The 114,315-nt window shown below is 51.5% G+C and carries 108 protein-coding genes and 2 tRNA genes (2 of these 110 cut by a window edge); 48 read left to right on the forward strand and 62 right to left on the reverse strand.

The genetic code is table 11. From position 1 onward, the window contains the following. From LOS15_RS05220 to LOS15_RS05255, 8 genes are all read left to right on the forward strand, one after another. Positions 1–336 carry the 3' end of a glycosyltransferase family A protein gene (locus LOS15_RS05220; RefSeq protein ID WP_263068592.1) on the forward strand. The gene continues 585 nt to the left of window position 1, outside the view, so the window shows 336 of its 921 coding nt (coding positions 586–921); the start codon falls outside the window, past its left edge; its stop codon occupies positions 334–336. A gap of 173 nt (positions 337–509) precedes the next feature. Then, positions 510–1,427 carry a phosphoribosyltransferase gene (locus LOS15_RS05225; RefSeq protein WP_263068593.1) on the forward strand — a complete coding sequence of 306 codons (918 nt, stop codon included), beginning with the start codon at positions 510–512 and terminating at the stop codon, positions 1,425–1,427. A gap of 115 nt (positions 1,428–1,542) precedes the next feature. Next, positions 1,543–2,343 (forward strand): glycosyltransferase family 2 protein, encoded by an 801-nt coding sequence (locus LOS15_RS05230; RefSeq protein WP_263068594.1) that lies wholly within the window; start codon positions 1,543–1,545, stop codon positions 2,341–2,343. 77 nt (positions 2,344–2,420) lie between these two features. After that, positions 2,421–3,401 carry a phosphoribosyltransferase family protein gene (locus tag LOS15_RS05235; protein ID WP_263068595.1) on the forward strand — a complete coding sequence of 327 codons (981 nt, stop codon included), beginning with the start codon at positions 2,421–2,423 and terminating at the stop codon, positions 3,399–3,401. Between the two features lie 228 nt (positions 3,402–3,629). Beyond that, on the forward strand, positions 3,630–4,394 hold the full coding sequence (locus tag LOS15_RS05240; protein WP_263068596.1) for an ATP-binding protein: 765 nt from the start codon (positions 3,630–3,632) through the stop codon (positions 4,392–4,394). A gap of 45 nt (positions 4,395–4,439) precedes the next feature. After that, complete coding sequence (locus tag LOS15_RS05245) at positions 4,440–5,360, forward strand: glycosyltransferase family A protein (RefSeq protein ID WP_263068597.1); 921 nt, start codon at positions 4,440–4,442, stop codon at positions 5,358–5,360. Between the two features lie 100 nt (positions 5,361–5,460). After that, entirely contained in the window at positions 5,461–7,494 is a 2,034-nt protein-coding gene (locus tag LOS15_RS05250; RefSeq protein ID WP_263068598.1) for an acyltransferase family protein, read from the forward strand. A gap of 255 nt (positions 7,495–7,749) precedes the next feature. Beyond that, a complete protein-coding gene (locus LOS15_RS05255) occupies positions 7,750–8,691 on the forward strand; it encodes a glycosyltransferase (RefSeq protein ID WP_263068599.1) in 942 nt (313 codons plus the stop codon). Positions 8,692–8,897: 206 nt separating this feature from the next. On the opposite strand, the gene mntR is transcribed toward LOS15_RS05255, so the two are convergent. Then, positions 8,898–9,371 carry a manganese-binding transcriptional regulator MntR gene (gene mntR, locus LOS15_RS05260; protein WP_263068601.1) on the reverse strand — a complete coding sequence of 158 codons (474 nt, stop codon included), beginning with the start codon at positions 9,369–9,371 and terminating at the stop codon, positions 8,898–8,900. Between the two features lie 153 nt (positions 9,372–9,524). Between mntR and LOS15_RS05265 the strand changes: the two genes are divergently transcribed. From LOS15_RS05265 to LOS15_RS05275, 3 genes are read left to right on the forward strand one after another with little or no spacing between them, the layout of a single operon-like run. After that, entirely contained in the window at positions 9,525–10,439 is a 915-nt protein-coding gene (locus LOS15_RS05265; RefSeq protein WP_263068602.1) for a metal ABC transporter substrate-binding protein, read from the forward strand. After that, positions 10,440–11,270 carry a metal ABC transporter ATP-binding protein gene (locus LOS15_RS05270; RefSeq protein WP_263068604.1) on the forward strand — a complete coding sequence of 277 codons (831 nt, stop codon included), beginning with the start codon at positions 10,440–10,442 and terminating at the stop codon, positions 11,268–11,270. Between the two features lie 3 nt (positions 11,271–11,273). Next, the gene (locus LOS15_RS05275) at positions 11,274–12,224 is read left to right on the forward strand and encodes a metal ABC transporter permease (protein ID WP_317629633.1); all 951 of its coding nucleotides are present in this window, start codon (positions 11,274–11,276) and stop codon (positions 12,222–12,224) included. A gap of 22 nt (positions 12,225–12,246) precedes the next feature. Here LOS15_RS05275 and LOS15_RS05280 read toward each other — a convergent pair whose 3' ends face one another. The 4 genes from LOS15_RS05280 to LOS15_RS05295 are packed head-to-tail and all read right to left on the reverse strand — an operon-like array spanning position 12,247 to position 14,624. Further along, positions 12,247–12,693: a CBS domain-containing protein gene (locus LOS15_RS05280; protein WP_263068605.1), complete on the reverse strand. Its 447-nt coding sequence runs from the start codon at positions 12,691–12,693 to the stop codon at positions 12,247–12,249. 17 nt (positions 12,694–12,710) lie between these two features. Beyond that, the gene (locus tag LOS15_RS05285) at positions 12,711–13,061 is read right to left on the reverse strand and encodes a P-II family nitrogen regulator (RefSeq protein WP_263068606.1); all 351 of its coding nucleotides are present in this window, start codon (positions 13,059–13,061) and stop codon (positions 12,711–12,713) included. Beyond that, positions 13,051–13,863 (reverse strand): Na,Li,K/H(+) antiporter subunit UmpB, encoded by an 813-nt coding sequence (gene umpB, locus LOS15_RS05290; protein WP_263068608.1) that lies wholly within the window; start codon positions 13,861–13,863, stop codon positions 13,051–13,053. Before umpB ends, LOS15_RS05285 begins: the two co-directional genes overlap by 11 nt. Then, on the reverse strand, positions 13,860–14,624 hold the full coding sequence (locus tag LOS15_RS05295; protein ID WP_263068609.1) for a DUF1538 domain-containing protein: 765 nt from the start codon (positions 14,622–14,624) through the stop codon (positions 13,860–13,862). Before LOS15_RS05295 ends, umpB begins: the two co-directional genes overlap by 4 nt. A gap of 221 nt (positions 14,625–14,845) precedes the next feature. On the opposite strand from LOS15_RS05295, the gene LOS15_RS05300 reads away from it, so the two are divergent. After that, positions 14,846–16,267 (forward strand): bifunctional enoyl-CoA hydratase/phosphate acetyltransferase, encoded by a 1,422-nt coding sequence (locus tag LOS15_RS05300; protein ID WP_263068611.1) that lies wholly within the window; start codon positions 14,846–14,848, stop codon positions 16,265–16,267. A gap of 6 nt (positions 16,268–16,273) precedes the next feature. Further along, a complete protein-coding gene (locus LOS15_RS05305) occupies positions 16,274–17,476 on the forward strand; it encodes an acetate/propionate family kinase (protein ID WP_263068612.1) in 1,203 nt (400 codons plus the stop codon). Here the strand turns inward: LOS15_RS05305 and LOS15_RS05310 are convergent. From LOS15_RS05310 to LOS15_RS05320, 3 genes are all read right to left on the reverse strand, one after another. After that, positions 17,468–17,599 (reverse strand): hypothetical protein, encoded by a 132-nt coding sequence (locus LOS15_RS05310; RefSeq protein WP_263068613.1) that lies wholly within the window; start codon positions 17,597–17,599, stop codon positions 17,468–17,470. The two genes, LOS15_RS05305 and LOS15_RS05310, sit on opposite strands and share 9 nt — an antisense overlap. Further along, positions 17,596–18,804: an MFS transporter gene (locus LOS15_RS05315; protein ID WP_263068615.1), complete on the reverse strand. Its 1,209-nt coding sequence runs from the start codon at positions 18,802–18,804 to the stop codon at positions 17,596–17,598. Before LOS15_RS05315 ends, LOS15_RS05310 begins: the two co-directional genes overlap by 4 nt. 96 nt (positions 18,805–18,900) lie before the next feature. Next, positions 18,901–20,295, reverse strand: coding sequence for a GntP family permease (locus LOS15_RS05320; protein WP_263068616.1), 1,395 nt, complete (start codon positions 20,293–20,295; stop codon positions 18,901–18,903). Between the two features lie 263 nt (positions 20,296–20,558). On the opposite strand from LOS15_RS05320, the gene LOS15_RS05325 reads away from it, so the two are divergent. After that, entirely contained in the window at positions 20,559–21,905 is a 1,347-nt protein-coding gene (locus LOS15_RS05325; RefSeq protein WP_263068617.1) for a Na+/H+ antiporter family protein, read from the forward strand. Between the two features lie 119 nt (positions 21,906–22,024). On the opposite strand, the gene LOS15_RS05330 is transcribed toward LOS15_RS05325, so the two are convergent. From LOS15_RS05330 to LOS15_RS05345, 4 genes are all read right to left on the reverse strand, one after another. Beyond that, complete coding sequence (locus LOS15_RS05330) at positions 22,025–22,759, reverse strand: RNA methyltransferase (protein WP_263068619.1); 735 nt, start codon at positions 22,757–22,759, stop codon at positions 22,025–22,027. Positions 22,760–22,914: 155 nt separating this feature from the next. Further along, positions 22,915–24,558, reverse strand: a complete 1,644-nt coding sequence (groL, locus tag LOS15_RS05335) for a chaperonin GroEL (protein WP_263068620.1) — start codon at positions 24,556–24,558, stop codon at positions 22,915–22,917. Positions 24,559–24,628: 70 nt separating this feature from the next. Next, positions 24,629–24,922 (reverse strand): co-chaperone GroES, encoded by a 294-nt coding sequence (locus LOS15_RS05340; protein WP_009095313.1) that lies wholly within the window; start codon positions 24,920–24,922, stop codon positions 24,629–24,631. A 230-nt stretch (positions 24,923–25,152) separates the two neighbouring features. After that, entirely contained in the window at positions 25,153–25,638 is a 486-nt protein-coding gene (locus LOS15_RS05345; protein WP_263068622.1) for an FxsA family protein, read from the reverse strand. Positions 25,639–25,937: 299 nt separating this feature from the next. On the opposite strand from LOS15_RS05345, the gene LOS15_RS05350 reads away from it, so the two are divergent. Beyond that, a complete protein-coding gene (locus LOS15_RS05350) occupies positions 25,938–26,699 on the forward strand; it encodes an SDR family oxidoreductase (protein ID WP_263068623.1) in 762 nt (253 codons plus the stop codon). A 91-nt stretch (positions 26,700–26,790) separates the two neighbouring features. Here LOS15_RS05350 and LOS15_RS05355 read toward each other — a convergent pair whose 3' ends face one another. The 3 genes from LOS15_RS05355 to LOS15_RS05365 form a co-directional block, all read right to left on the reverse strand. Next, positions 26,791–27,774 carry a hypothetical protein gene (locus tag LOS15_RS05355; RefSeq protein ID WP_411537736.1) on the reverse strand — a complete coding sequence of 328 codons (984 nt, stop codon included), beginning with the start codon at positions 27,772–27,774 and terminating at the stop codon, positions 26,791–26,793. A 60-nt stretch (positions 27,775–27,834) separates the two neighbouring features. Beyond that, positions 27,835–28,464 carry a hypothetical protein gene (locus tag LOS15_RS05360; RefSeq protein ID WP_263068625.1) on the reverse strand — a complete coding sequence of 210 codons (630 nt, stop codon included), beginning with the start codon at positions 28,462–28,464 and terminating at the stop codon, positions 27,835–27,837. 144 nt (positions 28,465–28,608) lie between these two features. After that, positions 28,609–28,693: transfer RNA gene (locus tag LOS15_RS05365), tRNA-Leu, on the reverse strand. A gap of 454 nt (positions 28,694–29,147) precedes the next feature. Between LOS15_RS05365 and LOS15_RS05370 the strand changes: the two genes are divergently transcribed. Both LOS15_RS05370 and LOS15_RS05375 read left to right on the forward strand, forming a co-directional pair. Beyond that, positions 29,148–29,525 (forward strand): ComF family protein, encoded by a 378-nt coding sequence (locus LOS15_RS05370; RefSeq protein WP_263068626.1) that lies wholly within the window; start codon positions 29,148–29,150, stop codon positions 29,523–29,525. Positions 29,526–29,557: 32 nt separating this feature from the next. After that, on the forward strand, positions 29,558–30,532 hold the full coding sequence (locus LOS15_RS05375; protein ID WP_263068628.1) for a serine/threonine protein kinase: 975 nt from the start codon (positions 29,558–29,560) through the stop codon (positions 30,530–30,532). 40 nt (positions 30,533–30,572) lie between these two features. Here LOS15_RS05375 and LOS15_RS05380 read toward each other — a convergent pair whose 3' ends face one another. Next, positions 30,573–31,160 carry a hypothetical protein gene (locus LOS15_RS05380; protein WP_263068629.1) on the reverse strand — a complete coding sequence of 196 codons (588 nt, stop codon included), beginning with the start codon at positions 31,158–31,160 and terminating at the stop codon, positions 30,573–30,575. A 338-nt stretch (positions 31,161–31,498) separates the two neighbouring features. On the opposite strand from LOS15_RS05380, the gene folE reads away from it, so the two are divergent. Then, positions 31,499–32,050: a GTP cyclohydrolase I FolE gene (gene folE / locus LOS15_RS05385; RefSeq protein ID WP_263068631.1), complete on the forward strand. Its 552-nt coding sequence runs from the start codon at positions 31,499–31,501 to the stop codon at positions 32,048–32,050. Between the two features lie 156 nt (positions 32,051–32,206). Further along, positions 32,207–33,664: an NAD-dependent succinate-semialdehyde dehydrogenase gene (locus LOS15_RS05390; RefSeq protein WP_263068632.1), complete on the forward strand. Its 1,458-nt coding sequence runs from the start codon at positions 32,207–32,209 to the stop codon at positions 33,662–33,664. A gap of 160 nt (positions 33,665–33,824) precedes the next feature. Here the strand turns inward: LOS15_RS05390 and purH are convergent, their stop codons facing one another. The 8 genes from purH to ppa form a co-directional block, all read right to left on the reverse strand. Beyond that, entirely contained in the window at positions 33,825–35,423 is a 1,599-nt protein-coding gene (purH, locus tag LOS15_RS05395; protein WP_263068634.1) for a bifunctional phosphoribosylaminoimidazolecarboxamide formyltransferase/IMP cyclohydrolase, read from the reverse strand. Between the two features lie 50 nt (positions 35,424–35,473). Next, the gene (gene fis / locus LOS15_RS05400) at positions 35,474–35,797 is read right to left on the reverse strand and encodes a DNA-binding transcriptional regulator Fis (protein ID WP_263068635.1); all 324 of its coding nucleotides are present in this window, start codon (positions 35,795–35,797) and stop codon (positions 35,474–35,476) included. After that, positions 35,794–36,834, reverse strand: coding sequence for a tRNA dihydrouridine synthase DusB (gene dusB, locus LOS15_RS05405; RefSeq protein ID WP_263068637.1), 1,041 nt, complete (start codon positions 36,832–36,834; stop codon positions 35,794–35,796). Before dusB ends, fis begins: the two co-directional genes overlap by 4 nt. A 98-nt stretch (positions 36,835–36,932) precedes the next feature. Then, positions 36,933–37,844: a 50S ribosomal protein L11 methyltransferase gene (gene prmA / locus LOS15_RS05410; RefSeq protein ID WP_263068639.1), complete on the reverse strand. Its 912-nt coding sequence runs from the start codon at positions 37,842–37,844 to the stop codon at positions 36,933–36,935. 139 nt (positions 37,845–37,983) lie between these two features. Beyond that, on the reverse strand, positions 37,984–39,324 hold the full coding sequence (accC, locus tag LOS15_RS05415) for an acetyl-CoA carboxylase biotin carboxylase subunit (RefSeq protein ID WP_263068641.1): 1,341 nt from the start codon (positions 39,322–39,324) through the stop codon (positions 37,984–37,986). Between the two features lie 30 nt (positions 39,325–39,354). After that, positions 39,355–39,816 carry an acetyl-CoA carboxylase biotin carboxyl carrier protein gene (accB, locus tag LOS15_RS05420; RefSeq protein ID WP_263068643.1) on the reverse strand — a complete coding sequence of 154 codons (462 nt, stop codon included), beginning with the start codon at positions 39,814–39,816 and terminating at the stop codon, positions 39,355–39,357. A gap of 314 nt (positions 39,817–40,130) precedes the next feature. After that, on the reverse strand, positions 40,131–41,981 hold the full coding sequence (gene dsbD / locus LOS15_RS05425; RefSeq protein ID WP_263068644.1) for a protein-disulfide reductase DsbD: 1,851 nt from the start codon (positions 41,979–41,981) through the stop codon (positions 40,131–40,133). Between the two features lie 198 nt (positions 41,982–42,179). Beyond that, positions 42,180–42,710, reverse strand: a complete 531-nt coding sequence (ppa, locus tag LOS15_RS05430; RefSeq protein WP_263068646.1) for an inorganic diphosphatase — start codon at positions 42,708–42,710, stop codon at positions 42,180–42,182. A gap of 266 nt (positions 42,711–42,976) precedes the next feature. On the opposite strand from ppa, the gene LOS15_RS05435 reads away from it, so the two are divergent. Then, on the forward strand, positions 42,977–44,695 hold the full coding sequence (locus LOS15_RS05435; protein WP_263068648.1) for a bifunctional protein-serine/threonine kinase/phosphatase: 1,719 nt from the start codon (positions 42,977–42,979) through the stop codon (positions 44,693–44,695). A 90-nt stretch (positions 44,696–44,785) separates the two neighbouring features. Here LOS15_RS05435 and LOS15_RS05440 read toward each other — a convergent pair whose 3' ends face one another. Both LOS15_RS05440 and rnt read right to left on the reverse strand, forming a co-directional pair. Continuing rightward, positions 44,786–46,045 carry a 6-phosphofructokinase gene (locus tag LOS15_RS05440; RefSeq protein WP_263068650.1) on the reverse strand — a complete coding sequence of 420 codons (1,260 nt, stop codon included), beginning with the start codon at positions 46,043–46,045 and terminating at the stop codon, positions 44,786–44,788. 166 nt (positions 46,046–46,211) lie between these two features. Next, positions 46,212–46,880: a ribonuclease T gene (gene rnt, locus LOS15_RS05445; RefSeq protein WP_263068651.1), complete on the reverse strand. Its 669-nt coding sequence runs from the start codon at positions 46,878–46,880 to the stop codon at positions 46,212–46,214. 221 nt (positions 46,881–47,101) lie between these two features. On the opposite strand from rnt, the gene LOS15_RS05450 reads away from it, so the two are divergent. From LOS15_RS05450 to LOS15_RS05460, 3 genes are all read left to right on the forward strand, one after another. Further along, on the forward strand, positions 47,102–48,322 hold the full coding sequence (locus tag LOS15_RS05450; protein ID WP_263068653.1) for an argininosuccinate synthase: 1,221 nt from the start codon (positions 47,102–47,104) through the stop codon (positions 48,320–48,322). Between the two features lie 56 nt (positions 48,323–48,378). After that, positions 48,379–48,705 (forward strand): HlyU family transcriptional regulator, encoded by a 327-nt coding sequence (locus LOS15_RS05455; protein WP_263068654.1) that lies wholly within the window; start codon positions 48,379–48,381, stop codon positions 48,703–48,705. A gap of 97 nt (positions 48,706–48,802) precedes the next feature. After that, on the forward strand, positions 48,803–49,933 hold the full coding sequence (locus LOS15_RS05460) for a DUF294 nucleotidyltransferase-like domain-containing protein (protein ID WP_263068655.1): 1,131 nt from the start codon (positions 48,803–48,805) through the stop codon (positions 49,931–49,933). A 61-nt stretch (positions 49,934–49,994) separates the two neighbouring features. On the opposite strand, the gene LOS15_RS05465 is transcribed toward LOS15_RS05460, so the two are convergent. The 5 genes from LOS15_RS05465 to LOS15_RS05485 form a co-directional block, all read right to left on the reverse strand. Continuing rightward, complete coding sequence (locus LOS15_RS05465) at positions 49,995–52,748, reverse strand: sensor histidine kinase (protein ID WP_263068657.1); 2,754 nt, start codon at positions 52,746–52,748, stop codon at positions 49,995–49,997. A gap of 2 nt (positions 52,749–52,750) precedes the next feature. After that, the gene (locus LOS15_RS05470; RefSeq protein ID WP_263068658.1) at positions 52,751–52,960 is read right to left on the reverse strand and encodes a hypothetical protein; all 210 of its coding nucleotides are present in this window, start codon (positions 52,958–52,960) and stop codon (positions 52,751–52,753) included. After that, positions 52,957–55,020, reverse strand: coding sequence for a 3'-5' exonuclease (locus LOS15_RS05475; protein ID WP_263068660.1), 2,064 nt, complete (start codon positions 55,018–55,020; stop codon positions 52,957–52,959). Before LOS15_RS05475 ends, LOS15_RS05470 begins: the two co-directional genes overlap by 4 nt. Then, on the reverse strand, positions 55,017–55,391 hold the full coding sequence (locus LOS15_RS05480; RefSeq protein WP_263068661.1) for a response regulator transcription factor: 375 nt from the start codon (positions 55,389–55,391) through the stop codon (positions 55,017–55,019). The genes LOS15_RS05475 and LOS15_RS05480 overlap by 4 nt, the downstream gene beginning before the upstream one ends. Before the next feature lie 113 nt (positions 55,392–55,504). Further along, positions 55,505–55,768 carry a hypothetical protein gene (locus LOS15_RS05485; protein WP_263068662.1) on the reverse strand — a complete coding sequence of 88 codons (264 nt, stop codon included), beginning with the start codon at positions 55,766–55,768 and terminating at the stop codon, positions 55,505–55,507. A gap of 217 nt (positions 55,769–55,985) precedes the next feature. Here LOS15_RS05485 and LOS15_RS05490 point away from each other — a divergent pair, with 217 nt between their 5' ends. Genes LOS15_RS05490 through LOS15_RS05505 form a run of 4 tightly spaced genes read left to right on the forward strand, consistent with a single transcriptional unit; the run spans position 55,986 to position 60,136 of the window. Next, complete coding sequence (locus tag LOS15_RS05490) at positions 55,986–57,662, forward strand: carbon starvation protein A (protein ID WP_263068663.1); 1,677 nt, start codon at positions 55,986–55,988, stop codon at positions 57,660–57,662. Between the two features lie 44 nt (positions 57,663–57,706). After that, positions 57,707–58,009: a cory-CC-star protein gene (locus LOS15_RS05495; RefSeq protein WP_263068665.1), complete on the forward strand. Its 303-nt coding sequence runs from the start codon at positions 57,707–57,709 to the stop codon at positions 58,007–58,009. Between the two features lie 52 nt (positions 58,010–58,061). Beyond that, positions 58,062–59,069, forward strand: a complete 1,008-nt coding sequence (locus tag LOS15_RS05500; RefSeq protein ID WP_263069639.1) for an ArsA family ATPase — start codon at positions 58,062–58,064, stop codon at positions 59,067–59,069. After that, entirely contained in the window at positions 59,069–60,136 is a 1,068-nt protein-coding gene (locus LOS15_RS05505) for a DUF3524 domain-containing protein (protein ID WP_263068666.1), read from the forward strand. Before LOS15_RS05500 ends, LOS15_RS05505 begins: the two co-directional genes overlap by 1 nt. 14 nt (positions 60,137–60,150) lie before the next feature. Here the strand turns inward: LOS15_RS05505 and LOS15_RS05510 are convergent, their stop codons facing one another. The 13 genes from LOS15_RS05510 to LOS15_RS05570 form a co-directional block, all read right to left on the reverse strand. Next, on the reverse strand, positions 60,151–61,221 hold the full coding sequence (locus LOS15_RS05510) for a carboxysome shell carbonic anhydrase (protein WP_263068667.1): 1,071 nt from the start codon (positions 61,219–61,221) through the stop codon (positions 60,151–60,153). Between the two features lie 29 nt (positions 61,222–61,250). Further along, a complete protein-coding gene (gene nth / locus LOS15_RS05515; protein ID WP_263068668.1) occupies positions 61,251–61,889 on the reverse strand; it encodes an endonuclease III in 639 nt (212 codons plus the stop codon). Between the two features lie 30 nt (positions 61,890–61,919). Then, the gene (locus tag LOS15_RS05520) at positions 61,920–62,621 is read right to left on the reverse strand and encodes an electron transport complex subunit E (RefSeq protein WP_263068669.1); all 702 of its coding nucleotides are present in this window, start codon (positions 62,619–62,621) and stop codon (positions 61,920–61,922) included. After that, entirely contained in the window at positions 62,618–63,253 is a 636-nt protein-coding gene (rsxG, locus tag LOS15_RS05525) for an electron transport complex subunit RsxG (protein ID WP_263068671.1), read from the reverse strand. The genes LOS15_RS05520 and rsxG overlap by 4 nt, the downstream gene beginning before the upstream one ends. Beyond that, positions 63,250–64,299, reverse strand: coding sequence for an RnfABCDGE type electron transport complex subunit D (locus LOS15_RS05530; RefSeq protein ID WP_263068673.1), 1,050 nt, complete (start codon positions 64,297–64,299; stop codon positions 63,250–63,252). The genes rsxG and LOS15_RS05530 overlap by 4 nt, the downstream gene beginning before the upstream one ends. After that, positions 64,296–65,960 (reverse strand): electron transport complex subunit RsxC, encoded by a 1,665-nt coding sequence (rsxC, locus tag LOS15_RS05535; protein WP_263068674.1) that lies wholly within the window; start codon positions 65,958–65,960, stop codon positions 64,296–64,298. The genes LOS15_RS05530 and rsxC overlap by 4 nt, the downstream gene beginning before the upstream one ends. Then, entirely contained in the window at positions 65,947–66,549 is a 603-nt protein-coding gene (rsxB, locus tag LOS15_RS05540) for an electron transport complex subunit RsxB (protein ID WP_263068675.1), read from the reverse strand. Before rsxB ends, rsxC begins: the two co-directional genes overlap by 14 nt. Before the next feature lie 3 nt (positions 66,550–66,552). Beyond that, complete coding sequence (gene rsxA, locus LOS15_RS05545) at positions 66,553–67,134, reverse strand: electron transport complex subunit RsxA (protein WP_263068677.1); 582 nt, start codon at positions 67,132–67,134, stop codon at positions 66,553–66,555. Further along, the gene (locus LOS15_RS05550) at positions 67,131–68,732 is read right to left on the reverse strand and encodes a diguanylate cyclase domain-containing protein (RefSeq protein WP_263068679.1); all 1,602 of its coding nucleotides are present in this window, start codon (positions 68,730–68,732) and stop codon (positions 67,131–67,133) included. Before LOS15_RS05550 ends, rsxA begins: the two co-directional genes overlap by 4 nt. A 102-nt stretch (positions 68,733–68,834) precedes the next feature. Continuing rightward, on the reverse strand, positions 68,835–70,871 hold the full coding sequence (metG, locus tag LOS15_RS05555) for a methionine--tRNA ligase (protein ID WP_263068680.1): 2,037 nt from the start codon (positions 70,869–70,871) through the stop codon (positions 68,835–68,837). A 204-nt stretch (positions 70,872–71,075) separates the two neighbouring features. Next, positions 71,076–71,357 (reverse strand): hypothetical protein, encoded by a 282-nt coding sequence (locus LOS15_RS05560; RefSeq protein WP_263068681.1) that lies wholly within the window; start codon positions 71,355–71,357, stop codon positions 71,076–71,078. Positions 71,358–71,483: 126 nt separating this feature from the next. After that, positions 71,484–72,665, reverse strand: a complete 1,182-nt coding sequence (locus tag LOS15_RS05565) for a 1-acyl-sn-glycerol-3-phosphate acyltransferase (RefSeq protein WP_263068682.1) — start codon at positions 72,663–72,665, stop codon at positions 71,484–71,486. A 67-nt stretch (positions 72,666–72,732) separates the two neighbouring features. After that, the gene (locus LOS15_RS05570) at positions 72,733–73,671 is read right to left on the reverse strand and encodes a recombination-associated protein RdgC (RefSeq protein WP_263068683.1); all 939 of its coding nucleotides are present in this window, start codon (positions 73,669–73,671) and stop codon (positions 72,733–72,735) included. A 191-nt stretch (positions 73,672–73,862) separates the two neighbouring features. On the opposite strand from LOS15_RS05570, the gene LOS15_RS05575 reads away from it, so the two are divergent. The 8 genes from LOS15_RS05575 (at position 73,863) to LOS15_RS05610 (ending at position 84,890) form a co-directional block, all read left to right on the forward strand. Further along, positions 73,863–74,297, forward strand: coding sequence for an acyl-CoA thioesterase (locus LOS15_RS05575; RefSeq protein WP_263068684.1), 435 nt, complete (start codon positions 73,863–73,865; stop codon positions 74,295–74,297). Between the two features lie 167 nt (positions 74,298–74,464). Then, complete coding sequence (gene gyrA, locus LOS15_RS05580; RefSeq protein WP_263068685.1) at positions 74,465–77,170, forward strand: DNA gyrase subunit A; 2,706 nt, start codon at positions 74,465–74,467, stop codon at positions 77,168–77,170. Beyond that, on the forward strand, positions 77,154–78,257 hold the full coding sequence (gene serC, locus LOS15_RS05585) for a 3-phosphoserine/phosphohydroxythreonine transaminase (RefSeq protein WP_263068686.1): 1,104 nt from the start codon (positions 77,154–77,156) through the stop codon (positions 78,255–78,257). Before gyrA ends, serC begins: the two co-directional genes overlap by 17 nt. 5 nt (positions 78,258–78,262) lie before the next feature. Further along, positions 78,263–79,354, forward strand: coding sequence for a prephenate dehydratase (gene pheA / locus LOS15_RS05590; RefSeq protein ID WP_263068687.1), 1,092 nt, complete (start codon positions 78,263–78,265; stop codon positions 79,352–79,354). 17 nt (positions 79,355–79,371) lie between these two features. Beyond that, on the forward strand, positions 79,372–81,642 hold the full coding sequence (locus LOS15_RS05595; RefSeq protein ID WP_263068688.1) for a bifunctional prephenate dehydrogenase/3-phosphoshikimate 1-carboxyvinyltransferase: 2,271 nt from the start codon (positions 79,372–79,374) through the stop codon (positions 81,640–81,642). Beyond that, positions 81,632–82,321 carry a (d)CMP kinase gene (gene cmk / locus LOS15_RS05600; RefSeq protein WP_263068689.1) on the forward strand — a complete coding sequence of 230 codons (690 nt, stop codon included), beginning with the start codon at positions 81,632–81,634 and terminating at the stop codon, positions 82,319–82,321. The genes LOS15_RS05595 and cmk overlap by 11 nt, the downstream gene beginning before the upstream one ends. 195 nt (positions 82,322–82,516) lie before the next feature. Further along, complete coding sequence (gene rpsA, locus LOS15_RS05605) at positions 82,517–84,196, forward strand: 30S ribosomal protein S1 (protein ID WP_263068691.1); 1,680 nt, start codon at positions 82,517–82,519, stop codon at positions 84,194–84,196. Positions 84,197–84,518: 322 nt separating this feature from the next. Then, on the forward strand, positions 84,519–84,890 hold the full coding sequence (locus LOS15_RS05610; RefSeq protein ID WP_263068692.1) for a histone-like nucleoid-structuring protein, MvaT/MvaU family: 372 nt from the start codon (positions 84,519–84,521) through the stop codon (positions 84,888–84,890). Positions 84,891–84,985: 95 nt separating this feature from the next. On the opposite strand, the gene LOS15_RS05615 is transcribed toward LOS15_RS05610, so the two are convergent. Beyond that, a complete protein-coding gene (locus tag LOS15_RS05615; RefSeq protein WP_263068695.1) occupies positions 84,986–85,816 on the reverse strand; it encodes a helix-turn-helix transcriptional regulator in 831 nt (276 codons plus the stop codon). A gap of 305 nt (positions 85,817–86,121) precedes the next feature. Between LOS15_RS05615 and LOS15_RS05620 the strand changes: the two genes are divergently transcribed. Beyond that, positions 86,122–86,457, forward strand: a complete 336-nt coding sequence (locus tag LOS15_RS05620; protein ID WP_263068696.1) for a hypothetical protein — start codon at positions 86,122–86,124, stop codon at positions 86,455–86,457. Here the strand turns inward: LOS15_RS05620 and LOS15_RS05625 are convergent. From LOS15_RS05625 to pilB, 6 genes are all read right to left on the reverse strand, one after another. Continuing rightward, the gene (locus tag LOS15_RS05625) at positions 86,454–87,326 is read right to left on the reverse strand and encodes a DNA replication terminus site-binding protein (RefSeq protein WP_263068697.1); all 873 of its coding nucleotides are present in this window, start codon (positions 87,324–87,326) and stop codon (positions 86,454–86,456) included. The two genes, LOS15_RS05620 and LOS15_RS05625, sit on opposite strands and share 4 nt — an antisense overlap. A 17-nt stretch (positions 87,327–87,343) precedes the next feature. Next, positions 87,344–87,577: a DNA gyrase inhibitor YacG gene (gene yacG / locus LOS15_RS05630; protein ID WP_263068699.1), complete on the reverse strand. Its 234-nt coding sequence runs from the start codon at positions 87,575–87,577 to the stop codon at positions 87,344–87,346. Positions 87,578–87,592: 15 nt separating this feature from the next. Beyond that, positions 87,593–88,189, reverse strand: coding sequence for a dephospho-CoA kinase (gene coaE / locus LOS15_RS05635; protein ID WP_263068701.1), 597 nt, complete (start codon positions 88,187–88,189; stop codon positions 87,593–87,595). 84 nt (positions 88,190–88,273) lie between these two features. Next, positions 88,274–89,119, reverse strand: coding sequence for a prepilin peptidase (locus LOS15_RS05640; RefSeq protein ID WP_263068702.1), 846 nt, complete (start codon positions 89,117–89,119; stop codon positions 88,274–88,276). A 63-nt stretch (positions 89,120–89,182) separates the two neighbouring features. Continuing rightward, positions 89,183–90,415: a type II secretion system F family protein gene (locus LOS15_RS05645; RefSeq protein ID WP_263068703.1), complete on the reverse strand. Its 1,233-nt coding sequence runs from the start codon at positions 90,413–90,415 to the stop codon at positions 89,183–89,185. A 3-nt stretch (positions 90,416–90,418) separates the two neighbouring features. Next, positions 90,419–92,176 (reverse strand): type IV-A pilus assembly ATPase PilB, encoded by a 1,758-nt coding sequence (pilB, locus tag LOS15_RS05650; RefSeq protein ID WP_263068704.1) that lies wholly within the window; start codon positions 92,174–92,176, stop codon positions 90,419–90,421. A 219-nt stretch (positions 92,177–92,395) separates the two neighbouring features. Between pilB and LOS15_RS05660 the strand changes: the two genes are divergently transcribed. From LOS15_RS05660 to LOS15_RS05685, 5 genes are all read left to right on the forward strand, one after another. Beyond that, complete coding sequence (locus LOS15_RS05660) at positions 92,396–92,905, forward strand: pilin (RefSeq protein ID WP_317629634.1); 510 nt, start codon at positions 92,396–92,398, stop codon at positions 92,903–92,905. Positions 92,906–92,966: 61 nt separating this feature from the next. After that, a complete protein-coding gene (locus tag LOS15_RS05670; protein ID WP_317629635.1) occupies positions 92,967–93,818 on the forward strand; it encodes a leucine-rich repeat protein in 852 nt (283 codons plus the stop codon). Between the two features lie 69 nt (positions 93,819–93,887). After that, positions 93,888–94,349, forward strand: coding sequence for an anti-virulence regulator CigR family protein (locus tag LOS15_RS05675; RefSeq protein WP_263068705.1), 462 nt, complete (start codon positions 93,888–93,890; stop codon positions 94,347–94,349). Positions 94,350–94,436: 87 nt separating this feature from the next. After that, positions 94,437–95,252 (forward strand): inositol monophosphatase family protein, encoded by an 816-nt coding sequence (locus LOS15_RS05680; protein ID WP_263068707.1) that lies wholly within the window; start codon positions 94,437–94,439, stop codon positions 95,250–95,252. 116 nt (positions 95,253–95,368) lie between these two features. Next, a tRNA-Pro gene (locus tag LOS15_RS05685) sits at positions 95,369–95,445 on the forward strand. A 153-nt stretch (positions 95,446–95,598) separates the two neighbouring features. Here LOS15_RS05685 and LOS15_RS05690 read toward each other — a convergent pair. The 4 genes from LOS15_RS05690 to ppnN all read right to left on the reverse strand — a co-directional run bounded on the left by LOS15_RS05690 (position 95,599) and on the right by ppnN (position 99,819). Continuing rightward, the gene (locus LOS15_RS05690; protein ID WP_263068708.1) at positions 95,599–96,996 is read right to left on the reverse strand and encodes a hypothetical protein; all 1,398 of its coding nucleotides are present in this window, start codon (positions 96,994–96,996) and stop codon (positions 95,599–95,601) included. A 316-nt stretch (positions 96,997–97,312) separates the two neighbouring features. Then, positions 97,313–97,519 (reverse strand): hypothetical protein, encoded by a 207-nt coding sequence (locus LOS15_RS05695; protein ID WP_263068710.1) that lies wholly within the window; start codon positions 97,517–97,519, stop codon positions 97,313–97,315. 116 nt (positions 97,520–97,635) lie between these two features. Beyond that, positions 97,636–98,361: a sulfite exporter TauE/SafE family protein gene (locus LOS15_RS05700; RefSeq protein WP_263068712.1), complete on the reverse strand. Its 726-nt coding sequence runs from the start codon at positions 98,359–98,361 to the stop codon at positions 97,636–97,638. A gap of 75 nt (positions 98,362–98,436) precedes the next feature. Next, complete coding sequence (gene ppnN / locus LOS15_RS05705; protein ID WP_317629636.1) at positions 98,437–99,819, reverse strand: nucleotide 5'-monophosphate nucleosidase PpnN; 1,383 nt, start codon at positions 99,817–99,819, stop codon at positions 98,437–98,439. A 161-nt stretch (positions 99,820–99,980) separates the two neighbouring features. On the opposite strand from ppnN, the gene LOS15_RS05710 reads away from it, so the two are divergent. Continuing rightward, a complete protein-coding gene (locus tag LOS15_RS05710; RefSeq protein ID WP_263068713.1) occupies positions 99,981–100,883 on the forward strand; it encodes a LysR family transcriptional regulator in 903 nt (300 codons plus the stop codon). Positions 100,884–100,925: 42 nt separating this feature from the next. On the opposite strand, the gene gcvP is transcribed toward LOS15_RS05710, so the two are convergent. Next, positions 100,926–103,820: an aminomethyl-transferring glycine dehydrogenase gene (gcvP, locus tag LOS15_RS05715; protein WP_263068714.1), complete on the reverse strand. Its 2,895-nt coding sequence runs from the start codon at positions 103,818–103,820 to the stop codon at positions 100,926–100,928. A gap of 91 nt (positions 103,821–103,911) precedes the next feature. Next, complete coding sequence (gene gcvH / locus LOS15_RS05720) at positions 103,912–104,301, reverse strand: glycine cleavage system protein GcvH (RefSeq protein ID WP_263068715.1); 390 nt, start codon at positions 104,299–104,301, stop codon at positions 103,912–103,914. A 407-nt stretch (positions 104,302–104,708) separates the two neighbouring features. On the opposite strand from gcvH, the gene LOS15_RS05725 reads away from it, so the two are divergent. Both LOS15_RS05725 and gcvT read left to right on the forward strand, forming a co-directional pair. Beyond that, on the forward strand, positions 104,709–106,124 hold the full coding sequence (locus LOS15_RS05725; RefSeq protein ID WP_263068717.1) for an alanine/glycine:cation symporter family protein: 1,416 nt from the start codon (positions 104,709–104,711) through the stop codon (positions 106,122–106,124). A 110-nt stretch (positions 106,125–106,234) separates the two neighbouring features. Then, on the forward strand, positions 106,235–107,347 hold the full coding sequence (gcvT, locus tag LOS15_RS05730) for a glycine cleavage system aminomethyltransferase GcvT (protein WP_263068719.1): 1,113 nt from the start codon (positions 106,235–106,237) through the stop codon (positions 107,345–107,347). Between the two features lie 95 nt (positions 107,348–107,442). Here the strand turns inward: gcvT and LOS15_RS05735 are convergent, their stop codons facing one another. From LOS15_RS05735 to LOS15_RS05745, 3 genes are all read right to left on the reverse strand, one after another. Continuing rightward, positions 107,443–108,408, reverse strand: a complete 966-nt coding sequence (locus LOS15_RS05735) for a LysM peptidoglycan-binding domain-containing protein (protein WP_263068721.1) — start codon at positions 108,406–108,408, stop codon at positions 107,443–107,445. Beyond that, complete coding sequence (locus tag LOS15_RS05740) at positions 108,345–109,226, reverse strand: acyltransferase (protein ID WP_263068723.1); 882 nt, start codon at positions 109,224–109,226, stop codon at positions 108,345–108,347. The genes LOS15_RS05735 and LOS15_RS05740 overlap by 64 nt, the downstream gene beginning before the upstream one ends. A 154-nt stretch (positions 109,227–109,380) precedes the next feature. Next, positions 109,381–110,277: a LysR family transcriptional regulator gene (locus LOS15_RS05745; protein WP_263068725.1), complete on the reverse strand. Its 897-nt coding sequence runs from the start codon at positions 110,275–110,277 to the stop codon at positions 109,381–109,383. A 147-nt stretch (positions 110,278–110,424) separates the two neighbouring features. Here LOS15_RS05745 and LOS15_RS05750 point away from each other — a divergent pair, with 147 nt between their 5' ends. Together LOS15_RS05750 and LOS15_RS05755 are read left to right on the forward strand one after the other, a co-directional pair. Continuing rightward, complete coding sequence (locus LOS15_RS05750; RefSeq protein ID WP_263068726.1) at positions 110,425–111,123, forward strand: CoA transferase subunit A; 699 nt, start codon at positions 110,425–110,427, stop codon at positions 111,121–111,123. A 108-nt stretch (positions 111,124–111,231) separates the two neighbouring features. Beyond that, complete coding sequence (locus LOS15_RS05755; protein ID WP_263068728.1) at positions 111,232–111,894, forward strand: CoA transferase subunit B; 663 nt, start codon at positions 111,232–111,234, stop codon at positions 111,892–111,894. 46 nt (positions 111,895–111,940) lie between these two features. On the opposite strand, the gene LOS15_RS05760 is transcribed toward LOS15_RS05755, so the two are convergent. Both LOS15_RS05760 and LOS15_RS05765 read right to left on the reverse strand, forming a co-directional pair. After that, positions 111,941–112,708: a DUF1338 domain-containing protein gene (locus LOS15_RS05760; protein ID WP_263068729.1), complete on the reverse strand. Its 768-nt coding sequence runs from the start codon at positions 112,706–112,708 to the stop codon at positions 111,941–111,943. A 178-nt stretch (positions 112,709–112,886) separates the two neighbouring features. Beyond that, positions 112,887–113,150, reverse strand: a complete 264-nt coding sequence (locus tag LOS15_RS05765; protein WP_263068731.1) for a GrxA family glutaredoxin — start codon at positions 113,148–113,150, stop codon at positions 112,887–112,889. Between the two features lie 139 nt (positions 113,151–113,289). Here LOS15_RS05765 and hybE point away from each other — a divergent pair, with 139 nt between their 5' ends. Together hybE and LOS15_RS05775 are read left to right on the forward strand one after the other, a co-directional pair. After that, the gene (gene hybE / locus LOS15_RS05770; protein ID WP_263068732.1) at positions 113,290–113,715 is read left to right on the forward strand and encodes a [NiFe]-hydrogenase assembly chaperone HybE; all 426 of its coding nucleotides are present in this window, start codon (positions 113,290–113,292) and stop codon (positions 113,713–113,715) included. 186 nt (positions 113,716–113,901) lie between these two features. After that, a protein-coding gene (locus LOS15_RS05775) for a 3-hydroxybutyrate dehydrogenase (protein WP_263068733.1) crosses the window boundary here: on the forward strand, positions 113,902–114,315 show its 5' portion. The gene runs 360 nt beyond the window's last position; 414 of the gene's 774 nt are visible here — the first part of the coding sequence; its start codon is at positions 113,902–113,904; its stop codon lies beyond the right edge, outside the window.

The raw sequence follows: 114,315 nt of genomic DNA on the forward strand, positions 1-114,315 counted from the left end.
ACTGTTCATTATAACGCTACTGTTACGAGCTTGTGGTTAATTAAGCACGAAAATTCTATTAATGACATGCGTCAGGTTTTTGAATTGCCTCCAGCACTTCAACTTTTTAAGGAGTATAACTCAAAACTGACACGTAGTGAGCTGCGGCAATTTCGACGAGCGATAAATCGTAAAGTTATTTCAAGAGCCGTTCAGAAAAAAAAGCTAGGACAGTCGGTATGCTTAGATTTAAAAGCTTTGGAATTAAGCGCGATGAGCATGCGGTTATGGATAAATGCCGCCTCACTATTAGTGCCGCAGCCTTATTATGACCGGCTTTGTAGCCGTATTAAATAATCGGTTACACGACGTATGGGTATGCATTAAAAATAGTAAACAAATTTAATACTATGATTTTTTTAATTGATAATCATAGATTGATGGAAAAGTAAATATTAACGCGTGTAAAATCAACAGTACTTGCGATCGTTGTTACTAATTAATTGAGGTGAAGCCATGGAGAAATCTCAATGCAAATAATATTTAAGTCCTATGGCGACCTAGGTAGAGATATTAACAAAAATTTCGAGAAGTTCTCAGGGGATTGGGATTTAGTAGTGGGTATACCAAGAAGTGGTATGGTACCAGCTTATATGATTGCGCTCGCACTGAATGTAAATTGTACGGATATTTCTTCCTGGGTAAATAATTACCCACTAAAAAAAGGGATGACGCGCGGGCTGAAAAATGAATTGACATTACCTTGGGAAGCGAAAAAAGTACTTATTGTAGATGATAGTATAATGTCCGGTAACTCGTTAAAAAGTGAAATCGAAGCACTTCCTGCGTGGCTATCATCCCGGGCATCAACTCTGGCCGTATACTCTAGCAAGCCCTTCAGAAAAGATGTAGATATTGTGCTTGAGTTTGTTCCCCATCCAAGAGCTTTCGAGTGGAATATCTTTCATCATAAAGTTATAAGTAGATCCTGCATCAGTTTGGAAGGAATGATAAAAAAAAGTGAAGAAGAAAATAATAAAAATGAAATTAATTTTCGTTATATACCCTCGGGTCTTATTGATACCATCGTTTCTTGTCAAAGTAAATCAAAGCGTCAAGAAGTGGAATCGCTTCTGGCCGAGAGGGGAGTTTCATACCGAGAGCTTGTCATGTCCGATAGCGAAGATAACGTTATGACGTTAGAAAATCTCATCAATTTTAAAGTGGGAAAGTTCACGGATTCATCCTCAGATTTGTTTATCGAATACGATTCCTATCAGGCAAGAATTATATGTCAAGAAGCAAAAAAACCTGTTTTCTGTATAAAAGATAACTGTATGTATAATCCTGGAGATGAACTTGGAAGCCGTTTTTTTAAAAATAAAGTAAAATCATTAATGTGGAAAGTAGTTAATGTCAAAGTTCGCAAACAAGGGTTGTTTATGTAGTTACTCCTACATAAAGAGAGTCTAGAAGTTTGATATCTAACTATAAGAGTTTGTACTTTCTTTATCACCATTAATTCTTGATTGATAAGCTTGCTTCATGCTGCGGAGGTGACTGATGGGGCAGATGAAAATCTCTGTCATTATGACTGTTAAGAATGGCGAAAAGTTTCTGGAATCCTGCCTTTCTTCGGTGTTTACTCAGACACTCCTTCCCCAAGAAGTTGTAGTGGTTAACGATGGGTCCGACGATGATACTTGGGATATGCTCATTAGGTTGCAAAATGTGGCTCCCATACCGGTTCATCTAATCGATACGCAGAGCATTGGGCGTTCAAAGGCGCTGAATCTTGCTGTTAGTCATGCTAAGTGCCGATGGCTAGCCAATATTGATGCTGATGATAAGTGGTTACCGGAAAAATTGGAAAAACAGGCCTTGGCCCTTGATATATTTCCAGATGCGGCGTTGGTTGTTACTGCTAGTCAAACGGTTTATGGAGAGGGAGTAGGTGAATCGCAGATTAAAGAAGACTTCAAAGTTACTCCAATGGGGCCTGAGAGCTTTTATATTCGAAATCCGATCAATCACAGTTCAATCTTGTTTTCTAGACAGTTTTTTGACCAGATTGGCGGGTATAACGAATCCTTGTCCCGACAGGTTGATATTGATTTATGGATACGAGCGCTTAAAAAAGGTCACATATTTTACCGGGTAGACTTACCTCTGACGATCAAGCGGCTCCACGATGGCCAGAGTTTTGAAGTGGGTAATCGTTTAGGATATACATTTAATTCATTCAAGATTAGTTTGAAGAAGCTGCGGCAACTTAACGCTCCTTTCTATTATTTTCCTATTCCTTTTTTAAGGTTTGCTTATAATAATATCCCAAGAAATATTCGACGTTATTTTAAAAATTAGCAACTACACGATTTGCTAGGGTGTAACAAAAGCTATAGTTTTTTAAGTAATGTAAGTGTTACAAATGGGGAATACCAATGTACTATAGATCATATGGAAATTTGAGTGAGGATATCTCCGCGTCCCTGTTTCGTATCCATGGAAAGGGCTATGACTTGGTTGTTGGAATTCCCCGAAGCGGTATGATTCCTGCAAGCATGATTGCTTTGGGCCTGCATATCGATGTGATAGGGTTACCCGATTTTGTTGCTAACCAAACACTTAAAACTCGTTTGGGAAATAAAAATGAAGGGAAAATAAATACTGCATGGAATGCAAACAAAATACTTCTTGTAGATGATAGCGTCATTACTGGGCGTACTATGCAGGAAGCACTTAGTGCCATTCCTGATGAATGCCCTTGTAAAATCGATACCCTTGCAATTTATGTAGATCGCGGCAGTAGCCAACATGTCGATATTTCCTTGTCCACTTTAGAATCGCCGCGAGTTTTTCAGTGGAACCTTTTCACGCCTGCAACTCTGTCCCGGGCATGCGTTGATATTGATGGCGTACTATGCGTTGACCCTATGCCCAGTCAGAACGATGACGGTGAAAAGTATATTGATTTCTTGAAAAATGCTGATCCTCTTTTTTTGCCCGCAGGGAAAATAGGCTGCTTGGTAACTAATCGCTTAGAAAAGTACCGTAGTCAGACGGAATCATGGCTTAAACAGCAGGGTATTGATTATGATCATTTAGTCATGCTGGACCTGCCCTCGAAGGATGAGCGTAAGCGCCTGGGTGATCGCTCTTTGCACAAGGGTTTATTCTACAAAAAACACAATTATAATTTTTTTATCGAGAGCAGTTCTTGGCAGGCTAAAAATATTGTAAAAATTTCGGGAAAAGCAGTGTACTGCTGTGAAGACAACCGTATTTACACTCCAACAAATGAAGCCTCTATGAACAACGATCGAGGGTATTCTACTAAATATATTTTTCATGTATTAAAAAAAAGGGTTGTCTCTAAATTTTCACGGCCAATCAAATCGATATTAAGAAAAAGTATTCACTGAAAAAGTAATCGTTTTGATAGCCAATTCTCAAATCTGATGATATCTATTTTAGATTTAATGCGTTTTAGTTAAAGCTTTTATTAATCGGAAGTCACCAAGCGCTTATCGGAATAGGTCAGTATTATTAAATCGATGGTATGTCTTTCTATATATTTTCCTATAAGCTGTATTTTTATTAATAGTTAGCCATTTTTTATATATGCCTATCTTACATTAAGGTGATTGGTCATGACGCAAATAATATCTCTCTCAAAAAGCTGGGCTGGTCGTCTATATAGACCTTCATTTAAGTCTCGTCTCTTTGTGAAAGGCGTATTTAGCTACCAGATAGATAAAGTTGAAAAATCGCTTTTTGTAGAGGTGGTAGGCTGCCCGGGGATAGGTAAGAGTACTTTGCTTAATTATTTTGAAGATCAAGGTCTCATTGAAAAAGTATTTTTTACTAAACTATGGAGCGCTAGGTTTAAAAGTAATGCAGACATCGATACTGCTTATAGACAAATAATAAAGTATAAAACTAAAAACCTAGATAACAAAAAAGAAAAAATTAAGTATATTAGAAACACTATTGTCCCCAAAGCAATGGATAAATTTGTTGAAAATGAGCAAAACGCATCTATATTTTTAGTGGATGAAGGACTTTTTCATCATTTTAAATATGAAATTAGTGAAAATTGGAAAGAAAATGAAACTTTGTTTACTAAGCTGATGAATAGAAGAGTGCTTATACATATGATAGCGCGCCCTGAAGTTATAGCTGAGCGAATTTTGAAGCGGTATAGAGAGACTGGGAAAATTTTGCCTTATTATAGAAATAAACGAGAGTGGGAAATTGCGCAATATTGCAATAAAGCTCAAGAGAAAAGAAAAGAAGTGATGAGTGAATTTGAAAAAAAAGGAATCCCTGTGCTGTCGGTTGATGCTGAGGAGAGTGCTCAAACAATAGCACGTAACATTGATGGCTATATTAAAGAGCTAATGATCCACGGTTAATTGTTTGCCATAATATAATTTCTATTATATAGATAAGGAGCATTTATGTATGCTTTTTCAGTAATAGTGCCTGTACATAACAAAGCTACTACTCTGTTAGACTCGCTCTCTTGTCTGTATGAACAAACGTTTAAGAATTTTGAAATTATAGTGATAGATGATGCGTCAACGGATGCATCACTTAATATCTTATTAGATGAAGAGCGCAAGGGTAAAATAAAATTATTTCAACGGGATAAACCCGGCCCCGGCGGATATGCAGCCAGAAACTATGGCGCAGAAAAAGCAACCTCTAACTGGTTAGTCTTTTTTGACGCAGATGACCTACTTGACAAAGATCATATTGCGAAGTTTTCTGATGCCATTGCTAAAAATCCAAATATCGAATTATTTGTTAATGCCTTTCAAAAAATGAAAGGTAATAAACTTGTTCCCCAAAGTGATATTTTAAAGACTGGTGTGTTTAATCGTCAAGACGCATTGTCTGCATTTTCACGCTCTGATTTTATCCATATGAACGGTGCATGCATACAGCGTGATCGATTCTTCGAGCTCGGTGGATTTCCTGTTGGTCGATACCAACGTGCCGGCGATGTTTATTTTTGGTTAAAAGCATTATGCTATTTCAAAAAAGTTCATTATGATGCCACCGTTACAAGTTATTGGTTACTAGATAATAGTGGTGTTGTAAGGAATAAGAATAATGTGATTCATGTTCATCCTTGCTTCGATTTAAAGAAAGAGTGTGAAGTTGGTCTATCATGGAATGAAAAACGCTATTTAAAAGCGTCAATTAACCGAAAAATACTTGCGTGGGCAGTAGAAAAAAAGAAAGTGGGAAAGTCAATTAAACAGGATGTTGCTGCCTTAATGTTATTCAGTATGCGACCTCGTCAATGGCTTACCTTAGTATCATTATCAATTCCTCAACCTTATTATGAAAAATTGCGGGAAAGCTTTTTATAAGTCTTTTTTAAATTAACTCTTTACTAACTCCCATCTTTGGCTCCAATTTTTTTGTATTAGTTTCACAGAAATGGATTCTGCTAATCTTCAAGGAGGGACTGTGACTAAAACATTTGACATTTATGCTCGTGACAATAGCTATCGCTATGACATTCAGGGGATTCGTGCTATTGGAGCAATGCTAGTACTAATTTTTCATATCTGGTTTCAGAAAGTATCCGGTGGCGTCGATGTGTTTTTTGTCGTATCAGGTTACTTGATGACGGGCATATTGTTGCGTCAATATGCCAAAGATGAAAAACTGAAAATTCTACAGTTTTGGGCGAACATTGTAAAAAGAGTAACGCCATCTGCCTATGTAGTATTAGTATCAACATTGCTACTTAGCTACTTTTTTATTTCTCCGGTGTATTGGATAGCAACTATTCATGAGTTTATTCTTAGTGCAGGTCATTTAGAAAACATTTTGTTAATGAGGCGAGAAGTTGATTACTTACAAAGTGGAGATCCTGCAAGCCCCTTTCAACAGTATTGGGCGTTATCAATCCAGATTCAGTTCTATGCATTTCTTCCTTTTTTGATGGTTCCTTTATTATATATATCAAGCAAAATGAAGTCGCTAACGCCTTTGATTTCGGGTGTTTTTGCAGTAATTTCCGCTTCTTTTATTTATTCAGTTTTCTCTACCATAGTGGCGCCTAGCACTGCCTATTTTAATCCTTTAGGTAGGGTTTGGGAGTTTTTGGCCGGCTCTATGGTTGCTGTAATTTTGCCGCATCTAAAGTTAAGTAAAGACCTTTCTGTTATATTTTCTTTAGTAGGTTTTGTGGTGCTTATAAGTGTTGGTGTCGTGATTCCCAGGGGCTGGAATTTTCCAGGCTATATTGCGCTGCTACCAGTTTTTGCCGCTATATTTTTGATTGTTTCAGGTAGCGCCATTGAACATAAGTCAATAGTTAATAGTCTGTTAACTAACAAGTATCTTGTTATGCTGGGTGCCATGTCTTTCACTATCTACCTTTGGCATTGGCCAGTATTAGTTTTTTTTCAAAATTATTATGAGACGGTAGATTTAGGTTTTATGAAAGGCACTATTGTTATTTTTTTAGGGATAATTCTTGCTGTTATAACTACGTCATTAATTGAGCGCCCATTTAGAAAAATACCTAAGAATAAGACTTGGCTAGCCTTTGCCACCGGGCTTGTTTTTTTTATCCCTTCCGTGGCACTTGGGCTAAGTGTAAAGTATTATTTTGAAAACCTTTATGATGTGGATCCGGTATTTAACAAAAGGTTTTTTTATGAGGCAGGTGTTTACATACAAGATGATGCTACTGAACTTGATTATCGGTATGTTACTGCTGTTTCTAAAGATTTAAGTGAGGCTATGGAAAAAGAAAACAATTGTGCTACACAAGCAAGCGACTCAGATATTATACTGTGTGAATTTGGAGATACTAACGCCGAAAATATCATTGCACTTGTAGGTGGCTCACATGTTGGTCAATGGGAGCCTTTTTTTACTAGCCTAGCTGAGCAACACGGTTTTAAGTTAGTAACTATATTGAAGCACTCATGTTCTTTAGGTTATAAAATCGTAGAGAATAACCCAACATGTGATGACTGGAATGCAGGTATCGTTGATTATTTAAGTAATATCAATCCTGCTGTCGTTGTAACAAATTCAACGAGATCTAACCGCTTTCGTAAAAATAGGTTAGTTCGTAACGATCCGACTGAGTATGTGCCGGCTGGATATGTTCAAAAATGGCAGGAAATAACCGCTTTAGGTATTCCCGTCATTGGTATTAGAGACAACCCTTGGTTTGAGAATGACCCAAGCTATTGTGTGTGGAAAAACCGAGAGGATGCCAGTCAATGTGCACGCCCAGTTGAAGAGGTTTTGTTACAAACCAACCCCGCAGAAGAGTATGTAGGTGAAATACCCTTATTTATTTCGGTAGATTTCACTGAAATGATATGTGACGAGGGCTTGTGCCCTGCATATTTTGATGGAAGGTTAATGTGGTCAGACACCCATCACTTGACGCGTACTTACTTAGAATATGTTACTCCAAGTTTAAAAGAATTGCTTCAAAGACAAACTTCTTTTTTTCAGAACTTTGGGGACTGAGCTGATTTTATTCATCTTGCGATGCCTGTTTTATTTTTGATATTAGGTTTCAGCGTTAGACTTACTGGTAAAGATTTATATGTTACCTCATTAGGAACTATTTATCTGGTAAGTTTTTATACTCGCCTGGAGTCAATCAGACATTAGAAGGAAATGTGACGTTTAACGGAAGCCTGATTTCTCAATTCTGAGCTGTAGCTTCGCTAGTCTAATTGCCGAAAATGGCTGTCAATGTCAAAAAGTTTGGTGATTAAAATGTCATTTTTAGAAAAAAATATAGAACACAGTGTTTTAAGCGATAATGTTAGTGTGGAAAAAGTTATTGGCTGCCCACGGGTATCGGTGGTTGTGCCTACCTATTATGATTGGGATCGCTTACAAAAATGTATTGACGCGCTAAGCAAGCAGTCGTTTCCTCAAGATCAATTTGAGGTGATCATTGTTAATAACGCACTTGATGACGTTGTTCCAGCGAATCTTTTGCTTTCTGAAAACGTCAGTTTGATTAAAGAAGGCAAGCCTGGCTCTTATGCAGCTAGGAACGCGGCGTTAAAAATTGCACAAGGTGATATATTAGCATTTACTGACTCTGATTGTATTCCTGATCCTTTCTGGCTTGAATCCGCCGTTGCTCGACTTGAACAGGGGGCAGAGCTTGTTGCTGGCAAGATAGAACTTTTTTTTAAAACTGATAAGCTTACAATTGTTGAAATTTATGAAAAAGCGTTTGCTTTTGATCAAGAAAAATACGTTACCGTCGGCGGCTCAGCAACAGCAAATATGGTCACCTGGTCCAGGCATTTTGAGACGGTTGGACATTTTAACGATGCCCTTATGTCCGGTGGTGATGTTGAGTGGGGCAGACGGGCTAATGAGAAAGGTATCGTCATTGAGTATGCTTCTGAAGTGATAGTTAATCATCCCGCTCGCTCTGATATTAAAGCGATGCTCAAGAAAAAAAGACGGTTGCTCGGCGGAGAGATAAATAAAAACAAGCAAAGTTCAAAGAATAATTTTATTTTAACTTTGATCAAAGGGTGTCTCCCTCCACGTAAAGCTTTGAAGCTATTCCTGCAGAAGGACCTTACGTTTAAAGAAAAATTATTAGCCTATCTGTTGTGTTACTTCCTCAAGGTGTACTCTACTGTTTACCGGTTGGCTTTATTGTTAGGCTTGGCTAAACCAAAAAGGTCATAACGGTATGGAGTTATTATAAAGTAGTATATTAGTTAGATGTAAGTCAGTATAAGCCAAATGCCTAGGGCAATGTTTTATACAAAACATTGTCCTAGGCATTTTTTTAATATTTAGCCGTTTTTACTACGCCGTAGATAATATAGTGATTAATCCTGCCTGTTGGTTACGAAGTGGAGCAACTGAGCTCGCTGGGCCTTGGCGGCTGACTATTTACGCTGCTGTTCAGTAAAACGCTGCATCGTTTCTAGCGTTTCATCGCTCACATGGTGCTCCATTCCTTCTGCGTCAATACGTGCTGTGCCGTCATTAACGCCTAATGCACGTAGGAAGTTTAGTACCACATCGTGTCTTGCCCGAGAGGTTTTCGCCATTTTCTCGCCTTCCTCTGTCAAGAAAAGAGAGCGATAGGGCTTATTGGTGACTAAGCCTTGGTCATTTAAACGTCGAATCATTTTGGATACTGTGGCTTGGCTGACAGCCATGCGAGCGGCAATGTCGGCTGCTCTTGCTTCTCCGCGATGTCGGATGAGATCGCCAATCAACTCAACATAGTCTTCAATCAGCTCGGTCTCATGTGCATTGCGTACAGTCGCATATTGTTGCGCGTGCTGCTCCACGGGTGGGAGAGCATCGCTGCTGAGGCTGTTTGTAGACGATCGCCGCTGTTGGGAGTCACTCATTGGCAAATATTATCAAGGTTAGTGGAAACGTTAATTGGTGATAGTAGCGTATTTTTGTGGATAATTGTTAGCCAAGGCTAAACTATTTGCACAAAGCTTTTTCGGTGCGCTACAGTGGTTAGCAACCAGAGATTAGCATAGCGGAGATCGATGATGAGCAAGCTACACATGGGGATATTGCTTGGTGCGTCACTGGCCTGGAGTACTGCCAATGCTGAGGTCAACGAGCTACATGAGCCACCCATTAACGTTGCTGTCACATTTTCGGTTCTAGGCGATTTAGTTAAAAAAGTAGCGGGTGATGATGCGCATGTATCTGTATTAACACCGGTGAACGCTGAAGTGCACGAATGGGAGCTCTCTCCTGATAATTTTGCTTCGCTCGAAGATGCCGATTTAGTATTTTACAACGGCTACCAATTGGAGCAATGGATGCGCCAAGTAGAGGCCACCATTGAAGAAAATGTACCTATGATTGCCGTAGCGGAAGCATCCGGTTTTCCAACGCAATCTATTGTTACAGGTGAAATGGAAGGGGATATAGACCCTCATCTATGGATGGATCCCCGCGCCGCTGCTGCTTATATACACGTAATCGCCAGTGCTTTTGAGGAGCTGTTGCCGCAGCAGGCGGAACAGATTCAGCAGCGAGCGTTATCCTTAGAAGAACAGCTGCATGATTTGCATGTGGAGTTACAAGAGGCGTTAGAGGTCATTCCTGAAGAGCGCAGAGTCCTGCTTTCCAGTGAAGCGGCGTTTCTTTATTTTGCCGACGCTTATCAGTTTGAGCATGATGGTATCTGGGGAACCAACGCTGAAACCGAAGGGTCGCCTAGGCAGCTTATGCGTGTTATCGATATGATTAACGAGCGACAGCCGTCAGCGTTATTTTGGGAGAGCACTATTTCCGATCGTCATGTAACCAGCATTGCGCGAGATACAGGCTTGCAAGTAGCAGGGCCGCTCTACGTTGACTCACTGAGTGAGCCGACGGGTGAAGCCGCTGATTATTTTGCAATGCAACGCCATAATGTAGCGTTGTTGCGTCACTATTTAGCTGCTGAGTAAATGACTATGACGCCCCGGTCTGACAGCGCTTTAACGGCGATTGATATTAGAGGGCTTTATGCTGCCTATCATCGCCAGCCAGTGCTGGAGAATATCAACCTTTCGCTTCCCGCTGGAAAGTGGACCGCGATTGTTGGCCCTAATGGAGCAGGTAAATCGACGCTTTTCCATGTGTTGACCGGCAGCATGAAACCGCTGCGAGGACGAGTAGATGCCTTTGGTGAGCCGATTGCCTTTCAGCGAAAAGCGGGCAATATCGCTTATATGGCTCAGCGAGAAGCGATTGAATGGGATTTTCCCATTTCAGTATGGGAAACCGTGATGGGTGGCCGTTACGGGCACATGCGCAACGACTCCCTTTGGCGACGCCTGCTCCCGGCTCGCTGGTATGCGCCTGTGCATCGTGAGGTCGTTCATAGCGCGCTAGAGGATGTGAATATGCTAGCGCTGGCCGATCGGCCTATCGGAGCGCTTTCAGGTGGGCAAAAAAAGCGCGTACTTCTCGCCCGGACTCTGGCCCAGCAGGCAAAAATTCTGTTGTTAGATGAGCCGTTAGCAGGCGTGGATCCCCCTAGTGAACGACTCATCTTAGACGTCCTAAAACGCGAGCGTGAGGCAGGACGTACGGTCATCATGGTGACGCATGACATGCCCGGTGCGCGCCGCAATGTTGACCATGTGGTGTTAATCAACCGTGTTGTACGCGGTTCGGGTAAACCCGAAGATATGCTTAGTGACGCTAGATTAGCTGAACTCGCGGTCAGCTCTGGCGAGCTATCGAGTGACGATCAAGCGCTACGACCGAGAGCTATTTCAGTCACGCAAGGATAAGGCATGACCGAATTATTGTTAATCTTACACGCCTTTAGTGATGCATTGGTGAGTGGTCTAATTGCTGCTTTGATGCTGTTGGTCAACTTGTTGCCCGACAGCATATCGGGCGCGTTTCAATATGCCTTTATGCAGCGGGCGCTGCTGACCTCTATTATGGTGGGGGCTATTTGCGGGATGCTCTCTTGCTATGTCGTCCTCAAGCGCTGGTCGCTATTAGGCGATGCAATTTCCCACGCCGTGTTGCCCGGTGTTGCTATAGCGTACCTGTTGGGACTGCCTTTTTTTATCGGTGCGTTTGTCACAGGGGCTTTAACATCGCTGGGCATTGGTGCGATTGAGCGCCACACGCGAATAAAATCTGATGCTGCGATGGGTATTATGTTCACGGGTGCTTTTGCGCTCGGGATTGTGCTTATCAGTAAGATCGCCTCAAGCACCCACTTAATGCACATCCTGTTTGGGAATGTGCTCGGTGTGCAGCAGTCTGCGCTGTTATTAACACTAGCCGCCAGCGTGGTGGCGTTAATCGTCGTTTGGCTCGCCTTTAGACCGTTAATGCTGTACGCATTTGACCCTACTCAAGCCCAGGCCCTTGGCTTCAATACCGGTATCATCCATTACGGTTTGATACTGTTGCTGACGTTGACTATTGTGGCGAGCCTGGAAACCGTTGGCATTATTCTAGTCGTAGCGATGCTGATTACGCCGGGAGCTACTGCCCATCTTTTAACTGACCGTTTTAAAACCATGCTGCTCTTGTCAGTGGGCGTCGGGGTAGGGTCAGCGGTGTTGGGTTTGTACCTTTCGTTCGCGTTTGATGTTGCCTCTGGCGGTACCATTGTGCTGGTAGCAACAAGCTGTTTCTTTACGGCGCTACTCTTTTCACCTAAACACGGCGTACTGATGCGCAAGTGGCGCCATCGCCAAGTGGATGTACAGCCCTTGGACTGAACGATCGTGTGTTTGGCGCCAATCAAGGTTGAGTGGTTTGAGTATCTGATAACCAATCAAGTATTAAGTGGTGATAATCGACAATGCCGATAACCTGATGCTGGGCATCTACGACAGGGGCGAGCGATAATCCGAACTGTTCAAATAAACGTGCGCAGTAGCGGATGTTCATTTCCGGACGTACGGTAACAACAGGTTTTGTCATTATTTCATATAAATTGACACGTTCGGGTGGGCGGCTTGGAGACAGCACTTTCTTGGCGATGTCGGACGGTAAAACGATACCTAGCTCATCCTTTTCATTGCGCCGATTGATAATAATGACAGAGGCCTGGCGCTGGCGCAGCAGGGCCAAACCCTCGGCAACCGTTACAAAGCCATCAACCGCAATAAAGTGGCTATGCATGGCATCGCGTGCGGTGCGTTCGGTTAGGGAGGGCATGGTTAGCGAAGATGTGGAAAGTGTCATTGTGAATTCCTTAAGCGTTATAAAGGCTGAGTTAACGACTCTGATAGCGATTTGATCTGGTGCTTAACGCCAACGGCATCTTCCACATCAATTTGGAACGCAATGCCCGTGCCGGGCGTTTCATCAAACTCGCCTACCTGTTGAATCGCTTCCAATATATGCCGGCTGATGTGTTCCTCAGCTAAAAAAAGCAGGACATCTCGCTGGGCAGTGATCTCCATTCCAAAAATGCCTCGTGCTTTTTTAAGCCCTTCGCCCCGTGCATTGTTGATAACGGTTGCGCCAGTAGCCCCAGCGTCGCGGGCGGCCTGCAGAATGTCATCGCTGAGTTCATCTTCAACCATCGCTACAATCAATTTAAAGCGCATTACTGTCTCCTTTACTTTCTTGAATGCTATTCCCAGGCATATTGGTAGCAGGCCGTTTTCTGTTGTCTTGCCATTGGGCTATCTGGGCGTAACCCATCACTGTAATAATAGGGAACAAGCAGGCAAGTGCTATCATGCCAAAACCATCCATTAGCGGGCTGCGGCCAGGAATAGCGGAAGCCAAGCCAAGCCCAAGCGCCGCAATAATAGGCACCGTAATGGTCGATGTGGTAACGCCACCTGAGTCAAAGGCAAGCGGAATGATAGAGCGTGGTGAGCGAAGGGTTTGCAGGATGACTAAACAGTAAGCCACTAGCACGAACCAATGTAGCGGCCAACCCATGACAATTCGCCACGTACCAAGCGTAATCCCAAATGCCATACCAAGTGCCACGGCAATCCGCAGCATCAAGGGGTTAATGGTGCCGCCCGATATTTCGCCTGCCTTAATGGAAACAGCAATAAGTGAGGGTTCGGCAATCGTTGTGCTGGCACCGATCGCAAATGCGAACACATAAACCCAGTAGTAGTCGCTCCAGTGGCGCTGTGCACCCTCGGCAAGCGCAGGTAAAAAGCTTGCTTCGGTTAACTGAGTGGCCATTAGCTCACCCATAGGAAAAAGGGCCTGTTCTAAACCGACTAAAAAAAACGATAACCCGACCCAGACCATTAGGAAGCCCGCGAGTACCTGGGGGAGTCGTTTAACCGGTTTACGAATGACAAGATACTGAAAGCCAAAAATAATGGCGGCTATCGGCAGAATATCGCGCAGTGTTTCCCAAAACGTAATGAGTAAGCTCATACAGCGCCTTCCATTAAGCTCAAGCCAAAAATGCCGAATAACAGTACAAAGATAATCGGCATCACCGAGGCAAAGGCGATAAGACCAAAGCCGTCCAGCATGGGGTTACGTCCTTTAATTGATGATGCAAGACCAACGCCCAGCGCGGTCACTAGCGGTACAGTAATGGTGGAGGTGGTAACGCCGCCAGAGTCATAGGCAATACCTACCAATTCGCTGGGTGCCACCAGCGTCAGTAGCAGAACAATGACATAACCGGCAATAATCATTAGGTGTAGCGGCCAGCCTTTAAAAATCCTTAATACTCCCACCACAACGGCTGTTCCCACGGAGGCCGCGACCACCATGCGAAGCGTAAAGGCAAAAGAGGTTTGCGCGCTGGGTGTATCAGCAATTAAGCCACTTTGTGACACGACTTCCCCAGCCCGCGCGGCGACCGCAATAAGCGCAGGTTCTGCCACCGTTGAGCCAAAGCCCAAAGCAAAAGCAAACACCAATAGCCACGCTACGGAGCCTTTCTGCACAAATGCGCGTGCTAAATTTTCACCTAATGGAAAGAGGCCAAGCTCAAGCCCTTTGATGAAAAGGGCTAGCCCCATGACAACAAAAAGAAGCCCTAAAAAGAGATCAAGTAGTGCTAGCGTGTCGGGCAAAGGCTGCCGAATCACTATCAGCTGAAAAAAGCCCATGACTAATACAACAGGCGCCAGATCGCGTAGGCTATCTCTCAGTTGGTGTGAGAAAGAGAGTAAGAAATTCATCAGGGATCCATGAGGTTTTTGTCTTAAATAGCGTTATTTAGGTAGTTTACTCAGAGCGTTATGTCGTCGTCTTGATCCTGCTCATGATTAAATCGTGTTGATTGGGTTATTGATAACTACAATCTAGTGGGGCCAGCAATAGCACAGGGGTCATGCGCCGTTTGCCTGGCACCTTTTTAAGTGCGTCCTCGTTACTACCTTCTAATGCAGGGAGCCGGTTAATGTCAGCACATTCCAGCGATGTGATTGAAAATCGAACGTTTGACGAAATAAAAGTGGGCGATAGGGCATTCCTGGAAAAACGCTTGACCATGGATGATATCAAACTGTTTGCCATTATGTCGGGAGATATCAACCCTTCGCATGTGGACGATGACTATGCGAAAAGAAGCCGCTTTCAAGAAGTGGTTGCTCACGGAATGTGGGGCGGAGCGCTTATCTCTACGGTGCTGGGAACGGAACTGCCTGGGCCTGGTACTATTTACCTAGGTCAAACGCTGCGTTTTAGGGCACCGGTTCGCTTGGGTGATGTGCTGCATGTGGCGGTTAAGGTGACGGAAAAACAGTCACGTAACCATCACGTAATATTCGCCTGCGAATGCCGAAATCAGCATGGCGACATTGTGATTGAGGGCGAAGCGGAGGTGCTGGCGCCTACTGAAAAAATCCGCCGTCCCCGTGCAGAACTTCCTGCTATTCGGCTCTCTGAGCGGGGGCGGCTCCATGAGATTCTCACCGCCGCTGACCATCCTGCGCCATTACGTATGGCTGTCGTCCATCCCGTGGATGAGAGCTCTATAAGAGGCGCGGTCGAGGCTGCTGCGCAGCGGTTAATTGTGCCTGTGCTTGTTGGGCCTAAGGCTAAAATTGAGGCAGCGGCGAATGCGGCTGATGTTGATATTAGTGCGTTCGAGCTGATCGATACCCCACATAGCCATGCCGCTGCGGCCAAGGCGGTGGCGTTGGCACGGGATGGCCAAGTAGATGCACTAATGAAAGGCTCGTTGCCTACAAGCGAACTGCTGCACGAGGTGGTTAAACGGGAAGGGGGACTGCGCACCGAGCGCTGCCTGAGCCATGTGATGGCATTTGATGTGCCTACTTACCCGCGTCCGCTATTCATTACCGATGCCGCCATTACTATTTATCCTACGTTGGAACAAAAACGCGACATTATCCAAAATGCCGTGGAGCTCGCCCATGCGCTGGGTAATGACAATCCCAAGGTGGCTATTCTCTCGGCGGTAGAAACGATTAATCCAAAGATTATTTCTACGCTTGATGCGGCGGCACTGTGCAAAATGGCGGATAGGGGTCAGATCACCGGTGCAACGCTGGATGGCCCGCTTGCGTTCGATAATGCCGTATCGGAAGCGGCAGCCAAAACCAAGGGTATTCATTCTTCCGTGGCAGGGCAGGCCGATATCTTATTAGCGCCTGACTTGGAAGCCGCCAACATGCTCATGAAACAATTAAGCCACCTGGCTGATGCAACGGGGGCTGGGCTTGTGGTTGGTGCCCGGGTGCCGATTGTGTTAACGAGCCGTGCTGATGATGCGTTAACGCGAATGGCTTCCTGCGCACTAGCGCTGTTGCTGGCCGACTATCAGCAACAGCAGAGCAACGCATTAAAGGGCGAGTAAGCGGTTATGCAAATAATGGTGATCAACAGTGGTTCATCGAGCATCAAGTTTGGGCTTTATCTGGCGCCGAATGAAGCGCCGCTGACCCTTGACGCGCTAACGCTGAAGGTTGAAGGACACTTTTCTGGCATTGGGAGCCGTGGGCGTGAAGCCGTTCGCCTAAACGATGCCCAAGGTGAGGCTCTCTCGTTAGGTGGCTTAGCGCCATCCGCCACTCATGAAGAGGCATTGTCATCGTTGATGGCGTGGCTAGAGGCCGATGAGAACGGCTCAATAGCAGCAATCGGTCACCGAGTTGTGCACGGTGGGCGTGACTATCAGGCGCCTATTAAGGTGGCAGCAGAGCAACTAGACGCGTTAAGTGAGCTAAACAGTTTGGCACCGTTACATCAACCTCATGGGCTAGCGCCTATTAAGCAATTAGTGCAGCGCTATCCGGACGTCGCCCAAATTGCCTGTTTCGACACGGCGTTCCACGCTGAGCAGCCTAGCGTGGCGCGCCATTTTGCCCTGCCGCGTGAGCTTACCCAAAAAGGGCTAATTCGGTACGGTTTTCACGGCCTCTCTTATGACTATATCAGCCGTGTACTGGATAGCTACTTACCTGAGGAGGCGAGTAAACAGCGCATTATTGTGGCGCACTTAGGCAACGGGGCTAGTTTATGCGCGCTGCAGAATAGGCGCAGTGTGGCATCGACAATGGGCTTTACAGCGCTAGAAGGGCTGCCTATGGGCACGCGCTCAGGCAGCGTCGACCCTGGTTTAGTGTTGCACCTCATTCAGCGAGAAGGCATGTCGCCTGAAGAGGTGGAAACGATGCTTTATAAGCGTTCAGGGTTGCTCGGTGTTTCGGATATCAGTGGCGATGTCCGAGAGCTGCTGGAAAGCGACGCCCCAGAGGCTGAAGAGGCGCTATCGCTTTATGCTTACCGAATCGCTCGGGAAATAGGCAGTCTAGCCGCCGCCTTGGGTGGGCTGGATCAGCTTATTTTCACCGCTGGGGTAGGCGAAAATGCCGCGTATATACGTGAGCAGGTAGTGAAGCAGTGTGCTTGGCTGGGAGTTGCTCTAGACAGCAGCGCTAACGCCCTTCATGCGGCCCGTATTTCACCCGCGTGTAGTAAGGTGGGCGCGTGGATAATACCCACCGATGAAGCGCGAATGATGGCTTGGTACTGCGCGCAGTTTATGCACCAACGCTCAGCATAAGCGACTCCCTAAGAGAAGTAGCGAGCCATCCAGCGTTTGCCAGCCCCACCAGGCAAGTGCAATCCCGCCTGCGGCTAACGCGGCCGCTAAAAGCATGGCGGCTACTGTCATGGTGCTTTTCATAACGTCACCTGTGAATGTGCTGGGCGAGCAAGCGGCTTTTCGCTAATAAACCAATGCAACGCTGCGGCGGCTAGGGAAAGTATGATCGAAATTTGCCAAACAGTATCATAGTGCCCCGTAAGGTCGTACATATAGCCACCCAGCCAAACGCCCATAAATGAACCGAGTTGGTGAAACAAGAAAACAATACCGCCCAGCATGGATAAATGACGGACACCAAACACCGAAGCGACTATTCCATTGGTGAGCGGCACGGTTGAAAGCCATAGCAGCCCCATCACGATACCAAACACATAGGCGCTAGTCGCCGTTAGCGGAAGGACAATAAACGCTGCAATAACCGCGCCGCGAATCAGATAAAGCCAGCTCAGCAGGCGCGGTTTAGACCATATGCCGCCTAGCCAGCCTGCCGTGTAGGTGCCCACTATGTTAAACAGCCCCACCAGTGCCAATACCGTGGTGCCAACTTGTACTGAAAGACCGTTATCAAAAAGATAACCAGGCAAGTGAACCGCAATAAACACAACCTGAAAACCGCACACGAAGAACCCCAGGCAGAGTAGCCAAAAGCCTTTCTGGCTTGCCGCTTCATTGAGGGCGTCGCGTAGACTTAAGTCGCCGAGTGCTTTAGGCGATGGGCGATCCTTGAGCATGGCGCCAAGTGGAATCATAAATGCCGCAATGGCGCCCATGGCCAGTAGTGCTGCCGACCAGCCTAGCCACTCAATGAGCCCTAGCGTTCCAGGCAGCATGGCAAACTGGCCAAACGAACCCGCTGCGCTGACAATCCCCATCGCCATACTGCGCTTTTCTGGAGCGACTGCGCGCCCCACGGCGCCTAAAATGACCGAGAATGTGGTTCCAGAAAGGCCGAGACCGATCAGTAACCCCGCGCTCAGCGTCATCCCTAGCGCGCTGGTCGAAAGGCTCATAAAACAGAGCCCAAGGACGTAGAGTATGCCGCTTATAGCGATAATTCTGGCGGCGCCAAAACGATCCGCCAGTGCGCCGGTAAAAGGCTGAGAAAGCCCCCAGATAAGATTTTGCACGGCTAGCGCAAAGGCAAATACCCCACGTCCCCAACCAAAATCACTGCTCATGGGTTCAATAAAGAGTCCAAATCCATGGCGAAGCCCCATGGCGGTAGATATGACGAGGCTCGCCAGTAAAATGAAAAGCAGCGTTTTTTGCCTTGAGGTAGCCATGTTAAGTCTCGTTATTTTGGGCTGAGGATTAGAGGTTTATAGGCACACGAATACGAATGCCGTTAGCCTACTTACTATCGCATGGCTTGACTGGATTTAGAAACTACCAAATAGCGTGCCGAGGGTAATAACGCTCACCAGTGCCGCGATAGGTAACGCAATGGTAACCATTGCTAAGTGACCGTACGACTGCCGGTGCGTTAAGCCGCAAATAGCCAGCAGGGTAATCACCGCGCCTGAGTGGGGCAGGGTATCCATGCCGCCTGCTGCAAGCGTTGCAACCCGATGCATCAGCTCTGGATTAATTCCTGCCTGTGCCGCCATCATTAAGTATTCGCTGCCTAGGGTTTCAAGGGCAATGGATAGCCCGCCTGAAGAGGAGCCGGTAATGCCTGCTAACACGCTCATCGCCAGCGCTTCGGAAACGAGTGGGTTACCCGGTGAGATATTCAGTACGGCATCGCGAATAATCGCAAACCCGGCGAGGCTAGCGATCACCGCTCCGTAGCCTACTTCTGATGCGGTATTGAAGATGGGTAATAAAGAGCCAAAACAGCCCTTGTTAATGGTCTCCTTGAGGTTTTCCCAGTGCCGCCAATGGCTAATAATCAACCAGCTAGAAGCACTCAGCAGAGCAATTAAAATTGCCCACAGTCCTGTTTGCCGGCTAGGCGTTACATTCTCAAAGGCATCGCTCATAAAGCTAAGGTCCATGGCGGGAAAAACGCCGTAGGTAAAGAGCGCGTTAAGGCCAATCACCATCACCAGCGGTATTAGTGCTACTACTAGCGGCATAGAGGGCATGGCAGCGATGTTATCGGTTGCGTCGGCCTCGCGTTCGGTATGCTGGCCATAACCTTCGTGATTGGCCGCTGCTTTTTTAACGCGAGATTGTAGGTAAGAAATGCCAAGCCCTAACATAATGAGCCCAGCAATGATGCCCAGGCCGGGAGCTGCAAAGCTATTTGTAACGAAATAGGGAATAGGAATAGCGTTTTGGATGGCTGGCGTACCTGGCAGTGCTGTCATGGTGAACGTAAAAGAACCAAGAGCAATCGACGCAGGAATCAAGCGCTTAGGCACGTTGGCTTGGCGAAACAGCTCGCGGCTAATCGGATATATGGCGAAGGCCACAACAAAGAGTGAGACGCCGCCATAGGTTAATACCGCGCATGCAATCACTACAGTGAGCACCACATGATGGGTGCCCAAGCGCTTAACAATACCATTTGAAATAGATTGAGCAGCCCCTGAGTCTGCCATTAGCTGACCAAAGAGTGCACCCAGCAAAAAGAGGGGGAAAAATTGAATAACATAGTTCCCCAGCGCTTTCATAAAGGTGTCGGTGTAAATAGGGAGTAAGAAGGCGACGTCTCCTGAAAGAAGCACTGCCAGAGAGGCCATCAGCGGTGCCAGCAGCAGGACTGAGATGCCCCGATAGGCGAGAAACATCAGTAAGACGAGTGAAATGATAATAGCCAGCATGCCCATGTAGGCTCCTGATAAGTTTGTAAAAACTAAATTAGTGATTATCGCGCGTACAGAAAGGCAGGCATACTAAGGGGCATGTTGCAAAGCAGCAATGGTTATTAGACTAAAGTCGATGCTTGGGCGAGTAAAACAGCGCTAGATAGAGCGGTCAGAGGGCTAGATTGCTCCACTGCGTTTTAGTTAGTGCCTGCTTAAGTGGCTTTCATCTGGTAGTATTTGCCACCTTCAGCGGTAACGACCTTACAATTGCTCTGGGTATTTCCATGAATGCAGTCATTATTGCAGTGCTAGTGATGGTGGCACTGTCGCTTCTACGTGTGTCTGTTGTATTTGCGCTGGTAGTCGGTGCGTTAGTTGGCGGGCTGATTGGGGGATTGTCGCTTGATGAAACGCTTAGTGCCTTTAACGAAGGTGTCGGTGGCGGTGCTCAGGTGGCGCTAGCCTATGCAACGTTGGGTGCTTTTGCCGTGGCGATTTCTCGCTCGGGATTACCCGACATGCTGGCTAACCGGCTTATTACGATGCTGGGCAAGGAGGCGTCGGTGGTTCATCAAGCGCGAGTGAAAACACTGCTGTTAGTAGCCGTGCTGTTGGTGGCTATTTCATCGCAGAACGCCATTCCAGTTCACATCGCGTTTATTCCGGTGCTCATTCCTCCGCTACTTGCCGTCATGAACCGGCTTCAGCTGGACCGCCGTGCAGTTGCCTGCGCGCTTACCTTCGGCTTAACAGCGCCCTATATGCTTTTGCCCGTTGGCTTTGGTGCCATTTTTTTGAACGACATTTTGCTAGCCAACTTAAACAGTGCTGGGGAACAGCTGGGGTTAGAAATCACCAGAAGTATGGTGCCGATGGCGATGGCAATACCCGTAGGTGGCATGGCCATTGGCTTAGTGGTTGCGCTGTTGTTTAGCTACCGTGGCCAGCGCCACTATGCGAGCAAAGCGTTGGTCGCGAATGCCCACCAACAGGCGCCAACGCCTGCTGAGCCCCATGTGTTGGGGTTGATTATGTCGGGTGTCGCTATCGTAGCAGCACTGGGTTTGCAGCTTTATACCGGTTCAATGATCGTGGGCGGGTTAGTGGGTATTGGCTTACTTTCGCTAGGCGGTATTTTTAAATGGCGCGAGGCGGATGACCTGTTTACCAGCGGTATGCGTATGATGGCGCTGATTGGGTTTATCATGATTTCAGCGGCGGGCTTTGCCGAGGTAATGAAAACCACCGGCGATATCGAGTCTCTGGTAGAGGGTGCCTTCGATCTGTTTGGCGATAACCGTGGGCTAGCCGCCTTGGTGATGCTGTTGGTAGGTCTTTTCATTACGCTGGGTATTGGTTCTTCGTTTTCTACTATTCCGATCATTGCCGCTATTTTCGTGCCGCTGGCTGTTCAGTTTGGCTTTTCGCCCATGGCAACCGTCGTGCTGGTGGGGACCGCTGCAGCATTGGGGGATGCAGGCTCGCCTGCATCGGACTCCACCTTAGGGCCAACGTCGGGTTTAAACGTTGATGGCCAGCACGACCACATGTGGGACAGCGTGGTGCCGACTTTCTTGCACTATAATATTCCGCTGATCGCGTTTGGCTGGCTGGCGGCCATGTCGTTATAAACGAGAGTAATATTTACCGCGTTAACTGCGGTGAGTCGTAAAATACGTAGTGGAAAATAGATAGTGGAAAGGGCAGCGATGAGCTGCCCTTTTTTGTCGTGTGCCAGAAGCTATCGTTGCTACTGTTTGGGTAAGTGCGTTTCAAAAGCACTTAGCAGGCCGCGTAGCAGAGAAAGCTCTTTCCGGCTCGGCTGCGCTCGGGCAAAGAGGGTTTGAAGCTGCTCTTCGGTGCGGGCGTGGGGCTGGGTTAAAAAGCCACTTTGTTGCATCAGGCGGCCAAGATGCTCTTGAAAGTAACCAAATTGTTCACGGCTGGGCGGCGTTGCTTCTAGCGGACGCTGATACTCAAAGCCGTTCATATCACGCTTGCGCCAGGCCCGATGTACCTCATAGGCTAGGATCTGTACCGCTTGAGAAAGATTCAGGATGCCATACTCTGGGTTGGCAGGAATGCTGACTTGGTGTGTGCAACAGCGAATTTCGTCGTTTGTCAGGCCCGAACGTTCCCGCCCGAACACCAAGGCTACCGGAGCGGTGTGTGCATTTTGAATGACGTCAAACGACATGTCATCAGGTTCGTCATAGTGGGGTAAGGGCAGGCTGCGCAAGCGGGCACTGGCACCGACGACCTGAACGCAGTCCATCACCGCCGCATCCAATGAGCTAACCACGCGCGCATTGTCCAGCACATCCTGAGCGCCAGCCGCTAAGCGCGTTGCTTCCTCATCAGGAAAAGCCCGTGGATTGACCAGTACAAGCTCGGATAAGCCCATAGTTTTCATTGCGCGAGCAGCAGCGCCAATGTTGCCAGGGTGGAAGGTTTGAACGAGTACGATGCGAATATTGGAAAGCACGGTGATGAAGACCTACAGCTGCCGGATAAAGGCGCTGATAGTAGCATGATTTTAACGACCGTTAGAGGTGGAACGGGGAGTGTTAAATAAAAGAACCCCGCCGTGGCGGGGTTCTTAGCGACGTGAAACGTCAGAGCGATAGGCTCAGGGGTGCATTACATCATGCCGCCCATGCCACCCATTCCGCCCATACCACCCATATCAGGAGCGGCTTCTTTCTCTTCTGGGTCGTCAGCGATCATGCACTCAGTGGTGATCATGAGGCCAGCAACGGAACCGGCAGACTGCAGAGCAGTACGGGTTACTTTCGCCGGATCCAGTACGCCCATTTCAAACAGGTCGCCGTACTCGCCAGTTTGTGCGTTGTAGCCGAAGTTTCCTTCGCCATCTTTCACGCGGTTGATAACAACAGCAGCTTCTTCACCCGCGTTGGTCACAATCTGACGCAGCGGAGACTGCATAGCGCGCAGTGCCATGTTGATGCCGTGGTTCTGGTCTTCGTTGTCGCCAGTCAGGCCTTGTACGGTCGCCATGACGCGAACTAGGGCGGTGCCGCCGCCAGGTACAACGCCTTCTTCGACGGCAGCACGGGTTGAGTGCAGAGCATCTTCAACGCGTGCTTTCTTCTCTTTCATTTCTACTTCGGTTGCCGCACCGACACGGATAACGGCAACACCGCCTGCCAGTTTGGCAACGCGCTCTTGCAGCTTCTCTTTGTCGTAGTCAGAAGAGGTGTCTTCGATTTGCGCGCGGATTTGGTTAACGCGTGCTTCGATATCGCCCTCTGCACCAGAGCCATCAATGATGGTGGTGTTTTCTTTCGACATGGTCATACGCTTAGCGGTACCCAGGTGATCCAGGTTTGCTTGCTCAAGCGTTAGGCCAACTTCTTCAGAAATCACAGTGCCGTTGGTCAGGATAGCGATATCCTGCAGCATGGATTTACGACGGTCACCGAAACCAGGCGCTTTCGCAGCGGCTACTTTAACGATACCGCGCATGTTGTTTACAACTAGCGTTGCTAAGGCTTCGCCTTCGATATCTTCAGCGATGATCGCCAGCGGCTTGCCTTGCTTAGCAACGGCTTCGAGAACCGGTAGCAGCTCACGGATGTTGGAGATCTTTTTATCCACTAACAGGATGTAAGGATCTTCCAGCTCAACCGTCATGGTGTCCTGGTTGGTAACGAAGTAAGGAGAGAGGTAGCCGCGATCAAACTGCATGCCTTCAACCACTTCTAGCTCGTCTTCAAAGCCACGGCCTTCATCAACGGTGATGACGCCTTCTTTACCGACTTTTTCCATCGCTTCAGCGATGATTTCACCGATGCGCTTGTCGCCGTTGGCAGAAATCGTACCGACCTGGGCAATCGACTTGGTGTCGGTGCAGGGAACAGACATCGCTTGGATCTCTTTAACCGCAGCGGCGACGGCTTGGTCGATGCCGCGCTTGAGATCCATCGGATTCATACCAGCAGTCACGCCTTTAAGGCCTTCCGCGACAATTGCTTGTGCCAGAACGGTGGCTGTAGTGGTACCGTCACCAGCGGCATCAGACGTCTTGGAAGCAACTTCCTTAACCATCTGTGCGCCCATGTTTTCGAACTTATCTTTCAGTTCGATCTCTTTAGCGACAGATACGCCGTCTTTAGTAACGGTTGGCGCGCCAAACGATTTGTCGAGCACCACGTTGCGACCTTTCGGACCCAAGGTGACTTTTACGGCATTGGCAAGTACGTCAACGCCACGCGCCATGCGTTTACGGGCATCATCAGAGAACTTAACTTGTTTAGCTGACATGTTTGTTACTTCCTAAATTGAATATAAAAATGTGAAAGTAAATAATTGAAAGGCGTAGCTGCCGTAACAGTTAGCCTTCAACGACCGCCAAAATATCGGCTTCGCTCATGATCAACACTTCTTCACCATCAATTTTCTGCTTTTCTACGCCGTAACCGTCTTTAAAAATAACGGTGTCGCCAACTTTGACGTCTAATGGGCGTACGTCACCACTTTCAAGAATACGGCCGTTACCCACCGCCAGGATTTCGCCACGCGTGGGTTTTTCTTGCGCGTTACCCGGTAGCACGATGCCGCCAGCTGTTTTCTGCTCTTCTTCCTTGCGGCGAATTACGACGCGATCGTGCAAAGGACGGATATTCATGCTCACGTTCTCCTGAGTATCGTCAAGCCTATGAAGGCTATTAGCTTAAAAGGAACTTTCGAGGCCGAACTGGCCGCGAAAAGTGAAGGCACATGCCTTCATGTTAATGGCGAAAAGCATCTGCTTTCGCCGAATTTGTCTCTGCCTCAAAAGTGGGGGCTGGCCAGAGCCTTTCAAGGGGGCGGCAAGAAAAAAATTGCGTATTCGCAATTTTCTTGCCTAATAAGCACTTAGTGCCGCCTAGAAGCGTCGTCACGGCTAATAAAATCGCCTTCAAGGGGGCCGTTCGAGTGCTCCGGCTCGTGATCATGGCGCTGGCTTTGTCGCTGGTAAGAAGCGTCAGCTTGATAATGCTGTTTATGAGCCGTTTTAAGCCCCAGCCAAGTAAGGGCTTTCAGCATAAGTTGGCGAGCAGTAGGCATTAGGCAGGCGAGACCTAAGGCGTCTGAAAGAAACCCTGGGGCCATGAGTAGGGCACCACCAAAAATAAGCGCTGCACCGGTGAGTAGTTCATTGGATGGAATTTCACCAGCTTGCATGCGCTGCTTGGCTCGGGCAAATGTGGATACCCCTTCTTTACGAATTAAGTGCAGACCCACAAAGCCGGTGCCAACCACTAACAGTAACGTCGTCAGTAAGCCTATTTGACTACCAACGGAAAAAAGCAGCACAAAATCGAGTAAGGTGAAAAGCGATATAAAAAGGAGGATGGGCATAATGCGCTCCACAGCAGACGTAATCGCACAATATGGTGGCAGAAAATCAGAAAACAAGCAGCTTTCAGCGGCTTTGCGTTGGCCCAAAGACGTTTGACGACTCGATTTTTTGCACAGCTTACCTTATGCTGCAGTGCACAATATGGTTTTTATGGACAGAGGTTTTTCTAGTGAACCTAAGCAATCGGCACTTATTTAATAGGCGCCAAGCTAGGTGTGGTTATAGCAGCAGTTAGCGTCCGTTTTGTAACTGAGTTGTGGTGCCAGTGCTCAAAAAAATCTTGTGGAAGGAGAGTGACATGCAGTTGACCGATAATATTATTGCTATTACGGGCGGTGCGCGTGGGTTGGGTTTTGCCACGGCGCAGCGATTGGGCGCCCAGGGCGCGCGTTTGGCGCTATTAGATAGGAGTGCTGAAGCGCTTGATGAGGCTGTCTCATTACTGTCTTCCCAGCGAATTGATGCCCAGGCCTTTGTGGTTGATGTTGCCAATGAAGAGTCTGTTCAAGCAGCCTTTGCCGATATAGCAACTCGCATGGGGCCAGTGAGCGGCTGTATAAATAATGCAGGTGTGACTGACGATGCGCTGCTCATCAAGGCGAAAGATGGCAAGGTCGAAAAACGCATGTCGCTGTCATCGTGGCAAAAAGTGCTGGATGTCAATTTAACCGGGGTGTTCCTTTGCGGGCGCGAGGCGGCTACCCAGATGGTGGAAGCCGGTCATCAAGGCGTTATCGTTAATATTTCCAGTATTTCCCGTGCTGGCAACATGGGGCAGAGTAACTATGCCGCTGCTAAAGCGGGGATCCATGCGTTAACCGTCACCTGGGGTAAGGAGCTCGCACGTTATGGCATTCGCACGGGGACAGTGGCACCAGGTTTTATCGCGACTGACATGACGGCTTCCATGCGGCCCGATATGTTGGAAAAAATTGCCGCTAGCGTGCCGTTGAAGCAGTTAGGTGAGCCCGATAATATTGCCCAAAGCGTTGCGTTTATTTTCGAGAACGACTATTTCACCGCACGTATTATCGAGTGTGATGGCGGTTTGCGGCTTTGATTGAATGGCCGCGATATAAAGCAGGTTTAGGACGCATTGGCAGTCATTGCCAATGCGTCCTCTGATATATATGCGGCAGTAACAATCAGTGTTAGAAGTTGAAATAGTCGCGGTTAATCTCTCGTTGGAAATACATCTCCAGGCGCAGCGTCATCGCCCACCGCGGGTCGTAGCTTACTTCGCGTTGAAAATGTAGTTCAGGAATAATATCGGCAAATAGAATGCCTTTGTGAACATCGCGACGATAGCGAGTTTGGAGGTAGTAGTTGGTCATACGTGGGTTTGACGCACTTTCGCCAATGGCGATTGCAGAATAGCGCAAGGCGCTGCGACTGTTTAAGCGCTGGTTCAGTTCAGCAACTTCGCTATACTCTAGAGTATCTTCTTCTTCGCGCCACTGTACGGTCGTGATAAAGCGTAGATGACGGTTATCGGAAAGAGGGCGGCCTATATCCCACTGGGTGCGCGCTGAATAGCCTTCATTGTTAAACCACGATACACGGTTAGACGATTCGAGTTGCCAGGGGCCTTCGCCAATATCCCACAACCGTTCACTGGTAAAGCGCACATAGGGGTCAAGCGGCAATCTTAAGCGTATGCCCGCACCGATTCGGTTGCTCCAGTTTTCTCGTTTATCGCGGCTCTCTAGCCAGTCAAGGCCTAGCGTTGAAGAGCGTCGGTCTCGCTGATCGTTATACAGCCGCCCTGAGCCTTGATCGGCTAAGGTACCTTGTGACTCTTCTGGGTCGCTCTCGATGATTAAGCGCAACCGCTCTTCGGTGGTGGGTAAATCTATCCTATAACGTATGCTGACATCTCCGCTGGTGCCTTCACCCTCCATCCAATCAATTTCCTGGCCAAGGCGAAGGTAGGATTCGTTACTAACAGCGCTTGATTGATCGCCGCCAAAAAAAGCGTCAATGTTGCGTGAGGTATTATCTACCCAATTACCCACGCTAGCGCGAAAAGGTTCTACCTGCTCTTCCGCCCAGGCGGGTAGATCGCTGTCCTCTTCTTCACCATAGGCACTAGTTGCCAATGCGGTAAACAAGCCAAGCCAGCCAAACATTATCATTTTATGCATCGAGTCATCTCAGCTGTAGCGTGTATCGGTGCCTTTGCGTAAAAGGAAAGACTACTGCGCTTTGTGGGTTTCAATCTCTTTGGCCCACTTAAGAACTTGCTTTCGTTGTCTGCGACCATTGAGCCGACTTGTGTCTACGCTGGCGGGAATAAGCTGGTGGTTTGGCGCTGCGTCTATATCGAGGTTAAACCTACGTGAAGCACCCACCGGCATGTCTTCAGAGCCGTAAATAGCGATTACGCGAATTTCAAGTTGGATGCTGCGATTATGCAGTATGTCATCATCTATTTCCCAGTGCCGTTTGACCTGGTTCACTATGTTTCCGAACGATTGAATATGCAGGTAGTCGCCTGAAGCAAGTGGGCCTTGATGGGTGCGGTAGCTGGTGTCTTTATCTTCGTCACTCTCCTGTTGATACTCCACAACGTCGAGTGCATGTCGCCCCTGTTCAGTGTGCAGAACAGCCACCAGGTGCTGGATATAAATAGCTTCATTGCTCATGTTGCTGATGAGGCAAAGAGCTTCCATGCCGTTACCCTTGCCGCGGTTAATAATAATGCGCGGTCGCCGCTGGCGGACATAACCGTTATAAAGCAATTGAGCATAAAATATCCACACTAATAGTGTGCATATACTGGTAACGGCGGAAATTGCCTGGGCGTTATCGCTAAGCCACTCCATTGGACGCGATCCTTCTCTTGTAGGTACGTACGGACAATAACTTAGCCTAAAAAGAAGTGTTCGTCAGTAGCTTAGAGAGATGATGTAGAGGTAAGCAGAAAACAAAAAAAACGGCTAGCCGATGGCTAACCGTTTTTTTTAAATTGGTGCGGATGGGGAGACTCGAACTCCCACACCTTACGGCACTAGAACCTAAATCTAGCGTGTCTACCAATTCCACCACATCCGCTTGAAGACGAGGCATATACTAACAGCTTCTTTGTTAATGTCAATACTTTAAGTATTGTGGTGCTATCACTAATAGGCGGGGGTGGCGTATGCATCTGACGCAGTGGGTTACGAATCGGTTTAATCGGGCAATGCTCAAGTCAACTGACTGGCTTCGTGCCGGGTTGCCAGGCTATTGCGCGTTTTGCCTAGCCCCTGGAGTGTGCAGCAGTGGTTGGTGCCATGAATGTTTCCATGGCCTGCCTTGGAACAACAAGGGTTGTCTGCGCTGTAAAGACCCATTAACGAGTACGTCATATCCACAAGATCAGTCCCTATGCGGGCACTGCATGACAAGCCCTCCTGCGTATACAGTGACGGTAGCTGAGCTACTATATCAGGGGCCGATTATAGAGTTGCTCCATGACTTTAAGTTTAATGCCTCTTCCCGTGCAGGCACTCTTATAGCGGAGCTGATGCTGACGCGGCCCCCGCCTGCGTTGGGTGACGCACTGCTGCCAGTGCCTATGTATCCTGCTCGTGCCCGGGAGCGGGGCTTTAACCAAGCGCACTGGCTCGCTAGCCAGCTTGGGCGACGATTAGAGCTGCCTGTTGTTAGCGCTGCCAGTACCCAGCATTTGCCTTCACAGCGCTCATTAAATCGCCGTCAGCGAATGGCCAACATGGTGGGCGCTTTTCGAGTGAGCTCAGTATTACCGGCACACGTTACGATTATTGATGATGTGGTCACAACAGGGGCAACTGGACACGCGTTAGCCGTTGCCGCGCTTGAGGCGGGTGCTGAACGAGTCGATATATGGGCGGCTGCCCGTACACCGCTAGATAAGAGTTGATAGAATAAGCCTCCCATTCCAAGGAGCGGTTTATGTCACATCCGTTTAACGCGCTATCGCCCGACACCGTTATGTCTGCCGCTGAGTCAATTGGTGTCTGGCCTGCTGGCGAACCGTTCGCGCTTAACAGCTACGAAAACCGTGTGCTTATGTTTCGCGATGATGACGGTAGCCGCTGGATAGTCAAGTTCTATCGTCCTGGACGTTGGAGTAATGACGCGATTCAAGAAGAGCACGATTTTCTGCAAGAGCTGCGCCAAGCAGATGTGCCGGTAATGGCACCATGGCGGGATAGTCACGGCCGCTCGTTGCATGAATTTCAGCAGTTTCGGTTTGCATTGTTTCCCCAGTGCGGGGGACAAGCGCCTGAGTTAGAGAATCCCACCCACCTTTTTGCTCTGGGAGAAGCGCTGGGCAGCCTTCATAACGTAGCGAGTAGAAAAGCCTTTCAATACCGGCGCCAGTTGCAGTTTGAGCGCGATATCAGTGAAGCAGAAACGTGCGTATTGGCGAGCCAGTGGCTCAGTAAACACCAGCGGCGCGGCTACCAGCAGGTTATTCAAAAAATTCTTCGTCAGCCTGGCGTGAAGGCTGTTGATGCCACACCGATGATGCGGACTCATGGTGATTGCCATTTAGGGAATGTGCTGGGTAGAGATGAAGCATTCACGTTAGTTGATTTTGACGACTGTATTACAGCACCCGCTATCCAAGACGTATGGATGCTGCTTCCAGTAAACGACCCTAATAGCTGGCGCGCACAATTAAGTGAATTTGTTGAGGGTTATGAAGAGACGCTGCCATTTCCGCATCAACAAATGGCTTTGATTGAACCATTAAGGACTTACCGCTTAATTCGCCATACTGCATGGTTAGTCTCACGATGGGATGATCCCGCTTTTCCCCGCGCATTTCCCTGGTTAGCAGAAAGCGGATATTGGGATCAGCATATTCGCCAATTAGAGCAACAGTGCTTACAGCTTGAAAAGCCGATTTGGCTGGCCTGAGAGCGTGATCATTTAGCGCACACCACAGACCAGGCCACTTTTACTCTGCCGAGGTTGAGGGCGCGTTACTAGCTTCGCTGGGGGCAGGGCGGTCGGCGGGTATCGGATTGGCGACGCCTTCACCATTTGTCTCACGTCGAGCAGCATTTATTTCTGCGGATGGGTTGTCTTGCGCAGAAATATTTACGCTTTCATCAAGGGTTAAGACAAACGAATCACCAGGGCTGAGTGTACATGCTCCACTGTCACACGCTAAGCCGTACTGACCGTCATCGGAATAAGCGCTGGCTTTGAATTCGCCAGAATAAATAGCGCTCTCTGCTTCATCGGTTTCAATGCACGTTGCGTCTTGAGTTGTCATCCGAATACGGTTACCGCTTAACTGAGCATTAGCGACGAGAACGCAGTACTCCGGCAGCTCATGCGTTGCACTACTAGCGGGTGCGGGGTGCAGTAAAATATCCGCAATACGCGATTGTTCTTCGCTAAGGTGCAAGCTTTCGACCACCTCAACGCCAATGCTAGCGCCACCCGGCAGAGTTAAAGAGTTATCCGCGGCTTGAAGAGGGGCAGCCAACGCTGAGCCGATGAGAGTGGTTAACCAAAAAGATGTTGATTTAAGTGACATGTAGAGTGCTCTCGAAATTTGACGCTGCGATTAAAGCAAAATAGGGACTTATCATAGCACAGCTCAAATAGACACGAACGGGGGAGCGCGGCACTCTGCCACAGTGAGGCTAGGTACGTTAAAATAAGCATGCATGCAGCTTTTAGTTGTACAAATGTTTTTCAGAGTATATTTTCTGTATACGATTGGCGCAAGGACGTATTGCGCAGCTTGTTACTGTTTGTTTGAGAAGTTGTTTACGAGCATAAAGTTGCAGCTAATAAATTTTGCGCACCAATAAAAGCGGACGCTGTACTAACGTTTTAAAGTGCGCATACACAGTTTAGATGAGGTTTAGCATGACTGATGATATCGCCCAGTATTACCGAGAAATCATTACTGCTTTGGGGGAAGACCCAGAGCGTGAAGGGCTGCGTGATACGCCTAAGCGAGCAGCCAAGGCCATGCAGTTTTTAACGGCAGGGTACCGTCAGTCGCTGGACGAAATTGTCAATGGCGCGGTGTTTGAATCTCAAACCGATGAGATGGTGCTCGTCAAAGATATCGAACTCTACTCAATGTGTGAGCACCATTTGTTGCCCTTCATCGGTAAGTGCCATATCGCTTATTTGCCGGATGGTAAGGTGCTTGGGCTCTCTAAATTTGCTCGAATCGTGGATATGTTTGCAAGGCGTATGCAAATTCAAGAGAACCTTACCCGTGAAATCGCAGAGACCGTGCAACAAGTTACTCAAGCAAGAGGGGTTGCGGTGGTTATAGAGGCGCGCCACTTATGCATGATGATGCGAGGTGTTGAGAAACAGAATTCAAGCATGACATCTTCAGTAATGCTGGGCGGTTTTCGCGCTAATCAGGCCACACGTCAAGAGTTTCTAACATTGATTAATTAAGGGCGCTGCTGTTTGCGTCCAAAGCAGGCTTTTTGAGTATTTTTTGCCACGCGTCTTCTCTGCATTGTTGCCAAACACTTGGTCAAATGCTGTTTTTCGTCTTAGCATGAAAGGGTTTATGTGCCTGCGAGGCCATCATCTGGTCAGGAGTCTGTCATGGAAGCGCTGAAAGAGACAAAGCTGTATTGCCCGTTTGCCTATATCGACGGCAGTTGGGTAGCCGCAGATAGTGGTGAACAGATCAATGTTATCAATCCAGCAACCGGCGAGCCGGTTGGCGATATTCCGCGATTAGGCAGGGCCGAAACAGAGCGTGCCATTGATGCGGCGGACGCCGCATTGCCTGCCTGGCGGTCATTAACTGCTCAAGAGCGTGCTGATTTATTACTTAAGTGGCACGATTTAATGCTCGAGCACCAGCATGATTTAGCACTGCTGATGACGTACGAGCAGGGTAAGCCAGTTAAAGAAGCTGAGGGTGAGATTGCTTACGCTGCAAGCTTTCTGCGCTGGTTTGCTGAAGAAGCAAGACGTGTTTATGGTGAAACCATTCCGGCTGCAAAAGCCAGCCAGCGCATTGTGGTCACCAAGCAGCCGGTAGGTGTCGTAGGTGCTATTACACCGTGGAACTTTCCGGCGGCGATGATTACTCGCAAAGCAGGGGCTGCTTTGGCTGCTGGCTGTACTATCGTGGTGAAACCGGCTAGTCAGACCCCGTTTTCGGCGACTGCGCTGGCGCTTCTCGCTGAGAGAGCGGGTATTCCTCGCGGGGTTTTCAACGTAGTGCCGGGTAATGCGTCTGAAATAGCTAAAGCGCTGACGCAGTCGCCTAAAGTGCGCAAAATAACCTTCACGGGATCGACTGAGGTTGGGCGTAAGTTGATGGCCCAGGCGGCCGAGCATGTGCAAAAAATATCGCTGGAGCTGGGTGGTAACGCGCCATTTATTGTTTTTGAAGATGCGGATCTTGATGCTGCAGTTGAAGGGGCGATGGCCGCTAAGTTTCGCAATGCTGGCCAAACATGTGTGTGTACCAACCGCTTTCTGGTGCAGTCCAGTGTCATTAATGCTTTTTGTGAAAAGCTTGCGGTGGCAATGAACAGTGAGCTACACGTAGGAGATGGCACTAAGTCTGGCGTGAATATTGGTCCGCTGATTGACGAAAACGCTGTCAAAAAAGTCAGTGAGCACGTGCAAGATGCGGTTGATAATGGCGCGGAATTGCTGCTGGGCGGCCACCCACACCCGTTGGGAGGCAACTTTTTTACGCCTACACTGATCAGCTTTGCGACCGATAAAATGAAAGTGGCCCATGAAGAGACGTTTGGCCCGCTGGCGGCTGTCTTTCCTTTTGATGATGAAGAAACAGCCATTGAGATGGCAAATGATACGCAATATGGTTTGGCGTCCTACTTCTACTCTCGCGATCTAGCGCGCGTATGGCGTGTTTCAGAAGCGCTTGAATATGGCATGGTGGGCGTTAATACGGGGCTGATTTCCAACGCCGCCGCGCCTTTCGGAGGGGTAAAGGCCTCGGGCCTTGGCCGCGAGGGTGGGCACCAAGGCTTGGAAGAGTATTTGGAAACCAAATACCTCTGTATTGATATTGGCTAAGTGAACAAGCTTGCTCGCCCGTCTATCAGGTGATTAAAAGCCCTCACTGGTTCATTCCAGTGAGGGCTTTTTTCGCATTAAATAATACGATTGGCGCGCTTAGTCCGCGGGCTAGCATGTGCTTGAAAATGTTAAATGCTAGCCTCCAATCTACGTGTGCTCAGTGGCGGAAGTGGCGCATTCCTGTAAATACCATTGCAATACCAGCCTCATTGGCTGCATCGATTACTTCCTGGTCGCGCATTGAACCGCCCGGCTGAATGACGGCGGTAATGCCCGCTTCAGCGGCGGCGTCAATGCCATCGCGGAAGGGGAAGAAGGCGTCGGACGCCATGACCGAGCCAGGAACCGAAAGCCCTTCGTCGGCAGCTTTGATGCCCGCAATTTTAGCTGAGTAAACACGGCTCATCTGGCCTGCGCCAACGCCAATGGTTTGACCGGCTTTGGCGTAGACGATGGCATTAGATTTGACGAATTTAGCCACCCGCCATGCAAAGGCTAAGTCACGTAGTTCCTGTTCCGATGGCGCTCGCTCGCTGACGACGGTTAGTTCTTCGCGGGTAACCATGCCCTGGTCGCGCTCCTGCACCAGCAGGCCACCATTGACGCGTTTAAAATCAAGCCCAGCCTGTGCGGTGCCCGGCCAGTGAGCGCTCACATCCAACAAGCGAACGTTCTGCTTCTCCGCGACGATACTGGCCGCCTCATCGCTGACGCCAGGAGCGATAATGACTTCAACAAACTGGCGGTCGATGATGGCGCGTGCGGTCTCGGCATCTAGCGGTACATTGAAGGCAATAATGCCGCCAAAGGCACTGGTCGGGTCGGTAGCGAAGGCTTTGTCGTAGGCTTCCAGGGCCGACGCACCGACGGCCACGCCGCAAGGGTTAGCGTGTTTGACGATGACGCAAGCGGTGTTGTCGAACGCCTTTACGCACTCAAAGGCAGCATCGGTATCGGCCACATTATTGAAAGAGAGCGGCTTGCCTTGAAGCGTCTTAGCCGTGGCAACACTCGGTTCGCTCGCGGTTGGGTCAACGTAAAATGCCGCTTGCTGGTGGGGGTTTTCCCCATAGCGCATATCCTGCTTTTTATGTAACTGCAGATTGAATGTGCGGGCGAAAGAAGCGTCTTCGCTGTGGACTTTGCGGCCTAGGTAGTCAGCGATCGCCCCATCATAGCCTGCCGTATGTTCAAACGCCTTAACGGCGAGATCAAAGCGGGTTTCAGCGCTTACATGGCCATTGTGACGCGTGAGTTCACCTAAAACGCGCGCATAATCATCTGCATTCACCACAATCGTGGTAAACGCATGATTTTTGGCACAGGCGCGCACCATGGTGGGGCCACCGATATCAATATTTTCGATAGCGTCTTCAAGCGTGCAGTCAGGGTTGGCTACGGTGGCGGCAAAGGGGTATAGGTTAACGATGACCATATCGATGGGCGTAATATCATTCTCGGCCATCACTGCATCGTCTTGCCCGCGACGGGCAAGAATGCCGCCGTGAATCTTGGGATGTAACGTTTTAACTCGGCCATCCATAATTTCGGGAAAGCCGGTATGTTCAGAAACTTCTATAACCGGGATGCTGTTGTCTTGCAGTAGACGAAACGTTCCGCCTGTAGACAGCAGCTCTACGCCGTGTTGGCTTAAGCCGCGCGCAAATTCAACAATGCCGGTTTTATCAGAGACGCTTAATAGGGCGCGGCGAACGGGGGTTACGTTGTTATCAGCTTTAAGAGTGCTATCAACCATGAGAATGCTCGTATGCAGGGTCGTGAGTTAAAAACTAATAACGCCCCGGGTTAGGGGGCGTCACCTTCAATGAGTCCGTACTGTTTCAGCTTCTTGCGGAGCGTGCCGCGATTTAAACCCAGTACATCGGCAGCGCGGGTCTGGTTGCCGTCCGTATGATCCATGACACAGGCAAGAAGCGGCGCCTCCACTTCGGCCATCACCATGGCATAGAGGTCAGTCGCCTGGCTGCCATCGAGATGCTCGAAGTAACGACGCATAGCCGTTTCGACAGCCTCTCTTAAGGGTTGAGGTGGCGTCGTGTTAGCAGGGTCCGCCAGCGTACCGGAAAGGTGAGTAGAAGATTCGCTGGAAAGCAGGTCGCGTTCGGTCATGCAGCATGGCTTCCTTTGGCTAGCAGACGCTCTACAGCGTCATGCGTCATGGCATTATTAATCCACTCAAACTGCGAATCAGGCGAGCTAAGCGCATTAAACTGTTGTTTTAGCGTTCGGCGTTGATGGTCCGAAAAACGCTGATCATCGTTGAGGTACCAGCCGACATGCTTACGTGCGATGCGAACACCCATGGTTTCGCCATAAAATGTGTGCAGTTCGCCCACGTGTTCAGTAAGTACGTGACGACGTTCGCTCAGGCTCGGAGAGGTGAGCCGCTCGCCGTGGGCTAAATAATGGCTAATTTCTTGAAATATCCACGGATTACCCTGAGCGCCGCGGCCTATCATGACGGCATCTGCTCCGGTATAGCGAAGTACGTCATAGGCCTTTTCTGGGCTGTCGATATCGCCATTGGCGAATACGGGTATCGAGAGGCGCGATTTAATCTCCGCAATCGTGTCGTACTCCGCCCAACCAGTATAGCGCTGCTCCCGGTGGCGTCCATGTACCGCCAGTGCCTGTATGCCGGCAGATTCGGCCAGTTGAGCGATGCGCAGCCCATTGTTTGATTCAGCGCACCAGCCCGTACGAATTTTAAGCGTGACGGGGATATCTACCGCAGCCACCACGGCTTCTAATATCTCAGCCACTAGCCCTTCATCACGCATGAGAGCAGAGCCAGCGGCTTTGTTGCAGACCTTTTTCGCTGGACAGCCCATGTTGATATCAATCACCTGTGCGCCTAGCTCAGCGTTGAGCCGCGCCGCATTGGCAAGCATGTCAGCATCGCCACCGGCAATCTGCACCACGCGCGGGGAAGGCTCGCCTTGGTGATCCATACGTAGCTGAGATTTACGGGTATGCCACAGTGATGGGTCGGAGGTGACCATCTCACCCACTACCCAGCCAGCACCAAGCCGTCGGCAAAGCTGCCGAAAAGGGCGGTCGGTGACGCCAGCCATAGGCGCCAGTATCACCTGATTAGGCAACTGATAAGGCCCAATCTTCGGGGGTTGAGTCGTCAGTAGAGTCATAGTGCTGCGCTGTGGGTCTGCATGAAATCGACGGGTAGGCGTTTCAAGGGGGCGTATGATACGCCTACTCGGCGGTGGGGTGAAGGCCGTAAGCGCGATTAAGCCGGTCGCCTTCCGGATAAGCGTACCCAGCCTTCACGAAGTGATGGCTCTTCCATGATGAGTCCTTGAGCTTGGTAGGCTTCTAGCACGTCGTTGGCTTGGTTAGCCAAAATGCCGGATAAGGCCAGCTGCCCGCCTGGGGCGACGTGGCCAGCAATCATGGGGGATAGCTCAACTAGGGGGCCTGCCAGTATGTTCGCGGTAACAACGGGGTAGGGGCCGCCTGTTAACTGCTCTGGGTAGTAAAGTGCCAGCTGCTCGTCATTGATGTGGTTGCGTTCGGCGTTATCCCGGCTAGCTTGTAGTGCCTGGGGGTCGATATCGGTGCCATCAGCATGCAGGGCGCCTAGCTTAAGCGCTGCAATGGCAAGTATTCCTGAGCCACAGCCCACATCCAGCACCTTTTTATCTTGCAGTTGGCCGGCAACGGCTAGGCTGTCCAGCCACTCCAGGCAGAGTGCTGTTGTAGGGTGAGTACCGGTACCAAAGGCGAGGCCGGGATCGAGAATTAGGTTAACGGCGTCAGCTTCCGGTGGTTCATGCCAGCTAGGCACAATCCAGAGTCGCTCTCCCATGCGTAGGGGAGTGAAGTCGTCCATCCACTCTCTTTCCCAGTCTCGGTCAGCAAGTAGCTCATATTCGATAGTAGGGCAAGGTTCGCTGGGCAACTGCTCAGCCCAGGCGGCCTCAATCCGTCCTAACATTTCATGAATGCCTTCAAGGTCGTCGTACAAGCCGGTGAGGATGGTGTCTTGCCACAGAGGCGTTGTGCCTCGCTCTGGTTCAAAGACAGGGTTGTCATGGGCATCTTGCAGGCCGATGGCGGTGGCACCTTCGGCGAGCAGCAGCTCTTCGAGCAGATCCGCTTGCTCGGGGGCAACGTGAGCTTTGAGTTGAAGCCAGGGCATGGGATCTCCGCTTTTTTAAATAGCAGTACATTGGGAACGCTAGGAGTACTAAAGACAGCAACGGGGTGGCTGTCGCCACCCCGTTTAGCCATGCCTACCTAGTGTGACTGGTTTAGAGCGCCACGATTACTTGGCTCTGTTAGCTGCTGAGCTTCTTCTCAAGGTAGTGGATATTGACACCGCCTTGGCGGAAGTAGCTGTCACGGACGAGGTCTTTTTGCAGGTCAATATTGGTTTTAATGCCTTCGACCAGCAGCTCGTCGAGTGCATTACGCATCCGCGTTAAGGCTATTTCGCGATCCTCTCCCCACGTAATCAGTTTACCGATCAGTGAATCGTAGTGGGGAGGGACGGTGTAGCCGGTGTAGAGATGCGAGTCCATACGCACGCCGAGACCGCCGGGGGAGTGAAACAGCGTTACCTTCCCCGGTGAGGGCATAAACGTGCGTGAGTCTTCAGCGTTAATCCGGCACTCAAAAGAGTGGCCGCTAAGTTTTACATCTTCCTGACGAATCGAAAGAGGCAAGCCAGAGGCTATGCGCAGCTGCTCTTTGACGATGTCTACGCCAGTCACCATCTCGGTCACCGGGTGCTCTACCTGAACACGGGTGTTCATTTCGATAAAGAAGTACTCGCCATTCTCGTACAAGAACTCGAAGGTGCCTGCACCGCGATAATTAATCTTGATGCACGCTTGGCGACACGCCTCCAGCACTTGAGCACGGGCTTCAGGGTCAAGGCCAGGCGCGGGGGCTTCTTCTAACACTTTTTGATGGCGGCGCTGTAGCGAGCAGTCGCGATCATACAAATGAATCGCATTGCCCTGGCCGTCAGCAAGCACTTGAACTTCAACGTGGCGCGGTTTCTCAAGGAATTTTTCCATGTAAACCGTGCCATCACCAAAAGCGGCGTGTGCTTCTGTGCGGGTTACCGTAATGGCTGATAGCAAGTGGCCTTCGGTATGCACTACGCGCATGCCGCGACCGCCGCCACCCGAAGCCGCTTTAATGATCACCGGATAGCCGATTCGGCGTGCCGTGGCTAAATTGGTAGCGTCATCGTCACCTAAGGGGCCGTCTGAGCCGGGCACCGTGGGAACGCCTGCTTCCTTCATCGACTGGATCGCGCTGACCTTGTCACCCATCAAGCGGATCGTCTCAGCGCGAGGGCCGATAAAGGTAAAGCCGGAGCGTTCTACCTGTTCAGCAAAGTTGGCGTTTTCTGACAGAAAGCCATAGCCTGGATGAATGGCCGTGGAGTCAGTCACCTCGGCGGCGCTGATCAACGCTGGAATGTTTAAGTAAGATTGCGCTGACGATGCCGGCCCGATACATACGGCTTCATCTGCTAAGCGAACGTGCATTAGTTCACGGTCAGCTTTGGAGTGTACCGCTACGGTTTTAATGCCCAGTTCTTTACAGGCCCGTAGGATACGGAGGGCAATCTCGCCGCGGTTCGCGATAAGTACCTTGTCCAGCATGGGAGAATCCATCCGTGTTGATATGAAAGATTAAGCGATGACGATCATAGGCTGATCGAATTCCACCGGCTCGCCATCTTCCACAAGGATGGCTTCAACCACGCCGTCGCGGTCGGCTTCGATTTGGTTCATCATTTTCATTGCTTCAATGATGCATACCGTATCGCCTTGCTTCACAGTATCGCCCACTTCAATGAAGGCTTTCGCGCCCGGTGCAGGGCTACGGTAAAACGTACCCACCATGGGGGAGTGAACGGCTTCACCGCGATAGCTGGATTCCTGGGGCTCAGCCGCTACTGGCGCAGCGCTAGCGGAGGGTGCCTGCTGATAGGGGGCTTGCGGGGCGTATTGGGGCATTGGCTGGGGCTGCCAAGTTGCCCCATTCGGATGGCGGCTGATACGGACGGACTCTTCGCCTTCTTGAATTTCAATTTCGCTGATGTTGGACTCTTCGAGTAACTCAATCAATTTCTTAACTTTACGAATATCCATATAGTGGCCCCAGTCGGAGTTAAAGGTTTCTACAGGGTAGGCAAGCAAAAACGAGTTGCCTATGCCATGACGCTTAAAAGAGCGCAGTAAACCAGAGTTAAAAATGAAAAGAACGCTGCACGATGGCGAACGTTACCCTTTGCTCAGCCGTAAAAAATGCATTTTTAGCTAATATGGGTGCGGAGTGTGCCGAAAAAGTGTGAGCATGTCCAGCAGTGGGCGAGACATGCTCGTTATTAAGAAATTAAACAACTGTTTGACGACGATCGCGACACAACCACCTAAAAGGCGCACTTAAAGGGCTGCTTTCGTGCCTAGCTTTGCTGCCAACGCTTAAACGACGACAGGTGTTGTGCAAGCTGCTCAGCGGTAACTTCGCCCTGGATGCGCGCATCACGGATTTCCTCACCCTCGGAAAAAAACAGCAGGCTAGGTGGGCCAAATAGATTGAAGTTATTTAGCAGCTCTCGGCTTTGCGTGTCAGTGCTGGTCACATCGACCGCTATCAGCTGAAAATCGTTCAATGCGGCGCTGACATCGGGGTGGGGATACACTTCACGCTCCATTAGCTTGCAGGATATACACCAGTCAGCAGTGAAGTGAACGAAGGCGGGGCGCTGATTGCGCGCCGCTTGGGCTACGGCCATTTCCAGGTCGCTAAGCGAGTCTACTTCCTGAAAAGAGAGGGCTTGGGTCATGGCCTCGGTTTGTCCACCTGAAACCGTCAGTGGACGAAGCGGGTTGCTGCCACCTTGGGCTGCGCCAAATACCAATGCAATGCCCCAGGCAAGCAGCAAAAGACCCAAGGTTTGACGTGCCCGAGGCCAGCCGAGGGATTGATTCGTATTTAACGCGCCCAGCACGAGTGCGCTGCCAATGGCCAGCGCAGCCCAGAGTAAAAGGGCTGCCGATGGCGCCACTAACCGCTCAATCATCCAAATAGCGACACCCAGCATTAGCAGCCCAAAGGCGATTTTTACGCCGTTCATCCAGGCGCCGGTGCGGGGTAGTAAGGTGGTGCCAAAGGTACCCACCAGCAACAGTGGGATGCCCATGCCCAGCCCCAGCGCGAATAAAGCGGCGCCCCCCATCAATGCATCGCCGGTGGTAGAAATAAACACCAGTGCGCCGGCTAACGGTGCGGTCACACAAGGCGAGACGACCAGCACCGAGAGCGCGCCTGCTAGCGCTAACCCGGCAGGACCGCTCTGCTGTGCGCGGGCTTGCCACGCATCTATCCGGCTAGCGACTCGTGGGGAAACGCTCAAATTAAATGCGCCAAACATGGCAAGCGCAAATAGCGTAAACAGCAGGGCGAACGTGATAAGTACCGGCGCAGATTGCAAGTGGGCTTGCAGATTAAGCCCAGCGCCAAATAAGCCCATCAAGATGCCCACGACGGCGTAGGTGGACGCCATGCCAAGTACATAGCTGGCCGATAGAACGAATGCACGGGGCTTGGTGGGGTTTTGACCAACAACAATGGAGGACAAAATAGGGATCATCGGCAGTACGCAAGGCGTAAAAGTAAGCCCAATACCGGCGAGGAAAAAGAGGCCAAGCGCCAGTGGTAGGCTAGCCTCGCTAATGAGTGCGCTAAAGCGGCTGTCCTGGCTCTGTGGAGCGCTGATGCTTGAAACAGTGGAGTTGCTCTGTTCTGCCGGAACATTTGATGGTGCAGTAGGCTCCACCTCCCAGTTAACAAATTTGGAGGGTGGAGATGTTTCGCTGGCTTCCAGGGTAATACGCTCAGGCGGGTAGCATAGGCCAGCGTCCGCACAGCCCTGAAAGGTTAGCTCAATATCGAGAGGGCCGCTGTGGGCCTCTGAAAAGGGCGTTTCAAACACCAGACTGTCGCGAAAGATGTAGACATCGCCCATGAACTCATCGTTGGTAAAGGTGCCTTGGGGGATGACGGGTTGTTCTAGGGTAACGCGATCATGTTCACTAATGACCGCAAGTTGGTGGCGATAAAGGTAGTACTCATCAGTAATATCGATACCGATGAAAAGCGTCTCACCGTTATGCCAGGCCGTTGGCTGAAACGCCTCTAAAACAGGTAAAAAGTCGCTTTGATTGTTAGAAGCGGAAAACCACTGAGCCTGCGCCAGCAGAGGGAGCCAGCAAAGCAATAAAAACAGGCTGAAACGTTTGATGGGTAACACGATGTATCCTTGTGCAGGTTAGCGGAGTGCCTGAGAGGAAGCATATCGCACCTCTTAGTGCTAGCGTAGCTGCTGCGGTGTCGTGACGCGGTGCTTCATTCTGCGTTAATCATCGCGTGTTGTTTTAAACAAAAACGACTGTAAACGTAAAAAGGCTGCCCATAGAAGGCAGCCTTTTCAGACTAACTAACCCAGCTTTTAGGCCTTTTGGTAGGCCGCTGCGGCTTTTTCAATCGCTTTGCGAGCAGCTTCAACGCCTTCCCAAGACTCCACTTTGACCCATTTGCCTTTTTCGAGGTCTTTGTAGTTCTCGAAAAAGTGTGCGATTTGCTGGCGCAGCAGCTCAGGAAGGTCGGTGACTTCGTGAACATCATCATACAGCGTGCTTAGTTTCGGGTGCGGTACACAGACAAGTTTAGCGTCTTCACCCGCTTCATCGGTCATGTTCAAGATGCCGATGGGGCGCGCACGAATAATGCTGCCAGGCGCAACTGGGTGAGGAGTGACAACCAGTGCATCCAGGGCGTCGCCATCGTCAGCTAAGGTGTGAGGAATGAAGCCGTAGTTGGCCGGATAGAACATGGGGGTAGCCATGAAACGGTCAACGAGAAGGGCGCCCATGTCTTTATCGATTTCATATTTAATCGGCGCATGGTTGGCAGGAATTTCAATGGCCACGTAAAGGTCGTTGGGCAGATCTTTTCCAGCGGGGATATTATCGAAGTTCATCGTTGGTTCCTTGGCTTATGTAGTGCAGTGACTAAGCAGTAGGTGCATTGATGCATTGCATTAATGGCGAAGAATTATACGAAGATGGCTGCTGGATTACCAATGCGACATAGGTGTGTGCAATCGACTAATTTTATAAGCACCCTAAAATGTGCCTGTTTTTATAGGGGTAGCGACGTTTGGCGGGCATCGTTTCGTACTGCCAGCGTGTATCATGAGCGTTAACTGTGGGGATTCCCATTAAGCGGTAAGCCTAGGAGGATGAGTTGGCGCACGCCCAGTTGCTAATCAGTTACGGACAAGCCTTTGTTGCCCCGGATAGGCGCCAACACCGTAGTTCTATGTCGGTACGGATGCCTGACAAACCTCTCCTGAATGTGAAAGGTGTTTGCGCGGTGATCAGTGACTCTATCTCACGAAACACCATGGCGAAGCAGGCTGGCGATTTAAGCGTGCGTGGCTTTTTAGCCGACTATTATTCGACACCGGATCACTGGGATACCAAAATGTCGGCAACGCGCGTGCTACGAGCATTAAATGGCTGGTGCTACAGTCAAAGTCAGCATGTAAAAGAGGGCAGTTTTGTCTCTTCACTGTCTGCGATCGTGTTTCGAGGGCGGGAAGCGGAACTGTTTCATATGGGCGATACGCTCGTGTTTCGATTGCGTGGTGCTGAGTTTGAGCAGCTGACACGTGATCACGTAACCGACATAGGCGGCTATCGCTACCCATCGCGAGCGTTGGGAATGGATGGTAGCGTGGATATCGACTATACCCAGCTGGCGTTGAAGCAAGGCGATCTTTTTGTATTCACCACCCAGGGCGTTAGGGGGACACTGCTGCCTTCTGACTACGTACGCTTAATTCGTCAGGATGCCAGTGATTTAGATGCGGCCTGTGAGCGTCTCGCTAATGAAGCAAAACAGCGTGCTCAGGAGAGAGGCTACGGAGGCGACCAGTTCTGTTTTCAGCTGGTGCGCATTGATGAGTTGCCGGAAGAGGCGGATGACGATCACCCTAGCTTAATTTACGGTGATTTACCCATACCGCCTGAGTTATCGGTAGGCGAGCGTCTCGATGGTTTTGAAGTCCAGGAAGTACTCTCGCGTAATGCGCAATCCCGTGTTTACCGCGTGCGTGACCTACATTCAGAACGTGACATGGTGATGAAAGCGCCAAGTCCAGAGCTGTCTCTTCGTAATGCCTACCTGGAGCACTTTTTACTCCAGCAATGGGTGGTAGAGCGGGTGAAGTCGCCCTTCGTGGTGAAGGTGGTGGAACCCTCGCGCCCGCGCCGCTATTTGTACTACCTGATGCAGTATATCGAAAGTGAAACGCTACGAGAGTGGGCGGAAAAGCACCCTCAGGCGAGCTTAGTGCAGCGTTTAGATATTGCTAACCAGTTGGGTAAAGCGGTGCAAGCGTTGCACCATCGTGACATTATCCATCAGCAAATTACCCCGGATAATATTTTGATCGACACCCACGGCAAGCTGATTTTGGCTGATTTTAGTGCTTGCCACATGCGTGACGTAGACGGGCATCGCCATTCGGGCGAGCTGCTGCGCCAAATTGGCTTTAACGAACATACGGCTCCAGAGTATGCTCTGGGAGATAGTGTTGGGCGCCGCAGCGACCAATATTCGTTGGCTTCAACAGTGTATTGGTTGTTGACCGGTGCACTGCCCTATGTGCTAACGCCTAACCGTCTGCGCAGTCATACCGATCTGGAAGAGCTGAGCTATCGTAGTGCGCGCACCACGAACCCTGAGATAACGCCTGATCTTGATGAGGCCTTGCGCAGAGCATTGGATCCACAGCGCGCGCTGCGCTTTAGACGTATGTCAGAATTTCTGCATGCATTACGAGTTCCCCTGGGGCGTCAGCCGGTTAAACAGGAGGCGCGCCAAGAGCCCCGACGCTTTTGGCAAGGCGTTGCAGGCATTCTGCTGCTGTTGCTCGTACTGTCGTGGTTGCTAAGGTAGGTTGCTTTAAAAAAGCCCTAAGCAAACAAAAGGGGCGATGCTTTGACGGCATCGCCCCTTTTTGTATTGCTCGTCACAAACCCAAAGGGCTTACAGTGTGAAAGTAGGCAGTTTTTGTTCCACTTTCGCCAGCTTTAACTTAGCTACCTTGGGCAGGCCATTTTCAAAGGGAGGAAAGTCTTCCCCTTGAATCAGTGGTGATAAATAATCGCGGCAAGCTTGGGTAATCGCAAAGCCATTTTCACTGATGTAGTCCCGCGGCATAAACTTCTCCTGGTTGGCGATTTGCGCCAAGGGAGCAGAAATAACATCCCACTGGTAGGGCTCCTGAGAGATGCGGCGAATGGCCGGCATCATGGAGTTTTTGCCCGCCAGCGCCAGGGTGACGGCTTCACGCCCCACCGCATACGCCTGATCGACGTCCGTTTTAGAGGCAAGGTGACGTGCCGCACGTTGAAGGTAGTCTGCCACTGCCCAGTGATACTTATAGCCCAAATCTTGCTTAATCATTCCAGCCAGCGTAGGGGCAACGCCGCCTAGTTGGCGGTGGCCAAAGGCATCGGTGTTGCCCGCATCGGCCAGGAAAGTACCGTCGGCATAACGAGCGCCTTCCGAGACCACAATGACACAGTAGCCATACTGGGTGACACTCTCTTCTACCCGCGCCATAACGGCGCTACGGTCAAACGCAATTTCGGGAAAGATAATCAGGTGGGGTGGTTCGCCTTCCCCTGCGCCTGCCAGACCGCCTGCAGCGGCGATCCAACCCGCGTGACGCCCCATTACTTCGAGTACAAATACTTTGGTAGACGTTGCGCACATGGACGCGACATCCAGTGACGCTTCTTGGGTAGAAGTGGCGATATATTTAGCGACGCTGCCAAAGCCAGGGCTGTTATCAGTAATCGGCAGATCGTTATCGACTGTTTTAGGAACGTGGATCGCCGTTAGCGGGTAGCCTAGTTTTTCAGATAGCTGCGAAACTTTTAGACAGGTATCAGCGCTATCGCCGCCGCCGTTATAGAAAAAATAACGAATATCATGGGCTTTAAAAACTTCAATTAAGCGTTCGTACTGCGTACGGTGGGTGTCGATATCCTTTAGTTTGTAGCGGCATGAGCCAAATGCGCCGCCTGGCGTGTGGCGTAGAGCGGCAATGGCTTCATCGCTTTCTTGCGACACATCGATGAGGTCTTCCGTTAGGGCGCCGATAATGCCGTTATGACCGGCGTACACCTTACCAATCTGCTCCGGGGCCTGCCGGCATGCTTCGATAACGCCGCAGGCGCTGGCATTGATGACGGCGGTAACGCCACCAGATTGGGCGTAAAAGGCATTATGCTGAGCCATGGAAACGTCTCATCTCCTAAAAACAGATAATTTAAGCGCGCTCAAGGCGTGCTTGATGACTAAAGTAGGTGGGCTTCACGCAAGGAAGCGTTTTGGCTTTTCTTGGCAAGCCCATCACAAACAGCGCAAAGTTTAGCGTAAAGCAGCAGAGGCTGCATTAGGCGGACTACTCGCCTATATCCAACTCCTGTTCTTGCTGAGCTAACCGCCAACCGCCTAAATCTTTGTAGCGGTTCACCATGGCGCAGAAAAGCTCAGCGGTACGTTCGGTGTCATAGCGAGCAGAGTGGGCGGCTTTGTTATCAAAATCGATACCCGCTGCACGGCATGCGCGGGCAAGTACGGTTTGTCCGTACACAAAGCCCGCCAGTGTTGCCGTATCAAAACTTGAGAACGGGTGAAACGGGTTTCGCTTTACATCGCAGCGATTAGCCGCAGCATTTAAAAAGCTATGATCAAAAGCGGCGTTGTGGCCCACCAAAATGGCACGTGAGCAGCCGTGGGCTTTAATGGATTTTCGGATGGGGCGAAAAAGCTCCCCCAATGCTTCTGACTCCGTAAGCGCCACTTGACGGCGCAGCGGGTCGTCCAAATTAATACCGGTAAAATCCAACGCCGACTGTTCAACGTTCGCCCCTTCAAAGGGGTGAATGTGATAGGCGTACGTGGCATCGGGCAATAAATTACCCTCTGGATCCATGGTGAGCGTAACGGCTGCAATCTCAAGTACGGCGTCGTTTTGGGCATTGAACCCACCCGTTTCTAAATCAATGACAACCGGCAGGTAACTGCGAAAACGTTGGGCCATTAATTCGCGGGCAATTGCCTCGCTCATGCAGCTCTCCTTAGTAAAGCGAGTAATCGGATAGGGTGTGCAGCAAGCCACCGCAATGAATGGTGTGATTCTAGCAGCTTTACCCCCAAGGCGTCGTTGACGGTATTCGCTGAGCATTGAGAGCGCTATACTAATAGATTGTGGTAACTGGTCTGTGTTAGCACATAGCGTGCCGCGCTATATTTTTTGGTGAACTGCTTTCCCTACACAAGGAGTCAAGAATGTCCGATGTCAAAAAGGTTGTGCTGGCGTATTCAGGCGGCCTGGACACATCCGTAATCGTTAAGTGGTTGCAAGAGACCTACAACTGCGAGGTAGTGACCTTTACAGCCGACATCGGTCAGGGGGAGGAAGTTGAACCCGCCCGTGCTAAAGCGCAAGCGCTGGGTGTGAAAGAGATCTACATCGAAGACCTTCGTGAAGAGTTTGTGCGGGACTACGTTTTCCCAATGTTCCGCGCCAATACTATCTATGAAGGTGAGTACCTGCTGGGTACCTCCATTGCTCGCCCGCTGATTGCCAAGCGTCTGATCGAAATTGCCAATGAAACCGGTGCCGATGCTATTTCACACGGCGCAACAGGCAAAGGTAACGACCAAGTGCGTTTTGAGCTGGGTGGTTATGCGCTGAAGCCAGGGGTGAAAGTCATCGCGCCATGGCGCGAGTGGGATCTCACTTCTCGCGAGAAGCTGATGGCCTACTGCGAAGAGCACAACATTCCGGTGGATTTTTCTAATAAGAAGAAAAAATCGCCATACTCCATGGACGCCAACCTGCTGCACATTTCCTACGAAGGCGGCATTTTGGAAGATCCTTGGGCCGAAGCCGAAGAAGACATGTGGCGTTGGAGCGTTTCTCCGGAAGCCGCCCCGGAGCAGCCAACTTACGTTGAGCTGACTTTCGAGAACGGCGATATCGTTGCGATTGATGGCGAAGCGCATAAGCCCCACGAAGTGCTAGAGAGGCTTAACAAGTTGGGCGGTGACAACGGTATCGGCCGTTTAGATATCGTCGAAAACCGCTATGTAGGCATGAAGTCTCGCGGCTGCTACGAAACGCCAGGGGGCACGATTATGCTGCGCGCCCACCGTGCCATTGAGTCGCTGACCCTTGACCGCGAAGAAGCGCATCTGAAAGATCAGCTGATGCCGAAATATGCAGAAGTCATCTACAACGGCTACTGGTGGAGCCCCGAGCGCCGCATGCTACAAGCTGCCATTGACGAAACGCAGAAAAACGTTTGTGGTGTCGTGCGCATGAAACTCTACAAAGGCAACGCAACCGTGGTAGGCCGTAAGTCCGAGCAGTCGCTGTTTGATGAGTCTATCGCTACGTTTGAAGACGATGCGGGTGCTTATAATCAGAAAGATGCAGAAGGCTTTATCAAGCTAAATGCGCTGCGCTTGCGTATTGCCGCCGGTAAAGGGCGTCAGCAGAGTTAATTAGGTGTTAAGCGGCCAGCGCGCAGCTGGCCGTTTTTATTGCAGGGGAACCACTTATGCTAAAAAAACTACTTTCAGGTCTTTTTGGAAGCGGTAGCCAGGGGGTTGCAGAGAGCGGCACCAAAGCGGCCGACCCGGTAGAGTACAAAGAGTATTTAATCGTTTCGCAGCCCGATAACCAAAGCGGCCAATATCGAGTAAGCGGTTGGATTCGCAAGCTAGATAGTGAGGGTGCTACTCAAGAGCATCGGTTTGAACGATCAGATATGCTTCCTGGGCGAGAAGCTTGCGATGCGATGATGGTCACTAAAGCGCAGCGCTACATTGATGAAGTAGGCGACGCCATGTTTGCACCCGACCCTCGGCGTGAAGGGCAAGTTTGAGAGCCCGAAAGCTTTGCTCCGAAAGCGTTGCTCCCGAAAACATCGCTACTAGTGTGTTGTAATTACCAGAGCCACTCATTAAGCCAAGGAGAGGCGAATGCGTTTTGTGTATCAGGCCTCACCATGGCGCTCCTTAATCAATAAAAGTGGCCAGTTTGATCCTCTCGCTTTCACCACGCCGTTAGAAAGCATTGTTTCCCGACTTTTTGTTCCACACCTGACACTGGCGGATTCCTACGCTAGCCAACTGCGGCTGGTTGACGCGCTGGCGCGCTATGACCTACCCGCATGGCGCATTAGTCAAGTACTCAGCGACCACAATGCGTGGCTGTACCAACAAGCGGTAGCGCTCTCGCTAAACGAAATGCGTGCCCAGGGCTGGGGTGAGCCCCCCGTGGATTATTGTGTAGTGATGCTTGGCTCGGCGGCTCGGTATGAAAGCCTGCTCGGCCCGGATCAAGATAATGCGTTAATCATTGACGACTACCCCGATGAACGTCATGTTGAAATTGACGGCTACTTTCAAGCCCTTGGCGAGCGATTTACCCAGCGCTTAGATGAAGCGGGGATACCGCTATGTCGTGGGCACGTGATGGCCCGTTGGCCGATGTGGCGAAAACGGCTAAGCGAGTGGCGTTTGCAGCTGGAAATATGGAGTGCGGATCGGCGCGTTAAGCGCGTGCAGCAAACCAATATATTGCTTGATTTTACGCCTGTAGCAGGCAGTCTGACGCTTGCCGAACAATTGGCGGATATCGTCTCAACAACGTTGCCTCAAGCCTCGCTATTTATGGATGAGATGGCCTTGTTGCTCGATGAGTTGCCGGTTGCTTTAGACCGGCTTGGCCGCATTGCGTCTAGCCCACACCTTGAGGCGCCTCATCGTCACGCGATTAACCTGAAACGCCAGGGGTTACTGCCACTCATTAGTGCTCTGCGTTTATTGTGCCTGCGCTATAAACGGCATGAAATAGGGACCCGAGAGCGCTTGATTGCGCTTAGTCATGAGACGGATGGAGTGAGCTTAGACCAAGCGGATCTGCTGATCGCTGCGTTTGAGCGTTTTCAGCAGTGCCTGATGGAACAACAGCGTTACAACAAATCACGTGGTCAGGCGGCAGATGGTTGGGTTGACCTTCGCCGCCTGCGGGAGGACGAGAAGTTGCTGTTGAAGTTTGATCTCCAGCAGGTCAAAGCCCTTGTGCAGAGTGTCAGGGGCCAGCGTTGAGCAGTGTGCAGATCACCTGTTCGCTGCGAGGAGGTCGAGATATTACACTATCAGCATCGCTTTATGGACGTTCTTGGCCATTGTTCTCATCCGGGGCCGCGGGTAATTCCAGTGTTAAACAGGCGCCGCCTAGCTGTTTAGCATCTTCCACCCAGAGCCGCCCGCCAAGGTGAGCGATGATGCCGCGACTAATAGGTAAGCCTAAGCCGCTACCTTTGGGCCTTCCTTTGGGTAGCTCGCCGTCTTGTTGTATTTGGTGGAATTTCTCAAATACTCGTTCTCGCTCCTCGATACCAATACCCGGCCCGTTATCCTCAACACTTAAGCGAAAATGTCGGCGGTGGTGGTAAAGCGCCAAGCGTACCTTGGGCTGCTGACGGTCGGCGAACTTACCCGCGTTATCTAACAGGTTGATGATCACCTGCTCTAACCGGTCGTGGTCGCCGATCACCATGGCGGGGTCTGCCTCAATCACAACGTCCAACGCGATGCCGTGCTCTTCATGCAGATGAGCAATCGCGCTAATGCTGTGTCGTGCCAGCGCAGCCAGATCAAGAGGCTCGGGATTGAGTGTTAAGCGGCCACTTTCCAAGCGAGCTAAGTCTAATATCTCCTCAATCAAGCGGGATAACCGTTGGCTCTCATGCACGATGACACCCAAGAAGTGCTTGCGCTTCTCATCAGGTAGCTGGCCACTATCTCGCAGAATTTCAGCAAAAGCGCGGATGGAGGTTAACGGTGTGCGCAGCTCGTGGCTGACCATAGCGACGAACTCATCTTTCAGCCGATCTAGTTCGCGTAACCGCTCGTTCGCATTGCGAAGCTCCTCACCAATTTGCGCTAACTCTTGGGATTTTTGCTCAAGTCGGCGGTTGTACTCAATGGTTTGAGAGGTGGTATCTAAAATGCTCAAAATGGCTTCGATATCCAGCGCTTCACCGCGTACTACCGAGTTGATCAAGACGCGAGCGGATGCGCTACCCAGCGCACCCGCCAGCGCCTGCTCTGCGCGGGTGATTAGCTCAGGCGGGGCAGTGTCATCAGGCACGAAGGGATGTGTACTACCACTGCGTCGGAATACTCGCTGCGTGGTTTGCTCGCCTAAATAGCGCACCAACAACTCTTTCAAAGCACCTTGCGTCGTTTTCCCATGCCATAGTGAGGTGGTTTGTAAATTAGGATGCATGGCCTCGGTAAACAGTGCAGCCTGGGTTTGCTCTAAAGGGGAGGGGCGGGTAAATAGCGAAACGCCCACCAGCAGACCTACGTTGGCGAGCATGCTCCACAGTAAGGAGTGGCTGTAAATATCCCAGTTTTCTAACCCGAACAGCTCGTAGGGAATAAGCCAGGCAATACCCCAAGGCCCCTCGGTGATTAACGTAGCGCTTAGCCAGCCAGATTGGGCAAAACCGGGTAATAAAAGGGTGTAGCACCAGACAAGAAAGCCTGCAATTAAACCAAGGGTAGCCCCTTGACGCGTGGCCCCCCGCCAGTAAAGACCAATTAGTAAGGCGGGAGCAAACTGAGCGGCGCCCGCAAAAGAGACAAGGCCGATGGTCACTAAGCTGTAGGAGTCGCCAATCAGCGCATGGTAGAGGTACCCCAAAAGTAGGATAAGCACGATGGCGATACGTCGAATACCTAACAGCCAGCCAGCGAGCTCACCTTTTGTGCTTAGGTGTAGCCGCTTAGAGCGGAGTAGCAGCGGCATCACGAGCTGGTTGCTCACCATAGTGGAGAGCGCGATGGTTTCCACGATGACCATGCCTGTGGCGGCAGAAAGCCCGCCAATGAATACCAGCAGCGGCAAGCCCTCTAGCCCGGCTGAAAGCGGTAGTGTCAGTACAAAGCTGTCAGGATCTCCTGCACTAACACCCAGGAGTAAACCTGCCAGGGCAATGGGAATGACAAATAAATTAATCAACAGCATGTAAAGGGGGAACAGCCAGCTAGCTCGCGTTAGATGCTGTTCATCGACATTTTCCACGACCAATACCTGGAACTGGCGTGGCAGTGTTAAGAAAGTCAGGAACGCGAGTGCCAGCATACCGACCCAGCCGGTAGCGCCTCCTGGAACGCTCTCTAAACTCATGCTGTTGACCAGGGCGGGGGTAGCGGCCACTTCGGCAAATAGCGCCGCAGGACCTTCAAACATAACGAAAACCACAAATATACCCACGGCCATAAACGCCACTAGCTTCACCAGTGACTCTAACGCAATAGCGGCTACCATCCCTTCATGTCGCTCGCTAGCATCCAAATGGCGGGTGCCGAATAGAATAATAAATACCGCCAATACCAGCGCAACCCAGAGCGATTTGTCCATCCAAAACCGCTCATCCACAAGGGTGGTATCAGCGGTGTGAGGGTAGTTGATCAAAACCGCATGACTAACGGTGATAGCTTTTAATTGCAGGGCAATATAAGGCGTAATACTGATCAGCGCCATGAGGGCTACGAGTGCGCCAAGTGTCGAGTTTTTACCGTAGCGTGCGCTTATAAAGTCCGCAATGGAGGTGATTCGCTGCCGCGCGGCAATGCGCACCATTTTGCGAATCAGTGAGGGCGCCAAAAGCATGGCCAGGGTAGGGCCAAGGTAGATGAGTAAAAAACTAGGGCCGTGCTCCGCTGCACGCCCCACGCTGCCGTAAAAAGTCCAGGCCGTGCAGTATACCGCGATAGAGAGCGCATAAACGGTTGGCGAACCAATCAGTGAGCGGCCCTGTTCGGCCCGCCGATCGCCCCAGGCGGCTACCACAAAGAGTAGCGCTAAGTAGCCAAAGGCGGTGCCGAGAATAATAGGGTCTGTACGCATGGTTAGCGTCTCGCGCGATGTTCCATCAGCCAAGCGGCTAGCCCAATGACGACTGCCCAGGCAAGAAACAGATAGAACGGTAACCAGCCCGCATTTGAGGAGGGCAAGCGATCTACCACAATGATGAGGGGTGGACAGAACAACAGCAGGGTAAGGGCGACTAGCGCCGTTAAGCGCTCTGTTTTACGCGATTGTCCGCCGTTAGGTTTCATGAGGCACTGGCATCCTGTCGGTCAAACGCATTGGCCTGCAGCGTTAGCAGCTGCTCCAGCGTGTCGATGCCGCGAGCTTCCAGGCGGGGTAGCAGAGCAAGCCATAGCTCGGCGGTCACCCTGGCATCACCCAATGCCGTATGGCGGGTGCCAGGCGGAAATGCCAAGTCGTAACGTTTGGCAAGGCTATCCAGGTCATGCCCGTCCAGCGCTTCGTCAAGTGCCCTAGAGATCAGCAGGGTGTCGATCACCGGGTTATCAAACGCGACTCCTTTATTGCTAATAGCAAGAAGGTCAAAGGCGGCGTTGTGGGCTAGCAGCACGGCCTCGCCTATGTAGCTGCGAAAGTGAGTCAGCACAATATCCAGCGGTGGGGCGCCAGCGACATCGGCATCGGTAATGCCGTGAATAGCGGTGCTTGCCGGTGGGATAGGCCGGTTGGGGTCAACCTTTTGGTCAAACACGTCGCTCGCCAGCAGGCGCGCATTTACGACTCGGCAAGCGCCTAGGCTGATCACCGTATCGCCACGGCGTAGTTCAAGCCCGGTGGTTTCGGTATCAAAGGCCACCACATCTAAGCTGCGCAGTGAACGGTTGGCTAATGCCTCATCGGGGGGTGGCAAATCAGCGATACCAAAGTCATGAAACTCAGGTCGTGGTGGCGCTTGCTCTCGGGGTGCGCCTACTCGTTCTATGGCAGGCAGTGGCATTCGCAGTCGCGCATGTAAACCATCATCATCCGCCAGGCTCCAAATGTCGCTGGCATGCTGGCGCAGTACATCCGCCACTTTGGGTGTTAGCGGTAGGCTGGCAATAGGCTGATGCTGCCAAGCGGCGAGCTCGTGCTCTGGAAGCGCCTTGCCTTGCCAAATAAGGTCTAGATAGACGCGCTTATTGCCCAGGCATATTTCACCTTCAAAGCCGCTGTCGGGGAGGTGGGCACTTAGCTGCTTTACCAAGGAGTCAAAAAGCGCAATTAGCGCCGGGGCATCGCCCTTAAACCAGGCAGGCATGCCCACCGGAGTGATCAAACGGTGCTCGGGGTCTAAGCGTTCATCTAGCGCCTGCCAAAAATCGTTTGACCACATCGGCGTTAACCGTTCGCCCTGGTGCTGTAAATCGTCCAGCAGCTGGCCAATTTTGGCGACATTCTCGCCGAGCGTGGTGCCCTCTTCGTGAATGACCCGCTCAAAGCGTTGGCGCAGCCGCGACGTGTCAGCATCGTGTTGATGACGTAGTTGGATCAGAGCATCGGCGGCACTGGTAAGGCTAGCGGTATGCTGGCGAAGCGGCGTAAGCATGTTAGCCAACTCAGCGCGTACGCCCATTTCGTTAGACCAGGAGGCCGTGGCATCGCTAAAGGTGAGCAAGGTTTCACCGTCGCTGCCCGGCACACGGCGAAGCATCACTTTCAACCAGCGGTTATCGCAGGGGGTCAGCAGTTCCCTGGGTGAGCCGTCGCTGGGCAGCTGGGTAAGAGCATTCTGTAAGCTGCCGACTGGCAGTAGGGCTTCCAGCCGTTTACCTAAACCGAGTCCGGTGTTGCCGATAAAAAAGTCTTCTGCCGCTTGGTTAAAAAGCATCAGTCGACGGTGGTGGTCACATAGTAGTAGCGGTGTTTCAAGCACTTGTAAAAGAGTTTCCAGCTCCTGGCGAATACGCGCCGCGCTGCGGGCACCCTCCGTATGGGCAGTAGCAAGGCGGCTGCGATCAACACGCCAGCTTTCGCGCACCCGGCGCAAGTCGGGGGCAAGCGCTTTTAGCCAGCCCTCTGGTGGGTGTTCATCCCGAGCATCGGGGTTGGCGACTAAGCGGGCCAACTGTACTTGAAGGTGGCGAAGCGGGGTAAACAGCATACGCTCAAGCAGTAACCCCACCAGAAAAATCGTAGCGCCACCGGAAAAGCTGCCCAGCCATAACGCGAGGCGCGTTAACCCCGTTGGAGCCAGTTGAGCATCGAGCCACGCTGCAAAAACTGCGCCGCCTAGCAGACTAATGCCGCTGAGAAGAAGCCATAAGCCAATTAAACGTTGGCGCTTGGGCAACCCGCCTTTGGTCATGGCTGCTCCTCAGTTAATAGGGCTTTCACTTTTTCAACCAACGATTGGGTTGAAAACGGTTTGGTGATGTAGTCGTCGGCGCCCAGGGCCATGCCCTTTTCGCGCTCGACGTCGCGCCCATGGGCGGTCAGCATAATAATCGGCAGGTGGGCAGTGGCTTCTTGACCGCGCAAGCGCTCCAGTACATCAAAACCGCTCATGCCGGGTAGGCTAATATCCAGCAGCAACAGGTCAGGGGAGGTGTTTTTGACTTGTTCTAATGCTTGCTCCCCGTCTTCTGCGGTGATGACTTCAAAGCCTGCTTGCTCCATTAGAAACTCTAACGACAGCACAATGTTGGGTTCGTCATCGACCACCAGCACTTTAGCCATGCCTCTCTCCCTGTTCATATTGTAGTGGGTTATCCAAGGAGTTTAGGTAGCCTCGGCGGTGGGGCCAAGACGACCTTCGACGTGTGCGCTTGAAAAGGGGAACCAAATAGGTACTAACTCGCATGACGCTTAGGGCCGAATGGCCCCAGCCATAGCCACACTTGGGAAACAATCAGTAGTGGTAACAGCCATAGAGGTGCCCCTGTGGTGTTGACGAGTAATTGAAAAATAAGGGTACCGACAATACCCCCTAACATACCGATACACACCAGCCTTGATGGGCGCGATGTGGCGCCACGGGCAGTAAAGCGAAAGAGGTAGCCTGTCGCCGCCCCAAGCAGCAATGCACATAAAAATAAGAAAAGTAGGGTAGGCATGTGTATCTCACGTGCTGATTGTTTTGTGGCTCAGCCTAGCCTTTATTGGTGAATAGCGGCACTACAACTTTATATTTATACAACTTTGGGCTTAATTCAAAAGAAGTCTTACGCTGCAACATGGACGTAAGCGCTTTAGGGCATCACTATGTTTAAGTGGCAATAAGTTAATGAATATTGTCAACAATAACGAGAAATTACCAAAGGAGCTGCGTCCATGAGTGCTATTGTCCTACTGGTGGTAGGTCTTGGTGCAATGGCCTTGGGGTACTTTGTGTACTCTAAGTTTATTGCCGACAAGATTTACCAGTTAGACCCTGACTTTAAAACCCCTGCCCATGAGTTTGAAGATGGTGTGGATTATGTACCCACCAATCGCTTTGTATTATGGGGGCACCATTTCACGTCAGTCGCTGGTGCTGCACCCATTGTCGGGCCTGCTATTGCCGTCATCTGGGGGTGGGCGCCCGCTTTTTTATGGGTAATATTCGGTACGATTTTTTTTGCGGGGATTCACGACTTTGGCGCTATTTGGGCCAGCGTGCGCAATAAGGCGAAGTCCGTCGGTGCCCTGACCGGCGATGTCGTTGGCAAACGGGCGCGCAGTATCTTCATGATTGTCATATTTTTAGTGTTGTTGATGGTTAACGCCGTTTTTGCCGTTGTCATCGCTGGGCTAATGATGAACTTCTCAAGCGCCGTCGTGCCGGTTTGGGGTGCGATCCTGGTGGCGCTTATCATAGGCCAGTTAATCTATCGCCGAATTCTTAGCCTGCCCGTTGTCTCTATTATCGGGGTCGTTGCGCTCTATTTCCTGATCGGCATTGGGCCATCGGTTCCCATCCAGATGCCTGCTGAAGTAGGCGGCATGTCGGGCAACGCAGTATGGATTTTAATTCTGTTTGGCTACGCAGCGATTGCGTCGTTACTGCCTGTGTGGATGCTTTTGCAGCCGCGTGATTACATTAACGGCTTACAGCTTTTTATTGGCTTGATTATCCTTTATGGCGCCCTGGTGCTATTGAATCCAACGCTGGTAGCCCCCGCATTTAACAGCGATGTACCGGCAGGTACGCCGTCGTTAATCCCTTTGCTGTTTGTGACTATCGCCTGTGGTGCTATCTCGGGCTTTCATGGGTTGGTCTCCTCGGGAACCACATCCAAGCAGCTCAACAAAGAAACCGATGCGCGCTTTGTGGGTTACTTCGGCGCGGTAGGTGAAGGCATGCTGGCGCTGGCCGCTATCTTGGCAGCCACCGCCGGCTTTGCCACCTTGGGTGATTGGCAGGCGATGTACAGTGCCTTTGGTCAAGGCGGTGTGAATGCCTTCGTTGAGGGCGGGGCCTTTATTATTCATAACGGTATCGGGCTTCCTGAAGCAACGGCTGCCACGCTGCTGACCGTCATGGCTGCTCTATTTGCGGGTACCACTATGGATACTGGGTTGCGCCTACAGCGCTATATTTTCCAAGAGTGGGGGGATATTTATAACCAGCAGTGGATGAAAAAGCCCGCTATTGCTACGGGTTTAGCGGTTGGTAGCTGTTTACTGCTCGCCTTTGGTGCCGGTGGTGCAGACGGCTCGGGCGGTTTAATTATCTGGCCGCTGTTTGGTACCACCAATCAGCTCCTTGCGGGGCTAACGCTACTGGTGATTACTGTGATGCTGGTGCGTATGAAGCGCCCCATGTGGTACACCTTGGCGCCACTTTGCTTCCTGTTGATAATGACCATCTTGGCGCTGCTTATCCAGCTCCGTACCTTCTGGAATCAGGGCAATATGTTCCTTTTAGTGTTGGATGTTGTGGTGTTAATTGCAGCCATTATGGTCGCGATGGAGTGTGCGGCTGCGCTGAAGCGCTCCCGTGCTGAGATGGCGGCTCAGAGTGATTAACCGCGTCGTAAATTCTGCTATTCAGCTAAGAGAGAGGTAACGTTATGCACGATGACCCAACTAACGGGTCGTCGTCGCGTCGCGATAAATTACGGGCTTGGTTAGACCAAGCCCGTTTTTTTACCGAAGAAGTGTATAGCGCTCGCTATCGGGGTGCTATTGCTCGGGCACGGCGTGACGAAGACGATCTATTTATGCTGCTGGTGTTCTCTGAAATGATGGGGCTTGAAAATCCTGCAGGCTATTACACGCTTGAGCTACAGCCGCTGCTATTAGAGCGCTTCCATGACTGGCATCAGCGGATGGGAATGGAGCACTCGCCCTTGGATCATTTCCGCTGTTGTTGAAAGCGACCCGCTAAACAACCAATATGCTGAGCTACCTATTTTGGGGATTACTATGCAAGCAGTACTGAACCGTCGCCTGCTATGGGTAGGTGGCAAGGGGGGCGTGGGTAAAACCACCGTCGCTGCCTCATTAGCGGTGCTGGCCGCCAGTCGTGGAAGGCGCGTTTTAGTGGTCTCTACCGACCCGGCGCACAGTTTGGGCGATGTGTTTGATCGAAGCTTATCGGATATTCCAAGGCGTTTACTACCTAACTTGGATGCCATGGAGATTGATCCTGATATCGAAGTTGAGGCGCATCTGGCCCGGGTGGTGAAGCAGATGCGCCGCTATGCTGCGCCTGAAATGATGCAGGAGCTTGAGCGCCAAATGCGCTTAACCCGGCAGTCGCCGGGCACTCAAGAAGCGGCGTTGCTGGAACGGTTAGCGCGGCTGATGGTGGATGACAGTGCGCCCTATGACCTGATTATTTTTGATACGGCGCCTACCGGACACACGCTGCGACTTTTAACGCTGCCAGAAGCGATGGCAGCTTGGACAGACGGACTGTTGGCGCATAACCGCAAATCGGCGGAGCTAGGCAAAGTACTGGAACATTTAACGCCCAAGCGCGGGCGCGATGTCGCAACTCCCTTCGACGACCCAACGACCGACCCGTTGGATAATTTAGATGAACGCACCCGTGATGTGGCGAAAACGCTCATCGATCGCCGCCGTCTCTTCCATCAAGCCAGAAGGCGTATCGAAGATGCCAAAGCGTGTAGCTTTTTATTTGTGATGACGCCTGAGCGGCTGCCGATTTTAGAAACGGATCGTGCCGTGAAAGCCCTTGAAGATGTACATATCCCGGTGGCTGGCGTGCTGATCAATCGCCTTATACCTGTAGAAGCAGACGGTGACTTCCTTCAGGCACGCCGGGAGCAGGAGGCCACCTACCTTACGCGAATTGATGAACTGTTCGAGCGTTTGCCGCGCCCGACGCTGCCCTGGTTACCAACCGACGTGCAAGGCATTGAGGTGTTAGTGATGTTGGCGGAAAAGCTTGAGCAACAGGGCTTTTAATGCGGGTACTTTTATTATCCGCCTACGAGGCGGTGAGTCACCGTTATTGGGCACACAGCTTAATGACAGCGCTTGATGAGTTTTCTTGGACGTTACTTACGCTACCACCTCGTCACTTTTCATGGCGGATTCGCGGCAACCCGCTGAGCTGGTGGCTGAAAGAGCATGAAACCTTAAGCCAGACTTACGATATTGTACTGGCGACGTCTATGGTCGATATTGCCACGCTCGTTGGATTATTTCCCCACTTAGGGCGCGCCAAAAAAATTGTGTATTTCCACGAAAACCAGTTTGCCTACCCCGAATCCTGCGAGCAGATGCCTCAAGTTGAGGCCAAGATGGTTAACCTCTATGCGGCGCTTGCGGCAGATACTGTCGTTTTTAACACCTCCTATAATCGGGACTCTTTTTTTGACGGCGCGCGCCAATTTCTAAAAAAAATGCCGGAGAATCTTCCCGCCGCCAAACCGTTGGAGCAGTTGCGACAGCGGTCAAAAGTGCTGCCGGTACCTATCGCGTTGGAGGATAATACCCCGCGGGCGAATGCGAACCCACGGCGTATCCTTTGGAATCATCGCTGGGAGTACGATAAAAACCCTGAAGATTTTTTCGCGGTTCTGTTCACGCTAAGCGAGCAGCGGGTGCCGTTTGAACTTGCGGTGCTAGGACAGCGTTTTCGTGATGTGCCGCCCATCTTTGCCGAGGCAGAGCAGCGGCTTGCTAAGTACACGATTTGTTGGGGGCCGCAGCCAGAACCAGCGTACCGTGCACTGCTTAATGGCGGTGGCATTGTGGTCTCAACCACGTGGCACGAGTTCCAAGGGTTGGCGATTATGGAAGCCGCCCAGCGTGGGGCGCTGCCGCTTGTGCCAGACAGACTCTGCTTTCCCGCGCTTTACCCCGATGAGTACCGCTATGACGGAACGCGTAATGGGCTGTATGAACGTCTATATACATGGTTGACGAAGCCCTATCACCAGCCCCCATCGCTGGACACAACCCCATGGCAGTGGCCGCAGTGGCGGGGTGCTTATCGCAATCTTGTAGTAGGCGAATTGAATAGCTGAAAGCGTGTAAGCGATTAATCAAGGGAATCTAATCGACGGGTTGGCCAGTGCACCACCGCCGTATGGCGGCGCATTTTTTGGGCAAGTATTGGGTGTTCCCGCTGTATCACCCGTTCGGCGAAATCTGACAGAAAGCGGGACTTCATTTCCGCCCGCGCGCGATCTACCCCGCTATGCTGGTAAGGGGTTGAAGCGAGCAGCATAAAACCGTCGTCGGGAATGCGTCCGGCGCGCATGTTAGCGTCAATGATCGCGGCGGCGGTGCCTATGGGTTCGGCTAAATCAGGCCCGTAAGGGCCGATAATTAGCGCGGTATTCGGCAGGTGAAGGAAGTCAAAGCCGCGGCCTACACAAATCACCCATTCGCGGTGTTCAATATCTAAATTCCGCTCTATGTTCTGTAGCTCGCTAACGTGGGCCACGTTGCCTTCCAACAAGGGAAGCAGGTCGCGCTGAATCTCTTCCGGCATATCGGGGCAGAGGCTCGCCAGCCGAGTGCTTAAAGCCTCTGGCGGCAGACCGACAAGTTCACGACTGTCCAATACGTCGCCCTGAGGGCCGTGGAGGATCAGCGCGTCGCTGTCAGTTTCAAAACCGCATACCAGCGGGTAAACCTGCTGGTGATCAGCACCAAACAGCTGGCCGGCCTGCTTGGCTACGGCGTAGGCATGCGCTTTGGCGGCCTCCGTATCACAGTTAAATCCTGCGCAGCCACGCTCTTGATGCCCGCTGGAAAAGTGATATGTGATGAGTATCAGCGTGGGGTTGCCCGCTTTCGCGGCATCCAGTACTGCGTCGGTTAATAGCTCCCCTAAGTAAGGCCAGCCTAAATCAAAAATACCGCCTAAATTCCTAAACGGGGTGATAATGCCGAGCGGCGTGCGGGTTGCGTGGGGAATATGAATGCGCCCATCCATACACTTCATTACGATGATTGACGTGGGATGCTGTGCCACATAGCGCTGGCGTGCCAGCCAGGCACTGGGGCTGCAATAGTGCTTGGCGTGCTGTTTGGAAAGGTTTAACAGCGCATCAATACGCTGAGTAATAGGTTGGTTGTAAAGCGGTTCGGTAGGCGAGGGCATCAGCATACTCTTATTGTTAGTCTGGGCGTTTAACCAAGCTCGGTTTTCTCTTTATAGTCGCACAGATCTTCAATAATGCAGCTACCGCAGCGGGGTTTGCGGGCAATACAGGTATAGCGTCCGTGGAGTATTAGCCAGTGGTGAGCGTCCTGCAAAAACGCTTTAGGCACATGGCGCAGCAGTTTTTGCTCAACTTCCACCACGTCTTTGCCTTTGGCAAGTCCCGTACGATTGGAAACGCGAAAAATGTGCGTATCCACCGCCATGGTGGGCTGGCCAAAGGCCGTGTTAAGAATTACGTTAGCCGTTTTTCGTCCAACACCGGGCAGCGCTTCCAGTTCTTTGCGGGTTTGCGGCACCTCACCGCCGTGCTGATTAACCAGCAGGTGGCACGTCTTCATCAAGTTTTCAGCTTTGGTGTTAAATAGACCTATGGTTTTAATATGCTGTTTTAGCCCATCAATGCCCAGGTCAATAATGGCTTGGGGGGTATTAGCCACCGGATAAAGTTTAGCGGTTGCCTTATTAACCCCAACGTCCGTGGCCTGTGCGGAAAGCAGCACGGCGGCCAGTAGTTCAAAGGGCGTACTCCAGTTTAGCTCGGTCGTGGGGTGTGGGTTTTCCGCCTGTAGGCGTGCAAAAATTTCATGACGCTTTTGGGCATTCATTGAATCTTCTCTTGGTTATTTAAAGCTTCTTTATTTGATCGTGCCGGTCACCCTGACCCGACGATCACTCCGCGGCGTTACGCTGGCGGGATGCGCGCGGGTGGCGCGACGCTGATCAAGCACATTTTTTAACGCGATTAACAGACCGGCAACAAAAAAAGCCCCTGGTGGCAGAATGAAAAACAGAAACTGATAATTCTCTACAACCGTTAACTGCCAGCTAGCAGCAGTGGGGCCAAAAAGCAGCGCCATGCCGCTAAATAGCGTCCCCTGACCCAGCAGTTCACGTATCGCGCCCATGACGATCAACACCGCGCCAAACCCTAGCCCCATCATTAAGCCATCGACCGCGGCAGGCAGCACCGGCTGGCGCGAGGCGAAGGCGTCTGCGCGACCTAAAATGGCGCAATTGGTCACAATCAGCGGAATAAAAATTCCCAGCACTTGGTAGAGCGGGTACGCATAGGCAGCCATCAATAGCTCGGCACAGGTAACAAAGGCGGCAATAATCATAACAAACGCAGGTAGCCGCACCGCACTGGGGACCTGATGGCGGAGCAGTGAGACTGTTGTGCTGGCGCCCACCAGTACCAGAAGCGTCGCAATGGCTAACCCAAGGGCATTGACCACGCTGCCGCTCACGGCCAGCAACGGGCAAAGCCCTAACAATTGAACCAGCGCAGGGTTATTGGACCATAGCCCTTCGCGGGTGAGTTGGCGCCATTGGCTCATGGAGTTGGCTCCTCAAAGGTAATGGGGAGATCGGTTTCTGCCGCATATATCAGCGTTTGATGCACCGCATTAATGACGGCGCGCGGGGTAATGGTCGCGCCGGTAAAGGCATCAAACTCGCCCCCCTCTTTATGTACCGCCCAGTCTTCAGAAGGCAAACTGGCCAAGCTTAACCCATTAAAGTGGGTAATCCAGTCGCTGCGCTGGCGCTCAATGTCATCGCCAAGCCCAGGCGTTTCTTGGTGATGAGTCACCCGTACACCGGTGATGCGTTGATGCTGATCAATGCCTACCAGCAGTCTTATTTCACCGTTGTAGCCCTGGCGTGTTACCACCGGCAGAATAAGCGCGCTTTCTTCATCGCGATGAAGTTGCCAGCCTTGGGTGCCGTCACGATGACCAAGCTGTGACGGGTTTGGCAGCTCAAATACGCCTTCTAACACATCGTGAACCGGCGTATCAGCCAGCGCAGAGGGCAGCACTTCTTGTAGCTGTCGGTGCTGATAGGCGAGTTGGTGGGTAGCAATGCGCTCGGCAGTCAGTGCCCGGGTAAGTGCGACGCTGCCGGCAGTGACTAGTGCAAACGTCCCTAAGGCAAAGGCGCCGCGAAACATGGCTTGACGGGGCGTCATAACGGTTTACTCGGCTTTGATTGCGCTGCCGCGTTGTAATGACTATTTGGTCGCGGCACGGTGTAAAGATCCAAGAGCGGGACACATACGTTCATCAGTAATACCGCAAACGCCACCGCGTCTGGGTAGCCACCTAGCGTACGGATGATGATCACCAATACGCCAATACCGACCCCATAAATCAGCTTTCCACGTTGGCTAGTCGCGGCGGAAACGGGGTCAGTGGCGATAAAAAATGCGCCGAATAGGGTGGCACCTGTCAGCAAGTGAAACAGCGGCGAGGCAAAGTGACTGGGGTCGCTGGCATAAAACAGTGCCGCCAGCAGTGTCATGCTGCTTAGCATGGCGACGGGGATATGCCAGCTGATAATGCGCTTGGCGATTAGCGCTAGCCCGCCTGCCAGCCAAGCCAGTGCCACGTTGCGCCAAGCGCTGAGCGTGCCTTCGGGAAGCGGCTGGCTAGCCCAGAATTCGCTGGCCAGCACCGCCTCACCTTTGTGCTTGAAGGTATCGAGCGGCGTGGCACCGCTGAGGGCATCCAGTGCTGTGGGAGGCAGCATGCCGATAATCTGCGCCCAGAGCGTCGGGCTGAATAGCGTTTCGATCGAAAGGGGCTGGGGGGGCGCCCAAAGCGTCATATACGTTGGAAATGACACCAACAGTAGGGCGTAGCCCACCATAGCAGGGTTGAACGGGTTGTGGCCTAAGCCGCCATAAAGCTGCTTAGCGACCACTACCGCCGCTAACACGCCTACTGCGATGAGCCACCAGGGGCTGGCGGGCGGTAGAGAGATGCCCAACAGTACGCCGGTAAGTAGCGCACTGGAATCCTGCAGTGCTGGCCTAACCGGGCGCTGACGTAGCGTCATTATCAGCGCTTCAGCGCCAACAGCCAATAACCCGGCCAGCAGCACGTTACTGATCACACCCAGCCCGAAATAGTACGTCATGGCCGCTATGCCCGGCAGGGTCGCTACAATAACCCAGCGCATGAGATGGGCAGTGGATGGGGCAGCGCCTACCTGAGAGGCGTGCATCATACTCATATGGTGCTGTCCTTTTGCGTTGCGTTGGCGCGTGCTTCTGCAAGACGTGCCTCTGCCGCTTTGAGGTTCTCTTGGGCAGTGGCAAGCTGGGTTTCTAAATCTTCAAAACGCTGCTTGGGCGCCTGTTCGGCGGCCCTGGCCAAGACTTTTTCGGCTTTTTTAACGGCCGCCTTGGCGGCCGTTTGGGCAATACGCAGGCTGCGTAGGTCGGCTTCTGGAGCGGCGTCATCGCCAGCGCTACTCGGCGCCGATTTTTGAGTGTGGGCAAGGCGTGCCTGGCGGCGGGCCTTTTTTTCTGCATCTTCCCGCGCTATGCGCGCCTGGCGGAACTCAAAGCGGTGCTTGGCGTGCTCGGCTTTTGCGCTTTCAATCTGCTTTAAGCGGATGCGCTGTTTTGCTGAGCGATAATCCTCCACCAGTGGAATAAAGCTTGGGCACACAAAGCTGCAGGCACCGCACTCAATACAGTCGAACAGATTTAATGTTTCAAGCGTACTGTCGCTCTCGGCCCGTGCATACCAGTGCAGCTGCTGAGGGAGCAGCTGAGCGGGGCATACGAGTTCGCAGGCGCCGCAGCGAATGCAGGGCGATTCAACGGGCGCTGGCGGCAGCTCGGCAAGCGTGGCGGCGATCAAACAGTTCGTGGTTTTCGTCACCGGTGTATCTAACGTCGTCAGCGGTGTACCCATCATAGGGCCGCCTACAATGACTTGGTGAAGCTGGTGAGGATCTAAACCAGCTCCCTTTAACAGGCTGGCAACCGGCGTTCCCAGGCGCACCCAGACGTTTCCTGGACGGCTGATAGCATCGCCGGTTAGCGTCACAATCCGCTCAACCAGCGGCTTGCCATCGCGCACGGCGTGAAACGCCGCCAAGAGCGTGCCAGGGTTATGGCACAGCGTGCCTACATCGGCAGGCAACCCACCGCTGGGCACGTCACGGTTAAGCACCTTTTTGATGAGCTGGCGCTCGCCACCGCTGGGGTAGCGGGTCTCGATAACCTTGAGCGCGATGGTCGCCGGGTGCTGCATCTGGGAAAGCGCCTGCGTTAAGGCGCTAATGGCTTCAGGCTTGTTGTCTTCAATCCCAATAACGATGGTTTGCGCACCGCAGAGCCTGGCGATGAGCTGGGCACCTTCCAATACATCGGCGGCGTAGTGGCGCAGGGTAAGGTCGTCGGCCGTGATATATGGCTCGCACTCGGCGGCGTTAATCACTAGCGTGTCTATGACATTATGCTCAGCGACTTTAGCTTTAATGTGAGTGGGAAACCCCGCTCCTCCTAAGCCGGCGAGCCCGCTGCTCTCTAGCCTTTCGAGCAGCGCGGCAGGGGCCGCGGTTCGCCAGTCCAGCGGTGGGAGCGTTTCCCAGCGGTCCAGCCCATCGGCTTCAATGGTAATCGCTGTGTCGTCAACGTGGGTAACGGTACCGCTTATACTGGCGTGTAGGTGGGCGGAAATCATGCCGTTGCGCTGGGCAATTAAGCTGCCTACGTTGACGTTTTCGCCGACGACAACGCAGGGTGTTGCGGGGTTGCCAGCATGTTGCTTTAAAGGAAGCGTTACCTGTGATGGCAGTGGCGCGGCCTGCAAAGGTGATTGATTGGAGCGAGCTTTGCGCTCGGGCGGGTAAATGCCGCCTGGAAACTCATAGGCGGGCATGTTCACTCCTGTCTTGGGGGCGGTCGCTTGCAATTATCGCAGAGGCGCCGATTAACGGCTGCCACTGGCTAAGCGGCTTGCTTCTCGGCAGCATATCAATGCAATCCACCGGGCAAGGGGCAACGCATAAGTCGCAGCCGGTGCACTCATCTTCAATGACGGTATGCATCTGTTTAGCAGCCCCAATGATGGCATCGACGGGGCACGCCTGAATGCACTTGGTGCATCCAATACACTCTGCTTCGCGAATAAAAGCGACGGTATCTTCCGTCGCTGCTTCACCATCTAACGGTTCTGGTTCCCGGCCTAACAAGTCGGCTAATGCATGAATGGTCGCGTCGCCGCCAGGCGGGCATTTGTTGATGGCATCGCCTTGGTTAATGGCTTCAGCATAAGGGCGACAGCCGGGGTAGCCGCATTGACCGCATTGGGTTTGCGGGAGCAGCGTATTAATTTGCTCTACCAGCGGGTTCTCTTCACTCTTGAAACGCTCGCTGGCCATACCTAGCAGTGCTCCAAACAGAATCCCTAAGCCCGTAAGCACGCCAATGGCGCTAATAATGCCCCACCAGGAAAAAGTTTCGCCCATGGGTTACCCCTGCACCAAGCCAGAAAAACCAAGAAATGCCAGCGACATAAGGCTTGCAGTAATCATTGCGATGGCTGCTCCCTTAAACGGCACGGGAATATCAGCACTGGCGAGACGCTCGCGCATAGCGGCGAACAGCACCAAAATCAACGAGAAGCCTAGTGCGGCGCCTAGGCCATAAAGCGTCGTGTGGAAAAAGCTCAGCTCACGGTTTAGTGACAGCAGCGCTACCCCGAGAACGGCACAGTTAGTGGTGATCAGCGGCAAAAAAATACCCAGCACCTGATGCAGCAGCGGACTGAGCTGGCGCACCATGATTTCAGTGAACTGTACGACGGCAGCAATCACCACAATAAAGCTAATGGTACGCAGGTAGGTAATATCAAACGGCACCAGAAGACCGTGATACACCACGTAGCTGGCAGCGGAGGCCAGCGTTAACACAAAGGTGGTGGCCAGCGACATGCCCATTGCTGATTCCAGCTTGTTGGAAACGCCCATAAAGGGGCATAGCCCTAAAAACTGTACCAGGACGAAGTTATTAACCAGTGCAGTGCTGATCAAAATGATAAAGAGTTCACTCATGGCGGGGTATTGTGCGTAGAAATAGTCTCTTTGGCTAGCGGTGGTGCATAAAGTCGCACCTGATGTCGGCCCGCTTTTTTCGCCTCATAAAGGGCTTGGTCGGCGGTGCTCATTAATGCAGACGCAGTTAGGCCGTCATTCACATTCAGGGAGCTGATACCAATGCTAAAGGTAACGTGTGGGGAGACCGGTGAAAACGCATGGGGATAGTTAAGCGCATCAATGGCCATTGTAATGGTGTTGGCTAAACGGTGAGCTTCGCCGACAGGCATCTCTGCAAGAACAGAGAACTCTTCGCCGCCTGTGCGTGCAATCACAACGTCATGACGTTCAGCTAACTCCTGAAGTTTTTTGCCGACCGTTGTCAGACAGTGGTCTCCCTTAGGGTGGCCATAATTGTCATTAAAGAGCTTGAAATGGTCAATATCGAGCATCATCACAGCGACCGACGTGTTATTGGCTATTGCTTGTTCTACGGCGCGCTGTAGCTCTTGATCAAAAAGACGGCGATTAGGCAAGCCGGTCAAGGTATCGTGCGTGGAAAGAACGCTCAGTTTTTCATTGAGCTGACGCTGGTGAGTAAACTGATGCTCAAACGTTCTAGCGAGAAGGCCAATCTCGTCATTGCGTGAAGAAAGTTCATGTTGAAAAGCAGGTTGCGTGTCGAGCTGTTGAGTGAGTCGGGTGAGTTTGCGCAGCGGAGTTAAAATCATGTGTTGCAATAATACTAGGACGGCCACAATCACCAGGAACATCATGACGCCAGTCCAGATCAGCACATAGCGTAATGAACGTAGGCCTGCTAAGTAGCGGTCGCGTTGAAGGCGGCTGCTGATAGCAATAGTAGCGCCAGGCTGGTAAGCAGCCAGATAACGCTCGGCAAGCACGGTGTTACCCATAATCGTCGAGGTGGTCCGAGATTCAGGCAGTGATGACACTGTGCGTACCGTCAACGATAGCGGCATACCGGTGAGTTCACTTAGCACGCTCAGCCAGTCACTGTTCATGGCGCGGACTTTAAATAGCCAGCCAGTGGGCGGACCGCTAGAGTCAGTGCGCAGAATTGGGCTGGACGCGACCATGGTCGGCGAGGGGTGGGTATAAAGTACATTGTGCTCTTTGTCGCTATCTTCTTGGATGAAGCGCTGCATTGAGACTACATAAGGCATCATCCAGCTGCACGCTTGGGTAGCCGTTTCACAGGTTTGATACTGCCCTGTAGTAGGGTTCAAGCCGCCAAGAAAGTGCACCTCACCATCGGCGTTAAAAAAAGCCATCAATTTATAGCGCATCTCTTCAAACATGCTCTGGCTAAAGTTCACCTCGGCGTAGCGCGGGTAGTTGCCTTGAACAAATTCGTAGGTGTCATCCCAAGTGGCCCAGTCGCGTGCCTGGGCAAGTAGCTGCTGCTTGTTGACGATAACACTGCGTTCAAGCCGATCCATTTCATTAACAATTATCGACTGCTCTTCTCTATATAGAGCCGGGAAAAAAACAAGCTTGGTTAACAGGCCCAGTGTGATCACTGCCAATAAAAACACGCCCGCAAGGGCAATCAAAAAGCGCAAGCGCAGCGAGGCGGTACAGTGATGAGCCATAGAGCATCTCGGGTGAACGTCAGATTGGGCTATTATTTTTATTTTGGATAATAAAAGGGCAGAGGCGTAAAACCTCTGCCCTTTGCGGTTAACATAGTGAAGTTACGTGACGCGCTGACCTGGCTCTGCGCCGGAGTCGGGGGAGAGCAGGTAAATGCCCTCGCTATCAGCGGACGCCAGCACCATGCCTTCTGAAACGCCAAAACGCATTTTACGCGGCGCCAAGTTAGCCACCATCACCGTTAAGCGGCCCTCTAGCGCTTCTGGCGAGTAAGCTGATCGAATGCCTGAAAAAACGTTGCGGGTTTCGCCGCCCAAATCCAGGGTTAGCTGCAGAAGTTTATCAGCGCCTTCAACGTATTGTGCTTTTGCGATGCGCACAATGCGCAGGTCGACCTTGGCGAAGTCTTCAAAGCTGATTTCTGCGGCAACTGGGTCATCTGCCAAGGGGCCTTTAGGCGTGTTTTTCAGCTTTTGCTCTTCCACTAAATCTTCCTTGGAGGCTTCAATCATAGCGTCGATTTTTTCACGCTCAACCCGCGTCATGAGCGGTTTAAACTTATCGATAGGGTGATTAACCAGTACATCTCCGCGGCTTTCCCAGTCTAACGAGTCAAGCTTTAGAAATTCCCTAGCGTGCTCGGCCATAACAGGAACCACGGGGGCAAGGTAGACCATTAATTGACGGAATAGGTTAATACCTACCGAACAAATCTCTAACACTTCGTTATCACGGCCATCCTGTTTAGCCAGCGCCCATGGCTCTTTTTCCGCAATATAGGTATTCGCTTCATCCGCCAGCTCCATGATTTTGCGCATGGCGCGGCTGAATTCACGTGTTTCAAAATCAGCGGCTATGTCATCCCCTGCGCTGATAAAACGCGCGACCATTTGGGGTTCAGCGCAATGCTCGGAGAGCGTGCCGTTGCCGAGCTTTTTGACGAAGCCCGCACAGCGGCTGGCGATGTTCACGACCTTGCCGACGAGGTCAGAATTCACCCGAGCAGAGAAGTCATCGAGATTGAGGTCCAGATCGTCCACTTTCGAGGTGAGCTTAGCGGCAAAATAGTAGCGCAAGTATTCCGGGTTAAGATGCTCGGCATAGGTAGCGGCCTTTATGAAAGTGCCGCGGGACTTGGACATCTTAGCGCCATCGACGGTTAAGAAGCCGTGGCAATTAACCGCTGTGGGGGTACGAAGGTCGGCGCCGTGGAGCATGGCAGGCCAAAACAGCGCATGGAAGTAAACAATATCTTTGCCGATAAAGTGGTAGATCTCGGCGTCTGAGTCCTTTTTCCAGAAGCTATCGAAATCAATACCGTCACGCTCGCATAGGTTTTTAAAGCTCGCCAAATAACCAATGGGAGCGTCTAGCCATACATAGAAGTACTTACCCGGCGCGTCGGGAATTTCAAAGCCAAAGTATGGTGCGTCACGGGAGATATCCCACTCGTTAAACCCGGACTCAAACCACTCCATTAGCTTGTTGCGAATTTGCGGCTGAACGTGACCGTTATTAATCCACTGTTGAAGAAACTCGGCAAAGTCAGGCAGCTTAAAGAAGTAGTGCGTAGAGCTGCGTACTTCGGGGGTTGCGCCTGAAATCGCTGAAACCGGATTGATCAAATCTGCCGGCGTGTAGGTGGCGCCACACTTTTCGCAGTTATCACCATACTGGTCGTCGGCGCCGCATTTAGGGCAGGTGCCTTTAATAAAGCGGTCTGCCAGGAACAACCCTTTTTGTGGGTCAAACATCTGCTCGATATCGCGCGTGGCAATATGGCTTTTATCGCGCAAGCGTGTATAAATCAGCTCGCTGAAGTAGCGGTTTTCATCGGAATGGGTGGAGTGATAGTTATCAAACCCAACCCCAAAACGTGCAAAGTCTTCCTGGTGGTCTTGTGAGACCCGCGCGATTAACGCTTCTGGCGTAATGCCTTCCTGCTCAGCGCGCAGCATAATGGCCGTGCCATGGGCATCGTCGGCGCAAACGTAGTAGCACTGCTGACCACGACTTTTTTGAAAACGTACCCAAATATCCGTTTGAATGTACTCAAGTAAGTGACCGAGGTGAATCGCTCCGTTAGCGTAAGGGAGCGCGCTGGTCACCAGAATGTTGCGCGGGGCAGTGTTAGACATGGTGAAGGATACTTCCGGTTAGGCCATAACAAATAAAGACGGCGAAGGGTAAGTACGCTTCGCCGGTAACGTAAGGAACCTCGGATTAACTATTGCATTCGTAACGTTAATCAGAGGCTCCGTGAACTCGCACAATAAAGCGGTAAATGGACAACGCTTTATTGCCACACGCTGCCGTTTTGATGCTGGCAACGTTGTTTAACACTAGTAGAGCGCTTGCTCTTCTTGTACCACTTCGCGTAGGACGTTTAAAAATAGCTTGTCAGCGTCCGAGTGCTCAGCTGGGTCTTCAGGGATATGCACGCTGGTGGTATCTGATATTTCGTTGGCAATGCGAGCCATCGCCGACGCGCTATTGCCCTCAGAAAGATGCTGACGAGCAATGGCAAGCGACTGCTCAAGAATTTTTGGATCTTGCAGCAATTTACGGATAAAGCCATGAAGCTCATTGATGATACGCGTTTTTTGAATTTCTGATGCGGACATTAGGGCTCTCCTTAAAGCCGCGCTTGGCGGCACCAAGCGGAATAATTATTGCTTTGACCATAGCACTTTTTCAACGACCAAGCATGCCTTGCTCGGCCGTATACGGTGGATATATTGAACAGTAATTTACAGGGTTAGGCGCCCTGCTTTGTGTTTGACGGGGTTCGCGTACTGTTCAAGCCAGTAGGGGCGCAGGGCTTCGGGTACACTGGCTAAGCGGGCTTTGAACCGCTCTCTGTCCTGTCGGGTAATTGTCTTGCGGGCCACCAGCTCTGGCGCGTCACCCAGGGCTTCCAACGCAAGATAATGGCTTGGAAATAAGCGATAGCCGCCAATAACTTGCCGATCAATTTCTGCTGCTACTTCGCCGGGCGTGGCCACATCGGCACTGACTGGGGTGCCGAACTTAAGCTGTACGCGCCCCTTGGAGCCTGTAATGCCCGCCACGATCGAGCGAATATCTTCAAATTCGCTCTTAGCGTAACTGCCTTGAGTGGCCACATCGTGAAGCTCTTGGGCTTTTTGCAGGTCGCAGGGGTCGTACTCGTAGCTAATGGAAACCGGTACTAGCTTCAATTCGGCAATGGCGTCGCCAAACTCCATATCACGCTCTGCATTGCGCCTGGCCATTATGAGCATTTTGATAATCGCGGGGTCGGTATGATCAATACCGTTTTTGGCACGCCCTTCACGTTGGGCCATCCAGATAGAGTGCTGGTCGACGGTAATAGAGTGACGTATATAAGCGGAAAGCTGTTGATAGGCCGCTAGCATAGCGCGCTTACCCCGGGCGCTGCGCGGCACAATAAAGCTCTTATTGAGGCGCATAAGATCGGTAACGTATGGCTTTTTCAGCAAATTGTCACCAATCGCGATACGCACGGTATCGCGATTGGCCTGGTAGAGCGCGTAATTAACAAACGCTGGATCCAACGAAATATCACGATGGTTCCCGATAAATAAATAGGCGCTGTGATTGTCGAGTTTATCAAGCCCGGCCACGTCGAATTCATCCGTGGTCGTGCGAATCATACGCTCCATATAATGGGCAATACGCATTTGAAAATCACGTACGGTGGTGACACCTTTTACCTCTCGGCGCACGGCGTAGCTTGCCAAGCTGCGCGCTAGAGGAGGCGCCCATTTGGCTAAGCGCGGTAGACGAAACTGCGTCAGCGCATCCAGGAGTTCGCTGTCATGGGTAAGGCGCGCAAGAACGTCTTTGACCTCATGATCCATGTAGGGACGAATATCGGCCCAAGGGTCATTGGCGGGGTCAGCATTGGGTGCGTTGTTGTGTTGAGTCATGCGATCCGTTGGGTGTTAAGCAAAAGTAAGTCAAGATTCAGTATTCAGTGCTAGCCAAAAGTAGCCATTAGGCTTCTTGATGCGCGGCAGGTTCCCGCTGTGTTTCACCGCCAAGCCACTCTAACAAGCGGATGACATCGTCGGAGAGTGCCTGTGCCATCAAAATAAAATCGGTTTCCAGCCTTGCCAAGGCGTCGTCACCATCATCAGCGTGGTCTGCCTCTTCAATCAGTGCGTCGCCAAAACGCAGCGATTTCAGCGCTAAATCATCGTGGAGCACAAAGCTTAAGCGGCCTTCCAGGCTGATGGCGAGTTTGCTGGCTTGGCGGCCACTTTCAAGTAATTGCTGTATTTCATCACTATCTAAATCGACTTGGCGCGCCCGTAAAACGCCGTCGTCGCCTTTGGCTTTTAGCTCCACCTGATCGCCCAGTTGCAGGTCGGAAGGGCGGCTGGCAGGGTCACCAAGCCATGTGGTCATGGCGCGAATAGGCAGCGTTTGGGATGAGATTGGCGTGGCTTTTAAGCTGCCAAGGGTTTCACGCAGCAGGTCCAGAATATCTTCGGCACGAGTGCGTGAGCTAGCATTAATGCCAATCAAGTGGCGGCGTGTATCCCACCATAGGTCAATTTTTTGGCTACGCACAAACGCACGGGGCAACAGCTCCTCCGTAACCTGCTCTTTTAAAGCGGTTCTTTCTTTGCGGGTAACTTTGCGGCCTTCGCTGGCTTCAATATCCGCGACTTTCTCGTCGACCTCTTCCTTCACGACGGAGGCGGGTAGCAGGCGCTCCTGGCGCAACGCTGAAATCAGCCGATGCCCTTGGATTTCGTGCAGCAATTGCCCTGCGCCTAGGCGGCCTGCGGGGGCTGTCCAGCCAAGCCGGCGTGCATCGGCATTACCCAGAGGCTTGGCTGCATGGGTATCAAGTGCGCTTTCTAACGCTGAACTGTCTAGTTCAGGGGCGCCATGCAGGCGATATAAATGCAGGTGCTTAAACCACATGTCACCAATCCTATTTAAAAGGTGGCACATTATGTCGAAAGCAGACCTTTCCTGCTAGCACCCCGGGGAATGTCGTACTGTTGCGTACGTTTTAAACTTGTGTTTGATTGGGGGCTGTTTTACCAACTCGCTCAACCACACACAGTTATTGAAGAGCAGTTATTAAAAACAGTGATTGAAAAGGAGGCACGATGTCTGGGGCAATTACACACGTAGGTATGCGGGTTCGCGGCTATCACCTGGATGGCTATGGCCACGTGAATAATGCGCGATATCTTGAATTTATGGAGGAGGGTCGTTGGGCTTTTTTCGATGAACATCCGAGCTTGATTAAGCAACTGCATCAGGCGGGCTATGCGTTTGTAGTGGTTAATTTGAATATTGACTATCGCGCAGCGGCGGTACAAAACGATGATCTTCGTGTATTGACGGGGATTGTTGAGGTAGGCGAGCGCAGCGCGCTTTGTCATCACCGCATTCTGCGCAAAGATGACACTTTAGTCGCTCAGGCCGACCTTACGTTTGTGCTATTGGATATGAAAGCCAACAAGGCGGCGGCGATCGACGGTGATGTGCGTGACGTACTTAAGGGGCTTGTTGTCACAAAAGAAGCATTTACCGCGTAATAAGCGAAGGCGACCCCCTGACTGCCCTTGGTGCTTATGCAGTGGTATGATGGCAGAGTATCTGCGCGCCGTCCTATTGTACTGTTTTCGTTTGTACAATTGGGGGCGGCATTTTTAAGCGCTTTCAACTCTCGCAGTGCCAATGCAGTGCAAAGGATCTGACTTTCATGGGTGACATCGCCAGAGAAATCTTGCCCGTCAATATTGAAGACGAGCTCAAGCAGTCGTACCTCGACTATGCGATGAGTGTCATTATCGGTCGCGCGCTTCCCGACGTGCGCGATGGCCTCAAGCCTGTTCACCGGCGTGTGCTGTTTGCCATGCATGAACTGGGTAATGACTGGAATAAACCGTACAAGAAATCGGCGCGTGTTGTCGGCGATGTCATCGGTAAATACCACCCGCACGGTGACAGTGCGGTATATGACACCATCGTACGTATGGCCCAGCACTTCTCCATGCGTCACGTACTGGTCGATGGCCAAGGTAACTTTGGTTCTATCGACGGTGACAGTGCCGCCGCTATGCGTTACACCGAGGTGCGCATGGCGCGCCTCGCTCACGAGCTTTTGGCCGATCTTGAAAAAGATACGGTTGACTGGGTTGATAACTACGACGGCACTGAACGCATTCCTGAGGTCATGCCGACGAAAGTCCCCAATTTGCTAATTAACGGCTCGTCGGGCATTGCGGTGGGTATGGCCACCAATATTCCGCCGCATAATATGCGGGAGGTCATTGATGGCTGTTTGGCATTAATCGATGACTATACGCTCACCGTTGATGACCTGATGCAGTACATCCCCGGCCCGGATTTTCCCACCGGTGGCATTATTAATGGCCGTGCTGGCATTTTAGATGCTTACCGCACGGGGCGTGGGCGCATTTACGTGCGTGCCTGCCACACCATTGAGCATCACGATAAGAGTGGTCGTGATCACATCATTATCTCTGAGCTGCCCTATCAGGTGAATAAAGCGCGGCTGATTGAGAAAATCGCTGAGCTGGTGAAAGAGAAAAAGATTGAAGGCATCGCCGAGCTGCGTGACGAGTCCGATAAAGACGGCTTGCGCGTGGTGATTGAAGTAAAACGCGGCGAGTCTGGCGACGTTGTGGTGAATAACCTGTTTGCCCAAACACAGCTGCAAAACGTGTTTGGTATTAATATGGTGGCGCTTGAAAATGGCCAGCCACGTACGCTCAATCTTAAAGAGATGCTCGAAGCGTTTATTCGCCATCGCCGTGAAGTGGTTACTCGCCGCACGCTGTATGAGCTGAAGAAAGCCCGTGAGCGTGGTCATTTGTTGGAAGGTTTGGCTGTCGCCATTTCTAACATCGACGAAGTCATCGAGCTGATTAAGGCATCGCCCAACGCCGCCGAAGCGCGCGAAAAGCTGCTCGCTAAAATCTGGCAGCCGGGCCAGGTGACCGCCATGCTGGAGCGCGCTGGCGCTACCTCTTGCAAGCCGGAAGACCTTGATGAAGGGTTTGGTCTTAACCCCTCGGCAACCGAGTACCGCCTGTCGCCTGCCCAGGCTCAGGCCATCCTTGAGCTTCGCTTACATCGCTTAACCGGCCTTGAAACAGAGAAGCTGCTCAGCGAATACCTGACGATTCTTGAAAAAATTGCTGAGTTCACGGCAATTTTGGCGTCACCTGATCGGCTAATGGAAGTAATCCGTGAAGAGCTGCACGCCGTGCGTGACCAGTTTGGTGATGACCGCCGCACGGAAATTCAGGCCAGCCATTTAGATCTTTCTATCGAAGACCTGATCGCCGAAGAAGACATGGTGGTGACCGTCTCTCGCTCGGGCTACGCCAAGACTCAGCCGTTGTCAGACTATCAAGCGCAGCGCCGGGGTGGTCGCGGTAAGTCAGCCACTTCCATGAAAGATGAAGATGTCATTGAGCATCTGCTGGTGGCGTCTACTCATGACACCGTGTTGCTATTCTCAAACCGTGGCAAAGTGTACTGGCTAAAAGTGTACGAAATGCCTAATGCTAGCCGTGGCTCGCGAGGCAAACCACTGGTCAACATGCTGCCGCTGGAAGAGGGTGAGGCGGTTAACGCGATTCTGCCGGTGCGCGATTACGACCCCGAGCACTACATTTTCTTTGCCACGGCCAATGGCACCGTTAAACGTACCAGTCTTGAGCAATTCTCTCGTCCGCGTAGCGTCGGCTTAATCGCCATTGATCTTGAAGAGAGCGACCGCTTGGTCGGTGCTGCCATTACTTCTGGCAGTGATCACGCCATGCTGCTCTCCTCGAACGGAAAAGCCATTCGCTTTGAAGAGGGTAATGTGCGCGCCATGGGCCGCACGGCACGGGGTGTCCGTGGTATGCGTTTGGCGAAGGGTGCGGAAGTCATCAGTCTGATTATTCCAAAGAGCCAGCAGATTGACGCCGAGGCAGATGTAGAGGCCGACGTGGAGTTGCAAGCAGCGTCGCAAGAGCTGGTTCAGTCGGAAGGCCAGATCTACATTATGACCGCCAGTGAGAACGGCTACGGAAAGCGTACACGCCTTGAAGAGTTCCCGCTGCGTGGCCGTGGGGGGCAGGGCGTTATCGCTATGCAAACCAGCGAGCGTAATGGTTCGCTAGTGGCGGCGATGCAAGTGTATGACAGCGATGAAATGATGCTGATTACCGACCGTGGCACCCTGGTGCGTACCCGCGTCGATGAAGTCTCCACTACCTCGCGCAATACCCAGGGCGTGATGCTGATTCGTTTAGGTAAAGAAGAAAAACTGGTGAAAACTGTCCGTGTTGATGAGCCAGCGGAAAGCGACTTTGAGGCGCTTGAAGAGGGTGAGTCAAACATAGTTGAAGGTGGCGCACAGGAACCGGGAACCGATGACACGTCATTATAATTTTTGTGCAGGGCCTGCGGCCCTGCCTGCTGCCGTACTTGAGCGCGCGCGTAGCGAACTGCTGGATTATCAAGGGCGTGGCCTGTCGGTAATGGAAATGAGTCATCGTAGCGATGAGTTCGTTGCTATTGCTGAGCGCGCAGAAACTGATCTGCGAACGCTGCTGAATATTCCTAGTAACTACAAAGTACTGTTTCTGCAAGGCGGAGCTAGTATGCAGTTCGCTATGCTGCCTATGAACCTATTAGGTGGAGGCGGTAGCGCCAATTTTATCCAAACGGGTATTTGGGGTAAGAAAGCATTAAGCGAAGCCAAGCATTTAGGTTACCGCTGCCATTTAGCGGCCAGCAGTGAAGCGAGTGGCAACACGGCAGTACCTGCACTGGATGCGTTGGCAATAAGCAACGATGCCGCCTATCTGCACTACACCTCTAACGAAACCATTGGTGGGTTAAAGTTTGACTATACGCCGGTTGTAAAACGTGACGATGGTTCTGATGTTCCGCTTGTCTGTGATATGTCGTCCAATATTCTTTCTGGCCCGATTAACGTCTCTGATTTCGGCGTTATTTATGCGGGCGCCCAAAAGAATATAGGCCCTGCGGGGTTAACGCTGGTGATCGTGCGTGATGACTTGCTTGGCAAGACCGTGCCTGGTGCGCCTTCGTTATTTGATTATCAGCTGCTGGCGGAGGCGGGCTCGATGGTCAATACGCCGCCAACCTATGCGTGGTATTTGGCAGGTCTAGTTTTCCAATGGCTTCAAAATGATATGGGTGGCCTCAGTGCCATGGACGCCCTCAATCAGCGTAAAGCCGATAAGCTTTATGCCGCGATTGATGCTAGCGCTTTTTACAGCAACCCCATCGCTCGTGCTAATCGCTCGCGCATGAACGTACCGTTTGTATTAGCAGATGCCGCGTTAGATAACGTGTTTTTACAAGAAGCGGATGAAGCGGGGCTGCTGAATCTGAAGGGGCACCGTAGCGTAGGGGGTATGCGTGCCAGTTTGTATAACGCGGTGCCTGAAGAGGCTGTGGATGCGTTAATCGCCTTTATGGCGGACTTTGAACAACGAAGGGGCTAACCATCATGTCCGATACGCCGATTGTTTTGGACGAATTACGTCAACGTATCGACCAGTTAGATGGCGATATATTGCGCTTGATAAGTGAGCGGGCAAGCTGTGCGCAGCAGGTCGCCCACGTTAAGCTAGCTGAAGATAAAGATGCCGTATTTTATCGCCCTGAGCGCGAAGCGCAGGTATTGCGCCGGATTATGGCACTTAACTCAGGCCCGCTGGACGCTGAGGAGATGGCGCGGCTATTTCGTGAAATCATGTCGGCGTGTCTGGCGCTTGAACAGCCTGTCAAAGTCGCCTACCTCGGCCCAGAGGGAACGTTTACCCAGCAGGCAGCGCTCAAGCACTTTGGTGAGAGTGCGGTTAGCCTGCCCATGGCGGCGATCGATGAAGTGTTCCGTGAAGTAGAAGCAGGCGCGGTTAACTACGGCGTGGTACCGGTTGAGAACTCAACCGAGGGCGTGGTTAACCATACCCTCGATACGTTTATGGACTCTTCCATCAAAATTTGCGGTGAAGTGGTGCTGCGTATTCATCACCATCTGCTGATTAGTGAGACGACCCGTAAAGATAAGGTCTCAAGAATTTACTCTCACCCCCAATCATTTGGCCAATGCCGCAAATGGCTGGATGCTCACTATCCTCATGCTGAACGAGTGCCGGTGTCCTCCAATGCGGAAGCCGCTAAGTTGGTGAAAACTGAATGGCATAGCGCCGCGATCGCCGGTGATATGGCTGCTAAGCTCTACGGACTTGAGCGTATTGCCGACAAGATTGAAGACCGCCCTGATAACTCAACGCGCTTTTTGATCATCGGCAACCAAGATGTACCGCTGTCGGGTGAAGATAAAACATCCATTGTCGTGGCGATGCGCAACCAGCCCGGCGCGCTGCATGACCTATTAGAACCATTTCATCGTCACAAAATCGATTTGACGCGTATTGAAACGCGCCCTTCGCGGACAGGGGCATGGAACTACGTGTTCTTTATTGACTTTAAAGGCCACCGTGATGAGCCCCAAGTGGCGGCCGTGCTTGAAGAAGTTAAACTGCGCGCCTCAGAGTTACGTGTATTAGGCTCTTACCCCCAGGGCGTTCTGTGACAGCGCGGCTGCCCAATATGAGTACACAGGCAGTATGCCGGGAGCCACGATTACTGATCGTTGGGCTGGGTCTTATCGGGGGGTCATTGGCGGCGGGGCTTCGAGCTTCAGGCTTCAAGGGAGAAATCATCGCTTGCGATCCTAATGCGAGCGAAGTGGCCCTTGGCATAGAGATGGGGCTGATTGACGCGGGTGACACCCAGCTTTCTGGGCTGTTGTCGGATGTTTCCATGGTGGTGCTTGCCGTTCCAGTGCTTGCCACGGAGAGCGTGATGCAAACGCTTGCAGCAGAACTCTCCACTGCGGCAAGTAATGTAGCGATAACCGATGTCGGCAGCACTAAAGCCACCATTCGTGAATGTGCGGAACGCGTCTTTGGCTGTGTGCCGTCCAATATGGTGCTGGGGCACCCTATTGCGGGTTCTGAGAAGAGCGGTGTGGCAGCAGCAAATCCAGTGCTTTATGCCAACCATAAGGTGATTCTTACCCCGGAGCCAAACGTCAATGCAGACGCGCTGGCCCGGGTAGAGGCGCTATGGCAGGCCTGCGGCGCGCAAGTGCTGCAGATGAGCGTAGAGCGTCATGATCAAGTGCTGGCGCGTACCAGCCATCTGCCGCATTTGCTGGCATTCTCGTTAGTCGACACGCTGGCGCGTCAAGATGAACGGCTGGATATTTTTCGTTATGCCGCTGGCGGGTTTCGTGACTTTACCCGCATTGCGGGTAGTGATCCGGTTATGTGGCGGGATATCTTTATTGCCAATCGTGATGCCGTTTTATCGTCATTAGATGATTTTGAAGCTGGACTTGCGCGTTTAAGGGATGCCGTTGAGCGTGGCGACAGCGATGCGCTGATTGCCACCTTTGACCGTGCCAGCCATGCACGCCACTATTTTGACACCTTGCTAAATAAAACTAGTTATCAGGCGGAATATCACATGCAACCAGAGGGTAAGATCACCTACCGGGTGAGTCCCGGTGGTCAGGCGCAAGGCCAATTACGCGTGCCGGGCGACAAGTCCATATCGCACCGCTCTATCATGCTGGGCGCTCTTGCAGAGGGCGTGACAGAGGTTAAGGGCTTTTTAGAGGGCGAGGATAGCTTGGCAACGCTACAGGCGTTCCGTGAGATGGGGGTGGCGATCGAAGGGCCGCACCAAGGTCGCGTCACTATTCACGGAGTAGGCATGCACGGGCTTAAAGCCCCCTCTGGCCCTATTTATGTAGGAAACTCCGGCACCGCTATGCGTTTATTTGCAGGCTTGCTGGCGGGTCAGGCGTTCGATAGCGAACTAACAGGCGACGAGTCTCTCACCAAGCGTCCCATGGGGCGTGTAGCAGATCCGCTGCGTCTGATGGGCGCCACTATTGATACCGCAGAGGGCGGGCGCCCGCCGCTCAATATCAAAGGTGGCGCTCCGCTTAAAGGCATTTATTACGATATGCCCATGGCGAGCGCGCAGGTAAAATCTTGCCTGCTGTTGGCAGGTTTATACGCTGAGGGGGAGACCAAAGTACGTGAGCCAGCCCCAACGCGCGATCACACCGAGCGCATGTTAAACGGCTTTGGCTACGAAGTGAGTAGGGAAGGCGATACTTGCTGGTTGAAAGGCGGTGGCAAACTTACCGCTGGTCCTATCGACGTGCCTTCTGATATATCGTCCGCGACCTTCTTTCTCGTCGCGGCAGCGATTACGCCGGGTTCTGACACTACGCTAGCGCATGTGGGTATCAATCCAACGCGTATAGGCGTGATTAATATCCTCACCTTGATGGGGGCCGATTTAACGCTTGAAAACGAGCGTGAAGTGGGCGGTGAGCCAGTGGCCGATATTCGGATTCGCTACCGCCCTCTAACGGGGATTGATATCCCAGTAGATCAAGTGCCCCTGGCGATTGATGAGTTTCCTGCGCTGTTCGTCGCAGCTGCCAACGCCCAGGGCACGACGCGCCTGCGCGGAGCCGAAGAGCTGCGGGTGAAAGAGTCCGACCGCATTCAGGCGATGGCCGATGGTCTGGCTGTTCTGGGTGTTGAGCACCGTGTTGTAGAGGATGGAATCGATATCGTCGGTAATGGTAATGATCAGGTGCCCAGCTACGGCGGCGGGCGGATTGATAGCTTGGGTGATCACCGTATTGCGATGTCGTTTGCGATGGCATCGCTTCGGGCAAGCAGTGAGATCATTATTGATGACTGCGCCAATGTAGCGACTTCGTTTCCTGATTTTGTCGAGCTCGCCCAGCGAATCGGTGTCAACATTAGCGTGGAGGGCTGTAATGACGCGTAATGTGCCCGTGCTGACCATTGATGGCCCCGGTGGGGCAGGCAAAGGCACGATTAGTAGCCTGATGGCCGAGCGCTTGGGGTGGCACCTGTTAGACAGTGGCGCGCTTTATCGATTGACAGCGCAGGCGGCCGTTAAGCATCACGTCGCCTTGGATGATGAAGCCGCGCTTTCAAGCATCGCAGCGACGCTTGATGTTGCTTTCCCGGTAGAGTCTGGCCAACCGCGCACGCTATTGGAGGGTGAAGAGGTTGGGAAAGTCATCCGCACCGAGCAGGCGGGGGAGCGCGCCTCACAAGTAGCGGCATTGCCACAGGTGCGGGCTGCGCTACTTCAGCGTCAGCGGGATTTTTGCCAAGCGCCGGGCCTTGTGGCAGACGGACGTGATATGGGAACTGTGGTGTTTCCAGACGCCACGCTGAAGATTTTTTTAACCGCTAGTGCGGAAGAGAGGGCTCATCGGCGGCATCAACAGTTGCAGGAAGCTGGGGTGGATGCTAGTCTTTCGAGTCTTTTGAAGGAGATTCAGGCACGCGATGCACGCGATACGCAGCGCAGTGTGGCCCCTCTCAAGCCGGCAGATGATGCCATAACGCTTGATACCACACGCCTGAGCATACCGGAAGTGGTTGAACGGTTGACCGATCTGCTGGCCCAGCGTGGCATGGCAAGCGGCATTTGATTCTCCCTTGCGGCGTTTTTGGAAAGGTGTCACGACGTGGCAGGGCGGCAGTTCATATGATCGTTCATATCAGTGAGCCCGGTCAGGTCTAACCAGCGCTAACACCTCCAGAAGCTGAATGACATTAGGCCCGTACTCGCTGGTGGTGCGGAGAAGGCATTTATGCCTCAACAACGTTGATCACGTAGGAAAACCATGAGCGAAAGCTTTGCTGAACTGTTTGAACAGTCTCTTAACGACATTAACATGGAGCCAGGCGCCATCGTCGCGGCTCAAGTTGTCGACATTGATGGTGACTGGGTTACCGTCAACGCTGGTCTGAAATCTGAAGGTCAGATTCCGGCGTCACAATTCCGCGATGAAAACGGTGAACTAAACATCGCTATCGGTGACGACGTTCACGTTGCACTAGAAGCCGTTGAAGATGGCTTCGGTGAAACGCGTCTGTCCCGTGAGAAAGCCAAGCGCGCAGAAGCTTGGAAGGTTCTAGAAGCAGCCTTCGAGAAAGACGAAGTCATCAAAGGCGTGATCAACGGTAAAGTCAAAGGCGGCTTCACCGTCGAAGTTGATTCTATTCGTGCCTTCTTACCAGGTTCTCTAGTTGATGTTCGCCCGGTTCGCGACACTGCGCACCTGGAAAACAAAGAGCTCGACTTTAAAGTCATCAAGCTTGATCCGAAGCGTAACAACGTTGTTGTATCGCGTCGTGCCGTGCTTGAGGCTGAGAACAGTGCCGAGCGCGAAGCGCTGCTGGCAACGCTGCAGGAAGGTCAGCAGATTAAAGGTATCGTTAAGAACCTGACTGACTACGGTGCCTTCGTTGACCTAGGCGGTGTTGATGGCCTGTTGCACATCACCGATATGGCGTGGAAGCGTATCAAGCATCCGTCTGAAATCGTTGCTGTTGGCGACGAGATCAACGTTAAAGTGCTGAAATTTGACCGTGAGCGTAACCGCGTTTCACTAGGTCTGAAGCAGCTTGGCGAAGATCCGTGGGTCAACATCAAAGAGCGTTATCCGGAAAACACCAAAGTTCACGCTGTGGTCACTAATCTGACCGATTACGGCTGCTTTGCTGAGCTGGAAGAAGGCGTTGAAGGCCTGGTTCACGTTTCTGAAATGGACTGGACCAACAAAAACATCCATCCGTCTAAAGTTGTCCAAGTGGGCGACGATGTTGACGTCATGGTTCTGGATATCGATGAAGAGCGTCGTCGTATTTCTCTGGGTATCAAGCAGTGCACTGCTAACCCATGGGAAACCTTCAACGCTGAATACAACAAGGGCGACCGCGTTTCAGGTACCATCAAGTCAATCACTGACTTCGGTATCTTTATCGGCCTTGAAGGCGGCATCGATGGTCTGGTTCATCTGTCTGATATCTCTTGGACAGAAACGGGCGAAGAAGCGGTACGTAACTTCAAGAAAGGCGACGAAGCTGAAGCCGTCATCCTTTCTATCGACCCAGAGCGCGAGCGCATCTCTTTAGGTATCAAGCAAATGGATTCTGATCCGGTTGCTGAATATCTGTCTGTTAACGATAAAGGCAGCATCGTAACTGGCCGTATCGTTGAAGTTGATGCTAAAGAAGCTCACGTTGAACTGGCGACCGATGTTATCGCTATCTTGAAAGCCTCTGAAATCAGTGCGGATCGCGTAGAAGACGCGCGTAACGTTCTGAACGAAGGCGATAGCGTTGAAGCGCGTATTGTTAGCGTCGATCGTAAGAGCCGTCAGATCAACCTGTCGGTTAAGGCGAAAGAGCAAGACGATACTCGTCAGAACCTGAAGAAATTGCGTGATCAAGAGCCCGAGTCCGCAGGTGGCCCGACCACTATCGGTGATCTTATCAAGCAGCAGATGGGTCAAGACTAATTTATTAGCTCTTACCTATAAAAGCGCCGCCCGACAGGGCGGCGTTTTTTTTGGCTTGTGCTAGGTTCAGTAGCGGTAATTCATCATGCTTTCAGTAACTGTTTGTTGCTTGTTAATTTTAAAACACTGAACTTTTAAGTTTTACGCAAGTCTGTAAAATTGATTAGTAAATACCACAAAATCATCTAGACTAGTTGTCAATTAACACTTTTACGGCAATAATGTGTCCGCATCCTGAATTAACGGGTATTGAGCTTGCCCACTCTATGCCTTATGCGGTTAAAATTACGCTACGTTAAACCCTGGCAAAAAAGGAACTCCTATGTCACTTTTAAATGAATATATCCAGAAAGAGCAGCAGCTGAAACAACTGCAGGAAGATCTTCAACGCCTGGAAGGTGACCAGCGGTTAAAAAGCGAGCTGGAGTTTAAGGCGAAGCTAGAAGCATTGATGAATGAGTTTGGAAAGCGCCCGGCGGATGTAATTGCTCTGTTAGACCCTGCTTCAGATCAGCGTAGTGCTAAAGCGCCTGCAGCGTCTTCACGCCGTAAGCGTCGTTTGAAAATTTATAAGAACCCACACAACGGCGAAGTGATTGAAACCCGTGGTGGTAACCATAAAGGTCTGCGTAATTGGAAAGATGAGTATGGCGATGAGGCCGTCGAGTCTTGGTTGGTGCGCATGGAAGATTAAGTAGTTTAAACCGGCATTTCTTAACAGAAGTGCCGGTTTTGTTTTCGACGATGGTTAATTCTCGCGTTGTTTTTTATGAGCTAGACGATCGCTGGTTAGGATAATAGCGGTGTTTGCAGCTCTAAATGATCTGGGTGCCAAAGCACCCTGGGTGCTTCCCCACTGATATGAAACTGCTTCTGATCCCTCAGTAGCTGTATCAACGTTGCTGTCATTGCTTGCGATAACTCTGCAAAGTCCTTAAAGCATGTTTTGGCATAGTAGTGAGATGGGATGGCTACGCGACGATAAGCGGCGGGTAAGGCCAGATGATTGGTTTGCGCATTACTCTCCAGGTAAAGCCCTACATCGGTTCGTATCTGGTGAGTGGAAGGCTCTTCAAGTGCTTCTACTTTCTCGGGTAATAAGTCTGGTAGCGAAATAGCGGGGGTAACGTGCTCCAAGTGGGCTTGAAAGCACTCCAGCTGGCTCGTGTGGTACTTGGTTAGCCCTAAGCCATCAATGCGCTCTGGCGCATTGTACCGGCGCATGAGAACAATTTGTCTGGGTTGGCTTCTCGCTATAGTGGTCTTAAACTGTTGCTTAGGAAGTGGCAGAGCGTGAATGCTGCTGAGCGCATAACGATAGCTACGCGGCGTAAGCTCGTAGCGCCGCTGAAAGGCGCGTGAAAAAGACGAGTGGTTAAGATAACCGCAGCGTAGTGCAATATGCGCTATATTTTGAGAAGTGAGCGAAAGCAAAACAGCCGCGTGCTCAAGACGTCTTTTTTCCCTATAGGCGTTAGGCGATATATTAAAGCATTGACGGAATTGGCGCCGTATTTGAGATGACGAGTAACCCAGGTGGTTGGCTAGGTCTTCGATGCCCAGCGTTTTATCGAGTGTGTCCTGCAGCCAGATCTCAGCTCGTGTCATTTCGTTGAACATTATCTGGCCTCCTTTGCGTGTAATTTACAGGTGGGGTTTTGTTCACCTGTAACGCACCTTCTCGGTGCTACGTGACAGTGACAAGTAGACAAGCAATCAATAGAGCAACCTTTCCTGCGTAATAGAATTGCGAGTCTATGGGGAACCTTAAGGTAATGCTAATGCGGTAACCCTCTCTTTATGCGGCTAAGGAGTGGCAAAGGCAAGTTTGCTCTGTTGATTTACGCGTTTGTGCACAGTTTTTGGCAAAAGATCTGTTGAGCAGGCGTATCGACCCTTTTATATAAGGTGTAAATGACATACCAATGAAATATCAAAAGGTTGAAAAACAGCTGGACGAGCGTGAAAAGCTGCGTAAATTCCGCGAGCTGGATGACGCCTTTGCGCAAGCACTGCGTCAGCTGGATGACCCCAATAACAGTATGGATATCCCCACCGGGCCACCTGTCAGATCGCTGGCGGATCTAGAGGCTGACGACCAGGCAGCGCTGACTGAAAAGCGCGACCAAGTGTTCAACGAACGCGTTAAGGCGTTGATCAGCGAATATGATCTATCGGAAAGTGAGTTAAGCGAACTGATTCAAACGCTACTCACCTATGAGCGGTGGGAGTTGCAAACAGTACCGCCGCTGTCAGGCTAGCGGTATCGGTAAATACGCAAGCTGGGTAGAAAGGCTTCATGCTCTAATTTTTCATCGCGTCGCTTAGCCCTGGTTCGTTGGGCAGGCGGTTCAAGCGGCGGCATTTTAATATGAGGAAGCTGCTGACCTTGGCTAGGCACAATAAGCGGTAGGGCGACATTCATCGCGCGTCGGGTGTGGCCATCTTCTAAAGGCTCAGTGAAAAATAAGTTGGCTCGCATCAAAGGCGCCTGCGATTGCACCTGGGCGAGAGGCTCGCTGCTTGGAATGCCCGCTAACTTGTTTAGCTGAATGCGGACATGAGCGGCGTCGGTATCTAGCTGCAAGAGTTTTTGCTCTGCTTCTTGTACGGTAATTTTTTTTATTGAGCGGCCACTGCTATACCAAGCAAAGCGAACGCGCGATACCGGTGCTGGGGCAATAGGAAGGTGCCGCCAACACTGCTTAAGGTGCAAGCGCGCCAAGCCACTCTGACGCAGCACGTTATCCACGTCTGGGTGGCGTTGAGGCAAGCGGTGTTTGGCTTGGCTGAGTGTATTTGGCTGTGCCTGTTTAATATGCTGAAGCAGGTCGCTAATGTGTGCTTTAGCGCGGTTAACCGCCGTAAACTTTTCAAGTAATTCATCATCTGCTGCGATAAGCGCAATGTAGTTACGCGTCTCGCGCCCATCTTGGCCCTGCTGATGCCACATATCGAGCAGGGCTTGTCGTAGCCAAGACCTACCCCCAGGGTAGGGCTGAAAGTGCCATGTGGCTGATTGCTGCTGCTCATAATAAGTGGCTGCATGATCTATAGCTGCCATCAAGTCATCGAAACGGGCATCCAGCTCATGCAGCAAGTGGTAAACGGGCAGGGCATTATCGTTCATGGCAGAACACTCATGGGCTAAGAGAGCGGGGCGTCTCTATCCGCTTGGGCAAGCAGCGTTTCCAAATCGGCTTCATCCATCGCGGATTCGCCCGAAATACGGTGAGACTCTTCCGCCCAAGCGCCTAGATCAAGCAGCTGGCATCGTTTGCTGCAAAAAGGGCGGTAGGCGCTCTCTGTGCTCCAGACGACTGGCTTGCTGCATTGAGGGCAAGCGACCTCTAGCGGTGCATCGTTAGCGGGCGTTGGCATAAAACTCTCCTTGAGCTAGAAGTGTTTACTTCGGTAGTGCTGATCAAGCTGCGTTACCTGTTGCATCATCGAAGCATGGTCCCCGCTGTTATCAATAACATCATTGGCCTTAATAAGGCGCTCTTTACGGGGAAGCTGGGCGGCGAGAATAGCATGCACTTGAGCCTCACTCACGTCGTCTCGCGCACGTGTACGTGAAAGCTGTAGCTCAACGGGCACATCGACCACAACGGTGCGGTCCACCAACTTGTCTTGGCCTGACTCAAATAACAACGGCGATACCAGCAGCACATACGGTGATTGGCGCTGCAAGCGCTCTAGATGTACGAGAATGCGTTCGCGCACGCGAGGATGGGTCACCGACTCCAGCCATTGGCGCTCGGCAGGGTTATCAAACACAATGCTGCGCAGAGCTGACCGGTTTAGCGTGCCGTCAGCGTGTAGTACATCGTCCCCGAAGTGTTTACTGATAGCCGCTAGCGCTGGTTCGCCAGGCATGACGACTTCCCTGGCCACATCGTCGGCGTCTACCCAGCCAATTCCCAGCGAACCAAACGCCCGAGCAACGGTAGACTTACCGGAACCGATACCGCCTGTTAACCCAACAATCATGGCTGCTCCCTAAGTAGTGCCTCTGCTCATCGTCATGAGCATAGATAATAGCTGGCCACAGTAAGGTGGACGAAATAACCAACGCTAATATATCAGCGATGTATAGAGCGCCATCAGCTCATCGCCCGCTAGTAAGCAAACCCACCCTGCCAGTGCTAGGAAAGGGCCAAAAGGCAGCGGCTGGCCGCGCAAATGAGGAGAGCGGGCTTGCATCGCCAAGCCAACAAGAGCGCCAATACCTGCCGATACGATCAACAGTAATGGCAGCATGGGCCAACCGACCCAGGCGCCTAACGCCGCTAGCAGCTTAAAGTCGCCAAACCCCATGCCCTCTTTGCCCGTTAATAGCTTAAATAGCCAGTAAAAGCTCCAGAGGATTAAGTAGCCGGCCATGGCGCCAATCACCGCGCTGGGCAACATAATAGGTTGCAAGAGCAGCTGATAGAGCAAGCCCGCCCAGAGCAAGGGCAGGGTCAACATATCCGGCAGCAAATACGTACGAAAATCGATAACCGCCAGCGCCAAAAGCGTTAAGCAGGCCGCATAAATAAACAGGGCGCTTGCTGTTGTGCCATAAAGCGCCACAACGGCCACCGCTAATAATCCGCCCATCAGTTCAACCAGTGGGTACTGTGCACTAATGGGAGATTGGCAGTTTGCGCACTTGCCGCGCCGTTTTAACCAGCCAAGCAGTGGCAAGTTGTCATGCCACGCAATCGGATGCTCGCAGCGCGGGCACATCGAACCAGGCGTTGCGAGATTAAAGCGGGGCGCTGTTTCTGCCGGAAACTCCAGCGAAGCTAGGGCTTCATTGCGCCAGCGCCTCATCAGCATGACCGGTAGACGAGTAATCACCACATTTAAAAAGCTGCCAAAACAAAGCCCGAGTAGAAGAGCAGGCGCCCACTCGAGCGGTGAAGGGAGATACATAAATGTCCTTTTAACTGCCTGAAAATAGGAGAGGCCACCGTGGGCAGCGCATATAGAAAACGGCTATAACGCAGAGCCTAAATTGAAAATTGGTAAGTACATGGACACGACAACACCGCCGACTAATAAACCCAATACAACGATAATAACGGGTTCCATTAACGATGTGAGTGCATCCACTTTGTTATCAACTTCCTCTTCGTAATAATCTGCCACTCGATTCAGCATGGCATCTAAAGAGCCTGCCTCTTCACCGATACTGACCATTTGAACCGCCAGGGCTGGAAAACGATTTGTCATGCGCATCGCAAAATGTAATTGCTGCCCCGTCGCCACGTCTTGGCGGGTTTGCACCACGGCGCGTTCGTAAACCTTATTGCCGGTTGCTCCGGCGGCTGTGTCTAACCCTTCCACCAGAGGTACACCAGAAGAAAATGTGGTGGCCAATGTGCGAGAAAAACGCGCAACCGCAGATTTGTGCATGATGTCGCCGATAATCGGTAATCGAAGTAGTAATGCATGCATGCGGTAAGCGATATTAGGTGAGCGCTCAATGCCTTGTTTAAGCAAGAATATGGCCGCTACCAGCGCACCAAATGCTGCCAACCAATACTGCTGCGCTAGCTCCGATAGATTTACCGTCATTTGCGTAAGCGCAGGTAGTTCCGCCCCGAAGCTTTGAAACATGCTTTCAAATTCAGGTACCACTTTCACCAGAAGCAGCATGGTAACCGCAATACCAATCGCCATTACCGCAGTGGGATACCACAGCGCCTTTTTAACACGTGCTTTTAAGGATTCTACTTTCTCTTTATAGGTGGCAACGCGATCCAGCATTTGATCTAGGGCGCCTGCTTGTTCACCAGCATCTACCAAGTTAACAAACAGGCGATCAAAATGTTTTGGGTGTTGGCGAAGCGCATCCGAGAAGCTAGAACCAGAAGACACATCGCTCATCATTTGCTGTATCAGGGCCACCATGGCCGGTTTTTTTAGGCTTTCAGCCACTACTTGCAGCGCTTGTAAAAGTGGGATGCCTGCTCGAATCATGGTGGCCATTTGACGGGCAAACACCATGATGTCGTTAGGGTTGATGCGGCTGTTGCCGCCAATGCTGCCTTTTTTACTGATACGCCGAATATCAATATTTTGTTTGGCGAGTTCGGCGGTGACTTCCGCTTTGCTGCGGCCGATCATTTCGCCGCTTAACGTTCTGTTTTGGGGGCCTTTGCCTATCCACTTCCAGCGCGATAATTTGATGGCGGGAGTTTGGCGCCTACGAGCACGTTTAGCCATGCCTTATTCCTTACTTACGCGGTTAATCTCTTCAAGGCTGGTGATACCTTGCATGACTTTTAATAGGCCGCTGCGATGGAGACTGGGATAGCCCTCCCTGCGGGCCTGCTGGTCAATTTCTAGCGAATTAGCATCGCGCATGATGAGCTGACGCATCGACTCTGTAATGGGAACAACTTCATAGATACCAATCCGCCCTTTGTAACCTTGGGTGCAGTGTTTACAACCCATGGCTTTATATAGAGTGGCTTGGTTAATCTCCTCATTGTTTAGCCCCTCTTTTTGAAGCGCCTTACGCGGTACTTCAATGGGCTCTTTGCAATGGTGGCAAAGTTTACGCGCTAAGCGCTGTGCAATAATTAAACTAACGGCACTTGCAATGTTGAAGGACGAAACGCCCATATTGGCTAATCGTGTGAGTGTTTCGGCTGCCGAGTTAGTATGCACCGTAGAGAGCACCAAGTGGCCGGTTTGGGCAGCTTTTACCGCAATGTCCGCTGTTTCCAGGTCGCGTATTTCCCCCACCATAACCACATCTGGGTCCTGGCGAAGAAAGGCGCGTAGGGCGCTGGCAAAGTCGAGGCCGATTTTGGGCAGAACGTTTACCTGGTTAATGCCATCTACTTTAATTTCTACGGGGTCTTCAGCCGTACAAATATTGCGCTCTACTTTATTAAGGATATTAATCCCCGTATAAAGCGAAACAGTTTTACCGCTGCCGGTTGGCCCTGTCACCAAAATCATGCCCTGGGGCTGTTTAAGCGTATGTTCATACAGAGCGCGCTGCTCATCGGTGAAACCTAACTGCTCAATGCCTAGCTGAGCCGCCGTAGGGTCTAAAATCCGCAGCACCAGCTTTTCACCGTATACCGTAGGTAGCGAGTTAACACGGAAATCGAGAGAGCGCGTTCGCGAGAGCTTGAGTTTTATCGCGCCATCCTGGGGTAGACGGCGCTCCGAAATATCCAGCCGGGCCATAATTTTAAGGCGAGCCGCAATACGGTGGCGCATGGCAAAGGGCGGTCTAGCAACTTCAATCAGCATGCCATCAACGCGAAAACGGACGCGGTAGAGCGTTTCATAAGGCTCGAAATGAATATCAGAGGCCCTTTGGCGAATGGCGTCTAATAAAATCTTATTAACAAACTTAACGATGGGCGCATCTTCGCTACTCTGCGACGATTCCTCAAGAGGAACTTCGTTGCCGTCACTGTTTTGTACAATGTTTAACGAACTCACCGCGTCGTCAATGCCATCCAGCTCATCCAGCATGCCGCGTTCGTTCTGAGCGAGATAGTTATTGAGTGCAACGGTGATTTGATCCACCGGGGCAAGCACACCTTCTATGCTTAATCCTGTGGCAAACTGGAGCTCATCTAGCTGGGTAAGCGTTGCTGGATAAGGCACCGCGACGGTTAGGCGGTGGCCATGGCGGGCCAGGGGCAGTACGTTAAGGCTTTGCAATACTTTAACGGGGTAATCGGCGGCGGGTGGCAGCGTAGTAAGGCGCAGCGCCTCAAGGTCGATAACCGGAAGGCCGTACTCCCATCCCGCTGCTACTGTAGCTGCAACAGGGTCGGCCAGCCCGCTTTCAATAACGTGTTGAAGCAGCGAAATTTCGAGATCAGAGGCCGTCGACTGTGCGGTGGCCGCTTGTGCATCGCTTAACACACCGTGTTTAACCAACCGCTGGGCAATGCCACGCAGGCCGCCGTGAGCTGCCGCGTGGCTAAGTGTCGATTCAAAAGAGGGTTTAGACATGCACGACCTGTGGTAGCAAAGTGGTCAGAATGCGCTTACTTGTACCATACTAAGGGTACTGGCGGCACCACGCTTTTCTAAGCGCAAACGATCATACAAACGATTGAAGTAGTAGGCCAAATGTAGTTGAAAAATCACTGTGAGTAAGCTAGTGTAACTAATATACATTAATTTTGCTTGGTAATACCTACCAAGCGATATCCTTAGGGAGAATTTTAGATGCAGACAACTGCAAAAAATGCGTTTCGCAACCTCAAACAAGGCGGTTTCACGCTGATTGAGCTAATGATTGTGGTGGCAATCATCGGTGTACTGGCATCTATCGCCGTGCCGCAGTATCAAAACTATGTGGGACGTGCTCAAGCCGCAGAAGCGTTTACCGCAACAGCAGGTGTAAGAACAGATATTGCTGTTTATTACGCTGAAAATGGCTCTTTTCTCGGCTACACCTCTTCTGGCGGAAACGCTAACTTCAACCAAGGTTCTGCTGGTGCTCTTAATGGTCAGTATATCGGCGAAGTTGCGCTCAATGGGACTCAAAATGGTGCTTATAACGTCACTTTTGATGCAGGCGTCCATGATGGTAAAACAATCACTTTTACACCTTTAATTGGTGGCGTTGCCGCTACAGCAGGTGATGCGAGCGCTTCCGCTAATGGGCAGATTTCAGGGTGGCAATGCGCAAGCGAGGACATAGGTGATACATTTTTGCCTTCTGCTTGTCGCTGATTAACATAATGATATTGTATAAGGGGCCTTATGGCCCCTTTTTTGATGGGAGAGACCAGTCGTGGCCAAAAATGCGCGCGGCTTTACGCTGATTGAGCTGATGGTAGTGGTGGCGGTGATAGGCGTATTGGCGGCGATTGCCGTGCCACAGTATCGGGACTATATGGTTCGTAGCAAAGTGACTGAGGCGCTTAGCCTTGTACGGCCTTATCAGTTGGATGTAACGGAAGCATTGGCTGGGTTATCTGCGATGCCAGAAAGCCAAGTGGCGCTTGATGCCCAGTATGTTGCATCGTTATCGGTAAATGATGAAGGTACTATTGATGTAACAACGCGCATGACGGGTGCTCGGGTTGATCCTGCATTGCGCTTCACGCCTGATAGCCAAGGTTGGGTGTGTTCACTCACCCAAGGGCTGCCTCGCCATGTGCCAAGTGAGTGCCGAGCGACGGTAGGGCCTTATACAATTTCAGAATTGGATGGGTTGAATTATGACAACTTAAATCTTGGCTTACAGGGAAATTATACCGGGGAGCGTAAAGAGATTGCGATTCCAGCGACGTTTTCAGGCCAGGCACTTGAGCAAATTCATCAAGATGTGTTCGCAAATGCTGGCTTAACATCGGTGTCGTTTGATTCTGCATCCAACTTAACGCGAATACACGCCCGTGCTTTCCAAAGTAATGAATTAACAGAGGTACGCTTGCCGGATAGCTTGACCCGAATTGATTGGGGTGCATTTAGCAATAACTCAAACCTTAATCGCGTGACAATTGGCGCTAATGTTACAACCATAGAAGGAAATGCTTTTCCAGGCGGCGATAGGTTCAGCGATGCATATAGAGCTAATAATGGTGGAGCAGGAACATATGAGAGACAGCAGGATGGTACGTGGGTGAAAGTAACGAGCTAGCCACCTTCCATACTGCCTGCTTATTTGTTACCTAAACTAAAGCTCCCTGACCACAGTGGAGCTTTTTTTATGAACCACTTTTTACGCTCTATGCTAATTGGCGCTAGCGCGTTGTTGCTAAGCAGCGCCGCGTTGGCTCAACCCGCCCATGCGCCCGCCCACGGCGCCCGTGATAACGCTTCCCAGGCAGAGCGCCACCGAGGCGGTGAGGGCGGCCATCGTGAAAGCGGTTCCCGTCGTTCCCATCGCGATGGTTATGTGGATTTGCCGCGCATTAACGAGCGCGAGCTGTTGCGCTTACTGCGCCGCCACGATGCCCCCCGTGCGGAACCGTTACCCCCTGGTATTCAGCGCAATTTAGAGCGGGGCAAGCCCTTGCCGCCCGGCATTGCTAAGCGCTTTGACGGCCCCATTGCCCGTGAGCTGCCCCGTTACCCGGGATACGAATGGGAGCGTGTTGGCGCTGATGTGGTGTTAATTGAAGCCGCGACTCGGGTGGTGGTCGATGTGTTGGTGGATGCTTTGCGCTAACCCGTTCCCATGTGTCGGGGCGTCATGGTAATGCCATGGATCAACGCTTATGCTGAGAAACAACAAACACCCCACTGAGGAGCGAACATGGCGGTTTATACCCTGGAAGCGCGGATGGCGCTGGCCATAGAGATTGCTGAAGAGGCTGGGCAGATGATTCGTAATGCCCGAGAACAGCAAGGGTTTAGCCAGCGGCTGAAAGGAGGAATCGAGCTAGTTACCGATGTAGACGTTGCCGTAGATACGCTTATTAGCCAGCGCCTGGAGGAGCACTTCCCAGGGGAGGCACGGTTGAGCGAGGAGCTAAGCCCGGAGCGTGCGCTGCATACCCCCGCCGAGCAGCTCTGGGTTGTGGACCCGATTGATGGCACGGTTAATTTTGCCCAGGGCCTGCGCCATGTGGCGGTGTCAATCGGCTGGATGGAGCAGGGGGTGGGTAAAGTAGGCGTGATACATGCGCCGTTTTTAGGTGAAACCTTTAGCGCGGCAGAGGGGCTAGGTGCATTCTGCAACCAGCAGTCTATTAAGCCGAGCGGCGCTGAGACGCTTGAAAGCACGCTGGTAGGTACCGGCTTTCCCTATCAAAAAGAGCAGCGTAAAAAACTTCTGCCACGCTTAGAAGCGGTACTCACTGGCTGTCAGGATGTCCGCCGTAATGGTTCAGCGGCACTGGACTTGTGTGATGTGGCCTGCGGTCGTTTAGATGCCTACTACGAAAGCGTATCGCCCTGGGATTTTGTGGCGGGTTGGGTCATTGCTCGCGAAGCAGGCGCGCGGGTGGGGCATTTAAGCGAAGTGCCTGACGGTGTACCGGCAGACCTCTACCCGGAGCAGTTGCTAGTAACTACCCCCAAGGTTTACGACGCCATGGCGTCCTTATTAAAAGCAGCCGACCACGCGTAACGGCAAGCGATTGAAAAGAAAGCGCAAAAAGTGCTTTTCATTTGGCGTATAAAACGCTAGTATACGCACCGTCTTGAGGCAAACGTTAGCTACACCAACATTGCTTATTAAGACATCGGAGTGTGGCGCAGCTTGGTAGCGCGTTGCAATGGGGTTGCAAAGGTCGCAGGTTCGAATCCTGTCACTCCGACCAAAAGTTTCTAACGAAAACCGCCGCTACGGATTATTCCGAGCGGCGGTTTTCGTTTTTCTGAAGAAAGCAGTGGAATACTTTAGTGAAGCGCTTAGCTGCTGGCAGCGCATACACTTTACCCTGTTGGATGAGGTGTATGCGCTGACGGGTGCTTTAGCGCGTTTCCACTTGAAGTGAGAGCTGGGAGGGTAGCCCCAGGGGATCTTGCGCGTAGGTGTTTAAGTTACTCTCGGCAGGGAGGGTGATGTTCAGCACCAGTTGGCTGGCGTTACCTTCCAGTAGCTCGACCATTCCCAGCAGAACAGACTGAACCTCAGGGCCGAACATCATGCCAAAGCCTTTTGCTTGAGTTCGGGCTTGTTCAATAATCTGTGCCTCTGAGACGCCCTCCATCGTCGCGCCTAATGTAACAAGCCTTGCGAGAAGACCTTCATCATCCAGTGTTAATGTCACATCGCCACCCAGCAGTGTTGCAGCATCCAGCAGGCGGGTATCGCGCAAAGCCTCTACGGGAGTGGTGTTTTTAGGCAGCACAACGGGGATGTCGTAATTAACGTTCAAGCCTATTGCATCGTGGAGCATGATGCGGCTGTCCCCACCCAATACGCTTTGGCTCTCTTGCTCTTTCCAGAGGCCTTCAAAGTGGGCATCCACTGCAAGCGTGCCACTGCCATCGGTAAGCACATTGCTGACCATGCGCATGTTGGTGCGTTCAGAGGGAGGGGCAAGCGCAATCATACGATTAAGATCAAGCTCCAGTGTTTCGATCCAGGCACCGCCTTCACCATCATTGAAATCGCCATCAAATTTTAGACGCTCTAGTGAGGCAACTAGCGTATCGCTCTCGATCGCCATGTTTTCTACGATCATAGCGCCGAGGTGCTCGTCCTGTTCACCTTGCATGCCATGAAGCGCTTCAATACGTAACCGATCTAGTAGTAGAGAGCCGCTTCCTAAGTCACCTAAATCTTCTCCCTGCATCGCTACGCCGCTGAACTCCAGCATACCGATGGTATCTGCGGAGAGTTGTTCTCCGCGCACTTCGGCAATTTCTAGACGTCCAGGCGCCGGGCCTATGCCTAATTCATACAGGAAGTCGCCCGCTAACTCAGAGTTAAGATCCAAGGCAATATTGTCAATGCTCAAATTTGCCAGGTTTAAAGGTGTTTGTTGCATCGACTCATCATTGAAAACCGCCATGCCTGGCTCGCCAAATACCGCGCTGTCGATACTCATGAGCAACAGCTCTGTCAGGCTGTCTTCGACCCTGATGCCTTCCACGCGTACTTCGTCAGGGCTGTCGTAGTTGCCACTAACAATATAACGCTCAATTTTAAGACGTTCACCCTCTGGTGATTCATAAACAATGTCTTCGGCGGTGAAGCGGTCTCGAAGCACTGCTTTGGAGACATCGCCAATACGCAGTTCGCCATCGGCGAAGAGCGCGGTGAGTTCCGCCTCAAGACGCTCGGGGGTAGCAAAGCTTGGGCCAGCGACCAGAAGACTTAACGTGGCGATACCAACACACGTAGGTTTGATAAAAAATGACATTGGGCAGCCTTTCAATGAGTAGAGCCATAGACCAAGTGTAGGCTTATAGCGCTTACAGTATTGGGTAGATTAACCGATAATAGCTGATTAAGAGGATAGAATGTAAATTTAGATTAGTTTTCTGGGTCGAGGAATGCGTACTCACTCCACAGCACGGAGCCGTCAACTAGTTGGGACGTGCGTTATTAAGCGGGTCAGAGATAAAGCTTTAGAAACTTCGTTTTGCAGGTGATGGCAGCAAGGTAGGCAGGGATAATAGCGCTTGGATCATAAAAAAAGCCTGCTACTAACTAAATAGCAGGGCTTTGGGTGCGCTTTATCCAGTACTTTTGGCTTTATGGTCTGCTAGTGCAGTGCTCACGGCTTCTTCCCACTGGCCTTCGGTAATGCCCCAGTGTTCCATTTGCGCTTGATCGGGGGAGCCTTCGACGGCGGCATCAAGCTCTTCTGGGGTGCTGCTCTCAAAGCAGTGCTTGGCAAATGCTTTGGTCTTGCCGTCCCTTAATTGGTCAATCATTTGCATGCTGGTTCTCCTTTTCCATAGTGAAGCATACGGTGCTATTAATCACCTGAACCAGTGTAGCGGGTTAACGGTGACTCTGCTCAGCGATGACGCTTATACCTGCAGGCTGCGGTATCTTACAGCGTGGCGTCAATGATGATTTTTAGCGCAATGCCTGCCAATAACAGCATAATTAAATTATCGAACCATTGATGAGGCAGGCGTTTACCCAGCTGAGCACCCAAGGGCATTGCCGCTAATATTACTAGCAGTGCGGCCACGCTATATGCGCTGCGCTCTAGGGTTAAAATACCGGTACTCAAGAGCGCGGGAATTTGCACGCAAGTGATTGCCACAAAAAACACCGAGATAGAGCCGATAAACACCGGACGCTCTAGCCGCATAGCGTTGAGAAAGGTAACCGAGGCGGGTGCTGACATGCCTGCCGCACCTTGTAGCACTCCCGCCAGTAGCCCGACAGGCAAAACGATGCGCTTGGCGAGAGCAAAGGGCAGCACCATGGTGCGTTTGGCAAGTTTAATGACTAAATACATCACTATGGCGCCTGCGACCCCTAGCGAGAGCAGGGTTGGCGAGAGCACAACCAAGCCCCAGGTGCCCAGCATAATGCCCAGCCCACCGGCGATTGAAAAAGCGGCTAAAAATTGCATCGGCAAGAGGTGACGGCGGTATTGCCAAACTTGTAGCGCATTGCTTAACAAGTTGGGTGCCACAAGTACCGCAATGGCAAGCTTTACATCATAGAGCATTGTTAGCACGGGGATCACAATCACAGGTACCCCAGAGCCAATAGCCCCCTTAATAACCCCTGCGGCAAGCAGCGTTAGCAGAGCAATAATCACATGCGTGTTCCTAAAAAAGGCAGGTAAAGCGTTAGCGCTAAACCTGCCGTTACGTTGTGCTGTATCTGTATGCGATTACTTAAGCACGTAGCAGGGCGTGTAGGGCTGGCCATCCAGTTTCATGCGGCCTTGAGCCACAAAGGAGGTGAGCAGCTCATCTAAGCGCTGCATGAGTTCCGGTTCAGCGGTTAGCTCAAAGGGGCCGTGTGCTTCAATCGCACGAATGCCATCCTCTTTTACGTTGCCTGCCACAATACCTGAAAACGCCCGACGTAAATGGGCGGCCAGCTCATGAGTGGGCTGTTGGCGGTGTAGGGCCAGCCCGCGCATGGCGTCGTGGGTGGGCGTAAACGGTGCCTGAAACTCCCTGGCGATGGTTAAGCGCCAGTTATAGTAAAAGGCATCCTGATGTTTGCGGCGGAAGTCAGTAATTTTATCGATGCCATCGCGCATTCTACGGGCCACTTCCGTGGGGTCGCCGGTAATGATGGTGTAATAGCGGCGGATCTCTTCACCCAGGGTATAAACCAAGAATTCGTCAATTTTCTGGAAGTAGGCTGCTGAATTCGCAGGGCCGGTGAAGATAAGCGGAAAGGGGGTATCGCTGTTGCTGGGATGCAGCAAAATACCGAGTAAATAGAGAATTTCCTCGGCGGTACCGACACCGCCAGGAAAAACAATAATGCCATGGCCAAGACGCACAAACGCTTCAAGGCGCTTCTCGATATCCGGCATGACAACGAGTTCATTAACGATAGGGTTAGGGGCTTCGGCGGCGATGATGCCTGGCTCTGAAATGCCCAGGTAGCGGCCATCTTTACGGCGCTGTTTGGCGTGGGCAACGTTGGCGCCCTTCATCGGGCCTTTCATGGCGCCAGGGCCACAGCCAGTACAAATATCTAAATCGCGAAGGCCCAGATGGTAGCCAACATCTTTCGAATATTCGTACTCTTCCCGGGAGATAGAGTGCCCGCCCCAACACACCACAAGGCTTGGGTCGCGGCCAGGCTTTAAGGTGCCCGCCTTGCGTAAAATGTGAAACACCGCGTTGGTCGTGCCTTCACCGGTATTGAGGTCAAAGCGGTTGTGGTGCTGAATTTCATTGTAAACGTAGACAATGTCGCGAATGACCGCAGAGAGGTGTTCGCGAATACCGCGAATCATACGGCCATCCACAAACGCTTCAGCGGGCGCGTTGGTTAATTTCAGGCGAATGCCTCGGTCTTGCTGCAATACCTCTATATCGAAGTCTTTGTAGGCTTCTAAAATAGCTAAGCTATCATCGGTGGGGCTGCCGCAATTCAGCACCGCTAGCGCGCAACGGCGGAGTAAATCGTGTAAGCCACTTTTAGACGTGCTTTTAAGACGATTGACTTCATGTTGCGAAAGGACTTCTAAGCTTCCTTCGGGGGAGATGATGCTGGAGATTGTTGCGCGTGGCTCAGGCAGTTGCGTCATTAGAATGGCTTTCCCTAGGGGTAAAAAAATCACAATCTGCATACTATCACGCTGTTACGGCCGATTCAGTAGCGCTGACGGTGCGCCCAGCGGGTAGCTGAGTTGTGCTACTCTATGCGGACGTTAAAAGCAGATGATGACTCATAAGATGGCGCTTTATTATGTTTAATGCCGTGTATTTTCGGACATTTATTACGTTAGTGGAAACCGGAAGTTTCACACGAACGGCGCGCCGTTTGGAAATGACTCAGCCAGGGGTTAGCCAGCATATTCGCAAGCTGGAAAGCTACTTAAATAAAACGCTGCTGGAGCGTAAGGGGAGGAGCTTCACGCTTACCGAATCGGGTCGACGCGCTTATGATTACGCGCTAAAGCTGTTTGCTGACCACGAGCAGTTTCGCCACGGCCTAGATGACGACTCCTTAGATAGCGGCGAATGCCGAATTGCATCTCCGGGCAGTGTAGGTTTGATGTTTTACCCTTACATTCTGGGTCAGCAGCAGATGCACCCGAACCTGACCGTTAACTATAGTTTTGCGTTTAATCACGAAATTGTTAACGATTTGCTAGAAGGGCGCTATGACATCGGCATTGTAACCGAGCAGGTCAAGCATCCTGAACTTACCTGCACTCTTTGGCATAAAGAGCCGCTTTGCTTAGTAGTGCCTGCTGACTTTGCGGGCAGTACGCTCTCTGACCTGATGGGGATTGGTTTTCTCAACTACTACGATGGCATTAATCACGCCAATGCGTTGCTGAAGGCGAATTACCCCGATGAGTTCCGCTCGATGACACACTTTCGCCACCAGGGGTTTACCAACGAAGTGAGCATGGTGCTGGATGCTGTGGCCCGAGGGTTGGGGTTTACCGTCGTTTCCCGTTTGGTGCTGGAGACCTCTCCCTGGCAGCGCCAGGTGAAGGCGTTAGCGCTACCTCACGCCATTAGTGAAGTGCTTTACCTATTGCGTCGTCAAGATTCAGTGTTACCCAAGCGCTATGAAAAGCTGCTTAGTGGCTTTCATGAACAGCGCATGCATGAAATTACGCCCCTAGCGCCCGAATAACGGGGCTAGGGGCGTGGGCTTAGATTTTACTCGCTAGCATATTTATGAGCGGTACTCGTCAATGCTGGGGCATGAGCAAATAAGCTGTCGATCACCAAACACGTTGTCTACACGGTTAACTGAAGGCCAGTATTTAGATGCGGCGACGGCTGGTGAAGGGAAGGCGCCTAGCTGACGGTCATAGGGCCGCTGCCAGTCGCTATCCATCACATCTGCTTGCGTGTGAGGGGCGTTGACGAGGGGGTTGTTATCCAGCGGCCACTCGCCTCGCTCGACAGCGTCAATCTCTTCACGAATCGCTATCATGGCATCGCAGAAGCGGTCGATTTCATACAGCGACTCCGACTCGGTCGGCTCAATCATCAGCGTGCCGGGTACCGGGAATGACATGGTGGGCGCGTGGAAGCCGTAATCCATCAAGCGTTTAGCAATATCTTCTTCACTAATGCCCGAGGCGCTTTTGAGTGGGCGAATGTCGATAATACATTCGTGCGCGACGGTGCCATTCTGCCCACGATAGAGAATCGGATACGCATCTTCTAACCGCTTGGCAATATAGTTAGCGTTGAGAATGGCAAGCTCCGTGGCTTCTCGTAGGCCTCGGGCGCCCATCATCTTAATATAGGCCCAAGAGATCGGCAGAATCGAGGCGCTGCCAAATGCCGCCGCTGCGACGGCACCGCTTTCCGGGTTAACCCCATTAATAGGTGTCACCACATGGTTAGACACATAAGGCGCTAAGTGCGCTTTTACGCCAATGGGGCCCATGCCGGGGCCACCGCCGCCGTGGGGAATACAGAACGTTTTGTGCAGATTGAGGTGGGAAACATCGCCACCAAAATCGCCGGGGCGCGTAAGACCAACCTGTGCGTTCATATTGGCGCCATCGACATACACTTGGCCGCCGTGCTGGTGAACGACCTCGCATACTTTGCGTACGTGAGATTCAAACACCCCGTGGGTAGACGGGTAGGTGATCATCACCGCAGAGAGGCGCTCGCTGTACTGTTCGGCCTTGTGGGTTAGGTCAGCCAGGTCGATGTTGCCATTTTGGTCACACTCGACCACCACGACTTCCATGCTGAGCATAGCGGCAGAAGCAGGGTTGGTGCCGTGGGCAGAGCTTGGGATCAAACACACGTCACGGTGGGCTTCACCTTGCGCAGCCTGGTAGCGGCGAATCGCGAGCAGGCCTGCGTACTCGCCTTGTGCGCCTGAGTTAGGCTGCATAGAGATGTGGTCGTAACCAGTGACTTCGACTAGGAAGGCGGCGAGCTCATCAATCATTTGATGATAGCCCGCAACCTGGTCGCGCGGGGCAAACGGGTGTAAGTGTGCAAATGCAGGCCAGGAGACAGGAATCATCTCGCTGGTGGCATTGAGCTTCATGGTGCACGAGCCCAGCGGAATCATTGCATGCGCGAGCGAAAGGTCTTTATTCTCAAGACGCTTTAGATAGCGCAGCATTTCCGTTTCACTGCGATAACGCTTGAACGTTGGGTGCTCAAGGAAAGTGCTTTCACGCTGGTACGCTGAGGGGATGCCGCTGATGCCCTCGCTGACTACCTTTTCATCCAGCGCTGCCACGGAAAGTCCGTGTTCATCACCGAGCAACACGTCAAACAGGGCTGCCACGTCGTGGGCGGTGGTGGTTTCATCCAGGCTGATGCCAACATCGCCGTTAGCGAAGTAGTGCAGGTTGATGTCGTGGGTCATCGCGCGCCCATGGATTTTACCTGCATCTACTTGGGTTAAGCGCAGCGTATCGAACCAGCTGTCGTGAGTAAGCGTAATGCCTGCTTGCTTGAGGCCGACGGCCAGTAGAGTGGTCAAGCGATGTACGCGGCCAGCAATTTTACGAAGCCCTTCAGCGCCGTGATACGTCGCGTAAAAGCCGGCAATATTGGCTAGCAGCGCCTGGGCGGTACAGATATTGGACGTCGCTTTTTCACGACGAATATGCTGCTCGCGGGTTTGCATTGCCATGCGCAGCGCCGTGTTGCCTCGGCTATCTTTTGATACGCCGATAATCCGTCCAGGAATCGAGCGCTTCAGCTTGTCGGACGTGGCAAAAAACGCAGCATGTGGGCCGCCAAAGCCCATGGGAACGCCAAAGCGCTGGGAGCTACCCACCACAATGTCCGCGCCCATTGCGCCCGGCTCTTTCAGTAGCACCAAGCTTAAAAGGTCGGTGGCCACGCACGTCATAATGCCACGTGCTCGGGCTTCTTCTAGCATGGGGCCAAGGTCGCTAATTTCACCACTCGCAGAGGGGTACTGCACTAACGCACCGAAAACATCGTGTTGTGCGAGCGTGGCGGCGGGGCCGCTAATTAGCTCAAAGCCAAAAAATTCGGCGCGGGTTTTTACCACGTCTAGCGTTTGCGGAAAGAGGTCGTCGGCGACAAAAAAGGCATTGGACTTGCTTTTTTTATTGCTACGCTTGCAAAGCGCCATGGCCTCAGCCGCAGCGGTTGCTTCATCCAGCAGTGAGGCGTTCGCCAGCTCCATGCCGGTTAGATCCATGATGACTTGCTGGAAATTAAGCAGACCTTCTAAGCGGCCTTGAGAAATTTCTGGTTGGTAAGGGGTATAAGCGGTATACCAGCCTGGATTTTCCAGCACATTACGCTGAATGACGGCGGGCATGTGTGTGCCGTAATACCCTTGACCGATATAGCTTTTTGCAACTCGGTTTTGGCGTGCGAGCTGGCCTAGGTAATCAAGCGCTTCTGCTTCGCTGCGCGGGTCATCGAGCGCGAGTTCACGGCCAAGACGAATATCGCTGGGCACAGTTTGCTCAATCAGGTCTTCCATGCGCTGCATATTGAGCGCTTTTAACATGGTCGCGACATCGTCGGGGCTCGGCCCGTTATGACGTTTGATAAAAGCATCGTGGTCAGCCAGTTCGGCCAAGCGGCGTGTTTCAATAGGCATGGGTAAGTTCCGGACGTTATGAGAAAACCGTGCAGGGGTATTCGACAAGGGCAATAACAGGCCTACCTTGAGAGGGCAGGCCTACGATGCATTAACTCTCTGCGTTGATCGTTGCTTGGTAGGCGTCGGCGTCTAGCAAGTCATCAAGCGCTTGTTCGCTCAGGCGGACTTTCATTATCCAACCACCTTCATAAGGCGCGTCGTTAACAGTTTCCGGCGCATCCTCTAGAGCGTCATTGACTTCAATCACTTCACCGTCGACCGGTGAGTAAAGATCGGAAGCCGCTTTAACGGACTCAATTACACCAAACTCTTTGCCTTTGCTGAGCGCTTGGCCGACTTCGGGTAGCTCAACAAATACTACGTCACCCAACGCTTCTTGCGCGTGGTCGGTGATGCCAACTGTTACGGTGCCGTCTTGATGATCAAGTACCCATTCATGGCTTTTCGCGTAACGAAGATTAGTAGGAAGATTGCTCATAGTGATTCCCTATACGAAACGGTTGTCTGGACGAGAGCATACTAGCGTTTGTAGTTCGTCTTGGCGACAGCAGCCCTAGCCAGCAGAAGACAGTTTTTCCTATGTTACCGTGTTTCTTATCGGAAACAAATTTCTTCAGCGGGGCAGGAAGACAAAATCCGGCACACCGTTTTACACCTTTCAAGCGCTGGTTATAATTTCTAAATGTAGTGACTTTCTCTGTCCAATAACGACATCACCATAGATGTTGACTAGGGAAATGGTGTAAAACATGCAAATCTTGCGTTTTGCGGAGTTAACATGCGCTTTTGCAAGACGCTTGAGTATGGCAACCAACCAACAACGAAGGCAGAACACTGCCTAACACCCATAATAAGTGAGCTAACGAAAAGGGTAAGGAGATACGCGTGGAAACATTAACTAGCCTCCTGGGGGCGATTAACGGCGTAGTTTGGGGCCCGTTAATGCTGATTTTGCTGTTAGGTGTGGGGATCTACCTACAAATTGGCTTAAAACTCATGCCTATTCGCAAGCTGGGTATGGGATTCAAGCTAATGTGGCAAGGGCGCGATGCCAAGCCTAAATCAGCGCCTGGTGAAAAAGCCCCTGAAAAAGATAGCGACAGCGGCGAAATCTCCCCCTTTAACGCACTGATGACGGCCCTATCGGCCACTATCGGAACGGGTAACATTGCCGGTGTTGCTACCGCTATTGCTCTTGGTGGTCCAGGTGCGGTTTTTTGGATGTGGATTACCGCGCTGGTAGGTATGGCAACAAAGTTTTCCGAGGCGGTGTTGGCGGTTCGTTATCGTGAGACCGATAGCACCGGCTACCACGTTGGTGGGCCGATGTTTTATATCAAAAACGGCCTAGGCAAAAAGTGGCTGTGGCTTGGCGGATTGTTCTCATTTTTTGGTGCTATCGCGGCATTTGGTATTGGTAACACGGTGCAGTCAAACTCAGTGGCCGATGCCATGGATGCAACGTTCGGTGTGCCTCACTGGCTGACAGGCATCATCATCATGGTGCTTGCGGGTGCGGTGATTCTGGGCGGCATTAAGCGAATTGCTAAAGTAGCCGGTAAGCTTGTACCGATTATGGGTATTGCTTACGTGATCGCTGGTTTGCTGGTGTTGGTTGTGAATGCTAGCCAAATTGGTGACGCGTTTGGGCTGATTTTCTATTATGCCTTCAACCCCATCGCGGCGGCAGGTGGTTTTGCAGGGGCTGCGGTTATGGCCGCGATTCGTTTTGGTGTGGCGCGGGGTATTTTCTCCAACGAAGCGGGTCTGGGGAGCGCACCTATTGCCCACGCAGCTGCAAAAACCAAGAACCCGGTACGCCAAGGGCTGATTGCCATGCTGGGTACGTTTATCGATACCATTATGGTATGTACGATTACGGCCCTGGTCATTTTGACGTCGACCGTATGGACTGAAGGTGAAGCCGGTGCATCACTGACTGCGCTTTCATTTGATGCGGCGCTGCCTGGATTTGGTAACCAAATCGTTGCCGTGGCGCTGGCCGTATTTGCGTTTACCACCATTTTGGGCTGGTCGTTTTATGGAGAAAAATGCTGCCAGTTCCTGTTTGGTACGAGCTCAATTATGCTATATCGTGTGCTCTTTGTGCTGGCCATTCCGCTGGGCGCTATTGCGCAGTTGGGCTTTATCTGGCTGATGGCCGATACGTTTAATGCGTTAATGGCTATTCCGAACTTGATTGCTTTGGCCCTGCTGTCGCCAGTGGTATTCAAATTAACCAAGGATTACTTTGCCGGTAAAGACGTACTGCCTGGTGAAGCGCTGGATCATGATAAATAGCGTTTAGCACATCATTAAGATGCAATGACGCGCTATTCTGTTATCACTATCTGTAGAGTCGGGAAGCCAGCGATTGGCTTCCCGTTTCTTTTTAAGACCGAGGAAATCCCATGACAGACCTTAAACATACGCCGCTTCATACGTTACACACCAAGTTGGGTGCCAAAATGGTGCCCTTTGCTGGCTACGATATGCCGGTACAGTATCCGTTAGGCGTAAAAAAAGAGCATGAGCATACTCGCCAGCGGTGCGGTTTGTTTGATGTGTCTCACATGGGGCAAATTTTGGTCTCTGGCCAGGACGTGGCAAGCGCATTAGAGACCCTGATACCGGCTGATTTAGTAGCATTAAAGCAAGGTGAGCAGCGCTACGGGCTTTTCACCAGTACCGACGGCGGCATTATCGATGATCTGATGGTGGTCAATGCAGGCGATCATTTTTATCTCGTGGTCAATGCCGCTTGCAAAGACCAGGATATCGCTCACCTGCGTACCAACCTAGGCGCGACCCATAAAATTGAGGTGGTTGATCGGGGGCTGTTGGCGTTACAAGGGCCAGAAGCTCGCGATGTCATGGCGCGCCTCTGTCCGAAAGCCTGCGAACTGATATTTATGCAGCATGGCCGGTTCACGTTAGCAGGCCAGGAAGTCTGGATCAGCCGTAGTGGCTATACGGGTGAAGATGGTTTTGAAATTTCCGTGGCCCGTGAAGGTTGTGAAGCCCTTGCTGAGCAGCTGTTAGCTGAGCCAGAGGTGGAAGCAATTGGCCTTGGCGCGCGCGATTCACTGCGCTTAGAAGCGGGCCTATGCCTTTATGGCCACGATATGGATCTTGAGACGACCCCGGTCGAAGCAGGTCTGATTTGGGCTATCGCAAAACCACGTCGTCACGGTGGCGAACGTCCTGCAGGCTTTCCAGGCGCTGACGTTATTCTGCATCAGGTAGATGCTAAAGATCATCAGCGCAAGCGAGTTGGCTTAGTGGCAGAGGGACGCGCGCCTGTGCGAGAAGGCAGTGTGTTAGTTGATGAAGCGGGCAACGAAATAGGTGTTGTGACATCGGGTGGTTTCGGGCCTAGCGTAGGCAAACCGGTAGCACTTGGCTATGTGAAACGGGAATGGGAGGCGCCAGAGAGCGTTGTGTATGCGCTGGTGCGCGGTAAGCAGTTGCCCATGACCGTCGCCAAAACGCCTTTTGTGAAGCCCGGGTACTATCGCGGCTAAAAGGCCATGATTGCTTATAAGTTCTTATAAAAAGTTAACGGTAAAAAGCCCCTGACCATTCAGGGGCTTTTGCGTGGCATCTACGAATATACTGGTTATCGTAAGACCTGACGCGGGTCGATAGGTTTGCCTCCCTGGCGCAGATCAAATAGCAGGTCATAACGTTGAGTTGAGCTGCTTTGTCCAACCTCGCATAGAGGGTCTCCCGTGCTTACCTGCTGACCTACTTGAACGATAATACGCTCGCAGAGTGCATAAACCGTTTGCAGATTACCGGCGTGGTGGACAATCACCACGTCGCCGAGCTGGCGCATACTATCAGCAAAGCGGACTTCTCCTGGGGCGACGGCTTTCGCCGTTGCGCCTTCTTGTGTCGCTAGCAGCATGGGTTGAAGCGTGCCGCGGCTATCCGCACCGAAGCGCCGTACAATACGGTAGTCCTCTAACGGCCACGGCCAGCGCCTTGCCGAGGCGGGCAAGCTGGTGCTTGGTGTGGGTGAGGATGGAGCGGCGGCCGGTGTGCTGCTGCTACTGGCGCGGCTGCTTCTACCACCGCTACTTCCACCGCTACTGGTGAGTGGCACACTGATGATTTGACCAATGCGCAACCCCGTTGCAGGGGTGCTCGAGTTCGCGCTTTGTAGGCGACCAGAAGTAGTGCCAAAATGACGAGCAATGCTGGAGTAGGTATCGCCTGCTCGGATTTGGTAGCGGTAGGGGCCGCCGGAAGGAGCACGTTCTTGTTGCGTCGGTATCAGCAGACGGTGGCCAACGTTCAATCGTGGTGCTGATACGCCTGGGTTAAAGCGTTCAAGACGCTCCAGGGGAACATTTGCCCGCGCGGCCAGCCCTGCTAACGTGTCACCACGCTGTACCTCAAGCCATCGTCCATTGATGTGACTTGCACTGCTTGTTGCAGGAACGCGCTCTGTTGATGTGCTAGGGCTGGCGCAACCTGCCAGCCAACTCACTATCAAGCAGACCCCTAACGTGAGGGTTAGTCGTGATCGGTTTGGGTGCCAAGCAAGGTATCTTTTTCCTGCCAGAGTGAGTTGATCCATGCGTGGAAGCGTTCCTTGTGCTGCGGTTCTTGGTAATAGTTGGCATTAAGCATCCATTCGGGAACAGCCAGCTGCCTTGCTTCAAGGGTAATGGGAGCCTCTTTACCACATAGAAATCCCCAAAACGTGGGTGACGGGTTCTGATAGCTGATGGTTACGTCAAGAATACCATCCAATTGGTCGCCTAGCAGGCTAATTACCTGGGCAATGCCACCGGCCTTCGGCCTTAATAAATGCTGGAAAGGACTTTGTTGCGCTTCCCTTTTCGCCACGGTGAAACGCGTCCCTTCGACAAAATTCAAAATTGTAATAGGTGCGTTACGCGCCTGCCGGCAAATGCGCTCGGTTGATTCACGGTCAATGGTGGCAAGCTTAGGGTTTTTGGCAATCTGTTCACGGCTAAAGCGACGCATAAATGGAAATTCCAGTGCCCAAAATGCGAGCCCTACAATTGGTATCCATATAAGTTGATGTTTTAAGAAAAAGCGTGGCAGCGGAATCCGTCGGTGCAGCGCCATGAACAGAATGAAAATATCGGTCCAGCTTCGGTGATTTGAAACGACTAGCCACCACTGTTCTGTGCTTAGGGTGTTCGGTATATGTAGGGTTAGGTTGGGCTTTAACCAACGCCGCATCCACCAAAGATTAAGGCCTATCCAATTTTGCGCTACAGCGCAAAGGTGGTTCAGCAGCCACTCTTTGCGGTGACGACCAGGTGCTATGACTTTAGCAAGTGTGAGTAGAATGAGGGGAACTCCCCAAAAAAGCGTGCTGATGACCAGCAATAAAACGCTGACTATTCCTTTCAAAATAGGCATACCGCATATCCTCGATACAAATTCTTGTTCAGCGTTCTGTCTGTGAGTACGCCTTTAGCCTGAATGCTAAAGGATCAAAGCCATACTGCCCAGCTTAGCTGCTCACTATTGTACGGGTAAGGTGTTTTATGGGGTTTACTCATACCATGCGTGTTCATAGCGCTGCAGCCAGGGAGGGGGCTTTAACGCTCTCAAGTAGTACTTTGCGTAAGGCGTAAGCGGCGGCGGATAGTTCCTGTTGAGTAAGTATCCCTACGCGGCAGGCAATGCTTGGGCTATTGAGGGGAACGCAGCAAGCACCTAACGCCTGCATTTGCTCAATGCACATAGAGGGTACGGCGCTCACGCCTAATCCTTCAGCGACCATTTTACCCACGGTGGAGAGCTGATGACTTTCAAAGGCGACAGGCAAATCAATGTGGCGCTTTCCCAGTTCTTGCTCTAGCAGGCGGCGTACCATCGACGGGCGCTGAAGCGTGATGAAGTCGTCCTGCAACAGCGTATCCCATGAAAGGCTGCTAGCCTGTAAAGGGGAGTGCGGCGGCACGACTGCGACAAACTCATCCTCAAATAGCGGCGTAAATGTCAGGCTATTGGCACCCTCTGGTGAGAACGCGATACCTATTTCGACTTGGCGGGAGCGCACCATGTCGATAACTTCTTCGTTGATGACATCGTGAACGGTAACGTTGATTTTTGGGTATTGCTGGCGAAACTTGACCAGAGCGCCGGGCAGCAGGTTGCAGGCAAACGATGGCATGGCGGCGACACTCAAACGCCCTAGCTGAAGCGTGAAGCGCTGGCGCAAGCGCTCTTCGGTATTGTCCCATTGCGCGAGCAGGTGCTTTGCAAGGGGAAGCAAAGTCTCTCCTTCGGGGGTCAGTCTTACGCTTCGGGTGCTGCGGATCAACAGCTTACCGCCAAGTGAATCTTCTAAGCCTTTGATAGCAAGGCTTAACGCGGGCTGGGAAAGGTGTAGGTGCTCGCAGGCATGAGTAAAGCTCAAGGTTTGGGCGACAGTAAGAAACGCGCGCAGCTGTTTGACGGTCATAAGGGCTCTTTTATAAATTATTCAAATAAATTGATAAGAAAAACAAACTTAACAAATATATCATCTAGTACAACACTGGCACTATCGCGTAAGCAGCATCCATAGAGTCTGCTTGATGTACCACCGACAATAATGAGAGGCATAACCATGGCAGGATTCGATAAGCGCGTGGCTTCCTACGAGGAGGCAATGGAAGGCATTCAGGATGGAATGACCGTAATTGCAGGCGGTTTTGGCCTGTGCGGTATTCCTGAGAACCTGATTGCTGAAATTAAACGCCGAGGTGTCAAAGACCTCTCCGTTGTGTCCAATAACTGTGGAGTGGATGGCTTTGGATTGGGGCTGCTGCTTGAGGATCGCCAGATAAGTAAGATTTTTGCCTCTTATGTTGGCGAAAACGCGATGTTTGAACAGCAGATGCTCAACGATGAAATTGACGTAGTGCTAACACCTCAAGGCACTCTGGCAGAAAAAATGCGCGCAGGCGGCGCGGGAATCCCCGCTTTTTACACCGCAACGGGCTACGGCACGCCGATTGGTGAAGGCAAAGAGGTGCGCGAGTTTAACGGTCGTCACTACATTTTAGAAGAAGCTATCGTTGGGGATTTCGCTATTGTAAAAGGTTGGAAAGCGGATCGTTATGGCAATGTCATGTATCGCCATACGGCGCAAAACTTTAATCCAATGGCAGCCACCGCAGGAAAAATCACCGTAGTGGAAGTTGAGGAAATTGTTGAGCCAGGCGAGTTGGAGCCAAGCCAAATCCACACACCCGGTATTTATGTGGATCGCATCATTCAAGGTTCTTTCGAGAAGCGTATTGAGAAGCGAACCGTGCGCAGTTAATCGCGTGCTGCTTTTTTAATTGCGTGCGATCCCGGTTAAGGGGCATGCAATGTTTACGCAATGACTCAATTCGATAATTCTCACATTATTCACTACGAGGTAAGCACCATGGCTTTAACACGTGAACAGATGGCTCAGCGCGTTGCTCGCGAACTTGAAGATGGTTTCTACGTCAACCTAGGTATAGGTATCCCTACGCTAGTTGCCAACTATGTACCTGACGGTATTGATGTCATGCTGCAGTCAGAGAATGGCTTGCTCGGCATGGGGCGCTTTCCGACGGAGGAAGAGGTCGACCCGGATATGATTAATGCCGGTAAGCAAACGGTTACTGCAAGACCCGGCGCAGCGATTTTTTCGTCGGCAGAATCGTTTGCCATGATTCGCGGTGGTCATGTGGATCTAACCGTACTAGGGGCTTTTGAGGTCGATCAGGAAGGCAATATTGCCTCGTGGATGGTGCCTGGCAAATTGATAAAAGGTATGGGAGGCGCCATGGACTTGGTGGCAGGCGCTGAAAATATAATCTGTACCATGACGCATGCGTCCAAACACGGTGAATCAAAACTCCTTGAGAAGTGCACACTGCCGTTAACCGGCGCGGGTTGTATTAATCGCGTTCTTACCGATCTCGCTTATCTTGAGATTAAAGATGGCGCCTTTATCTTGAAAGAGCGTGCACCGGGTGTGAGCGTTGAAGAGATCATAGAGAAAACCGCCGGAAAGCTAATTGTTCCCGATAACGTACCAGAAATGACCTTTGACGAGTAACGTTGCGTTTGTTGGCTGATGAGAAGGCGTGGGCTATGTTGCGTGCTCACGCCATTTCGCAGCGAGTATGGAAAGGCAGTAATATCTCCGCCACTCGCTCATGGTCATCATCCAGATGCTTTTGTATTAAGGCGAGGCCGCCAAGGCAAAGCCTATGCTCATCACCGTCTCCAAAGGCTATTTTCTGAGGCATCGCGGGATAAAAGCGGTGGAGCAACATCGAAGAGACAGGAAATACGCCATTTTGCTGACTGTCGATACTGGGCATACCCGCCGTGGCTAGCTGTGCATCAAGTATTTCAAGCGGATTGCCGAGGGTAGTGCAATCATAACCTGCATGATGCAGGCGCGGACCCATGACAGCTAGCCATGCCGCAAGTGGATGAGCAGCTTGAAGTTGCTGGTACAGTGCCCATGAGGGCATTGGCCAGGGGCGGCCGCGACAAAGCAAATTATGGCCTTTGCAATCTTCAGGATGGCTTTGAGCTACAAGAAGCGTGAGTGCCTCTCTCGGCGCTTTAGCAAGGGTGCCCAACTGTAGCTCTGCCAATATTAGCCAGCTACCGCTGTCGTTAGGAGCGAGCAGGTGGATGAGCATCCCTTTATCTGCCATGGCGTAATGCCCAACAGAGCGGTAACCCATATGTGCCAGCTTCGCCCCCAGTGCATTTGCGGAAAAGGGGCCGTGATTGAGGGTAACTAGGGTTAAGTATTCCGCTGGAACCGTTAATGGCCACAGCCGCAGAGCCCCTAAGTCGGGGTGGGTGTGGATGTAGTCAAGCCACAGCTGCTGAACAAACTCCTCTCGCTGCATGGGGTAACCTCGCCGCCTATCGCTGGCCCGTGTGGGGTGAGCTTTTTCAAGCGTTCAGTATAGGCAAGCAAGGATAGAGAGCGTTCAACGGCTGTTAACGGCATTTTTAACGCCGGGGCTGAGAAGCCAAAAGCTAAGAATTCAAAAGCTAGGAATTCAAGAACTAAGAATTCAACAATTAAGAAGCCAAAAGCTGTTTATTACGCACGAAGTGATCAAATTCGGTGAAGCCACCAATGTGCTGCTGGTCGACAAATATTTGCGGAACAGTATGGATAGGTTTACCTGCTGTTTTTGCAATATCTTCTTTAGTGACGCCCTCTGAAGGCATGTCTACATAGCGATAGCCTTGTATCTTACCTGTGTTTTCCAGGTAATCCGCCAATTGCTTGGCGCGTACGCAAAAAGGGCAAGACATACGACCAAAAATAACCACAAACATGAGCATCACTCCTCTAAACTGCGGCGTTTCGTTAATAAATTACCGCCATTGTGGCGTAGCTCAGAGGTTTTCGCCAATAGTGCCACACTACGTTGACCATTGAGGTGCGTTATCGGTGTCGTTTGCTCTAGGAGAGAGGATGCAAAGTTTGACTCCCCAGCAGTATCAGTACTTAGCGGCATTGGCGCAGGCGTATCGAGATGTTCACTTACGTCTCATCAAAGGCACTAGCCACTATAACCCCCGTTTAGGCGTCGATGCGTTGTGTTTTGAACCGCTTAACGCGAAGGCAAATGGTGCTTCGCTGCTAGTAGGGGCACTGTTTACCCCCTGTGAGCTTTGGCTAGTGGTAGTTCCTGAGCAGGCTATGCTTACGGCTCCTTTGGACGAAACGCTGTCGCTTGAACTGCCCTCAGGGCACTATCGTCTAGACCTCGAACGGCTGCCTGGCGGCTATGACATCTATAAGCGACGCATTTTAGACGACTTGAGCGATCTTGAAAGCATGCAAGATGCCGCTCGACTAGCGCAGCAGATGATGTCACGTTTGATGGCGCGGACATAAAAGCGGCAGGTGGCGCAGTTGATGTAATAGGCGCCAGTACGCGTAATCGTTACGTTGAGTGTGAGTAGGCATGACACGGCAGTAGGGTGTCAGGTTTTAAATTCGCTATGTTTAGATGGCTTGTGTAAAAAAGCGTTTTTAAGCGTTACGTTTTCAACATCGAATTATTCACAAAAGGAAATGCTAATGAGTTCTCAAACAGCCGCAACCCCTCGTGTTGCCGTGGTGACCGGTACTACTACAGGTATTGGCGCAGCCGTCGTGAAGCACTTTTGCGAGCTGGGTCACCAAGTGTTGGCGGTAGATTTTAACCCTAAAGGTCAGGAGGTGGCAGATGCGGCTGGCGCGGCGTTTTATCAGGCTGACCTGACCGACCCCGAAGCATGTCGGGGTGCCATTGCAGAAGCAGTGAAGCGCTTTGGTGGTGTCGATATTTTAGTGAATAACGCGGGCATTCAGCACGTTGCGTCTATTGAAACGTTTCCCGAAGAGAAATGGCGTCAAATCATCGATCTAATGCTCACGGCGCCTTTTATTCTCACTCAAGCAGCCTGGCCCTCTATGCGTGAAAAAGGCTGGGGGCGGATTATCAATATTGCT

The sequence above is a fragment of the Halomonas sp. 7T genome (assembly GCF_025643255.1).
In the GTDB taxonomy this organism is placed as follows: domain Bacteria; phylum Pseudomonadota; class Gammaproteobacteria; order Pseudomonadales; family Halomonadaceae; genus Vreelandella.

Excerpts from the sequence above, each read along its gene's own strand:
- LOS15_RS05610 (WP_263068692.1), top strand. The coding sequence starts at position 84,519 with ATGTCACTTTTAAATGAATATATCCAGAAAGAGCAGCAGCTGAAACAA.
- LOS15_RS05690 (WP_263068708.1), bottom strand. The coding sequence starts at position 96,996 with ATGTCATTTTTTATCAAACCTACGTGTGTTGGTATCGCCACGTTAAGT.
- LOS15_RS05225 (WP_263068593.1), top strand. The coding sequence starts at position 510 with ATGCAAATAATATTTAAGTCCTATGGCGACCTAGGTAGAGATATTAAC.
- LOS15_RS05465 (WP_263068657.1), bottom strand. The coding sequence starts at position 52,748 with ATGCGTACAGACCCTATTATTCTCGGCACCGCCTTTGGCTACTTAGCG.
- LOS15_RS05285 (WP_263068606.1), bottom strand. The coding sequence starts at position 13,061 with ATGCGCTTTAAATTGATTGTAGCGATGGTTGAAGATGAACTCAGCGAT.
- LOS15_RS05560 (WP_263068681.1), bottom strand. The coding sequence starts at position 71,357 with ATGTCCGCATCAGAAATTCAAAAAACGCGTATCATCAATGAGCTTCAT.
- LOS15_RS05475 (WP_263068660.1), bottom strand. The coding sequence starts at position 55,020 with ATGACCAAAGGCGGGTTGCCCAAGCGCCAACGTTTAATTGGCTTATGG.
- LOS15_RS05325 (WP_263068617.1), top strand. The coding sequence starts at position 20,559 with ATGAATGCAGTCATTATTGCAGTGCTAGTGATGGTGGCACTGTCGCTT.
- rsxA (WP_263068677.1), bottom strand. The coding sequence starts at position 67,134 with ATGAGTGAACTCTTTATCATTTTGATCAGCACTGCACTGGTTAATAAC.
- LOS15_RS05500 (WP_263069639.1), top strand. The coding sequence starts at position 58,062 with ATGCAAGCAGTACTGAACCGTCGCCTGCTATGGGTAGGTGGCAAGGGG.
- LOS15_RS05305 (WP_263068612.1), top strand. The coding sequence starts at position 16,274 with ATGCAAATAATGGTGATCAACAGTGGTTCATCGAGCATCAAGTTTGGG.
- LOS15_RS05275 (WP_317629633.1), top strand. The coding sequence starts at position 11,274 with ATGACCGAATTATTGTTAATCTTACACGCCTTTAGTGATGCATTGGTG.
- LOS15_RS05565 (WP_263068682.1), bottom strand. The coding sequence starts at position 72,665 with ATGACTCAACACAACAACGCACCCAATGCTGACCCCGCCAATGACCCT.
- mntR (WP_263068601.1), bottom strand. The coding sequence starts at position 9,371 with ATGAGTGACTCCCAACAGCGGCGATCGTCTACAAACAGCCTCAGCAGC.
- LOS15_RS05270 (WP_263068604.1), top strand. The coding sequence starts at position 10,440 with ATGACTATGACGCCCCGGTCTGACAGCGCTTTAACGGCGATTGATATT.
- rsxG (WP_263068671.1), bottom strand. The coding sequence starts at position 63,253 with ATGACGCCCCGTCAAGCCATGTTTCGCGGCGCCTTTGCCTTAGGGACG.
- LOS15_RS05495 (WP_263068665.1), top strand. The coding sequence starts at position 57,707 with ATGCACGATGACCCAACTAACGGGTCGTCGTCGCGTCGCGATAAATTA.
- LOS15_RS05505 (WP_263068666.1), top strand. The coding sequence starts at position 59,069 with ATGCGGGTACTTTTATTATCCGCCTACGAGGCGGTGAGTCACCGTTAT.
- LOS15_RS05745 (WP_263068725.1), bottom strand. The coding sequence starts at position 110,277 with ATGACCGTCAAACAGCTGCGCGCGTTTCTTACTGTCGCCCAAACCTTG.
- LOS15_RS05370 (WP_263068626.1), top strand. The coding sequence starts at position 29,148 with ATGCTGACGCGGCCCCCGCCTGCGTTGGGTGACGCACTGCTGCCAGTG.
- LOS15_RS05485 (WP_263068662.1), bottom strand. The coding sequence starts at position 55,768 with ATGCCTACCCTACTTTTCTTATTTTTATGTGCATTGCTGCTTGGGGCG.
- LOS15_RS05570 (WP_263068683.1), bottom strand. The coding sequence starts at position 73,671 with ATGTGGTTTAAGCACCTGCATTTATATCGCCTGCATGGCGCCCCTGAA.
- LOS15_RS05470 (WP_263068658.1), bottom strand. The coding sequence starts at position 52,960 with ATGAAACCTAACGGCGGACAATCGCGTAAAACAGAGCGCTTAACGGCG.
- LOS15_RS05640 (WP_263068702.1), bottom strand. The coding sequence starts at position 89,119 with ATGTATCTCCCTTCACCGCTCGAGTGGGCGCCTGCTCTTCTACTCGGG.
- gcvT (WP_263068719.1), top strand. The coding sequence starts at position 106,235 with ATGACAGACCTTAAACATACGCCGCTTCATACGTTACACACCAAGTTG.
- yacG (WP_263068699.1), bottom strand. The coding sequence starts at position 87,577 with ATGCCAACGCCCGCTAACGATGCACCGCTAGAGGTCGCTTGCCCTCAA.
- LOS15_RS05595 (WP_263068688.1), top strand. The coding sequence starts at position 79,372 with ATGAGTACACAGGCAGTATGCCGGGAGCCACGATTACTGATCGTTGGG.
- nth (WP_263068668.1), bottom strand. The coding sequence starts at position 61,889 with ATGAATGCCCAAAAGCGTCATGAAATTTTTGCACGCCTACAGGCGGAA.
- rsxB (WP_263068675.1), bottom strand. The coding sequence starts at position 66,549 with ATGGGCGAAACTTTTTCCTGGTGGGGCATTATTAGCGCCATTGGCGTG.
- LOS15_RS05350 (WP_263068623.1), top strand. The coding sequence starts at position 25,938 with ATGCAGTTGACCGATAATATTATTGCTATTACGGGCGGTGCGCGTGGG.
- prmA (WP_263068639.1), bottom strand. The coding sequence starts at position 37,844 with ATGCCCTGGCTTCAACTCAAAGCTCACGTTGCCCCCGAGCAAGCGGAT.
- LOS15_RS05360 (WP_263068625.1), bottom strand. The coding sequence starts at position 28,464 with ATGGAGTGGCTTAGCGATAACGCCCAGGCAATTTCCGCCGTTACCAGT.
- accB (WP_263068643.1), bottom strand. The coding sequence starts at position 39,816 with ATGGATATTCGTAAAGTTAAGAAATTGATTGAGTTACTCGAAGAGTCC.
- LOS15_RS05760 (WP_263068729.1), bottom strand. The coding sequence starts at position 112,708 with ATGCAGCGAGAGGAGTTTGTTCAGCAGCTGTGGCTTGACTACATCCAC.
- LOS15_RS05765 (WP_263068731.1), bottom strand. The coding sequence starts at position 113,150 with ATGTTTGTGGTTATTTTTGGTCGTATGTCTTGCCCTTTTTGCGTACGC.
- LOS15_RS05460 (WP_263068655.1), top strand. The coding sequence starts at position 48,803 with ATGCGTTTTGTGTATCAGGCCTCACCATGGCGCTCCTTAATCAATAAA.
- metG (WP_263068680.1), bottom strand. The coding sequence starts at position 70,871 with ATGTCTAACACTGCCCCGCGCAACATTCTGGTGACCAGCGCGCTCCCT.
- LOS15_RS05615 (WP_263068695.1), bottom strand. The coding sequence starts at position 85,816 with ATGTTCAACGAAATGACACGAGCTGAGATCTGGCTGCAGGACACACTC.
- rsxC (WP_263068674.1), bottom strand. The coding sequence starts at position 65,960 with ATGCCCGCCTATGAGTTTCCAGGCGGCATTTACCCGCCCGAGCGCAAA.
- LOS15_RS05340 (WP_009095313.1), bottom strand. The coding sequence starts at position 24,922 with ATGAATATCCGTCCTTTGCACGATCGCGTCGTAATTCGCCGCAAGGAA.
- LOS15_RS05440 (WP_263068650.1), bottom strand. The coding sequence starts at position 46,045 with ATGGCTCAGCATAATGCCTTTTACGCCCAATCTGGTGGCGTTACCGCC.
- LOS15_RS05295 (WP_263068609.1), bottom strand. The coding sequence starts at position 14,624 with ATGAATTTCTTACTCTCTTTCTCACACCAACTGAGAGATAGCCTACGC.
- LOS15_RS05245 (WP_263068597.1), top strand. The coding sequence starts at position 4,440 with ATGTATGCTTTTTCAGTAATAGTGCCTGTACATAACAAAGCTACTACT.
- LOS15_RS05280 (WP_263068605.1), bottom strand. The coding sequence starts at position 12,693 with ATGACACTTTCCACATCTTCGCTAACCATGCCCTCCCTAACCGAACGC.
- LOS15_RS05315 (WP_263068615.1), bottom strand. The coding sequence starts at position 18,804 with ATGGCTACCTCAAGGCAAAAAACGCTGCTTTTCATTTTACTGGCGAGC.
- coaE (WP_263068701.1), bottom strand. The coding sequence starts at position 88,189 with ATGATTGTTGGGTTAACAGGCGGTATCGGTTCCGGTAAGTCTACCGTT.
- LOS15_RS05645 (WP_263068703.1), bottom strand. The coding sequence starts at position 90,415 with ATGGCTAAACGTGCTCGTAGGCGCCAAACTCCCGCCATCAAATTATCG.
- LOS15_RS05660 (WP_317629634.1), top strand. The coding sequence starts at position 92,396 with ATGCAGACAACTGCAAAAAATGCGTTTCGCAACCTCAAACAAGGCGGT.
- serC (WP_263068686.1), top strand. The coding sequence starts at position 77,154 with ATGACACGTCATTATAATTTTTGTGCAGGGCCTGCGGCCCTGCCTGCT.
- LOS15_RS05710 (WP_263068713.1), top strand. The coding sequence starts at position 99,981 with ATGTTTAATGCCGTGTATTTTCGGACATTTATTACGTTAGTGGAAACC.
- LOS15_RS05390 (WP_263068632.1), top strand. The coding sequence starts at position 32,207 with ATGGAAGCGCTGAAAGAGACAAAGCTGTATTGCCCGTTTGCCTATATC.
- LOS15_RS05320 (WP_263068616.1), bottom strand. The coding sequence starts at position 20,295 with ATGGGCATGCTGGCTATTATCATTTCACTCGTCTTACTGATGTTTCTC.
- gcvP (WP_263068714.1), bottom strand. The coding sequence starts at position 103,820 with ATGCCTATTGAAACACGCCGCTTGGCCGAACTGGCTGACCACGATGCT.
- LOS15_RS05235 (WP_263068595.1), top strand. The coding sequence starts at position 2,421 with ATGTACTATAGATCATATGGAAATTTGAGTGAGGATATCTCCGCGTCC.
- LOS15_RS05490 (WP_263068663.1), top strand. The coding sequence starts at position 55,986 with ATGAGTGCTATTGTCCTACTGGTGGTAGGTCTTGGTGCAATGGCCTTG.
- LOS15_RS05450 (WP_263068653.1), top strand. The coding sequence starts at position 47,102 with ATGTCCGATGTCAAAAAGGTTGTGCTGGCGTATTCAGGCGGCCTGGAC.
- LOS15_RS05240 (WP_263068596.1), top strand. The coding sequence starts at position 3,630 with ATGACGCAAATAATATCTCTCTCAAAAAGCTGGGCTGGTCGTCTATAT.
- LOS15_RS05510 (WP_263068667.1), bottom strand. The coding sequence starts at position 61,221 with ATGCCCTCGCCTACCGAACCGCTTTACAACCAACCTATTACTCAGCGT.
- LOS15_RS05750 (WP_263068726.1), top strand. The coding sequence starts at position 110,425 with ATGGCAGGATTCGATAAGCGCGTGGCTTCCTACGAGGAGGCAATGGAA.
- LOS15_RS05625 (WP_263068697.1), bottom strand. The coding sequence starts at position 87,326 with ATGAACGATAATGCCCTGCCCGTTTACCACTTGCTGCATGAGCTGGAT.
- ppa (WP_263068646.1), bottom strand. The coding sequence starts at position 42,710 with ATGAACTTCGATAATATCCCCGCTGGAAAAGATCTGCCCAACGACCTT.
- hybE (WP_263068732.1), top strand. The coding sequence starts at position 113,290 with ATGCAAAGTTTGACTCCCCAGCAGTATCAGTACTTAGCGGCATTGGCG.
- folE (WP_263068631.1), top strand. The coding sequence starts at position 31,499 with ATGACTGATGATATCGCCCAGTATTACCGAGAAATCATTACTGCTTTG.
- rpsA (WP_263068691.1), top strand. The coding sequence starts at position 82,517 with ATGAGCGAAAGCTTTGCTGAACTGTTTGAACAGTCTCTTAACGACATT.
- pilB (WP_263068704.1), bottom strand. The coding sequence starts at position 92,176 with ATGTCTAAACCCTCTTTTGAATCGACACTTAGCCACGCGGCAGCTCAC.
- LOS15_RS05300 (WP_263068611.1), top strand. The coding sequence starts at position 14,846 with ATGTCAGCACATTCCAGCGATGTGATTGAAAATCGAACGTTTGACGAA.
- LOS15_RS05265 (WP_263068602.1), top strand. The coding sequence starts at position 9,525 with ATGAGCAAGCTACACATGGGGATATTGCTTGGTGCGTCACTGGCCTGG.
- LOS15_RS05455 (WP_263068654.1), top strand. The coding sequence starts at position 48,379 with ATGCTAAAAAAACTACTTTCAGGTCTTTTTGGAAGCGGTAGCCAGGGG.
- LOS15_RS05380 (WP_263068629.1), bottom strand. The coding sequence starts at position 31,160 with ATGTCACTTAAATCAACATCTTTTTGGTTAACCACTCTCATCGGCTCA.
- LOS15_RS05620 (WP_263068696.1), top strand. The coding sequence starts at position 86,122 with ATGAAATATCAAAAGGTTGAAAAACAGCTGGACGAGCGTGAAAAGCTG.
- pheA (WP_263068687.1), top strand. The coding sequence starts at position 78,263 with ATGTCCGATACGCCGATTGTTTTGGACGAATTACGTCAACGTATCGAC.
- LOS15_RS05375 (WP_263068628.1), top strand. The coding sequence starts at position 29,558 with ATGTCACATCCGTTTAACGCGCTATCGCCCGACACCGTTATGTCTGCC.
- fis (WP_263068635.1), bottom strand. The coding sequence starts at position 35,797 with ATGACCGAACGCGACCTGCTTTCCAGCGAATCTTCTACTCACCTTTCC.
- LOS15_RS05520 (WP_263068669.1), bottom strand. The coding sequence starts at position 62,621 with ATGAGCCAATGGCGCCAACTCACCCGCGAAGGGCTATGGTCCAATAAC.
- LOS15_RS05740 (WP_263068723.1), bottom strand. The coding sequence starts at position 109,226 with ATGCCTATTTTGAAAGGAATAGTCAGCGTTTTATTGCTGGTCATCAGC.
- purH (WP_263068634.1), bottom strand. The coding sequence starts at position 35,423 with ATGGTTGATAGCACTCTTAAAGCTGATAACAACGTAACCCCCGTTCGC.
- LOS15_RS05755 (WP_263068728.1), top strand. The coding sequence starts at position 111,232 with ATGGCTTTAACACGTGAACAGATGGCTCAGCGCGTTGCTCGCGAACTT.
- rnt (WP_263068651.1), bottom strand. The coding sequence starts at position 46,880 with ATGAGCGAGGCAATTGCCCGCGAATTAATGGCCCAACGTTTTCGCAGT.
- ppnN (WP_317629636.1), bottom strand. The coding sequence starts at position 99,819 with ATGACGCAACTGCCTGAGCCACGCGCAACAATCTCCAGCATCATCTCC.
- LOS15_RS05230 (WP_263068594.1), top strand. The coding sequence starts at position 1,543 with ATGGGGCAGATGAAAATCTCTGTCATTATGACTGTTAAGAATGGCGAA.
- umpB (WP_263068608.1), bottom strand. The coding sequence starts at position 13,863 with ATGAGCTTACTCATTACGTTTTGGGAAACACTGCGCGATATTCTGCCG.
- LOS15_RS05550 (WP_263068679.1), bottom strand. The coding sequence starts at position 68,732 with ATGGCTCATCACTGTACCGCCTCGCTGCGCTTGCGCTTTTTGATTGCC.
- LOS15_RS05530 (WP_263068673.1), bottom strand. The coding sequence starts at position 64,299 with ATGAGTATGATGCACGCCTCTCAGGTAGGCGCTGCCCCATCCACTGCC.
- LOS15_RS05480 (WP_263068661.1), bottom strand. The coding sequence starts at position 55,391 with ATGGCTAAAGTGCTGGTGGTCGATGACGAACCCAACATTGTGCTGTCG.
- dusB (WP_263068637.1), bottom strand. The coding sequence starts at position 36,834 with ATGACTCTACTGACGACTCAACCCCCGAAGATTGGGCCTTATCAGTTG.
- accC (WP_263068641.1), bottom strand. The coding sequence starts at position 39,324 with ATGCTGGACAAGGTACTTATCGCGAACCGCGGCGAGATTGCCCTCCGT.
- groL (WP_263068620.1), bottom strand. The coding sequence starts at position 24,558 with ATGTCAGCTAAACAAGTTAAGTTCTCTGATGATGCCCGTAAACGCATG.
- LOS15_RS05255 (WP_263068599.1), top strand. The coding sequence starts at position 7,750 with ATGTCATTTTTAGAAAAAAATATAGAACACAGTGTTTTAAGCGATAAT.
- gcvH (WP_263068715.1), bottom strand. The coding sequence starts at position 104,301 with ATGAGCAATCTTCCTACTAATCTTCGTTACGCGAAAAGCCATGAATGG.
- LOS15_RS05675 (WP_263068705.1), top strand. The coding sequence starts at position 93,888 with ATGAACCACTTTTTACGCTCTATGCTAATTGGCGCTAGCGCGTTGTTG.
- LOS15_RS05575 (WP_263068684.1), top strand. The coding sequence starts at position 73,863 with ATGTCTGGGGCAATTACACACGTAGGTATGCGGGTTCGCGGCTATCAC.
- LOS15_RS05695 (WP_263068710.1), bottom strand. The coding sequence starts at position 97,519 with ATGCAAATGATTGACCAATTAAGGGACGGCAAGACCAAAGCATTTGCC.
- LOS15_RS05355 (WP_411537736.1), bottom strand. The coding sequence starts at position 27,774 with ATGATAATGTTTGGCTGGCTTGGCTTGTTTACCGCATTGGCAACTAGT.
- LOS15_RS05345 (WP_263068622.1), bottom strand. The coding sequence starts at position 25,638 with ATGCCCATCCTCCTTTTTATATCGCTTTTCACCTTACTCGATTTTGTG.
- LOS15_RS05310 (WP_263068613.1), bottom strand. The coding sequence starts at position 17,599 with ATGAAAAGCACCATGACAGTAGCCGCCATGCTTTTAGCGGCCGCGTTA.
- cmk (WP_263068689.1), top strand. The coding sequence starts at position 81,632 with ATGACGCGTAATGTGCCCGTGCTGACCATTGATGGCCCCGGTGGGGCA.
- LOS15_RS05680 (WP_263068707.1), top strand. The coding sequence starts at position 94,437 with ATGGCGGTTTATACCCTGGAAGCGCGGATGGCGCTGGCCATAGAGATT.
- gyrA (WP_263068685.1), top strand. The coding sequence starts at position 74,465 with ATGGGTGACATCGCCAGAGAAATCTTGCCCGTCAATATTGAAGACGAG.
- LOS15_RS05735 (WP_263068721.1), bottom strand. The coding sequence starts at position 108,408 with ATGGATCAACTCACTCTGGCAGGAAAAAGATACCTTGCTTGGCACCCA.